The sequence below is a fragment of the Paenibacillus sp. JT22N12 genome, from assembly GCF_056269365.1.
The window spans coordinates 1-115,343 of record NZ_JBWDNU010000010.1 but is presented as its reverse complement, the minus strand read 5'-3'; the positions used below and the strand labels follow the sequence as shown (position 1 = coordinate 115,343).

Annotated in this window: 97 protein-coding genes, 16 tRNA genes and 1 pseudogene (1 of these 114 running past the window's edge); 20 read left to right on the top strand and 94 right to left on the bottom strand. The window is 51.8% G+C overall.

Translation table 11 applies throughout. The annotated features are described in order from the left end of the window. The 3 genes from tkt to AC0YOA_RS28215 form a co-directional block, all read right to left on the bottom strand. Positions 1–294: the 5' end (the start) of a transketolase gene (gene tkt, locus AC0YOA_RS28225; protein WP_475789465.1), read on the bottom strand. It extends 1,722 nt beyond the left edge of the window; 294 of the gene's 2,016 nt are visible here — the first part of the coding sequence; its start codon is at positions 292–294; the stop codon falls past the left edge of the window. Positions 295–718: 424 nt separating this feature from the next. Next, positions 719–1,618 (bottom strand): formyltetrahydrofolate deformylase, encoded by a 900-nt coding sequence (gene purU, locus AC0YOA_RS28220; RefSeq protein ID WP_475789464.1) that lies wholly within the window; start codon positions 1,616–1,618, stop codon positions 719–721. 83 nt (positions 1,619–1,701) lie between these two features. Continuing rightward, positions 1,702–2,829 (bottom strand): deoxyribonuclease IV, encoded by a 1,128-nt coding sequence (locus AC0YOA_RS28215; RefSeq protein WP_475789463.1) that lies wholly within the window; start codon positions 2,827–2,829, stop codon positions 1,702–1,704. A 300-nt stretch (positions 2,830–3,129) separates the two neighbouring features. Here AC0YOA_RS28215 and AC0YOA_RS28210 point away from each other — a divergent pair, with 300 nt between their 5' ends. The 3 genes from AC0YOA_RS28210 to AC0YOA_RS28200 all read left to right on the top strand — a co-directional run bounded on the left by AC0YOA_RS28210 (position 3,130) and on the right by AC0YOA_RS28200 (position 5,299). Next, entirely contained in the window at positions 3,130–3,567 is a 438-nt protein-coding gene (locus AC0YOA_RS28210; protein WP_210038199.1) for a DUF2621 domain-containing protein, read from the top strand. 157 nt (positions 3,568–3,724) lie between these two features. Continuing rightward, on the top strand, positions 3,725–4,309 hold the full coding sequence (locus tag AC0YOA_RS28205; RefSeq protein WP_475789462.1) for a hypothetical protein: 585 nt from the start codon (positions 3,725–3,727) through the stop codon (positions 4,307–4,309). A gap of 87 nt (positions 4,310–4,396) precedes the next feature. After that, positions 4,397–5,299 carry a TIGR01777 family oxidoreductase gene (locus AC0YOA_RS28200; protein WP_475789461.1) on the top strand — a complete coding sequence of 301 codons (903 nt, stop codon included), beginning with the start codon at positions 4,397–4,399 and terminating at the stop codon, positions 5,297–5,299. Positions 5,300–5,341: 42 nt separating this feature from the next. Here AC0YOA_RS28200 and AC0YOA_RS28195 read toward each other — a convergent pair whose 3' ends face one another. From AC0YOA_RS28195 to AC0YOA_RS28140, 12 genes are all read right to left on the bottom strand, one after another. Further along, on the bottom strand, positions 5,342–7,150 hold the full coding sequence (locus AC0YOA_RS28195; RefSeq protein WP_475789460.1) for a DUF6382 domain-containing protein: 1,809 nt from the start codon (positions 7,148–7,150) through the stop codon (positions 5,342–5,344). 18 nt (positions 7,151–7,168) lie between these two features. Continuing rightward, positions 7,169–7,687: an A24 family peptidase gene (locus AC0YOA_RS28190; RefSeq protein WP_210038195.1), complete on the bottom strand. Its 519-nt coding sequence runs from the start codon at positions 7,685–7,687 to the stop codon at positions 7,169–7,171. A gap of 30 nt (positions 7,688–7,717) precedes the next feature. Beyond that, on the bottom strand, positions 7,718–8,689 hold the full coding sequence (locus AC0YOA_RS28185; RefSeq protein ID WP_475789459.1) for a TadE/TadG family type IV pilus assembly protein: 972 nt from the start codon (positions 8,687–8,689) through the stop codon (positions 7,718–7,720). Beyond that, entirely contained in the window at positions 8,652–10,880 is a 2,229-nt protein-coding gene (locus tag AC0YOA_RS28180) for a hypothetical protein (protein ID WP_475789458.1), read from the bottom strand. The genes AC0YOA_RS28185 and AC0YOA_RS28180 overlap by 38 nt, the downstream gene beginning before the upstream one ends. A 38-nt stretch (positions 10,881–10,918) precedes the next feature. After that, a complete protein-coding gene (locus tag AC0YOA_RS28175) occupies positions 10,919–11,578 on the bottom strand; it encodes a pilus assembly protein (RefSeq protein ID WP_475789457.1) in 660 nt (219 codons plus the stop codon). A gap of 43 nt (positions 11,579–11,621) precedes the next feature. After that, on the bottom strand, positions 11,622–11,810 hold the full coding sequence (locus tag AC0YOA_RS28170; RefSeq protein WP_210038191.1) for a Flp1 family type IVb pilin: 189 nt from the start codon (positions 11,808–11,810) through the stop codon (positions 11,622–11,624). A 93-nt stretch (positions 11,811–11,903) separates the two neighbouring features. Continuing rightward, positions 11,904–12,785, bottom strand: coding sequence for a type II secretion system F family protein (locus AC0YOA_RS28165; RefSeq protein ID WP_475789456.1), 882 nt, complete (start codon positions 12,783–12,785; stop codon positions 11,904–11,906). Positions 12,786–12,803: 18 nt separating this feature from the next. Beyond that, complete coding sequence (locus tag AC0YOA_RS28160; RefSeq protein ID WP_475789455.1) at positions 12,804–13,643, bottom strand: type II secretion system F family protein; 840 nt, start codon at positions 13,641–13,643, stop codon at positions 12,804–12,806. Next, complete coding sequence (locus AC0YOA_RS28155) at positions 13,640–14,878, bottom strand: CpaF family protein (protein ID WP_475789454.1); 1,239 nt, start codon at positions 14,876–14,878, stop codon at positions 13,640–13,642. The genes AC0YOA_RS28160 and AC0YOA_RS28155 overlap by 4 nt, the downstream gene beginning before the upstream one ends. Beyond that, a complete protein-coding gene (locus tag AC0YOA_RS28150; RefSeq protein WP_475789453.1) occupies positions 14,844–15,986 on the bottom strand; it encodes an AAA family ATPase in 1,143 nt (380 codons plus the stop codon). The genes AC0YOA_RS28155 and AC0YOA_RS28150 overlap by 35 nt, the downstream gene beginning before the upstream one ends. Positions 15,987–16,198: 212 nt before the next feature. Beyond that, the gene (gene ndk, locus AC0YOA_RS28145; RefSeq protein WP_475789452.1) at positions 16,199–16,672 is read right to left on the bottom strand and encodes a nucleoside-diphosphate kinase; all 474 of its coding nucleotides are present in this window, start codon (positions 16,670–16,672) and stop codon (positions 16,199–16,201) included. A 147-nt stretch (positions 16,673–16,819) separates the two neighbouring features. After that, complete coding sequence (locus AC0YOA_RS28140; RefSeq protein ID WP_475789451.1) at positions 16,820–18,631, bottom strand: M3 family oligoendopeptidase; 1,812 nt, start codon at positions 18,629–18,631, stop codon at positions 16,820–16,822. A gap of 193 nt (positions 18,632–18,824) precedes the next feature. Between AC0YOA_RS28140 and AC0YOA_RS28135 the strand changes: the two genes are divergently transcribed. Beyond that, positions 18,825–19,016, top strand: coding sequence for a YycC family protein (locus AC0YOA_RS28135; RefSeq protein ID WP_475789450.1), 192 nt, complete (start codon positions 18,825–18,827; stop codon positions 19,014–19,016). Further along, positions 19,013–19,243 (top strand): hypothetical protein, encoded by a 231-nt coding sequence (locus AC0YOA_RS28130; RefSeq protein WP_210038183.1) that lies wholly within the window; start codon positions 19,013–19,015, stop codon positions 19,241–19,243. The genes AC0YOA_RS28135 and AC0YOA_RS28130 overlap by 4 nt, the downstream gene beginning before the upstream one ends. A 101-nt stretch (positions 19,244–19,344) precedes the next feature. Here AC0YOA_RS28130 and AC0YOA_RS28125 read toward each other — a convergent pair whose 3' ends face one another. Next, positions 19,345–20,049 carry a DUF2225 domain-containing protein gene (locus AC0YOA_RS28125; protein WP_475789449.1) on the bottom strand — a complete coding sequence of 235 codons (705 nt, stop codon included), beginning with the start codon at positions 20,047–20,049 and terminating at the stop codon, positions 19,345–19,347. A 4-nt stretch (positions 20,050–20,053) separates the two neighbouring features. Then, positions 20,054–20,452, bottom strand: coding sequence for a globin domain-containing protein (locus AC0YOA_RS28120; RefSeq protein ID WP_475789448.1), 399 nt, complete (start codon positions 20,450–20,452; stop codon positions 20,054–20,056). 510 nt (positions 20,453–20,962) lie between these two features. Between AC0YOA_RS28120 and ylbJ the strand changes: the two genes are divergently transcribed. The 3 genes from ylbJ to AC0YOA_RS28105 all read left to right on the top strand — a co-directional run bounded on the left by ylbJ (position 20,963) and on the right by AC0YOA_RS28105 (position 24,594). Continuing rightward, positions 20,963–21,988 (top strand): sporulation integral membrane protein YlbJ, encoded by a 1,026-nt coding sequence (gene ylbJ / locus AC0YOA_RS28115; protein WP_475789559.1) that lies wholly within the window; start codon positions 20,963–20,965, stop codon positions 21,986–21,988. Positions 21,989–22,054: 66 nt separating this feature from the next. Then, positions 22,055–22,852, top strand: coding sequence for an NAD kinase (locus tag AC0YOA_RS28110; protein ID WP_210038179.1), 798 nt, complete (start codon positions 22,055–22,057; stop codon positions 22,850–22,852). Between the two features lie 2 nt (positions 22,853–22,854). After that, positions 22,855–24,594 (top strand): ABC transporter ATP-binding protein, encoded by a 1,740-nt coding sequence (locus AC0YOA_RS28105; RefSeq protein WP_475789447.1) that lies wholly within the window; start codon positions 22,855–22,857, stop codon positions 24,592–24,594. Between the two features lie 106 nt (positions 24,595–24,700). On the opposite strand, the gene AC0YOA_RS28100 is transcribed toward AC0YOA_RS28105, so the two are convergent. The 3 genes and pseudogenes from AC0YOA_RS28100 to lipA all read right to left on the bottom strand — a co-directional run. Next, positions 24,701–25,300 (bottom strand): nitroreductase family protein, encoded by a 600-nt coding sequence (locus AC0YOA_RS28100; RefSeq protein ID WP_210038177.1) that lies wholly within the window; start codon positions 25,298–25,300, stop codon positions 24,701–24,703. A 183-nt stretch (positions 25,301–25,483) separates the two neighbouring features. Continuing rightward, positions 25,484–26,230, bottom strand: coding sequence for a YutD family protein (locus tag AC0YOA_RS28095; protein ID WP_475789558.1), 747 nt, complete (start codon positions 26,228–26,230; stop codon positions 25,484–25,486). 22 nt (positions 26,231–26,252) lie between these two features. Beyond that, positions 26,253–27,206 (bottom strand): annotated as a pseudogene (gene lipA, locus AC0YOA_RS28090) (lipoyl synthase); the annotation flags it as partial. A gap of 67 nt (positions 27,207–27,273) precedes the next feature. Here lipA and AC0YOA_RS28085 point away from each other — a divergent pair. After that, positions 27,274–28,308: a M23 family metallopeptidase gene (locus tag AC0YOA_RS28085; RefSeq protein WP_475789446.1), complete on the top strand. Its 1,035-nt coding sequence runs from the start codon at positions 27,274–27,276 to the stop codon at positions 28,306–28,308. A gap of 147 nt (positions 28,309–28,455) precedes the next feature. On the opposite strand, the gene yunB is transcribed toward AC0YOA_RS28085, so the two are convergent. The 3 genes from yunB to AC0YOA_RS28070 all read right to left on the bottom strand — a co-directional run bounded on the left by yunB (position 28,456) and on the right by AC0YOA_RS28070 (position 31,148). Next, entirely contained in the window at positions 28,456–29,319 is an 864-nt protein-coding gene (gene yunB / locus AC0YOA_RS28080) for a sporulation protein YunB (RefSeq protein ID WP_475789445.1), read from the bottom strand. Between the two features lie 126 nt (positions 29,320–29,445). Beyond that, the gene (locus AC0YOA_RS28075; protein WP_475789444.1) at positions 29,446–30,132 is read right to left on the bottom strand and encodes a TerC family protein; all 687 of its coding nucleotides are present in this window, start codon (positions 30,130–30,132) and stop codon (positions 29,446–29,448) included. Between the two features lie 149 nt (positions 30,133–30,281). Next, on the bottom strand, positions 30,282–31,148 hold the full coding sequence (locus AC0YOA_RS28070; protein ID WP_475789443.1) for a helix-turn-helix domain-containing protein: 867 nt from the start codon (positions 31,146–31,148) through the stop codon (positions 30,282–30,284). A gap of 142 nt (positions 31,149–31,290) precedes the next feature. Here AC0YOA_RS28070 and AC0YOA_RS28065 point away from each other — a divergent pair, with 142 nt between their 5' ends. From AC0YOA_RS28065 to AC0YOA_RS28055, 3 genes are all read left to right on the top strand, one after another. Further along, the gene (locus AC0YOA_RS28065) at positions 31,291–33,954 is read left to right on the top strand and encodes a family 78 glycoside hydrolase catalytic domain (RefSeq protein WP_475789442.1); all 2,664 of its coding nucleotides are present in this window, start codon (positions 31,291–31,293) and stop codon (positions 33,952–33,954) included. 263 nt (positions 33,955–34,217) lie between these two features. Continuing rightward, positions 34,218–37,328, top strand: a complete 3,111-nt coding sequence (locus tag AC0YOA_RS28060; protein WP_475789441.1) for a hybrid sensor histidine kinase/response regulator — start codon at positions 34,218–34,220, stop codon at positions 37,326–37,328. Between the two features lie 167 nt (positions 37,329–37,495). Beyond that, on the top strand, positions 37,496–38,710 hold the full coding sequence (locus tag AC0YOA_RS28055; protein ID WP_475789440.1) for an aspartate aminotransferase family protein: 1,215 nt from the start codon (positions 37,496–37,498) through the stop codon (positions 38,708–38,710). A gap of 189 nt (positions 38,711–38,899) precedes the next feature. Here AC0YOA_RS28055 and AC0YOA_RS28050 read toward each other — a convergent pair whose 3' ends face one another. Continuing rightward, a complete protein-coding gene (locus tag AC0YOA_RS28050; protein ID WP_475789439.1) occupies positions 38,900–39,646 on the bottom strand; it encodes an MBL fold metallo-hydrolase in 747 nt (248 codons plus the stop codon). A 129-nt stretch (positions 39,647–39,775) separates the two neighbouring features. Here AC0YOA_RS28050 and AC0YOA_RS28045 point away from each other — a divergent pair, with 129 nt between their 5' ends. Further along, positions 39,776–40,204 carry an Lrp/AsnC family transcriptional regulator gene (locus AC0YOA_RS28045; RefSeq protein ID WP_475789438.1) on the top strand — a complete coding sequence of 143 codons (429 nt, stop codon included), beginning with the start codon at positions 39,776–39,778 and terminating at the stop codon, positions 40,202–40,204. A gap of 126 nt (positions 40,205–40,330) precedes the next feature. Here AC0YOA_RS28045 and AC0YOA_RS28040 read toward each other — a convergent pair whose 3' ends face one another. The 21 genes from AC0YOA_RS28040 to AC0YOA_RS27940 form a co-directional block, all read right to left on the bottom strand. Then, positions 40,331–41,413 carry a mandelate racemase/muconate lactonizing enzyme family protein gene (locus tag AC0YOA_RS28040; RefSeq protein WP_475789437.1) on the bottom strand — a complete coding sequence of 361 codons (1,083 nt, stop codon included), beginning with the start codon at positions 41,411–41,413 and terminating at the stop codon, positions 40,331–40,333. After that, a complete protein-coding gene (locus AC0YOA_RS28035) occupies positions 41,410–44,751 on the bottom strand; it encodes a glycosyl hydrolase (protein ID WP_475789436.1) in 3,342 nt (1,113 codons plus the stop codon). The genes AC0YOA_RS28040 and AC0YOA_RS28035 overlap by 4 nt, the downstream gene beginning before the upstream one ends. A 5-nt stretch (positions 44,752–44,756) precedes the next feature. Further along, a complete protein-coding gene (locus AC0YOA_RS28030) occupies positions 44,757–46,955 on the bottom strand; it encodes a helix-turn-helix domain-containing protein (protein ID WP_475789435.1) in 2,199 nt (732 codons plus the stop codon). A gap of 311 nt (positions 46,956–47,266) precedes the next feature. After that, positions 47,267–48,127: a carbohydrate ABC transporter permease gene (locus AC0YOA_RS28025; RefSeq protein WP_475789434.1), complete on the bottom strand. Its 861-nt coding sequence runs from the start codon at positions 48,125–48,127 to the stop codon at positions 47,267–47,269. 15 nt (positions 48,128–48,142) lie between these two features. Continuing rightward, on the bottom strand, positions 48,143–49,105 hold the full coding sequence (locus AC0YOA_RS28020) for an ABC transporter permease (RefSeq protein ID WP_475789433.1): 963 nt from the start codon (positions 49,103–49,105) through the stop codon (positions 48,143–48,145). 154 nt (positions 49,106–49,259) lie between these two features. After that, positions 49,260–50,825 carry an extracellular solute-binding protein gene (locus AC0YOA_RS28015; RefSeq protein ID WP_475789432.1) on the bottom strand — a complete coding sequence of 522 codons (1,566 nt, stop codon included), beginning with the start codon at positions 50,823–50,825 and terminating at the stop codon, positions 49,260–49,262. A gap of 508 nt (positions 50,826–51,333) precedes the next feature. Next, complete coding sequence (locus tag AC0YOA_RS28010; protein ID WP_475789431.1) at positions 51,334–52,077, bottom strand: SDR family oxidoreductase; 744 nt, start codon at positions 52,075–52,077, stop codon at positions 51,334–51,336. Between the two features lie 244 nt (positions 52,078–52,321). Further along, on the bottom strand, positions 52,322–52,909 hold the full coding sequence (locus tag AC0YOA_RS28005; protein ID WP_475789430.1) for a TetR/AcrR family transcriptional regulator: 588 nt from the start codon (positions 52,907–52,909) through the stop codon (positions 52,322–52,324). Between the two features lie 158 nt (positions 52,910–53,067). Continuing rightward, a complete protein-coding gene (gene uppS / locus AC0YOA_RS28000; RefSeq protein WP_475789557.1) occupies positions 53,068–53,739 on the bottom strand; it encodes a polyprenyl diphosphate synthase in 672 nt (223 codons plus the stop codon). Positions 53,740–54,069: 330 nt separating this feature from the next. Beyond that, entirely contained in the window at positions 54,070–54,348 is a 279-nt protein-coding gene (locus tag AC0YOA_RS27995) for a hypothetical protein (RefSeq protein ID WP_475789429.1), read from the bottom strand. Between the two features lie 67 nt (positions 54,349–54,415). After that, positions 54,416–55,162 carry a class I SAM-dependent methyltransferase gene (locus tag AC0YOA_RS27990; RefSeq protein WP_475789428.1) on the bottom strand — a complete coding sequence of 249 codons (747 nt, stop codon included), beginning with the start codon at positions 55,160–55,162 and terminating at the stop codon, positions 54,416–54,418. A gap of 186 nt (positions 55,163–55,348) precedes the next feature. After that, positions 55,349–56,647 carry an alpha-galactosidase gene (gene melA / locus AC0YOA_RS27985; RefSeq protein WP_475789427.1) on the bottom strand — a complete coding sequence of 433 codons (1,299 nt, stop codon included), beginning with the start codon at positions 56,645–56,647 and terminating at the stop codon, positions 55,349–55,351. Between the two features lie 135 nt (positions 56,648–56,782). Beyond that, positions 56,783–57,667: a carbohydrate ABC transporter permease gene (locus AC0YOA_RS27980; protein ID WP_475789426.1), complete on the bottom strand. Its 885-nt coding sequence runs from the start codon at positions 57,665–57,667 to the stop codon at positions 56,783–56,785. A 16-nt stretch (positions 57,668–57,683) separates the two neighbouring features. Beyond that, positions 57,684–58,580, bottom strand: coding sequence for an ABC transporter permease (locus AC0YOA_RS27975; protein ID WP_210038150.1), 897 nt, complete (start codon positions 58,578–58,580; stop codon positions 57,684–57,686). A gap of 38 nt (positions 58,581–58,618) precedes the next feature. Continuing rightward, on the bottom strand, positions 58,619–60,286 hold the full coding sequence (locus AC0YOA_RS27970; protein WP_475789425.1) for an extracellular solute-binding protein: 1,668 nt from the start codon (positions 60,284–60,286) through the stop codon (positions 58,619–58,621). Between the two features lie 254 nt (positions 60,287–60,540). Next, complete coding sequence (locus AC0YOA_RS27965; protein WP_475789424.1) at positions 60,541–61,569, bottom strand: response regulator; 1,029 nt, start codon at positions 61,567–61,569, stop codon at positions 60,541–60,543. Then, positions 61,544–63,310, bottom strand: a complete 1,767-nt coding sequence (locus AC0YOA_RS27960) for a sensor histidine kinase (protein WP_475789423.1) — start codon at positions 63,308–63,310, stop codon at positions 61,544–61,546. Before AC0YOA_RS27960 ends, AC0YOA_RS27965 begins: the two co-directional genes overlap by 26 nt. A 356-nt stretch (positions 63,311–63,666) precedes the next feature. After that, positions 63,667–64,230 (bottom strand): GNAT family N-acetyltransferase, encoded by a 564-nt coding sequence (locus AC0YOA_RS27955; protein ID WP_475789422.1) that lies wholly within the window; start codon positions 64,228–64,230, stop codon positions 63,667–63,669. A gap of 495 nt (positions 64,231–64,725) precedes the next feature. Then, complete coding sequence (locus AC0YOA_RS27950) at positions 64,726–65,643, bottom strand: oxidoreductase (RefSeq protein ID WP_475789421.1); 918 nt, start codon at positions 65,641–65,643, stop codon at positions 64,726–64,728. A 422-nt stretch (positions 65,644–66,065) separates the two neighbouring features. Then, the gene (locus tag AC0YOA_RS27945) at positions 66,066–66,863 is read right to left on the bottom strand and encodes a TrmH family RNA methyltransferase (RefSeq protein WP_475789420.1); all 798 of its coding nucleotides are present in this window, start codon (positions 66,861–66,863) and stop codon (positions 66,066–66,068) included. Between the two features lie 8 nt (positions 66,864–66,871). Beyond that, a complete protein-coding gene (locus tag AC0YOA_RS27940) occupies positions 66,872–67,537 on the bottom strand; it encodes a potassium channel family protein (protein WP_210038143.1) in 666 nt (221 codons plus the stop codon). An 86-nt stretch (positions 67,538–67,623) separates the two neighbouring features. Between AC0YOA_RS27940 and AC0YOA_RS27935 the strand changes: the two genes are divergently transcribed. Then, positions 67,624–67,917 (top strand): small acid-soluble spore protein SspI, encoded by a 294-nt coding sequence (locus tag AC0YOA_RS27935; RefSeq protein WP_379113916.1) that lies wholly within the window; start codon positions 67,624–67,626, stop codon positions 67,915–67,917. A 217-nt stretch (positions 67,918–68,134) separates the two neighbouring features. Here the strand turns inward: AC0YOA_RS27935 and AC0YOA_RS27930 are convergent, their stop codons facing one another. From AC0YOA_RS27930 to AC0YOA_RS27855, 16 genes are all read right to left on the bottom strand, one after another. After that, on the bottom strand, positions 68,135–69,229 hold the full coding sequence (locus AC0YOA_RS27930) for a Gfo/Idh/MocA family protein (protein ID WP_210038142.1): 1,095 nt from the start codon (positions 69,227–69,229) through the stop codon (positions 68,135–68,137). A 115-nt stretch (positions 69,230–69,344) separates the two neighbouring features. Next, entirely contained in the window at positions 69,345–69,971 is a 627-nt protein-coding gene (locus AC0YOA_RS27925) for a ThuA domain-containing protein (RefSeq protein ID WP_475789419.1), read from the bottom strand. Positions 69,972–70,004: 33 nt separating this feature from the next. Then, positions 70,005–71,168: a Gfo/Idh/MocA family protein gene (locus AC0YOA_RS27920; RefSeq protein WP_475789418.1), complete on the bottom strand. Its 1,164-nt coding sequence runs from the start codon at positions 71,166–71,168 to the stop codon at positions 70,005–70,007. 91 nt (positions 71,169–71,259) lie between these two features. Further along, a complete protein-coding gene (locus AC0YOA_RS27915; protein ID WP_475789556.1) occupies positions 71,260–72,300 on the bottom strand; it encodes a LacI family DNA-binding transcriptional regulator in 1,041 nt (346 codons plus the stop codon). 318 nt (positions 72,301–72,618) lie between these two features. Then, positions 72,619–73,413 carry an aldo/keto reductase gene (locus AC0YOA_RS27910; protein ID WP_475789417.1) on the bottom strand — a complete coding sequence of 265 codons (795 nt, stop codon included), beginning with the start codon at positions 73,411–73,413 and terminating at the stop codon, positions 72,619–72,621. Between the two features lie 31 nt (positions 73,414–73,444). Beyond that, the gene (locus AC0YOA_RS27905) at positions 73,445–74,155 is read right to left on the bottom strand and encodes a cyclase family protein (RefSeq protein WP_475789416.1); all 711 of its coding nucleotides are present in this window, start codon (positions 74,153–74,155) and stop codon (positions 73,445–73,447) included. A gap of 180 nt (positions 74,156–74,335) precedes the next feature. Further along, on the bottom strand, positions 74,336–76,474 hold the full coding sequence (locus AC0YOA_RS27900; protein ID WP_475789415.1) for a hypothetical protein: 2,139 nt from the start codon (positions 76,472–76,474) through the stop codon (positions 74,336–74,338). Between the two features lie 71 nt (positions 76,475–76,545). Further along, positions 76,546–77,415 (bottom strand): aldo/keto reductase, encoded by an 870-nt coding sequence (locus AC0YOA_RS27895; protein ID WP_475789414.1) that lies wholly within the window; start codon positions 77,413–77,415, stop codon positions 76,546–76,548. Between the two features lie 17 nt (positions 77,416–77,432). Further along, complete coding sequence (locus tag AC0YOA_RS27890) at positions 77,433–78,416, bottom strand: amidohydrolase family protein (RefSeq protein ID WP_475789413.1); 984 nt, start codon at positions 78,414–78,416, stop codon at positions 77,433–77,435. 59 nt (positions 78,417–78,475) lie between these two features. Further along, a complete protein-coding gene (pdxA, locus tag AC0YOA_RS27885) occupies positions 78,476–79,474 on the bottom strand; it encodes a 4-hydroxythreonine-4-phosphate dehydrogenase PdxA (RefSeq protein WP_475789412.1) in 999 nt (332 codons plus the stop codon). After that, entirely contained in the window at positions 79,471–80,793 is a 1,323-nt protein-coding gene (locus AC0YOA_RS27880) for a four-carbon acid sugar kinase family protein (protein WP_475789411.1), read from the bottom strand. The genes pdxA and AC0YOA_RS27880 overlap by 4 nt, the downstream gene beginning before the upstream one ends. 267 nt (positions 80,794–81,060) lie before the next feature. After that, a complete protein-coding gene (locus AC0YOA_RS27875) occupies positions 81,061–82,317 on the bottom strand; it encodes a nickel pincer cofactor-dependent isomerase, group 22 (RefSeq protein ID WP_475789410.1) in 1,257 nt (418 codons plus the stop codon). A gap of 121 nt (positions 82,318–82,438) precedes the next feature. Beyond that, a complete protein-coding gene (locus tag AC0YOA_RS27870; RefSeq protein WP_475768447.1) occupies positions 82,439–83,452 on the bottom strand; it encodes a HoxN/HupN/NixA family nickel/cobalt transporter in 1,014 nt (337 codons plus the stop codon). Between the two features lie 471 nt (positions 83,453–83,923). Beyond that, on the bottom strand, positions 83,924–85,528 hold the full coding sequence (gene aceB / locus AC0YOA_RS27865; RefSeq protein WP_475789409.1) for a malate synthase A: 1,605 nt from the start codon (positions 85,526–85,528) through the stop codon (positions 83,924–83,926). A 34-nt stretch (positions 85,529–85,562) separates the two neighbouring features. After that, entirely contained in the window at positions 85,563–87,008 is a 1,446-nt protein-coding gene (locus AC0YOA_RS27860) for an NAD-dependent malic enzyme (RefSeq protein ID WP_210038129.1), read from the bottom strand. 183 nt (positions 87,009–87,191) lie between these two features. After that, on the bottom strand, positions 87,192–87,941 hold the full coding sequence (locus tag AC0YOA_RS27855; protein WP_475789408.1) for an IclR family transcriptional regulator: 750 nt from the start codon (positions 87,939–87,941) through the stop codon (positions 87,192–87,194). A gap of 407 nt (positions 87,942–88,348) precedes the next feature. On the opposite strand from AC0YOA_RS27855, the gene AC0YOA_RS27850 reads away from it, so the two are divergent. Further along, positions 88,349–89,512 (top strand): iron-containing alcohol dehydrogenase, encoded by a 1,164-nt coding sequence (locus AC0YOA_RS27850; protein WP_475789407.1) that lies wholly within the window; start codon positions 88,349–88,351, stop codon positions 89,510–89,512. A 580-nt stretch (positions 89,513–90,092) separates the two neighbouring features. Here the strand turns inward: AC0YOA_RS27850 and AC0YOA_RS27845 are convergent. The 3 genes from AC0YOA_RS27845 to AC0YOA_RS27835 form a co-directional block, all read right to left on the bottom strand. Then, positions 90,093–91,682, bottom strand: coding sequence for a peptide chain release factor 3 (locus AC0YOA_RS27845; RefSeq protein WP_210038124.1), 1,590 nt, complete (start codon positions 91,680–91,682; stop codon positions 90,093–90,095). 126 nt (positions 91,683–91,808) lie between these two features. Beyond that, a complete protein-coding gene (gene zwf, locus AC0YOA_RS27840) occupies positions 91,809–93,365 on the bottom strand; it encodes a glucose-6-phosphate dehydrogenase (RefSeq protein ID WP_210038123.1) in 1,557 nt (518 codons plus the stop codon). A gap of 136 nt (positions 93,366–93,501) precedes the next feature. Beyond that, complete coding sequence (locus AC0YOA_RS27835; protein ID WP_475789406.1) at positions 93,502–94,332, bottom strand: YwmB family TATA-box binding protein; 831 nt, start codon at positions 94,330–94,332, stop codon at positions 93,502–93,504. Positions 94,333–94,419: 87 nt separating this feature from the next. On the opposite strand from AC0YOA_RS27835, the gene AC0YOA_RS27830 reads away from it, so the two are divergent. Both AC0YOA_RS27830 and AC0YOA_RS27825 read left to right on the top strand, forming a co-directional pair. Continuing rightward, positions 94,420–94,827: a hypothetical protein gene (locus AC0YOA_RS27830; RefSeq protein WP_475789405.1), complete on the top strand. Its 408-nt coding sequence runs from the start codon at positions 94,420–94,422 to the stop codon at positions 94,825–94,827. Positions 94,828–94,946: 119 nt separating this feature from the next. Then, complete coding sequence (locus AC0YOA_RS27825; protein WP_475789404.1) at positions 94,947–96,224, top strand: hypothetical protein; 1,278 nt, start codon at positions 94,947–94,949, stop codon at positions 96,222–96,224. Positions 96,225–96,371: 147 nt separating this feature from the next. On the opposite strand, the gene AC0YOA_RS27820 is transcribed toward AC0YOA_RS27825, so the two are convergent. Beyond that, complete coding sequence (locus tag AC0YOA_RS27820; RefSeq protein ID WP_475789403.1) at positions 96,372–97,685, bottom strand: molybdopterin molybdotransferase MoeA; 1,314 nt, start codon at positions 97,683–97,685, stop codon at positions 96,372–96,374. A 179-nt stretch (positions 97,686–97,864) separates the two neighbouring features. Here AC0YOA_RS27820 and mobB point away from each other — a divergent pair, with 179 nt between their 5' ends. Then, positions 97,865–98,476 (top strand): molybdopterin-guanine dinucleotide biosynthesis protein B, encoded by a 612-nt coding sequence (mobB, locus tag AC0YOA_RS27815; RefSeq protein WP_475789402.1) that lies wholly within the window; start codon positions 97,865–97,867, stop codon positions 98,474–98,476. Positions 98,477–98,609: 133 nt separating this feature from the next. On the opposite strand, the gene AC0YOA_RS27810 is transcribed toward mobB, so the two are convergent. The 11 genes from AC0YOA_RS27810 to AC0YOA_RS27760 all read right to left on the bottom strand — a co-directional run bounded on the left by AC0YOA_RS27810 (position 98,610) and on the right by AC0YOA_RS27760 (position 110,222). Further along, entirely contained in the window at positions 98,610–99,287 is a 678-nt protein-coding gene (locus AC0YOA_RS27810; protein ID WP_210038118.1) for a response regulator, read from the bottom strand. 21 nt (positions 99,288–99,308) lie between these two features. After that, positions 99,309–100,394 carry a sensor histidine kinase gene (locus tag AC0YOA_RS27805; protein ID WP_379113911.1) on the bottom strand — a complete coding sequence of 362 codons (1,086 nt, stop codon included), beginning with the start codon at positions 100,392–100,394 and terminating at the stop codon, positions 99,309–99,311. Between the two features lie 89 nt (positions 100,395–100,483). Continuing rightward, positions 100,484–101,203, bottom strand: coding sequence for a PspA/IM30 family protein (locus tag AC0YOA_RS27800; RefSeq protein WP_210038117.1), 720 nt, complete (start codon positions 101,201–101,203; stop codon positions 100,484–100,486). 2 nt (positions 101,204–101,205) lie between these two features. Then, a complete protein-coding gene (locus AC0YOA_RS27795; RefSeq protein ID WP_210038116.1) occupies positions 101,206–101,718 on the bottom strand; it encodes a PspC domain-containing protein in 513 nt (170 codons plus the stop codon). After that, positions 101,715–102,410 (bottom strand): PspA/IM30 family protein, encoded by a 696-nt coding sequence (locus AC0YOA_RS27790; RefSeq protein ID WP_475789401.1) that lies wholly within the window; start codon positions 102,408–102,410, stop codon positions 101,715–101,717. Before AC0YOA_RS27790 ends, AC0YOA_RS27795 begins: the two co-directional genes overlap by 4 nt. Before the next feature lie 54 nt (positions 102,411–102,464). Then, on the bottom strand, positions 102,465–102,755 hold the full coding sequence (locus AC0YOA_RS27785) for a LiaF transmembrane domain-containing protein (protein WP_475789400.1): 291 nt from the start codon (positions 102,753–102,755) through the stop codon (positions 102,465–102,467). Between the two features lie 438 nt (positions 102,756–103,193). Then, entirely contained in the window at positions 103,194–104,765 is a 1,572-nt protein-coding gene (locus AC0YOA_RS27780; RefSeq protein ID WP_475789399.1) for an ABC transporter substrate-binding protein, read from the bottom strand. Between the two features lie 121 nt (positions 104,766–104,886). Then, positions 104,887–105,822 (bottom strand): carbohydrate ABC transporter permease, encoded by a 936-nt coding sequence (locus AC0YOA_RS27775; protein WP_379113909.1) that lies wholly within the window; start codon positions 105,820–105,822, stop codon positions 104,887–104,889. A gap of 19 nt (positions 105,823–105,841) precedes the next feature. Next, entirely contained in the window at positions 105,842–106,834 is a 993-nt protein-coding gene (locus AC0YOA_RS27770; RefSeq protein WP_475789398.1) for an ABC transporter permease, read from the bottom strand. Between the two features lie 90 nt (positions 106,835–106,924). Continuing rightward, positions 106,925–108,529, bottom strand: a complete 1,605-nt coding sequence (locus tag AC0YOA_RS27765; protein ID WP_475789397.1) for a response regulator transcription factor — start codon at positions 108,527–108,529, stop codon at positions 106,925–106,927. Then, positions 108,507–110,222, bottom strand: a complete 1,716-nt coding sequence (locus tag AC0YOA_RS27760; protein WP_475789396.1) for a sensor histidine kinase — start codon at positions 110,220–110,222, stop codon at positions 108,507–108,509. Before AC0YOA_RS27760 ends, AC0YOA_RS27765 begins: the two co-directional genes overlap by 23 nt. Positions 110,223–110,540: 318 nt before the next feature. Between AC0YOA_RS27760 and AC0YOA_RS27755 the strand changes: the two genes are divergently transcribed. Together AC0YOA_RS27755 and AC0YOA_RS27750 are read left to right on the top strand one after the other, a co-directional pair. Further along, on the top strand, positions 110,541–110,750 hold the full coding sequence (locus AC0YOA_RS27755; RefSeq protein WP_475789555.1) for a TetR/AcrR family transcriptional regulator: 210 nt from the start codon (positions 110,541–110,543) through the stop codon (positions 110,748–110,750). An 18-nt stretch (positions 110,751–110,768) separates the two neighbouring features. After that, complete coding sequence (locus tag AC0YOA_RS27750; protein ID WP_475789395.1) at positions 110,769–111,119, top strand: TetR family transcriptional regulator C-terminal domain-containing protein; 351 nt, start codon at positions 110,769–110,771, stop codon at positions 111,117–111,119. A gap of 233 nt (positions 111,120–111,352) precedes the next feature. On the opposite strand, the gene AC0YOA_RS27745 is transcribed toward AC0YOA_RS27750, so the two are convergent. The 18 genes from AC0YOA_RS27745 to AC0YOA_RS27660 form a co-directional block, all read right to left on the bottom strand. Then, on the bottom strand, positions 111,353–111,709 hold the full coding sequence (locus tag AC0YOA_RS27745; protein WP_475789394.1) for a VOC family protein: 357 nt from the start codon (positions 111,707–111,709) through the stop codon (positions 111,353–111,355). A 73-nt stretch (positions 111,710–111,782) separates the two neighbouring features. Next, complete coding sequence (locus tag AC0YOA_RS27740) at positions 111,783–112,595, bottom strand: SDR family NAD(P)-dependent oxidoreductase (RefSeq protein ID WP_475789393.1); 813 nt, start codon at positions 112,593–112,595, stop codon at positions 111,783–111,785. Positions 112,596–113,576: 981 nt separating this feature from the next. Beyond that, positions 113,577–113,658: transfer RNA gene (locus AC0YOA_RS27735), tRNA-Leu, on the bottom strand. Between the two features lie 7 nt (positions 113,659–113,665). Then, positions 113,666–113,742 (bottom strand) — tRNA-Arg (locus tag AC0YOA_RS27730). A gap of 19 nt (positions 113,743–113,761) precedes the next feature. After that, positions 113,762–113,835: transfer RNA gene (locus AC0YOA_RS27725), tRNA-Cys, on the bottom strand. Between the two features lie 7 nt (positions 113,836–113,842). Then, positions 113,843–113,917: transfer RNA gene (locus tag AC0YOA_RS27720), tRNA-Gly, on the bottom strand. Positions 113,918–113,924: 7 nt separating this feature from the next. Continuing rightward, a tRNA-Gln gene (locus tag AC0YOA_RS27715) sits at positions 113,925–113,999 on the bottom strand. A gap of 29 nt (positions 114,000–114,028) precedes the next feature. Further along, a tRNA-His gene (locus AC0YOA_RS27710) sits at positions 114,029–114,104 on the bottom strand. 15 nt (positions 114,105–114,119) lie between these two features. After that, positions 114,120–114,193 (bottom strand) — tRNA-Trp (locus tag AC0YOA_RS27705). A gap of 9 nt (positions 114,194–114,202) precedes the next feature. Further along, positions 114,203–114,288 (bottom strand) — tRNA-Tyr (locus tag AC0YOA_RS27700). A 5-nt stretch (positions 114,289–114,293) separates the two neighbouring features. Then, positions 114,294–114,369: transfer RNA gene (locus tag AC0YOA_RS27695), tRNA-Thr, on the bottom strand. Between the two features lie 20 nt (positions 114,370–114,389). Then, positions 114,390–114,465 (bottom strand) — tRNA-Phe (locus AC0YOA_RS27690). Positions 114,466–114,477: 12 nt separating this feature from the next. Continuing rightward, positions 114,478–114,554 (bottom strand) — tRNA-Asp (locus tag AC0YOA_RS27685). Between the two features lie 35 nt (positions 114,555–114,589). Then, positions 114,590–114,666 (bottom strand) — tRNA-Met (locus AC0YOA_RS27680). A 27-nt stretch (positions 114,667–114,693) separates the two neighbouring features. Then, a tRNA-Val gene (locus AC0YOA_RS27675) sits at positions 114,694–114,769 on the bottom strand. Between the two features lie 79 nt (positions 114,770–114,848). Beyond that, positions 114,849–114,923: transfer RNA gene (locus AC0YOA_RS27670), tRNA-Glu, on the bottom strand. A gap of 55 nt (positions 114,924–114,978) precedes the next feature. Beyond that, positions 114,979–115,069 (bottom strand) — tRNA-Ser (locus tag AC0YOA_RS27665). Between the two features lie 3 nt (positions 115,070–115,072). Further along, a tRNA-Asn gene (locus AC0YOA_RS27660) sits at positions 115,073–115,148 on the bottom strand. Positions 115,149–115,343 lie beyond the last annotated feature (195 nt).

Below are 115,343 nucleotides of genomic sequence, written 5' to 3'. Positions count from 1 at the left end.
CCATTGACGGAAGTTTTTCAACTCCTCCAGAGGAAGGTCGTAACCGGATAAATGCAGCAGGCTGTAAAGAAGCATGGAGCCGTGACCTGCCGATAATACGAAACGGTCGCGGTTAATCCATGTCGGATTGGAAGGGTTGTGATGCATGCTTTTGGCGAAGAGCTGGTATCCCATCGGTGCAGCACCCATAGGCATACCCGGGTGGCCGGAATTAGCTTTCTCAACCGCATCGATGGAAAGGGTGCGGATCGTATCGACAGAAAGCTGGTCGATGGATTTCTGTGTGACTGTCATAACTTTTAACTCCTCCTGTTCTCATGTCCATTCCTAGTCTCTCTTCATTTATAAGAAAGTATAAATAAACCTTCAAAACTTTACTTATAAACGCAAGATGACCCTTGTTTTTTCTGGTGTTGCGCTGTCTATTTTTGCGCGCACTGGCTTTGAAATATTGTACCATTACCTTTTCCCCATTTCCATCCTTTATCAAACCGCAGGGCAAACATTCAGTCGAATCTTCCAAGACTGCTGACCGAATAAGCCGAACCGGGCGAGGCTGTACTGCATTATTTTTCGTAATTATGCTTTGTCATGCAAATCCTCCAGTTTGCTGAATTATGCTTCCTGTGGACAATAAAAAAAACGTATCCCATCCGCCGCTGCGGATCAGATACGTTTCACATGCCAGGTCATGCTCTTCATGTTCATGAAGTTTATGTTAATTAAAAACAACCGTTTTGTTCTGATGCACCAGGAGGCGGTCTTCGATATGCCACTTCACGGCACGGGCGAGCACAACACGCTCAATCGTCCTGCCGATCCGCTTCAGATTGTCGACATCATCGCGGTGGCTGACTCGCTGCACGTCCTGCTCGATAATCGGTCCGCCATCAAGCTCCTCTGTCACATAATGCGCCGTAGCCCCGATAATTTTCACTCCGCGCTGATATGCTTGAGCATAAGGCTTCCCTCCGACAAACGCCGGCAGGAAGGAATGATGAATGTTAATAATCCGGTTCGGGAACTGCTCGATAAACTTCGGAGTAATAATTTGCATATAGCGTGCCAATACGATCAGATCGGCTTTGCCGACGACCGCTTCAAGCTGCTGTTTCTCAGCTTCCGCCTTCGTGTCTGCTTTTACAGGAATGTAATGATAGGGAATACCGAAGGACTTAACCAACTCTCCCATGTCGGGGTGATTGCTGATAACCATCGCGATATCGGCTTCCAAATCGCCCGCCTGCCACTGCCAGAGCAGCTCCAGCAGACAATGGTCTTCCTTGGATACAAATACGGCAAGACGTTTCTTGCGGCTGGCGCGAAAAATCGACCATTTCATATCGAAGCGATCGGATACCCGGGTAAAATCCTCCTGCAGGACAGGAAGCTCACGCTCCAGGTCATTAAGGTCAAACTCAAAACGGATAAAAAACATTCCGCCGCCCGGATCCATGGAATATTGATCCGATTGAACGATATTTGCTCCGTGCTCGTACAAAAACTGGGAGACAGCAGCGACAATCCCCGACCGGTCCGGACATGAAATCAGCATTCTTGCCCGGTTCCGTTTGTCGGGACGGTCCGAGAACTGCTGGGGTTGATACGTGTTTGCCATAAAGTTGCAGACTTCCTTCCATCGCCTTTGATATTTAATGCCGCAAGATCTACTGCCTATGCCCTATGCGTTCACAAGCAGCCCTATGCGTTCACAAGCAGCTCTTTGCCTGCAAACCATCCCGTAATGCGCTGGTTGATCGCTTCCTCCGACAGCTCGGGAAGAATACGGTTCTCTGCTACAAGCTGATATAACCGGTCCATCGGCTCCCGCGGATCAGCCTTCTTCGCTTTCGCATCATTTTTCAGCACATCCCAGGTTTGGAGCACAAAATCCCGGTGATCGATTTCCTGCTTGCCGAAGAAGTGGTGCAGACGCTCAACGTCGCCGAGAAACTCTTCCCCGAAACGTTCCTTGGTGTCTCCCCGCAGCAAAGCGATTTCCGCTTCATACATAGGGCGCTGCTTCTTGTCTTCCTGGCCGATCCACGGCGTCTCCAGAATGAAAGGCCGACCTTGCAGCTCCGAATGATGCACGATTCTGTTGATCGCTTCATAGCCGAGGAAGCCCGCACCGACAGGAGCATGACGGTCCTTGCCCGCCCCGCGCCCGTTTTTGCTGTCATTGACATGAACAACGGCAACCCGGTCCAGCCCAACGATCCGGTCAAATTCGGAAAATACCGCGTCCGGATCGCCAATGAGATCATATCCGGCATCATGCATATGACAAGTATCCATGCAGACTGTCAGCCGATCATTCTCATGTACTTTTTCTATGATGCGTGCGAGCTCTTCAAAGCTGCGGCCGATTTCCGTTCCTTTGCCGGCCATAGTCTCAAGAGCGATATTGACGTTCGTTTCCTTGGTGCCGTCAAGCACCTCATTAAGTCCTTCGGCTATTCGGGCAATGCCGTAATCCGCATCCTTATCGGTGTATGCGCCGGGATGCAGCACGATGTTGCGGACGCCAATCTTGTCGGTGCGGCGGATCTCCTCCTGCAGAAAACGGATAGCCAGCTCGAACGTATCTTCTTTATAAGAACCCAGGTTAATAATATAAGGGGCATGAACGACAATCTCGTTAATGCCGGCTTCGTTCATCAAAGCCCTGCCTTCTTCAATGTATAGATCTTCTATTGGCTTGCGTCTGGTGTTCTGCGGTGCTCCGGTATAGATCATGAAGGAGCTCGAACCGTATGAGATTGCCTCTCGCGCTGCGGTCAGCAGCCCTTTGTCAGAAAACGAAACATGGGACCCGATTTTCAACATAATTTATTCACTCGCTCCCTTCATCTATAACAGCCTCTATTACTAGCAGCCCGTCTATCAACTATGTTTGTCCCTCTCATTTTACAGGGAATAGAAAAATAAATCTAGGAGTCTGTCCGCTCAGCCTTATTTTGCATATAAGCAGATTATTTCGTGCAGATCATTCCTTCCTATCCTGTTGTTGCAGCCTGGGCGCGACGTGGATTATAATAAATTCAACTGCAGCCAAGGAACAATGGGGCCTTCTGCTTACAATGGCAGCTGCGCATCGGGTATAATAGCATGAAGAGGTGATCGGATATGGGCAACACGCCGAATTGGTTTATGTATTTTATCGTTTTCTGGGCGTTTGTCATGCTCGGATTTATGTCAATAGGCGGTTACTTTATGTTCCGTAAATTTTTGAAGGTTCTGCCCAAGCGTGACGGCAAATCCAAGCTTGATTGGCAGAACTATTGGGTCGACCGCAGCAGGGAAATGTGGCCGGAAGATTCAAAGACCTTTCTTGAGCGGCTGGTTTCGCCTGTCCCCAAAGCCTTCCGCGATATCGCCAAACATTCCATTGCCGCAAAAATCGCTCAGGTTGCCGTAGAAAGCGGAGCGTCTGAGGTCACACAGGGCCATTGCATCGAAGGCTATATTCGCGCCACGCCCAAACGTGATTACCGCAGCCTTGTCAGCTTTTTGGAGAAACAGGGGATCGATTATACTCCTTACAAGCACTTGCTAAACAAATAAACAGGAGCCCCTCGCTTCCTGCCTATAAGCCAGTAAAACCGCAGCTTAAAGCCACCCCGCAGGTGGCTTTACCTGTATCCGCAGCATGGCTTATGTCAGATTGAAAGGAAACCTAATCGGGTATACATACGTTAAAGATAGCAGGAGGTGTTCTTCAATGAACCATACACAAATAAAACGAAGCAAAAACAAGAGAACGCTTTGGCTGATCGGTTGTGCAATCGCTCTTGCCGTTATGGCTGGCTGCAACAGCGGGGGAAACAATAATACGCAGGACAATGGCAACACTTCACTGCCGGCCAATACAGATGTGAACAACAATGGAAGTACAAACAGCAATAGCGGCACGGACAACAGTGGAAGCACGAATAATAATGGAAGCGTGACAGATCCCGGTACGGCTGTACCTGATTCAGGTTCAAATAACTCGGCACCGGACAATGCGAATTCCGGTTCATCCGAATCCCCTGATAACGGAACGGAAGGGAGCGCAAATACAGACCCTGCCCAGGATACCGTGTTGAAGGGGGAGGGAGAGTACGTCGGTGAAGTGGACACCCATTCCGTGGAAATCAAGATGAATGATACGGCGACTGTCTTTCAAGTGGATGATGAGGTGTCCAAGCAGCTCACCAGCCTAAGCGATAATTCCAACGTTACTTATGAATACATCGAGAAGGATACAGATGTGGATGGTGAAAAGGTCAAGCAATATTGGCTGAAAAGCATCAAGCAAAAATAACTGCACCCTTCAGGGGATAACAGAACAGGACGATAAATCAAACCATACTCATCATAAATTGTGCATATGAAAATGGGGGCGCATGGGATGAAGGTTGCGGTGACCGGCGGGACCGGTTTTGTTGGAGGCAGGCTTGTTGATGCATTGCTTAACCGCGGGAATGAAGTAACCATCATCTCCCGAACAAGCTCCTTACGGCATGAACGAACGGGATTGAAGCAGATAACCTGGGAGGATCTCGTTAAATCTCCAGAGATTCTTGAGGGTATTGACGCGATTGTGAATTTGGCAGGCGAATCCATAAATCAGAAATGGACCGAATCAGCCAAGGTCCGAATTCTTCAATCCCGTCTCGATGCTGCTGAGCAAATCGAGAAGCTGGTTGCTTCTCTGCAGCAAAAGCCCGATGTTGTCGTCAATGCATCCGGTATATCGATATATGGCACTTCAACAGATAAAATATTCGATGAAGAGAGCCCAATCAGCGTAAACGACTTTCTCTCGGCCGTTTCGCAGAAGTGGGAAGCCGCAGCAGACCGCATCCATGTCTCCCGTCTGGTCAAGGTAAGAGTAGGTGTAGTGCTCGCCAGCGACGATGGTGCTTTCCCTAAAATGCTGATGCCTTACCGCCTGTTTGCCGGAGGTAAAATCGGCAGCGGAAAGCAGTGGCTGTCCTGGATACATATTGAGGATATGGTTCGACTCCTTCTATTCTGCATCGATAACAGCCAAATCAAAGGTCCCATTAACGCGAGCGCTCCCGAGCCTGTAACCAATGACCGGTTCGGCCGTGCATTGGGGGCTGCTTTCCACAAACCGCATTGGTTCCCGGTCCCCGGCTTCATGATGAAATTAATGTTCGGCGAGCTGTCGACGCTGCTTCTGGAGGGGCAGCGGGCTGTCCCGGGCAAAGCGTTGAATAATGGTTTTGAATTTTATTATCCCACCATAAAAAGCGCAATGGAGAATATCGCTGTGCATAATGGATAAGTAGCTTAACGTAGAAACCTTGTTATAGAACAGCATAACGGATTATTCGGCCCGAAATTTATATTTCGGGCCTTTGTCGCCTGCAAGCTGTAAAATGTCGCCATGTTGGAGCTGGTAAATTTTATATGGAATCATGCTGTCTCCGTTCAGCGTGCTTCCATTCCTCGATCCGACGTCCTGGACTGTCCATGCTTCACCTGCTGCCATCAGTTCCACATGCGAGCGGGAAATTCCTGATGAGGCATCCACATAATGCGCCGCTTCGGCTGATCGACCAATGACAAAACGCTCGAACACCATGGACACCTTGTCCATCTTGCCCTCCGCGTCTCTTTCCAGCCATGGAACAATCAGCTGTCGCTCCTGAGCTGCGGGAGCGTCACCCCCTAGCAGCACGGTTATATCCTGTTGAACCTCCATGTTTTGTGTGGGCACGGACCCTTCCTGGGAGGGAATAGTAAACGAAGGCGATGGGGCTGCCTTTCCCCGTCCTGCATCCGACTCGTTAATAGATTGTTGGTTTGAGTGATGATAATCAAATCCTTGTGGTGAATGATTCATTGCGGGTGCATCTGCATAGCCATCCGGGACTGCCATGGATGGTCCGGAAGGAACAGGGGGGGGACCCTGTGCGAATGCCTGCGCTTTGAGACCTGACAGACGGGTTGACCAGGAGCTCATCACCGCCGGAAGCTCACGATTCATCGTAACGCTGCCCCGATTTAATAAGGATGAATCCGGTACAAACCCCTCTTCATCGTCGGACCATTTGCCCACGCTCTCCCCCTCAAAATCAGAATCCTCACTACCGCCGACTTTCCGTTTATAGAACAGCATCCCAGCTCCCACCATTAAAGTGAGTCCCAAACTGATCAACAGACTGGTTCGTGTCGGCGAAGCCATATACAGATATCGCCATATCAAGGCGACAGCCAGAATAAACAGGCAGCCCAGGATCCATTTCTGTCTCGAAGAGCCGGCTTCCGCTTCATCCCTCGCCTCCTCATCGTCAAGCTGCAAGAATGGCAGCTCTCCTCCCTCTGGAATTGCTGTAAATCTCCCGTCTCCGGCTCTCTTTCCTGCAGCTGCTTCAACCTTCGGTGCCAGAGGTTCAGCTCTGCTTCGCGATGTCGTCTCTTCCTGCACCGTTATGCCAGGATCACTGAGAACAGGCTGCAGCAGACTGTTCGGCTGTCCGGGAATAACCCTGCCCTTATTATATTGAATCGGTTCGGCAGGAGGAGGTACAGGTACTTTGTCCCGGACACCAAGGTGATGATCCTGAACCAAGGTCAGCAAGGTTTGTCTTAATGCTCCCCAGGAAATATACTCACCCTTCAAATGCTGGAAAACCCGCTGCAGCCCGATGCCATCTGGTTGATCAATATGCGCGATCCAGCGCACAGCCATCGCAAGCATAGCTTCACCCGCTGAGGGATGAACCCCTTCCCCGATCAGCGGAATATAGGCGAGGCCGATATCCTGCCAGCGCTCACCCACAAAGAGATACTGCTCATGCAGCATAAATCCGGCAGGCCTGAGCATATAATGCTGGCAATCATCGATGGCCTCCACGATCGCCAGCAGCAGCAAGTAGAAATCCCCCATCGTTAGCGAATGCGATTGCAGCTTATGCATGAGCATTCGTTTTCCGTTCAACGGATAGCGAAAGCTGACTCTCCCGTCGATATCAATCCAATCCACATCAAGCAGCTTAGGGATTTTTTGCGCCTGCAGCATATGAATTTCAATCTCATCCAACATCTCGCGGGTTATGCCCGATTCCCGGTCAACGATCATCTCGTGGCCGCGATTCATCGAAAAATCGATGCGAAAAGCTTCTAATCCCATCCTGCATTCCTCCTTCCTCTACAAACCAATGATTAACCAGAAGGTCAAAGCCCCGGGAGCAACCGCCAGCATAAATGGAAAACGCAAACCCTCCGCAGCCAATTCCTTGAACGACTCCCGCTTACTCCATACGTTCGGAACAAGCAGAGAATACAGCCATGCTTTCATGCGTCTTCCGAGTTTGCTGTGAAAGAACAATAACACAGCACCAGCTGCACCAGCATATAAGATGGCGTACATCATGACCTGAACAACCGCCGCAGCGCCAATCCATGCGCCAAGCGCCCCGAACAGCTTTACATCTCCAGCTCCAATTCCCTTGAGCGCATATATTGCGAGCAGCGGCAGGAAACCCGCCAAAGCACCCAGTAACGAATGGTAACCGCCATTGATGCCGCCGGCGAACAGATGATAGCAGCAGCCAGCGACAAAAAAAGATGCCGTAAGCACATTCGGAATTCGCATTGCCCTGATGTCGCTAATGAAGGCTGCTAACAGCAGCAGCGCAGCGGCAGCGCCGGAAATCCATGATTCCATAACGGCAATCCCCCCTCTGTAGGGGAATGGTTACCCCGTTCTCTTCTGTACCACAAAATGTCTGGTAACCTTCGTACCGTCATCAGCCGTAACCGTCAGCTCCCATACGCCAGGCGTTGTATTGCCCGAAACCAGCCACTGCCAGAGCACTTTACCTTCACCATCTGCCGTGGCTGCCCCCAAATGCTTCGCCTGGCTCCGCCCGCTCTTATAATCGATAACCAGATCAAGCGTCCGACCGGGATCTGTCTGAACGACCAGGCTCGCCTGACGCCCTGGTCTGAGAGGATCAGGTTCAATGGACACAATCTGGATTAGAGCCTCTGCTGTCTCCCCACCCTCTGCATCTCCACGCGGAGCCTGAATAGCATCGCTGACCCATACACGCTCCTCAGCCTGATCCTTAAGAACAATCGTTTTTTGGGTGAATGGAAAACCGAGCTTGAATGTATATTCCGCTTCGATCCGAAGATAAGGTTCGGCGCGATCCTCCAGATCCGGAAGTGAAAGGAGGCTCAGCTTAAGCTGGTCCGGCTCAAGAATCGACTGATCCGCCTCTTGCCGCAGCATCGGTTCTATTACTGCACGTGCCAGTTCGGTCGTTGCGACATCCTGCACAGGCTTCCAATCTCCCGTCAACATCGCCGTCATCAACAAACCGGCAGGGGCAGGAAGCCAGTCCTCCAGCTTTTCAGCAACAAGGGGTATATCAGGAAGAGGCGGCTGAAATGCAGACGGTGAAGAAGGTTCGGATGAAGGCAGTTGCTCCGAGAGATAATGGGAAGCAAGCTCAACCGGACGGATATTGGCAGCCGCCTGCCGGACCGTCTGCGATGCCGCACCATGAAGAGCCATCTGCACCGAACATAAACGGATCAGACAAATGAAGAAAATAATGACCATAAGCACAATCGGCATGATAAGCGCTGCTTCAAGCGCAATGCTTCCCGATTCGCCCTGACGTCTACTGGTACGACCAGCCGATCGTTTTTGTCGCTTCATAGCGGCTGCCCTTCACCTTTCCATTCAAAATACCGGATGCCGTAAAGCTTTTCAGCAGCCCCGGCAAAAACCACAGATTAACCGAAGCAGTCAGCTCACCGGATACACCCGTTGAGGTTCCGGACAGCGTCATTCCTGTATTCTGCTCGATAACTGCGATCGTCCGCGCTGTCTGCTTGTCACTGCTCCCATGCACCAGCAGAAATACCCGCAAATAATCAGGATAGGTTAAATCCGTGGAAACATATTTGGACAAGGAGGTCTTCCCTTCCTTGGCCAGCATCATCATATCCCCGATGGATTTCTCCAAGCCATAAAGTAAAGCCCCGGCAAGCACAAGGAGGGGATGCCCCAAACCTCTGCTTTCGACCAGGCCCTCCATGGTCCGGATTGCAAGCCGAAAAGCAAATATTTCACCGTATGCAGCGGCAATATTGGCAGCAGGATCGTGAAACCCGTACAATATATATTCTACCTCCTGATTGTCCAGGCTCAGGGAATCTGCAAATTCGCTTCCGCCTCCGCTTGTCATAATAGACTCAAAATGCTTCGGATCATAAGCATGGAAGCGGTGAACGATATATTCGTTCATATACAAGGGATCGCGAATGCCTGTCAGCATGTCGGCCATCCCCGAGAATATCGAACCCATGCCGTCCATGGAGGATGCTGCAGCATCATAAGGATCAAGCTGTTCAGCCTCAGGCAGCTCATTGTCCCCAGCCAGCTCATTAAAGTGAAGATTGGCTTCGAAACGCTGTTTGACTTCATCGAAAGCTTTTTGATTTTCCGAATTTGCGGAAGCGCTCATCCCACTCATCCAGCCGCGAACCTCGCTCCACTTGGATTTGGCCTGTTCTTCCTTCTGCTTCCGCTGTTCGTCTGATGACTGGCGCCCATTCATCTCATTGGCCCTGGCGCTGATAATTGCAGCCGGCCTAATATAGTTGGCCGCATAATGATTGAATTCATTTTGCAGTCCACCCGCGCTGGCAGACATTAATGAGCTTGAACCCGGGTTTGAGAGAGCCATCGATACAGCGCTTTGAAATTCCGCTGTCCCGTCATCAAATGCAGCAAAACCCGCCGTCTGTGCAGATAATTCCCCCTTGTAGGCAGTAAACCAATCATCGGAGAGAAGCATATCCTCGGAACTCTGTCTAGCCTGCTGCAGCTGCGAAATATTCGCCGAAGCATCAGACGCCGGCTGATCATCCGTTTGCTCGCCGTCTATCCGGTCATAACCGCTGCTGTCCTGATTTTCCTGCAGCTGTTGAATAACCGTCCTCATTTCATTATTGCAGCGCCGGGCTTCCTCCAATTCCTGCGAAGCTTTCAGCTCAAGCTCCCGATGCCGCGCCAACGCCTTATGGCTTGCTTCTATTAATTCATTGGAGGCCGTTCTCGCCGAATATGCATAAGAGCTTATTTCCATCGCATACATGGGTCTCTCCCCTTCAGGGAGTGCAGAATCATGGGTAATCCAGCCGAGATATGAGCTATAACCGGATATAATATTTGCAGCCGTTCCCCCTGACGAGCCCGAACCGCCCGCCGGAAAGAAAGCAGCGATCCCCTCTTCCGCAGATTGGGCCGATTTTCGCTGCAGCTCCAATGCTTCCCGCAGATGCTTTTCCCGCTCGTCATACAGCTTGCGGACTTCTTCGAGCACCTCAACGGAAGCCGCAGCTTCCTTCATCGCCCCAGCCAAAGGAGCGAATTTGGAGACCACTTCAAGTGTAAAATCAATTGGCGCTTTATATTTCATCTCTTCCAGCACCTGCCGCTTAAAAACCTCATGCGTACCAAGAACCTCATAGCTGTTCACATGTGAGTTCTCTGATTGTATACGCAGCATTTGAAAAGCATTATGATCACTAGTCCAGTTGTTCTGCGTGACATGCTGGAATATTTCATTCCTGTCCGTTCCGCCGGCGCCAAACAAGCCATACTTCTCATACAACGGGCCATCATATGCGGACAGCGCAGAGCGGACGCCGGATTGTGCCGCAACCTCCAGCTGCTTCTGAAACGCGGCAATCCGCGCATAATCAATAAGCAGTGATGTCAGCAGCAGAATGCCTGTAGTGGCAACGATAAGATAAATCGAAACTGCACCATCCTCGCTATTTATAAATCCTCTCCGGCGCTGGCCTTGCTGATCGTCATGCTTATATCCTCTGACGTTCATCCCCCCCATTCTCAGCCTTTTTCCATATCGGCTCCCTTTTACTTTTTCATCAGGGAACGTTTCTCAAGCACCTTTGAGGCTTGTTTTCGCTTGGAATCGGCGTCAGGCGCATTTCCGAATTTTGCTGTATAATACCTCACCAGATCGATGTTCCGAATCAGCTCTACAGGATCAACAACAGCAGCTTCGCTGACGGCTCTGGGCTCGGAATGCCCCAGCATAGTTTCCAGGGGCCCAATGGACAAAGGCTGCCTCAGCTTGACTCCGATTCGTTTCTGGAGCAGTCCGTAGGAGTAGCTCATTTCGCCCTCGAAGGGCTGCGGAATCCTCTGTGCGATCTTGCCCATTTTAGCTGCCGGAAGTGCGGAGGGAGTCTCATCTATACTTTCATCCTGACCGCTGACGACGTCGCCACCTATAGCCACAACATATTCACCGCTCCCGCTGCTCCCGCCAAAACCGAAGAGCGATTGCAGAGCGCCATTATCGGACATCCGCCAATAGAGACCATCATAATGACCTGTCTGCCCCATGCCGCTCAGCGGGTCACGGTAGCTGTTATCCCAACGGAATGCGGCCCGCTCCGCAGAGACCGAGGCGGCATCATAAAGAACGACCTTCTGGTACATATACATACTCAGCATTATGAGAGTGAGGAGAGCGAAAAAGATAGCCGGAAGCACCATGGATGACTCCAAAGTGAAACTCCCCTCCTCCCCTTTAAGCCAACGCTGAAGCCGGCTATTCATTAAAAATTTCGTTGGCTTTGTTATCCGCTTCGCCCATGAGATTCTGCAGCAAGCCGATAATCCAATCCTTGAATAAAAGCGCCAGAATAATAATTACAGCAATAATAAGCACGATTTCCAGTGTGCCGATACCGTCATCGTCACTCCAAAATTTACGAAGACCGTTCATTTGTTTTTCCATATTCAAGCTCTCCTTTTTGTCGCTGCGGATATCCGCTCATAATGAATTTATGTGTTTTCCAGTCATTGAACGCAAGTGCCGTATCGGCAGACTCTACCCGCCCATCAGCATAATAGCCGGAGAGGCAACGAGCACCATTAGAACAAGGAATATTCCTACAAGAGGAAAAACCAGCTTCGAGGATGCCTCTTCGCCCATGGATCTGGCAACGGCCTTGCGCTTGTCCCATAAGGTATATGACAGCTCCTTGAGCGATAGAGAAAGCTTGTCTCCACCGCGGCGGTAATTGAGCAGCAGCGTTGTGGTGAACAACGATACCTCCTGCACCGCGCAGCGTCTGCTGAAGGCTTCCATCGCTGCTGCGAAGGATTCGCCATTGCGGATGCCTTCATTGGCCCGGCGGAGCTCTTCGAGCAACACGCTTGACTGCTTGCCATCCTTCCGCAGGGTGCACCGCAGAAGCGCCCGCTGAACCGTTTCTCCCGCTCCCAGCAGCAGCATGAGCTTGCTCAGCACTTCAGGAAGCATCAGCAGGATCTCCTGCTTGCGCCGCTCAACTTTCTTCCCCGTGTCCCTCCATCTGGCTACCGGAATCCCGATGCCAAGCAAACCCCCGACAAGCAGCAGGGTGTTCTCCCCGCTGAGCAAGCTGAGCCAGCAGCCGGCGATAAGGGCCAGGTAGCCGATGCCCGCCGAAAAAGCAACAAAAAGCCTTGTCGACTCGATTGTCCAGCTTGTTCCGCCCAGTATAAGCAGTTTTCCATGCAAACCTGTCAGCATTGTCTGTATGCGATCCCAAACGCCGGACCTGTCCAGCAGAAAATAAAACGGCTTGATCACTATTTTTCGATTATTCTGTGTATCCAGCGACGATTTGCCGGTCAATGAGGCCGCGTAATGCTTGTCTTTTTTCCCTGACATAATGAAGGCCCAGGCCCACACGATGGTCAAAGCCGCTCCAAGCAGCAGGCTCATGTTTTCCCCCCTTTCTCCTTACATCCGAATATCCATAATTTTAGTCATAATCCAGTAGCACAGAAGCAATAACAGAAGAGAAACCGTCAGCAGCACATAGCCGATTCCTCCATACAGAGGTTGCATATAGTCGGGAGCACTGAATCCAAGGAACGCCAGGAATACGAATGGAACAGCCATCATAATCCGGGATTCATAACGTTTCTGTGCAAGCATAACCGTAATATCCTGTTGAATATCCAGCTTCTCTCCAATGGTTTGCGATGTCCTGCGGATCACTTCAACCAAATCTCCGCCCGAACGCTTGCAGGTTGCGAACACATCAACAAACTGGGCGATATCATCGATTCCAGCCCTTTGACTCAAATCTTCGAGTGCATGCTCAAGAGGCTCCCCATAGACCATGCGGGTTCGGATAATTTCAAATTCGACCAACACCTCGGTATCGGGATCCGGGTAGAGCAGTTTCAGGTCATCCAGAGCAGTAACAAATGCGTTCTCCACGGAGCGCCCTGCAGCAAGAGAGGAGGTAACGGAATACAACGCCTCTTTGAACTGAAGAGTTAATCTCACCCTTCTCCTGACCAGGAGGCTCTTGCGATTGATCCGTGGAGCGATCAAGCCGGACAAAGATAGAATAAGCGCGACAATTGCAGAGCGGTAGAAAAGATAGGCCGCGGCAAACATTAATGCCCATCCGACAGCCGCGGCGAGGATGAACTGGCGTCTGCTCAGATGGTATACCGAATAATCCGGCAAACCGTTATTGCTCAGAACCTTACGGGCCGAGTCAGCATCCAGAGGCCAGCCAAACCATTCCAACCAGCCCTCATTGTTCTTCCTGATTTTCCGCTTCATCCCACCTCCTCCCTGATTGCATCCTCTAGACCTGCCATCTGGAGCTTCCATCTTCGCTTCAGCCGATTGCCGGTAGGCTTCAAGGCGCCGATTACCCGTCCGGCTGTCTCCCCCTCCTTCTCGAAACGGTAAAGCGACTGGAGCGATACTTCCCCATCCTGAACGCCGGTAATTTCACAGATCTCCGTCACGCGGCGCGTACGGTCGCGCAGTCGGGACAAATGGACAATAATGTCGATGGCCGAGCCGATCTGCTGACGGATAACCTTAATAGGCAGATCGGCTCCACTGAGCACCATCGTCTCCAGTCTGGCCATCATGTCGCGGGCGCTGTTGGAGTGCCCGGTTGATAAGCTCCCATCATGACCGGTATTCATCGCCTGCAGCATATCGATGGATTCCCCGCCGCGGACCTCGCCGATGATGATGCGGTTGGGCCGCATCCTCAGCGATGCCTTGATCAGCTCACGCATGCTGATCTCGCCTTTGCCCTCGGTATTGGCATTGCGAGTCTCCAGCGAGACCAGATTGGGTATCGAGGCAATTTGGAGTTCTGCTGAATCCTCGATTGTAACGATTCGCTCATCTGATGGAATAAACTGGGACAAGGCGTTAAGGAAGGTGGTTTTGCCCGATCCCGTTCCCCCGCTGATAAAAATATTGTATTTGGCGGCTACGAGCTTGCGCAGCATAGCCGCAGCTTCTTCCGTGAGCGCCCCGAGCGCAATCAAATCATTCATGTGAAGCGGCTTCTCCGGGAATTTGCGGATCGTCATCGTCGGCCCCTTCAAGGCAACAGGCGGAAGCACAATGTGGACACGCGACCCATCCTTCAATCTGGCATCAACAATGGGAGAAGACTCATTAACGACACGATTGACTCCGGCCACTACCGCCTGAATCAGATCCTCCAGCCGCTCGCGGCTTTCGAAGGACTGCGGAAGCCGCGTCAGCTTGCCGGCACGCTCTATGAACATCTCCTCATGGCTGTTGATCATAATCTCCGTTACCGTCGGGTCATCCATCAGCGGCTGAAGCAGATCAAGCCCCCGGAATGCGTGGAACAGACGGCGGACCAACTGCACCTTCTCGCTTGCAGTCAAGGGATGCTCGCGGGACCATTGAAAAACTGTCCGTTCAATTACTCCCATGAAATCCGCATCGGATATCGCATTATCCATGTCAAGCTGGCCGCGTATCTTAGCTTTTAGCTGCAGTACGATTTCCTCTTGCATCTTCCCCTCCCCTTTCCAAAATAGCCAGTCGGACCAGCAGCGCTTCCACAGCGCCCCGGTACAGGGGAGAGCTGCTGCCATCCGCCCCCTTATGCTCGTTCATCCATTCCGTCACAAAAGGCAGCGACTCCTCCAGACGGAGCTTCAATGCCTCCTCGCAGACGGAATCATTATTCCAGAAACGGGCGTTAATAAATTTGAACTTTCGCCTGTAAGCCAAAAATTCATCTCTCCATTTCTGCTCGCCGTAGCGCAGGGCAAGCTGTGTTTTGCGGAGCACTCCCGCGTCCCCGGTTACCAGCCACAAGGTATGATCTGCAGTCTGAAGCACCGCATGATGAAGCTCTTCCAATCTGCTGTCCAAATCAACGATGACCAGATCGTATTGCCAGGAACCGGCGATTGTATTGATTAACAGCCTTGTCTGATCCCCGTTTAGCGACAGGAGCTCCCCGGCGTTTCCGCCCGGTGCAAAATAATCCATCTGGAGCGTAGGATGGCGTTTGCGCAGCTCCGATAATCGAAGAGACGATTGCTCCGGCTGGGCCTGCAGGGTGTAAAGCATTTGCGAGAAATCCTCCGGACCGTCATCTCCCAGCCACAGCGACGTCGCATTCCACTGTTCCAGATTCAAATAAAAAACACGTGCGCCGCGGACTCCCGCCTGCTGGGCAAGCTGAATCGCAAGTGTCGTCTTGCCCACTCCTCCGGCCGCCGAATAGACGGCAATCACAGGCGAATTCGCTCCCCCCTGCCGAATTCCCGTATGCATGCCTGCTGCGGCATGGACAGCGGACATAGCCTGCAGCAGCTGCGGCAGAGGCTGGTATTGCAGCACCTCCGTGCCTTGCGGATATTGCCCTCTTTGGTCGATAAGCGCTGCAACCGGTACGCCAATTGGCGGCTCGCCCATCTCTTCAAGAATGGATGGCTGGGCTGCAATCAGATCCACAGCATAACCCCCGCGAATAAAATGCCGCAGAGCAGCCGGATTTGTAAAAGCTGTCAGCTGCCATTCCTCTCCGAACGGGGAATGACGGATATATTCGGCTAAGCGCTCGATATAGCCCGATTCCTTGACAGCAACGATCAAACTTCGTTTGTTCACGCTGCGTCTCCCCTCCCTGCTTTGCCTGATAAAGAGTCTGAAAAACACAAAAAAGCACCATAACAACGCAGATAAACTGCGCAATTACGGTGCTTCCGTATCGCTCAACTATGAATGACCACAATTTACCACGACATCCTGCATATCGTCAACCCCCAAATTAACAAGATGAATTTTGACCCGGGGTTCGGATTATGGAAGCTTCACCAAACCTAGTGAACCGTGCCTTCCACCGGATAGCTATCAATCTCATCAACATTAAATCTTGGGATATCAGGCTCCTCTGCATCTCCGAAAAACAAAGCGATTTCCCGGCCGGCACTTTCAGCGGAGTCAGAGCCATGAATAATATTTTCCGAAACCTCTAGCGCAAAATCCCCTCGTATCGTTCCTGGCGCGGCGTTTGCCGGATTGGTCTGGCCGATGAGAAGACGGGCCCCCGCTATTGCATTCGGCCCTTCCCACACCATCGCACACACCTTTCCCGACGTCAGAAAGCTGACCAGCTCCCCGAAAAAGGGTCTCTCGCGGTGCTCCCCGTAATGCTGCTCCGCCAGCTCGCGATCAATCATCATCAGCTTCATATCCTGGAGCTTAAAGCCCTTTTGCTCAAAACGTGTAAGGATCGGACCGACTAATCCCCGTCTTACCCCATCCGGCTTAACCATAACAAATGTGCGTTCCATGCGGCTTATCTCCTTTGAGTATCGGCTCGGCGGCGGCGCAGTGTATGCCGCACCGCCACATCTTTATGAGTCTTTCCATAATCCGCCAATATTCATTCATCGGGAGAGAATACATTCACAGCCGCAGGAAAACAGCCTATTTATTCTTTAAATCTTCGTCAGTTCCAAAAAGGCTCGTACATCCTCTGTGGTCAGGGCAACCGCCGCGCGCCAGAATTCCGGCTCATCGAGGCGTACGCCCAAATGCTTCTGCGCAAGCTCCTCCACCGTCATCAGGCCCGTATCCCTGAGCAATTCCACATACCGCCCGGCAAATGCAGGACCCTCCTGCTTGGCTCGCGCATAGATGCCGCTGCTGAACAGATACCCGAACGTATAAGGGAAATTGTAGAAGGGCACATCCGTCAAATAAAAATGCAGCTTGGACGCCCAGAAATGCGGATGAGCCTCGCCGAGAATGCCGCTGTAGGCTTCGCGCTGCGCTTCCTCCATCAGTTTGCAGAGCTGCTCGTGATCAACCATTCCCTCTTTGCGCATCTGGTAAAAACGGGTCTCGAAGAGGAAGCGGGCATGAATATTCATAAAAAATGCCGTCGACCGTTGAAGCTTATCCTCGAGCAGAGCCAGCTTCTCTTCAGGATCCTCCGCCGCCTGCATGGCGGAATCGGACACGATCAGTTCGGCAAAGGTGGATGCTGTCTCCGCCACATTCATAGCATATTCCTGGGCAAAGGGAGGCATATCATTCATCACATGCTGGTGATAGGCATGGCCCAGCTCATGGGCAAGCGTGGAAATATTGGATGCCGTGCCGGAATACGTCATAAAGATCCGGGTCTGTTCGCTTTTCGGAAAGGCCGTACAGAAACCGCCGGGCCGCTTGCCAGGACGATCCTCCGCTTCGATCCAGCCGTCACGGAAGGCCATCTCCGAGAAATCGGACAAATCCGGACTGAACGCGCGGAACTGCTCCAGAATGAACGCCGCTCCTTCATCGTAGGGAACCGTCCGTGTGGCGGATCCGATCGGCGCGTCGACATCATGCCAGTCGAGCTTCGCGACACCAAGCAGCTCCGCTTTGCGCTTCAGGTAGCGGACAAGCTCAGGCTTGCCTTCATTAACGGCTGCCCACATGGCGTCCAGCGTCTTCTCGCTCATCCGGTTCATGGACAAGGGCTCCTTAAGCACCGAATCCCAGCCACGTCTGCCATACAGCTTGAGCCGGAATCCGGCGATCCGGTTAAGCGTCTCCGCGCTCAGCTCAGCCTGTTCTCCCCATACTCGTTCCCATTCGGCGAAGGAAGCCTCGCGTATCGCTCTGTCCCCGCTGGAGAGACGGTTGTGCATTTGTCCTGCCGAGAGGGATTTCACTGTCCCATCCTTCTCCACGGCTTCAAAACGCGCGCGGGATACGATCGTGTTGTAGAAATCGCCCCAGCCGTGATAACCGTCAACCGCAAGCTCTCCGGCCAGCGCCTCCAGACTTGGCGGAAGCTTCTCTTTTGCCGCGCTGCGGCGCTCATTCAAGGTAAAGGCAAGCGGTCTTATATCCTCTTGTTTCAACCAGCTCTGCCACGCGGTCTCATCTGTCAATCGCAGCTGCTCGTCATAATCGGTGAGCGCTGCATTGAATTTGGAGGCCAGTGTTTTCACCCGGTCGCTAAGTCCGCTTGCCGCCGTGTCCTTCACCTGTTGCGCCATCAGGCAGGAGACGAAAGATTCCGACTGGCGGAGCCTGAGCAGGATGGACTGAATGCGCTGCGTCCAATCCGAAAGCTGCCCCAGGGAAGCAGTCGATGCAGGCTCGTCCTGTCCCCCGGCTGCAGACGATTGCAGTCCTGCAGCCAACGCCTCAATATCCGACCCGATGCCTTTTAATTCCGCTGCGAAATCCTCCGACTTTGAGCCTCCTTCGTACAGAACGTCCAGATTCCAACTTTGTGGATACACTTGCTCCATTGCCGCATTCCTCCTCCAAACTGATAATTGCCCTATCTTTTGCTCTCGCGTTGCGATTTCCACGTCATCGGTGTATAACTGAATTATAACGAAAGCTTGACCCCTATTGCCAATATTTCGTTAATAAGCTTGAGTTTTCGCGCGGTGAGACGGGATTTGCCCAGCGCCGGCCGCCATACGAGGAGTTGATTGCATGTCCAAACCGTTACAGCTCTCGGCCGAAACGGCCATCAAACTGTCCAAAGAGTTGAATGTTCCGCTTGAGCATCTGATGCATATGCCCAAACATATTTTATTGCAAAAGCTGGCGGAGCTTGCCAAGGCAAGTCCTGCTCCCGAGAATTCCGGATCTGATGAATCCGGCAAAGGAGCCTCCGATTCGTGATTCCTTTCGAGCGCACCTGGCCTTATGACATTCTTATGAAAGACCTTTACGTGCCGTCCTGTCCATTCTGCGGCAGGGATAACGTGCTGCTGCCGATGAGGCCCAGGGAGCTGGCTGATGTTCGAAGCGGCAAGAAGCGTCTGCTTGTTTTCCCCTGCTGCAACAGCCGTGTAACGGTCATTGATGCGGATCAGGACTATTTGCTAACGGATACCAAGCTTAGGTGACTTGTCTCAGGCCTGTTCTTTCATACCATTTTCACTCCATGACAAAGAAGCCGCCCATAACCGGACGGCTTCTTTTGCATATTCCTTCAAAGACGCATTGCTTATGCGTTAATCTTGGCCTGCACACCATCAATAAAATCCGTATTTCCGGCATTCTCCAAGCGCAGCAGCTGCCATTGCTCGCGGGAGGCGCGGATCATCGAACCGTCCGTAATCTTCTTGTCGTTCACCACGCGTGAGAACCAGCGCACAGCGTCGATTGGCTCACCTAATCTCCGGTGCAGCTCGCCGATCAGAAACATCAGCTTGGCATTATTCAAATCGACGCCTTCCGTCTCATAGACGCGGACATAAGCACCGAGTGCAAACCGCAGAAAGCGAAGCTCCTGCTCCGTCTGCTCCTTATACCGGTAAATCCATGCGATATGATGCAGGATGCCTGCGATAACGCGTTCCTTGTCACCAATCACCTGGGCGCATATCAAAGCGAACTTGTAGCATTCGAGTGCCTGGTCCTGGGTCCGGCTTCCGCCGTAGTCACGCACCACCCAATGCATTCCAATCCTGTCGTAATAAAGCTTCTTCTGTGCATCGCTCAGCTGTTCAGCGCTATTCTCAGTGGAGGCGAAGCCGCATTTGGGACATACCCGAACCACATAATAATCAGGATTGATTTCACTCTTGAAATGCGCACAAAAATCGCTGTCACGCGATGAAGCCTTCTTGAAGCTTGGTCTAACGCGCGAGCTCTGATACTCCACTTCACAACAAATGCAAGTGACCGAGGTTAAATAGAGCGGCTCCATGCAATCACGTCCCCTGTTCGTTCGTCTCATTCGTGTTCACAAAATGATGGGCAGGGCCGGACAGCCGCTCAAGTACGATTTCCTGAAGCTCTGCCGGCAGGCCGTTCTCTTCCAGCGCTCCGCGCATGCAGGACAGCCATGCTTCGGCGCGTTCCGGCGTAATTGGAAACGGCATATGCCTTGCACGCATCATGGGATGGCCGTATTGATCGGAATAAAGCGCCGGTCCGCCAAAAAATTGGGATAAAAACAATGCTTGCTTCTCCATAACGGGAAAAATGTCCTCCGGGAAAAGCGGGGCCAATAAGGGATGCTTTTGCACTCTGGGATAAAAGGCCTCGACAATTCGCGTTATGCCTTCAAATCCGCCAACAGCGTCATAAATAGTTCTATAGTTATTCATCGTCATATGCATCTCCATTTTGTAGGTCTTTGGTAATAGTTGACAAGTTATTTTTTTACGTCTTAAGTCTTAGGTGGTCAAACAAAAAAAATGCCCTTCTAAAGGAGGGCATTCGGTCATTGGATAGTACAAATAAGCAACGAAGGTCAGCTCTCATAATCCTCTTCACCGGGAGCCATCAATGACTCACGGATTACGTAAACGAATGCGCACACGAGGATGCCGGCAATAAAACTCATAAAGTCATCACCCCAAGCGTTCGATATACTTTTAGTGTACCATAAACATGTCGAAAATAATACCTGAATTGCAAGCGTTTTCTTTAATTTATTTTTACAGAAAACTGTCAACAAAGTATCCGACTTTATATATATTACCCACAATTGTGATGATTGTCCCATTCCGCTCATATATCGATTAGTAGGCCTTTTATTAGATCGATTGGAGGGGGACTTTGTGCATATTGTCCGGTATTTGATCCGCCCGGCTGTTATCCCGGCCTGGTCCGCCATGCTTTTTGTTTTGCTTCTTGCCGTTTTTCCCGCCGCTTCGCTGGAAGCCTCCATTCGCGGACTTTCCATCTGGTGGCAGGTGCTGTTTCCGGCGCTTTTCCCCTTCTTTGTTATATCCGAGCTGCTTCTGGGTTTCGGAATCGTCCATTTCTTCGGCAAGCTGCTGGATCCCTTGATGCGTCCGCTGTTCCGGCTGCCGGGCATCGGCGGCTTCGTCGTGACAATGGGCTACGCTTCCGGATATCCCGTCGGGGCCAGATTGACTGCCCAGCTGTGGGAACAGCGCCTTATCAACCGCGCTGAAGGGGAGCGGCTTGTAGCCTTCACCACTACCTCGGACCCGATTTTTTTGATTGGCGCAGTATCGGTCGGCTTCTTTCATAATGTGGCTCTCGCCCCTCTGCTTGCGGTTTCCCACTATGGCGGCGGATTGCTTATAGGTCTTATGATGCGCTTCCATGACCGGAAATATGAATCATCGGCAAATACGCAAGCCGCTCCCACCGCAGGGAGGCGCAAGTCACGCCTTGTCGAGGCGGTTAAAGCCATGCACGAGGCACGGCTACTGGACGGAAGGCCCATTGGCAGGCTGCTTCAGGATGCGGTACAAGCGGCCCTGAGGCTGATGATCGTCGTCGGCGGACTTGTGGTCGTCTTCTCCGTTATTATGGAGCTGCTGAAAAGCGGAGGAGCGATCGGCGTGCTCACATATATACTCGGCGGAATCATGAATCTGTTCGGCCTGCCGCTGTCCCTTGCCAATGCCGTGATTAACGGATTGTTCGAAGTGACCCTTGGGGCGCAAGCCTCAGGCTCTGCAGCAGGAACCTCACTTGTCCATCAGGCTGCGATTGCGGCATTCATTCTTTCCTGGGGCGGATTATCCGTACATGCGCAGGTTGCCAGTCTGCTCAGCCGGACGAATCTGCGGTATATCCCATTTCTGATCGCGCGCTTGGTTCACGGCATCCTTGCCATGGCGCTTGTTTATCTGCTCTGGAACAGCCTGGGTCCCATCGGTTGACATTGTATTCAAGGGCGTTTTCCGATATGATCGAACTATCTACCGTTTTGGAAGGAGCTTGTTTCTTTGAACTACGCAGTGGTCGATCGAGGCGATAAACTGTCCCAGGAGCTGGCACAGCATTTTCACATCAAGGCAGCGGAAAAAGGATTTACGCGGAATGAGGAAAAACCGGATATCGTCATTTCCATCGGCGGTGACGGAACGCTGCTTCAGGCCTTTCATTCCTATTCCGACCGGGTCGCCAGCGTCGCATTTATCGGCGTTCATACGGGTCATCTCGGTTTTTTTGCCGATTGGAAGGCTGATGAGCTCGACGAACTGGTTCGCATGATGGCCGAAGATGAACCGAAGATCGTACGGTATCCCATCGCGCAGATTGAACTGGACACGACCGAGGGCATTTCAACACATTATGCGCTGAATGAATTCACCCTTAAAGGCGTGGACAATACTTTGGTGGCCCAAATCGATATCAATGACGAGCTCTTTGAAATGTTCCGGGGCGATGGCATCGTCGTTTCCACTCCATCGGGCAGTACCGCTTATAACAAAAGCCTGGGCGGAGCCGTTATCCATCCTTCCATAGAATCGCTGCAAATAGCGGAAATCGCCTCAATCAACAATCGGGTGTACCGCACGCTTGGCTCTTCCGTCGTTCTGCCGCAGCATCACCATTGCGATATTATTTCGCGCAAGGATCAGAGGCTGCAGCTATCGTTCGATCATTTAAACATTACAAGAAACGATATCCGATCCATCCGCTGCAGTGTTGCGGGACATAAGGTCAGCTTCGCCAGGTACCGGCCCTTCCCGTTCTGGAACCGGGTGCGTGAGGCGTTTCTTGGATACGATGTGAAATAATTATGAAGCTTTTCCGATCTTATTTGCAATTTGTAAAGCCATACCGCTGGCTGGTCGCATTCACGCTGATCATCGGCATTATGAAATTCGCCATTCCGCTGACGATGCCGCTTTTTATCAAATACGTGGTGGACGAGATCCTCACCGCAACGCTGCCCGCCAGCGAGAAACTGGATAAATTGGCGCGCGTTATTGGACTGGCTTTTGTGCTGTTTGTCATCGTCCGCTACCCCATTGAATACTTCAGGCAGTATTTCGCGCAGTTCACCACAAGCCGTGTTTTATTCGATCTGCGCAACAAGCTGTATTCCCACCTGCAGCTGCTATCCATCCGCTTCTATCAAAACCGCAAATCCGGTGAGATCATATCCCGGGTCATGAACGACGCCGAGCAGACCAAGTCCTTGGTTGAAACCGGCCTGATGAACATCTGGCTCGACATGTTCACGCTGGTCATTGCGGTGGTCATCATGTTCAATATGAATGTGCCGCTCACCTTTGTAGCCATCGCCATCCTGCCTCTATACGCTTATGCGGTCAAGAAGCTCTACAAGCGGCTGCAGGCTTATTCGCGCTCCAGATCCCAGTCGCTGGCCGAGATGCAGGGCTATCTTAATGAGCATGTCAACGGGATTCCGGTGGTGAAAAGCTTCACTCTCGAGGCTCACGAGCAGGAGCAGTTTCAAGTCCGCAACCGGAGCTTTCTCGAACGGGCGTTTGCCTTGACCCGCTGGAACGCTCTGACACAATCCATCACCAATACTCTGACCGAGATCGCTCCGCTCCTGGTTCTTGCCTGCGGCGGTTATCTGGTCATCAAGAAGCAGCTTACCCTTGGCGAGTTCGTCGCGTTCTACGGGTATCTGGACAGGCTCTACGGCCCTCTGCGAAGGCTGGTGAATTCATCCACCGAGCTTACGCAAGCCTCCGCTTCGCTGGAGCGGGTTATGGAGCTGCTGAACGAGGAGCCGGAGATCAAAGATGCGTCTGATGCCATCGAGCTCAAGAAGGTGCGTGGAGATATCGAATTCCGCGATGTATCCTTCCGCTATCTGGATACCGGCGAATGGGTGCTGCAGCATATCAATCTTACAATTCCACAGGGCCATACCGTGGCGCTGGTCGGGATGAGCGGCGGCGGCAAATCGTCTCTGGTCAGCCTGCTTGCAAGGTTTTATGATATTCAGGAAGGGCAAATTACGGTTGACGGCCGCGATATTCAAGCCTTCAGGCAGCAAAGCCTGCGATCCCATATCGGCATGGTGCTGCAGGATAATATTCTGTTCAGCGGCTCGGTGAGGGATAATATACGGCTTGGCGATCCCGCAGCTTCCGAAGAAGCTATCATTGAGGCGGCGCACAGAGCCAATGCCCATGAGTTTATTACTGCGCTTCCTGCTGGCTATGACACGGAAATCGGCGAACGGGGCGTGAAGCTCTCCGGAGGCCAGAAGCAGCGGATTGCCATTGCCCGGGTATTTCTCAAGGATCCGGCTATTCTGGTTCTGGACGAAGCAACCTCCGCGCTGGATCTGGAATCCGAGCATGCGATCCAGGAATCGCTCGCGGTGCTAGCGCGGAATCGCACAACGCTGATTGTGGCGCATCGCCTGTCGACGATTACCCATGCGGATACGATCGTCGTCATTGAGCACGGGTCAATCGTCGAGCAGGGCAATCATGAGGAATTAATGAACAGAGACAGCGCCTATGCGCGGCTGTACAATGTCCAGCATTTATAAGATTAATTGAGACCTGTTTAATCATGAACGATCAAAAAGAGTACAGCAAGCCTGAAGAAGGCTCAGCTGTACTCTTTTGATTTTACAAAGGATATTGCGGATTATATTATTTGAACACTTTCATGCGGTCTTCAATGGGGCTGAATTGTTTGTCGCCAGGAACTGCTGTAGGATTGCCAAACGGCATTTGGGCAACAAGCTTCCAGCTTGCCGGTACATCCCATTCCTGCTGCACAGCTGCATCAATCAACGGATTGTAGTGCTGCAGGGATGCGCCGAGTCCTTCATTCACCAGACCTGTCCATACCACCAGCTGAAGCATGCCGGACGCATGATGAGACCAGATCGGGAAGTTATCTTTATATGAAGCAAACTGCTCTTGAAGTCCTTTGACCACATTCTCGTCTTCGAAAAACAGGACAGTTCCGTAACCGTTGTAGAATCCGTTGATCCGCTCTTCAGTGGAAGCGAACTGCTCAGCCGGAACAATTTTGCGAAGCTCTTCTTTAGTCAGATTCCACAGCTTGTCATGCTGCTCTCCGAGCAGGACAACAACGCGCGAGCTTTGGGAATTGAAGGATGATGGCGTATGTTTAACAGCCTCGGAAACGAGTTCTTGAATGCGGTCATCGGATAAAACGGATTCTTTTGAAAGCCCGTAGAATGTACGTCTTTCTTTGACTGCTTGATAGAAATCTTTAGCCATGTGTTTGAATCTCCTTTTTGTTGGTAATATTTTTTCACTAACTTACTTTAATATTGTAACTCATTTTTCATAGAAATCAAATTTTTTTATCGTAAATTTCCGTAAAAAAAACCGCGTATACGGAAAATAACCGGATACGCGGTTTTTTGAGTTTGATGGGTTCGGCACAAAGCCTGGCAGATCTTAAGCTTTGGGTCCGGAATCCTTCTGACGATTTCCCTGATTCTGCTTTGAATGCGTCTGGATTTCGGCAGCTGCCGCTACAGGTGCCTTAGGCGCGGTAAAATGAGGCTTGCGATGCCGGCCGCTGCGTTCGCGCTCGCCATTATGGGGCCGCTCCTCCTGTTGAATTGCCGATTGCTGGCGCCCGCCGTCCCTGTCCCGGTCTTTATCCTTGTTAAACGTCTTGCGGTTTTCCTTAACCGGTTCTTTCTCCACATCCTTGGGTGAATCCTTACGAAGATGCTTGGGATGGTATTCGCGTCTTTGATGCTCTCTGACGATCCGAGGAGTCCGTGTCTGCTCCTGGCCGGTTTCTTCACCCTGGATAGCGTCACTTGTCTGTGTAGAAAGCTCATAGGCATCTTCAATACCCTCAAACAGTTCTGCGTTATCCGTCTCGGAATCGAGCTCGCTGCCGTCCTCTCCCTGGCGCTTGACGCCGGGATGCCTCTGCAATACAAAATAAGCGCAGCCGAAATTGCAGTATTCATTAATATAATCAAGCATACTTGAGAACGCGCTGTCTCTTGTTGCTTTAGGATGATTATCCCGAAAAAAGCCCTTCAGACGCAGCTGATTATAGCCCCAGTCTCCGATAACATAATCGTAGCGCTCCAGCACCTCGCTGAAACGCTCACGAAATGCTTCGGGGTTCCAGCCGTCCTTGTTCTCGTGAATCAATTCATAGGCTCTGCCATTGATATGCATCAAGGGTGCTCCCCACTCCTTCTCACAATGTTGCTGTTCTTGCCTCCGTTGCCGATTGCACCTGCTCATGGGCATGATAGGAGCTCCGCACCAGAGGAGCAGATTCCACATGGCTGAATCCGCGGCGCAGCCCCTCTTCCTTCAGCTTGGCAAACTCGTCCGGGTGAACATAACGTTCTACCGCCAGATGATTGGGTGTCGGCTGCAGGTATTGTCCCAATGTCAGTATATCCACATTAGCCGCGCGAAGATCATCCATCGTCTGGAGGATTTCATCCCATTCCTCGCCAAGTCCAAGCATGATGCTTGATTTGGTCGGGATACCGGGCTGCATGGCTTTGGCACGCTTGAGCAGCTCCAGCGAACGGGTATATTTCGCTTTGGCGCGAACGCGGTCCGAGAGACGCTCAACGGTTTCGATATTATGATTGAGGATATCCGGCTTCACATCCATTACGGTTTGCAGCGCGGCCTCGTTGCCCAGAAAATCGGGAATCAGCACTTCCACGCTGCATAGCGGCATGCGGTTGCGGACCGCTTTGACGGTCTCGGCGAAAATCATCGCCCCGCCATCCGCCAAATCATCGCGGGCTACAGAGGTGACCACGCAGTGGCGCAGTCCCATCTGCTCCGCGGCTTCCGCCACACGTTCCGGCTCCTGTAGATCAAGCTCGGTCGGAAGGCCTGTCTTAACAGCACAAAAACGGCACGCACGCGTGCAAATATCGCCTAATATCATAAAAGTTGCAGTCCGGTTGGCCCAGCACTCATAGATGTTCGGGCATCGGGCTTCTTCACAAACGCTATGCAGTGTCTTGGAACGCATCATATCTTTAATCTCGGCATAGTTGCCGCCTGTTGTTAATTTTATCCGCAGCCAGTCCGGCTTTGGCATAGCGTTCTTCTCTTTTGTCTTCATTGAAGCATACCTGCTTTCTGTAGTCTCCTGCGTCTTATTATAGCACGTTTCGGATAAAAACCAATGATTTGCAAATGATAACTACAGTCCATTTGGCCATTTCCGTCTGAGGAGGAGGGGATCCATGAAACGGTTTTTACTTTGTCCCATCTTGCTCCTGATATGCGTGATGGGTATGCTGCAATCATTTGGCAGCATTGCAACAGCGCAGGAGAAGCCCGCCGAACCGCCCAAGAAGGAAAATGAGTTCGAGCAGCGGAAGGCGCTGTATCTGCAAATAAGCAGCCTGACCGGCATTCCCTGGTACCGGCTTGCAGCCGTTGATCAGTATGAGCGGACCATCACCAAAGTCCGCCCGAAAACAAGAAAACAGCTTGGAGAGTTTGTCAGTGTATTCGTCACGGAGCCCGGATGGACAGGCGAGCTGAATCCTGACACGGAGGATCAGCTTCCCGCTTCTATCCGCTGGTTCAGCGGCATCGGCAGGGATGGGGATGGCGACGGTCTCGCGAAGCGGACCAGCGACACCGACCTGCTGTATTCAGTAGCCGACCATTTTACGCACTTCGGGCCATCGGAAGAGGACTTCGCCATTGGCGCCTGGCAGTATTACCACAATACCCGGGCTGTCCAGCGGGTCCGCCAATTCTCCGCGTTGTATGCACATTTCGGCCGTCTGGAGCTCTTCGAGCATGCTTTTCCGCTTCCTATCGGAACCAACTACTCTTATCGCGGTACCTGGGGAACAAGCAGAAGCTGGGGCGGTTTCCGCATTCATGAAGGGACCGATATCTTCGCCAATTATGGAATCAATGTGCGAAGCACCTGCTACGGCATTGTTGAAATTAAAGGCTGGAATCCTTATGGCGGCTGGAGGCTCGGCATCCGCGATTTGAACAACAATTATCATTATTACGCGCATCTGTCGGGCTATGAAAAAAACTTGCGGGTCGGCAGCATCGTAAAGCCCGGCCAGCTGGTGGGCTTCGTCGGAAGCTCCGGCTACGGCAAGCCGGGAACGCAGGGAAAATTCCCGCCGCATCTGCATTATGGCGTTTACCGGGACAGCGGTCTGATCGAATGGTCCTTCGACCCCTACCCGCTGCTGCGGCAATGGGAAAACAGCGAGCGAAGGCAGCTGAAGCAAAGCAACCATTAATTTCGCTGGCGTAAAAAACTCTCCCGCCGCATATTATTGTAAGATCTAACGGAGCTTGACATTTCCCTTCTATAAAGAAGAATCCGGTTATTTAGGAAAAGGCGCCTGTCCTTGATGACAAGCGCCTTTTTCCTGTATCTATTTTTTTCAACTGCCGTTATTCGCCGACCAGTCATTATCGGATTCGTTCAAATAATCAGTCGAGGTATCCGGCAGCTGCTGTTCATTGTCCGTCCCGCCACTGTTTCTCGGGCTCGTCGTGGTGACGCCGTCCTGGCCTTCCTGCATGGGCAGTGAGATGCTGGGAGCTCCTGACGCCGAATCCCCGACAGGATTGCCCTTGTTATCATAGTAATACATGGGCACATCGCCTACCACGAGCAGATAGGAAATGGGAATTTCCGTCTCCACAAGCTCAGGTTGAGTATCAAAGGGAATGATGATCGACACCTCTGCCACGATGCGCATATAAACTTCAACCAGAATCATATTGATTCCGGCATCCTGCTGCCTGGTCTCCAGATCCACCTTAACCGCTCCAGCCGGCTCGAATTTCACCGGAACGCGGGGACCGTAGGAAGCAATGATCGCACTGCCGAGCGCCTGGCCGACAGGAATCTTCTCCGGGATGTGTTTAATTTCATTCAGCATGCCCTGCACGCGGTCGGCGGTCTGGGAGGTAATCCGCATATGCTCCGCATAATTCAGCATAAACCCGGATATTTTACCGCTATTATTGGTTTTCCATTCAATCAGCTTCTCGACATCGCCTTGGCTTGCGACCTGGTCGGTGATGGCTTTGTTAATTGCCTGCGTAGCCACCTGCTTGACCCTGACCTTGGCGACCGTCATCAGCGGTCCCTGCAGATTGCGCTCTACGAATATAAACAGCTGGAAAATAAACAGAAATACAATAAGCATGATGAGCAGCCACAGCCTCCGGCGGCTGCGGGGTTTGCCGTTCCGGCGTTTGCCGCTGCTGTGCCAGCCTCGTCTTCCCCACTTCGGCATAACTTTAGCGCCCCCTTTTTGCACCTTCGTCCGCCTTTTCTATCCAAGCTTATGCAAAGGGACGGCAAAAAAGAAGAAACACCCCTTAAGTGAGGTGTTTCCCTTCCGATCTCAAGCCTGTAGTTCTCAGCGGGCGGCTTTCGCTTCCGCCCGTTTATTGTGGGTCCGATTGATCAGATGGCCTACGGCAACAACCGCAATCGCCAGCACGATAGGAAGCAGATGATTCGTCCAGGGAAGCGTCGACTCAATAAAGGCGCTGACGCCTTTATCATCCAGAATCATCTCGCCTGCGGTGTAGCCAAGCAGTGCCGCTCCCAGCACGACAATGATCGGAAATCGCTTCATCAAGCGCATCAGCAGCTGGCTTGCCCAAATAATCAGGGGAATGCTGATTGCCAGACCAATGACGATAAGCAGGAGATTCCCGCCAGCCGCGCCTGCCATGGCCAGTACATTGTCCAGACTCATGACGAGATCGGCCACAATGATCGTTTTGACGGCGCCCGACAGGCGTGAGCTCGATTGAATGCTTTCCGTCTCTTCTTCCTGCTTCAGCAGCTTCACGGCAATAAACAACAGCAGGAGTCCTCCAAGCGCCTGAACGAACGGAATGCGAAGCAGCCATACGGCGGCAAACGTCAATACGATCCTCAGGCCGATGGCCCCCATACTGCCCCAGAACACAGCTTTTTTCTGCTGTTCGGCAGGCAAATTGCGGCTTGCCAGGGCGATCACAACCGCGTTGTCGCCGCTGAGCACCACATTGATCAAGATCAACTCCAGCAAAACAAAAACAAAGTTTCCTTCCATTATGTTCTCCCTTGTGCAGCAATAGCCGGTTTCTTGAAGATGCAGGCAAATGTTGGCAGCTTTTTTGCCCTCTATAGTTCTGCCCCTATGCTGCAGGCTTTAAAACAGGACCGGCAGATTCAGCTGCAGTTATGCGATGCGGCCGTCCGTTATTCTCTGAACTGCCGGCGGTAGGCGCCGGGGGTTTCGCCAACCATCCTGCGGAAAAGGACCATGAAGGAATTCAGATCCTTGTATCCGACTGCTTCGGCTATTCTGCTTATTTTCTGCTGCGTGCTTCTAAGCTGCTCACAGCTTTTTTGAATCCGCAGGCTTTGCAAATAATAATTAAAGCTTTGCCCTGTATGCTGCTTGAACAGCCGCTGCAAATGACGTTCGCTCCATTGGAACCGTTCGGTCAAATGGGATAATGTTATCTTCTCCGCATAATTCTGCTCCAGATAGCTTAATAGCTGAAGAAAACGGGCGGGACTTCCGGGAGCGGTGCGGCTTGTTTCCGTATGCAGCCGGTAGATCGTTACAATCAGCTGCAGCAGCAGCGTGTTCAAATACGTCGTGGAGCCGCTCCGAGGCAGTGAATACTCCTTGTACAAAGAAAGAAACAGCTTTCCAATCTCATCATCCGTATCGAATACGGCGTGGTAAGGAAGGGTTTCTTCTTTGAGTCCTTCAAGATAAACAGCAATAGGACCGTCGAAGACCAGCGGAATCAGATTGTCAACAAGCTGCTTCGTAAAAATGCAATTGTAGACAATTAACGGGTCCTGCAGGGCATTGGTAGAGGAAGGACGAAACACATGCGATGTTCCGATGGGAATCACATGCAGCTGGCCCCGATGAATCCGCTGCACATCGTCTTCAATATAATGAAACCCTTTGCCCTCGGCTACATAAGCCAGCTCAATAAACTCATGCGAATGCAGGGGCAGAGTGAAGTCCTCTACCGCCCGGTTGACGTAAAGAAGCAGATTGCTGAAAAACGATTCCGCTTTAAACGTTTGTCTGACCTGCTCCATGTCTCATCACCATTTCCCAAAATGTCGTGATTGCCTCTACATATTGTCCTTTATACCGCATAAAAATAAAGAATTCAATCCTTATAATAGGGGGTATGCAGAGTAAAATGGACATTATATGTTGGAAAGGTGAGGATGCGTTATGACAATGGTTACGAAGCTTCGTTGTGAATACCGGGAGAATCCCATCGGCCTTGACGTCCGGAAGCCGAGAATCAGCTGGCAAGTTCAATCCGATACGAGGTCGTGGGAGCAGTCGGCTTATCAGATTCAAGTTTCCCTGGAAGCGGATTTGAGCGCCGCGCTCTGGGATTCAGGGAAGGTTCAATCGGATCAGTCCACTCATGTTGCTCTATCGGAATTGAATGTTGAAGCCGCTCAGCGCTACTACTATCATATCCGGGTATGGGACAAACAAGAACAAGCTTCTCCCTGGTCTGAAATCGCTTACTGGGAAACGGGGCTACTGGAGCCGGCCGGATGGCAGGCCGATTGGGTCAGTGCGCCGCTTGCCTCCTTCCCTCCGGAGTCTGAGCAGTCCCCCTTGCTCCGACGCACATTCAGTGTGAAAGCCAAGGTGAAGAGCGCACGAATCTACGCGACGAGCCTGGGAATCTATGAAATAAGCCTGAACGGAGTCAGAGTGGGAGAGGATTATTTTACGCCGGGATGGACCAGCTACAATGAGCGGCTTCAGTATCAGACCTACGAGGTAACGGACCTGCTGGCGGAGGGCGGCAATGCCGTTGGCGCCATGCTGGGAAATGGTTGGTATAAAGGGAATCTGGGATGGGTCGATCACAAAAATATATATGGCGACCGGACAGCGCTGCTTCTGCAGCTGCATATCCAGTACGATGACGGCACCGAGGACATTATCGCATCGGATGCGCAGTGGAAGGTATCCGGGAGTCCGGTTCTGCTGTCTGAAATCTACCATGGAGAAACCTATGACGCGCGGCTGGAGAAAGCCGGCTGGAGCACAGCTGCTTATAATGACGGCGATTGGGAGCAGGCAGAGGTGCTGCAGCACGCCAAAGACATTCTGGTCGCGCAGGAGAATGTTCCGGTCCGTAAAAACGAGGAGCTGCAGCCAATAGCCCTGATCACAACGCCCGCGGGTGAAACCGTTATCGATATGGGGCAAAACATGGTCGGTTGGGTCCGTTTCACCGTGACTGGCCAAGAAGGCCATGAGGTCAGCCTGCAGCATGCCGAGGTGCTGGACCAGGAAGGCAACTTCTATACGGAGAATCTGCGCAGCGCCAAGCAGGCGATCCGCTATATTTTGAAAGGGCAGGGACACGAAACCTTTGAGCCGCATTTCACTTTCCAGGGCTTTCGCTACGTGAAGCTGACAGGATTCAGCGAGCCGGTCAAGCTTGCGGATTTCACCGGCGTTGTGCTGCATTCGGATATGGAGGTTACAGGGGATTTCGAGTGCTCGGACCCGCTGATCAATCAGCTGCAGCATAATATTTTATGGGGCCAGAAAGGCAATTTCCTCGATGTTCCCACAGACTGCCCGCAGCGTGATGAGCGGCTCGGCTGGACTGGAGATGCGCAGATGTTCATCCGCACCTCCGCACATTTGATGAACGTGGCCCCATTCTTCGGCAAATGGCTGAAGGATCTGGCGGCCGATCAGCTTGACAATGGCGGTGTTCCTTTTGTCATTCCGCATGTGCTTGATGAGAACAGCCACTCCTCGGCGGCTTGGGGGGATGCGGCGGTCATTTGTCCCTGGGTCATCTACCAGTGCTATGGGGACAAACAGATTCTGGAGCAGCAATATGAGAGCATGAAAGCCTGGATAGACTATATGCACGCACAGGGAGAGCAGGAATTCCTGTGGAATACCGGCTTCCATTTTGGCGACTGGCTTGGCCTGGATTCCAAACCCGGCTCCTATATCGGAGCGACTGACCGGGATCTTATCGCGACTGCCTTCTACGCCTACTCCACTTCCCTGTTCGTGAAAACTGCAGCGGTGCTCCAGAAGGAAGAGGACGTCTCGTACTATACGAATGTGTATGAACAGGTTCTGAAAGCTTTCCGGCATGAGTTCATCACACCTTCCGGCAGATTGTCGGTCCCAACCCAAACCGCTCATGTGCTGGCGCTGATGTTCGGTCTTGTGGAGGGTCCGGCCAAGGAAAGAGCGGCGAAGAAGCTGCTGGAGCTGCTGGAGGAAAGCAAGCACCATCTGACGACCGGCTTTGTCGGCACCCCGTATTTGAACCTGGTGCTCAGTCAGATCGGCAGGAATGACGCGGCCTACAAGCTGCTGTTTCAGACCGATTATCCTTCCTGGCTCTATCAGGTTACCAAAGGGGCGACCACGATTTGGGAGCATTGGGACGGGATCAGGGAGGACGGAGGCTTCTGGAGCAAGGATATGAACTCCTTCAACCATTACGCTTACGGCGCCATTGGCGATTGGCTGTACCGCTGCGTGGCAGGTATTGATACGGACGAGGCGGCACCGGGGTATAAGCATATCCGGATCGACCCGCATCCTGGAGAAGGACTGAGCTGGGCCAAGGCAAGCCTTGAGACGATGTATGGTCTTGTCGAGTCCGGGTGGAGCGTGGGCGAAGGCTCTGCAATGGAGGTTCAGGTGACGATTCCGCCTAATACGACCGCTTCCGTTCAACTGCCTCGTACTGCTGGAGCTGGGCTTCAAGAGAACGGGAAGGCTGTCGCTGAAGGGGATGGCATTCATTCCATCGAGCGGACAGAAAGCGGAATTGCGCTCACTTTGGGCTCGGGCAGCTATCATTTTACGTATACAACCGTTCTGTAAGGGTCAGGCATATGCTTGGATATATAGGGATGATCAGGGGACGCGAGCCATTCGGGTCCCTTTTTCATATGCATTTGAAAAACCGCCGGAACTACTTCTCAATTTGTTCAGTCAGCAGCCTTCTTATGGGCCGTTTGGCTGCTTTTTCATCGTATTTAATTTAATTGAACCAGGCCGTTTGCTTAGGGTATACTTTCCATATTAATTGTGATAACTGCAATCTTTTCCCTTTTATGAAGTTTGAGCTGAGGAGACAGGCTATTTTGTCACATATTCTGCATAAGATTGGGAACCAGAAAATTTTTATTATTGCCAGCCTGTTTTTAATCGTTCTAACCGGCTCGCGAGTACTCTGGATTGTGTCGTTCCATGGTATCGATCAACCCTATGCCGTGAATGGATTTGTGGATTTACGGGACTGGAATGCTGCGGAAAGCCGTACGATTACGCTGGATGGCCAATGGGAGTTTTATCCTGGTGAATGGCTGATCAATGAAGATAATGAAAGGGTCAAGCCTGTTAGGGAGTCCCAATATATTCAGGTACCGGGTAATTGGGATGCTTCCTTAAAGCAGGGAGACAACACTCCGTACGGTTACGGCTCTTATCGTTTGCGGATTCTGGTCAACCCGGATAACGATATCAACTTCAGCATTCGCGTTCCAAGCGTCCGAAGCTCGTCGGCATTGTATGTAAACGGCCGGCTGCTGGCCAAGTCGGGAGAGCCGGGGGAAAATGAGAAGGAGTACACTGCGCGGAACGTTCCCTACTCCTCCTCCTTCACAGCGAACGGCAGCAATCTCATTGAGGTTGTCGTCCAGGCGGCCAACTTTAAGGATCCCCGTCCCAGCGGCATTGTCCGGTCGATGAAATTCGGGACGGAAGAAGCGATTGACCGGGAGACACAGCTGTCCATGGCTATGCAGCAAATGGTCTCTGTCGTATTTTTGATGCATGCCATCTATGCGATTATTTTATTCGTGGTCGGAACCAGGGAGAAAAGACTGCTTTATTTTTCTATGCTCATTGTCAGCGCCACGCTTATGAATCTTCTTGGGACCGATGAGAAATTATTGCATTACTGGCTTCCGATCAATTACGAATGGGGATTTAAGCTGGTTCATTTGTCCATGACCGGTGTCGCTTACTCTCTGCTGCAAAGCGTGTCCCGGCTGCTGCCTTCCTTTTGGTCTAGAATTGCTCCGGGTTATGGGCTTCTTTGCGGGGTTTCCGCATTATTAGCGCTGCTGCTGCCTGCCCATTATGTGGTGACGATACAGCCTTTATACGCCTCGATCGTAGGGATTTCAATTATATTAACGATCGTATCCATGCTCCGGGCTTCCAGGAAGGATTTCAAGGACAATGTCCTATTGCTGCTCTCTCTTATTGCCTTCACGAGCAACTTTTCATGGTGGGGCATTATGATGGCCAGCGGAATTAAAGTCGTCTATTATCCGTTTGATCTGATTGTATCGACGACCTGTTTTGCGTCTGTCTGGTTCAAGCAATATTTTCAAATTCATTTCGAAACCAGGAGGCTGGCGGCAAAGCTTCAAAAAGCGGATGAGCTGAAGGATGAATTCCTTGCCAATACGTCGCATGAGCTGCGTAATCCGCTGCACGGCATACTCAACATGTCGCAAGCCGTCCTGGAAAGAGAGCGGTATTCATTGAATGAAAAAAGCATCAAGGATCTGGAGGTCTTGTTGTCAGTGGGCCGCCGCATGTCATTCATGCTCAATGATCTGCTTGATGCGGCGAAATTGAAGGAAAACATACCCCGGCTGCAGCTCCAAAGGTTCTCCATTCAAACCATTGCAACCGGCATATTGGACATGCTTCACCATATGACGGAAGGTAAGCCGGTGCGGCTGAAGGATCGGATTCCCGACAATTTCCCACAGGTCTTTGCCGATGAAAACCGGGTTATTCAAATCGTATTCAATTTGCTTCACAACGCGATTAAATTTACGAATGAAGGCGAGGTTTCGATCCGGGGGTATGTGAAGGACGGGAAGGCGCATATTGCAGTAGCGGATACGGGCAGCGGCATGGACCGCGAAACTATGCGACGCGTGTTCGAGCCTTATGAGCAGGGTGATCGCAGCCCAACGATGATTGAGGGAGGGTTTGGCCTCGGCCTCAGCATCAGCAAACAATTGGTGGAGCTGCATGAGGGAACGCTGCAGGTCGTCTCCGTTCCCGGCCAAGGGTCGGAATTCGTTTTCACCCTGCAGCTGGCCGAACCGGATGCCTTGCTCGAGGAAACCGTGAGCGGAATTCCCGAACCGATCACTTTGGCAAAATCAGCAGTGGCCGCAGCTTCAGAACAGCTTGATCCGGCTTCAGGACAGCAGCCGCAGCTGCCTGCAGACCGCCCCCGAATATTAGTCGTGGATGACGATCCCGTCAACCTTAAAGTAATCGAGACGATTCTCTCATTGGAGAAATATGACATGATGACGGTGACGAGCGGCAGACAAGCGCTGGCAGCATTGGACTTCAGGGAATGGGACTTGATCATTTCGGACGTCATGATGCCCCAGATGTCGGGTTATGAGCTGTCGCGCACCATCCGCAACCGATTCACGATCACAGAACTTCCCATACTGCTGCTTACGGCGAGAAGCCAGCCCGGGGATATCGAGATCGGATTTCAATCGGGCGCCAACGATTATGTGACCAAGCCGGTGGATGCGCTGGAATTACGGTCGCGGGTCAGAGCGCTGACGGACGTGAAGCAATCTGTACGCGAGAGGCTGCGGATGGAAGCGTCCTGGCTTCAGGCGCAAATCCAGCCCCATTTCCTGTTTAACACCTTGAATGCCATTGCGGCATTAAGCGAAATCGATATGGACCGGATGCGCAATCTGCTTGAGGCATTCAGCAATTTTCTGAGGGATAAATATAAGCTTAAAAATATTGACGAGCTTTCCCCTATAGAAGATGAGTTAAATATTGTGCGGTCTTATCTGTTCATTGAACAGGAGCGATTTGACGATCGGCTTCATGTCATTTGGGAGATAGACGAATGCGAAGAATTAACAATCCCGCAGCTTACGATCCAGCCCCTGGTTGAAAATTCAATAAAACACGGCGTCATGAACCGCGCCCAAGGGGGAACAATTATGATCCGGGTCACGAACAATGAAACTTATGCGGAGATATCGGTTGAGGACGACGGCGTCGGGATGGATGAGGAATTGCTTAAACGTCTGCCGGAGAGCAAAAAAGACACCGGATCGGGAGTCGGTCTGCTTAATACGGATCTGCGGTTAAAACGGCATTTTGGAATAGGGCTTCAAATCAGCAGCGCTCCTGGCCGCGGGACCCGGGTATCGTTCATCGTGAACAAGAATAATGCAGGTTGAGATATAAGTGGAACAAATCCGGTCAAGTGCTATGTCAAATAACCATCATAAGAAAGGATGCTCAGCATATGGAAATCATTATTCTGATTCCATATTGCATTTATTATCACTCAAATGTATAATAATTCATTAATATTGAATAATTATGCGTTGGGGTGGTGGGGTTGATGGGCTTGGAAAAAGCAGAACTTTTGAAAGACGCAGTGAACTCCGTATTATTTACTGCTGATCGGCCTGATATCGTTATGGATCGCGGAGAAGGAATGTACATATGGGACACTGAGGGTAAGAGATACCTGGATTTTGTAGGAGGATGGGCGGCAGCAAGCTTGGGGCATTCACCAGATGCGGTTAAACAGGCATTGAATAAACAAGCATCTGCTTTGATTACGGCCAGTCCAGCCTACTATAACAGACCCATGATTGAACTCGCTAAAAGGTTGACGGAAATCACCTGCTATGACAAAGTATTTTTCGCCAGCAGCGGGTCGGAAGCCAACGAAAGCGCAATTAAGCTGGCCAGGAAATATGGTGCTGCCTTTTTAAACGGTGCCAATGAAATCATAACGCTCACGAACAGCTTCCACGGCCGTACACTTGCAACCATGTCCGCAACCGGGAAGGAGAAATGGAAAGATCTATTTGCACCAAGAGTTCCCGGATTTAAACATGTGCCCCTAAACGATATTCTTGCATGCGAGTCCTCGATAGATCATAAGACATGTGCGATTATGCTGGAGCTCGTTCAGGGAGAAGGCGGAGTACATGCCGCTGAGCCGGATTATTTAAATCACCTGCGTCAGCTCTGCGAAAAGAAAGGGATTTTATTGATTTTTGATGAGATTCAAACGGGAATGGGCAGGACAGGAAAGATGTTTGCCTATCAGCATTACGGAATAGAAGCGGATATTATGACTCTGGGGAAGGGAATCGGAGGCGGATTCCCGCTTTCGGCCATGTTAACCAAGGACAAATATAATATCTTTGATCCCGGCGACCAGGGAGGGACTTATAGCGGACAACCGCTGGCTATGAGTGTGGGACAAGCAGTCGTGAATGAAGTCATTCGATTGGATCTTTCAAATAACGCGCGGATTCAAGGACTGTACTCGCTCCAGGCGCTGGAGCAAATACAAGGCAAATTTCAGCTGTCCCATGTACGGGGAAAGGGCCTGCTTATGGCTTTTGACCTGCCGCAGCCGGTAGGCAAAGAATTGGTTCAAGATTGTCTTCATGAAGGATTATTGATTAATGCTCCAAGCCCCGATACGGTTCGGTTGATGCCACCATTAATTGTAACGGGACAGGAAATTGATCAAATGATTCAAATTTTAAGCCGCAGCCTGGCAAGAGTGCTTCAACCGTCTGTGAATGAAACCTGAATTAATCCAAGCCACCGTATAATAATTTGAACGGTGGCTTGTTGTCTGACCATTCATTGAGTGCATAAATATACATTACTGTTCTTCAGTCAGAGATCACCCTGGCAAACCCGATCTCTTTCCCGCAGCGTGTTGATCATAGACGCCGAATACGACAGCAGAGCTTTGCACCAGCAGCTTTATCTGCCGTCATACCCAGCCGCCATCCTGCGGAATGATTACCCGATCAAGCAATTCTTCAGCTGCCAGCCGGCTTCGCAAATCCTCTCTTGTCACCAGGCAATGATTAATCGCCTCCATGTGTACCGCCACTACTCTCGTATAGGCAGCATACCGGCATAAGCTTACCACATCGTCCGCGTCCATAATGATAGGGTCGCCCACTGCGAACCGCGCCCCGCCTGCATTGACGACAGTCACATCGGGCCGATAGGCGTCCAGTGCTTCCTTGACATCTTCGCACCAGATCGTATCGCCTGCGATGTAGACAACTGGCTCTCCTGCTGCCTGCAGAACATAACCCGATACATGGCCCATCTTTTCGCCGATCTCGCCTGTGCCATGCCTGCCGCTGGTTCGGCGGATCGTGATTCCCTTGTATTCCAGCGTCGTATCAATTACCGATACCGAGTGGAAGCCTGCTGAAGCGATTGCGGCATCATCTCCCGGCTGGCAAAAAACCGGAACCGATTTATCCAGTGCCGTTATTGCTGCGTCGTCCCAGTGGTCAGGATGCAAATGAGTCACGATGACGGCGTCCGCTGCAGACACTTCCCCGATTGGAACAGGCAGCGGAACAAGCGGGTTGCGCCTATCGTTCGTCGTATTAATGACCGGAGGCTTGACTCCCATATCGCTGAACATCGGATCAAATAGGAAGCTCACACCAGCGTATTCCAGATACAGCGTTGCATTACGGATCAACTGCAGCTTCATGTTCGGTCCACCTCTTATCTTTCGTATTCAGTTCCTGTTACAATTATAGAATAAGTTGAACTATCTCTATACAGATGGATGAAATGAAAAACCGGTTTCTGTTTTCATATTGAAAGGAGTCTTATGGCGATGAACAATGCAACCATTGATGATGTCGATCTTCTAATTCTGCAGTGCCTGCTGGAAGACTCCGCCCGCTCGCATAAAGAGGTCGGACAAATCGTCCATATGACCGGCCAGGCAGTCGGCGCCCGAATACGGAAGCTGCAGGATATGGGGGTTATTGAAGGCTATACGCTAATCTGGAATCCGGACAAGATCGGGCTGGCGGTTCATGCCTTTATTACTGTGTTTATGAAATCAACCACTGCCCACCAATCCTTTCAATCATTCGCCAAGCAGCATGAAATGGTCGCTGAAACGCATCGCGTCAGCGGCGAAGGCTGCTACTGGATGCGGGTTCGTGTCCGCACGTCGCTTGAGCTCACCGCCTTTCTCGACGAGCTGCTGCAGTATGGCAACTACAAGGTCAGTCTGTCGATTGGACAGATTAAATAAAAAGAAATCAGAGCAGATGAATTCTCATGCTCTGATTTCCAGTGTTTATTTCAGGATTCCATGCTTAATTATGAAGGCAATTCCAAGCGTCCCTTATATTCTGCACCGGATGGCCCGGCTTATACGCTATACGCGGGTCAGCAGCCGGTTCATTTTCTCCTCGTCCGGCTGAATGCCAAGCCCGTCTCCGTCGGGGATCTGGATGAACCCGTCCGCAACTACAAATTCAGAAGGCGCGAACTGCTCTCTTACCGTATCCTTCTCGATTGAATATTCATAATAGCTGGTGCATTCCGGCGTACTGGCCGCCAAATGGAGCGCTGCGGCAAAACCCACTCCCTTGGTCGTATTGTGCGGCACATAATGGATGCCGAAGGCCCGGCATAATGTCGCAGCGCGCTTCGCCTGTGCGATGCCGCCGCATTTGATCGGGTCTGCCGCATACAGGTGGCAGGCGCCCTTGGCGATAAAATCACGGAATGTGAAAACATTCCAGTCCTGCTCCCCTACATGGATCGGAACCGGCAGCGTCTGGCACAGCTTGATATACGCATCAAGGTCATAATAGGGGCATGGCTCCTCATAATGATGCAAATGATATTGGCTTATTTTTTCATAAAATTGCACCGCCTGGATATACGTATACGAGCTGTTGCCGTCCACCATCAGGCGGCAGTCGGGGCCGATCGCTTCCCTCACGGTCTTGACCTTCAAGGCGTCCCGGTTCAAGTCGACCGGCAGTCCCGAGCCCATGCGCGGGCCTGTCTTGATCTTGACCGCCTTGAATTGAAAGCGTTCGATGCCTTCGAGCAGCTTCTCGGCTTCCTCGTCCGGACTGAGGTCCCGGCTCATGCTGGAGCCGTACAGCGGAACTTCCCCGCGGTATTTGCCGCCCAGCAAATTGTACAATGGCTGCTTCAGGAACCGCGCTCTGGCATCCCATAATGCAATCTCGATGCCGCTGTACGCCATGGCAAGCAGCTGCCCGGAGATTTTATAATTTTTTCTTAAAATAATCTCTTCCAGCTTCTCTGTTTCGAATACATCATGGCCGATGAGTTGAGGCTTAATGACGGTCTGAATAATCGACAGCACCGCATCAACCTGCATGGGGCTGCATTCCCCAAAGCCCGACACGCCTTCGTCCGTCTCCACCTTCACATAGAACAGACCTTTGGCGAAATAGCAAATCACATTCGTTACTTTCATTGCTGCGCCTCCTTGGGATTCACTTCAGAGCCAAACCGGGCTGATTCCTTCACCTGATGGCTGTCATAGTCAAAATAAGAGCCGTCCAGCCTGAGACCCAGCGCATTGTCGACCCGCAGCTCAAGCAGGTTCTCTCCAGGCTTCCACCATTGTCCAGATCCCTTCCATACATACGGCGTCCATGGGCGAACTCCCAACGATTGCCCGTTCAAGATCACCTCCGCACAATTATGGAAATGCTCGCTTAATCCTGTGAACGACAGCTCGAATGTCTCTGACCGGGCCGCTTCATCCTGCACGGCAATCTGGCGTCGGAATACCAGCGTTCCCGAATAGTAGGGAGATCCATCCGGCACGGGACGATTCGGATTGCCGGCTAACGGCAGGTCGGTGATCACGGGACGCTGCTCCGCCGTGAAGCGAACGCCAAACTTGCCGCGCAAATAAAGCGGATCGACAACGCCGTCATGCGCATGCCTGATCACCATTCTGATCATGATCGTATTGCTTCCATTGATCAATTCAGGCTGCCCGCCGTCCCACTCGATGCCGTTGACGAACAGGCGGTATTCGCCTGCGATGGCCTCGCGGTCCATCGTCAATTCACACCATTCCGGTATCCGGTCGGCATCGAAAATGATTCTGTACCAGCAGACGACCGGATAGGCGACCGTCACTTGATATGGCGTCCCGAACGAGCGGCTGTTAAAGCCCAAGGCATGCCGGAGAACCTCTTTATGATCGGCGCATTGATTAATCCACGGCTTGGTCTCCACATCCAGCCACTCTGCTCCCGGCAGGGAGCTGTGATTCAGCTGCCACCCCTGCTCCAGCCCCTCATCCTTCATGTCCAGCGACATTTGAAGCTGCCCCAGCCTCAACAGATTCGGCTGCGCCAGCTCGAATTCCCAGTCGGTGTCGGCTTCGACTTGAATATGGGAAGCCGTCTGCTGCCTGCCGTCAAGCTGACTGATAATGTCGGCTTGGCCGCCCGGTTGCACGGCAGTTTCGTCCTGAACCCGAACGATTTCAATCAGATGCGACTGATACGGCGCGAATGTCAATAACGCCATGCAGCCGCCGGCTCCGGATTCCGATGACAGCGGACGGATTTCGCCAGTCTCCAGGTTCCGGTACAGCCACTTCGGACGGGAGCCGAAATGAGACTCCGCGAGCCGGATGTGCACCTTTTTCTCCGTACCCTCGTGATTGGCGATAAATATAATGTCGCTTTGCCCTTCAAGCTGTCTGTGCTGGAGCAGCAGACAGCCGGTTCGACCATCCTCTGAGCTGAGTTCAACAGCGCGCGGAAGTGTTTGGTCCAGCAGACGCAGCAGTGATGTTATGCCGTCAACCCCGGCAGGACGTGACGAATTTGAGGAAGCCGGACCATGCGGGACGAAATAGGCTTCCTTCTCGCCTTTCCTCCAAGCCGCTGGCGACGCTTCATCCGGCAGCAGGCCTTGCCAATAATGCGCGGAATCCTCTGCCTGGGCGTGAAACAGCGCCGCAGCCCCTTCAACGGCTACGCTTTGAGCCTCTATCTGCTCATAGGGAAGCAGCCCGACGCTGATAACAATTCCGCCCAGATCGGCGAATGATTGAATCCGTTCCCAGGCGGCAGCCTCCAGATTGGAAACCGGCGGAATAATCAGCGCCTTGTACCGGCCTGCGCCGATGTTCAGTGAACCATCCGCAATCTCTGCCTGCATCAGCATTTCCGGGTCAAGCGTATCATAGTCGCGCTGGTTGTTCAGCAGGGCGGTTTGAATAGCAATCCAATCCGACTTCATTCTCTCCAGCCGCTGCTTGTCCTGCGGGTCCGTTCCGGCAAAGCCGAACTGGTGAAACGGATTGCCCATTTTCGTCCATAACGAGGTGGTTGGATCCAGCACCGCAATGTCGATCTTGGCGCTGCCCTCGCTCATGATGTAGCTGATGCGCCCAATGTAATCGCCCAGCTGCCGAAAATGCTTCCAATACGGATTCTGATCGAACTGCGAGGGAGCCGCGTCATGCTTGCGGAGCCCGTCGATCGAATAGAAGAACGCATGGAAATTAAACATATTCGTTCCCATAACGGCCATCCAGTCAATCATCCAGCGCGCATCCTGCAAGGTCATCGTCCAGCCGATGCTGTGGAAGCATTCAATGAGCGCCCGCTTTCTGCCAAGCTGGCGGGCCAGCGAGCTGCCCATCTTCGGATTATGCCTCAAGCTGTGCGCGTAGCTTTCCATAATGGCCGACAGCGGCTTGCCGAGCTTCTCATGGGCGCTGTCGCCGCCCGGAATATGGCTGTACAGCTGCGTGGTCATCCGGACGCCGGGTACCTCGGCAATATATTCCATCCGATACTCATCGCACCATTCGGCGACCTTCTTGTGAAAGTTGTCCCGGAGCATCATATGAATGCATTGATAAAAATCATAGCGGACCTTCGCCGTATCGGGCCCGGCATCTTCGAACAGGCAGTGAAGCCGGTCCAGCAGGCTATATCCGCACCGCTCCTCGAAGAAAGGCGCAATGAGCGGAGACCACGGAATTTTACCGGCCCGCAGGCCGACTTCATCGGTGAACATCCCTTTCACGGTATCTCCGAAATACTGGCCCAGCTCCTGCGTGTACCGCTCATGCGTCAACCGCATGAACGTATCGACGGCCTTGGGGTGCAGCGGGTCAACAAAGGTTCCGTAATATTTAAAGTCTTCTACCTCCTGCTCGACAATGACAATGATCTCCCACTTTGCGGCATGCTCCGGCAATCTATAGTCCAGCCGCTTAACCGTATGATAAGTAAAATAGCGCTTATGGCTGTGCTTGGTCAAACCCGTCTGCTGAAACACAGTCTCGTCCTGAAAGCTGCCGATCCACGGCGCAATGTCCACCGACTGCTCCCATTCCCGGGCACCGTTGCCGGAGAGGGGAACCGCCTTGGCTGTCAGCACCCTGCCCCATGGCAAATTCAGCCCGACATGCTCGCCCGCATCCGCCTCCTGCGCCGTTCGCGACAGCATGCGCTGCACCGTCTCCGGATGCTCCAGCGTTACTTCGCCTCCGGCAATGCCGCTGGGATACGGGTATTCGTCATACAGCCAGACATTCAGGCCCGCTTGCCTGGCCGCCTCCACAGCGAATTTCACCCGGTCGAACCAGACACGGGACAAATACGGAATCGTCATGCCCTGCCGGGCGCAGATGAAGAATCCGCCTACGCCTTTCTCTTTCATCTCTTCTATCTGCCTTAGAATCTCGCTTTCTTCCATATCCCCATTCCAGAACCAGAAGGGCTGCACGCGATAATCCACAGGCGGATTCTGAAACCAGCTGTCGTTTATCAATCCGATCACTCTCCATCCGTTTCATTGCCGGCATCGTCTTCGCCCTTCCTGCTGTTCTCCCTGTACCGGCTTGGCGTAACTCTCGTATGCTTCTTGAAGATCCGGCTGAAATAGCTGTGCTGGTAGCCCACATGCTCGGCGATATCATTCAATTTCATGTCCGTTCCCCGCAGCAGCTCTTTTGCTTTCTCCAGCCGCACTTCGGTCAAATAATCAATAAAGTTGAGGCCGGCCGCCTGCTTGAACATGCGGCTCAGCGTATAGGAGCTCAGTCCCTCCGCTTCTGCAAGCGAATCGAGCGATAGCTCCTCCATGTAGTTCTCGTGAATTCTCGTGACGACCCGATCCACTGCCTGCTGCAAAAAAACGTCCTGTTTACGCGTCATTTCCTGCATAAAGGGCGTTATAACCTGGTTCAAAAACCATCGCTCGATCTCCTCCGGCTCCTTGATCTGGCACAGCTGCCCGTATAGATTGGCCCCCTCGTAAAGCTCGCTGAGAATGACCCCGGTCTGCATCATCGAATGCTGCACGGACCCGAGCAAATGAAGCATGCCCTGCTGCACCCACAGCTCCTTGCCTGCGGATACCCGCAGCTCCTGAAGGAACTGCTTGACTGCCAGCGCCGTCTCCTCTTCAAGCCCTGAGCGGAAGGCGCGGAGCACTTCTTTTTCCAGCTGAAACGGGAACTCGGAAGCCTTCTCCCCCTGCGTCACCCATCTGCTTAGATCGATAATCTGATTATCCTCCTGCAAATCGCGGAACCGCAGAGCATGCCTTGCTTCCTCCAGCGTCGCCGGAACATCTTTAATCTGCGATACCGGCCGGCCGAGGCCAATCGCCACTCTCACATGCAGGAATGTATTCAGCCTGCTTGTGATGTCGTGGAGCAGACGGTATATGCGGTCGCGCCACTGGTCCAAGGGCTCCTCCAGCGTATCGCCCAGCAGCAGGCCGATCGTCAAATCATGAAAGTTAATCGAATCTGCCTGCTCAAAGGCCTCCTCGGCCAGCTCCTGCACAATATTTGCAGCGGCAAACGTGACCAGCACCTCGTCGCCTTCGGAGAAACGCCCCATCAGGCTTGAGAATCCGAGCAGCTGCACGAATACGACCGTAAACCGGCTGGCTCCCGCGTCCCAGCCCAAATTTCCCATCCGCTCCTGCAGATCCGACTCTGACAAATAATACAGATACCCTTGGGCAAACTGCAGCAGGAAGCCTTCGCGAACCTGCGGCAGCTGGCTTTCCAGACGCACCTGCAGCGTCTGGCTCTCCCGCGTCACATCATTCCAGACGCTCTCGAACAGCTCAAATTCATCCCTGCCGGCATGCTTGGCCTGATTGCCGTGGCCGCCAAGCAGGTTTACAAGCCGGGCCACCGGCTTATAGAGCCGCTTGGACACGAACCAGGACAGCACAACGGCCAGCAGCAGCCCGAAGCAGCTGAAGCCAAGAATAATTCGCGATATGAACACGACTGGTCCGGTCAATGCTTTGAGCGGCGTTGCCGAGATATAGATCCATTCCTCGCCGAGCCGGTTCAAAGTGCCGTACGAAACCGAGTAGCTCTCCTCCTGCCACTTGAAGATAAAATGATCCTCCGCCGCGTGCTCCTCCAGCACCCGTGCGCGCAAAGCTCCGTTCAGGCCCTTCGCGTCACCGCCCTGCCCGAAGGGCGGGATCCATTCCCCGTTTCCTTTCATCAGAAACGAAGTTCCTTCGTTGCGGGGAGTCAGGATTGTGACAATCTCCTGCAGCTTCTCCGGATCGACGGTCACCAGGAACATCCCGAAGGGACGGGGGCTGCCGCCCGGAATTTTATGAATCAGCGACAGAGGAGCCGCCAATTGCGGCTCCTTGCCTGCTGCTCCTTGTTCGGGATCTTCCCCTTGCCCGATGTATCCCTCTTGTTCGGGATCGAAGCCGCTCCATGCCGCCTGATTCTGCTGATTCATCATAATGTCGTGGTACTCCTGATACTGATCGTCCGTCAAGCGGACAAAACCCGCCTCGGTAAACAGCAGCGGAGCCGGCTCTTCCACATACAGCCTGACCTGCTGGATCACCGGATTGAGCTGCTTCATAACGAGCAGTGTCTTATAAATATCCTGTACCTGGTTGTAGCCATAAACCGGGTCAAGCTGCTTCAGCTTATCGTCGAACTGCGGATCGAACGCCCAATGCGAGAGGGAAATTTCCAAAGCGGCAAATTGATCGTCAATGCTTTGGCGCGCCTTTTCCAGCTGCTCCTGATGGAGCCGGTTGGTTTCGCTTGCAATTTGCTCGCTGCCGACAAAATAAATCCCCGTTCCAATCAGCAGCCCCGGCAGGCTGGCAATGACAATGACCGTGACCAGACTGCGGCGGAAGAAGAGTCCTTCACCTTGAAATCCGTATACCGAGCGAAGAAATTTCTTAATGCTGTTCGTAGAAATCGTAAGTCCCCCTTCCCTCGCTTCAAGTAACCAATTAGGGATGAGGGACCTGATGTCCTTCTTATCTGAACAACTTTTTATCCCTTAATGGAGCCTACCATAACGCCTTGGGCAAAATGCTTCTGCAAAAACGGATAGATGCATAATATCGGTACGGTTGCGATCACGACCGCCGCCATCTTGAGCATTTCCGCCGGAGGAGGCTGATGAAGAGGATCCGCCTCGGCGAGCGGATTCTCCGCCAGCATATTTTGCAGAAGCACCTGAATCGGCCATTTGTGATAGTCGTTTATATAAAGCAGCGCCGTAAAATACGAGTTCCAGAACTCAACCGCATAGAATAAGCCGAACGCCGCAATCGCAGGCAATGACAAGGGCAGCACGATACGAAACCACGCCGTTATTTCGTTACAGCCGTCAATGGCGGCGGCTTCGTCAAGACTGTCCGGGATGTTGTCAAAAAAGCCCTTCATCAAAATAACATACCAGCCGCTGGACAGCACAGGCAGGATGAGCGACCAGATATTATCGATCAGCCCCAAATTGCGGACAAGCATATAGTTCGGAATAATGCCGGGATTGAATAAAATCGTAAATAGGATCAGCATCAGGATAACGCGTCTGCCCATCAGTTTTTTCCTCGACAGCGTATAGGCCAGCGACGCGGTAATGATCAGGCTGCAGGCTGTTCCGGCAACGGCCAGAAACCCGCTGACGCCGATTGCCCGGATGATGGTCGGACTGCTTAATAAATACTCGTAGGAGTCGAAGGACCAGGTTTCCGGAAATAAAATGATGGTTCTCGATAAATATTCCCCAATATCCGTAAAAGAAACGATAAACACATAATAGATCGGAAATAAGGTAATTAAAGCAACGACAGTCAGAAAGACAATATTAGCGGCATGAAACATCCGGCTTCCGGTGCTGTTGTCCATTTGTTTCACCTCCCGTCAATAGACGCCTTCCTCGCCGAATTTTTTTGCAAGTTTATTCGCAGCAATAACCAGCGTCAGCCCGATGACCGATTTAAACAGTCCTACCGCCGTACTGAAGCTGAACTGTCCCTGCTGGACGCCGAGCCGGTATACATAGGTGTCGAATACTTCGGCTACATTCGATACAGCTCCGTTATACATGAGGTAAACCTGCTCGAAGCCGATATCCATCATATGGCCCAGACGCAGAATCAGCAAAATGAAGATGACATTGCGGATGGACGGCAGCGTAACATGCCACATTTGCCGGGCTTTGCCTGCTCCGTCCATTCGGGCCGCTTCATAAAGCTGAGGATCGGTTCCCGCAATGGCCGCAAGGAAAATAATCGTTCCCCAGCCGGTTTCCTTCCAGATCGTCTGCACCGTCAGGATGATCCAGAGCAGATGAGGATCGTTCAGAAACTGGATTTTGGCCATGCCCAAGGCCGTCAGAACCTCGTTGACAAATCCGCGCGATACAGACAAGAGCATGAACGTCAGACCGGCAATGATGACCCATGACAGGAAGTGGGGCAAATAGACAACCGATTGAATTATCCGCTTGAACACTTCGTTCTTCAGCTCGTTCATGAGCAGGGACAATAAAATCGGCAGCGGAAAGAAAAAGACTAGGCTGAGTATATTGATCATCATCGTGTTTCGAAACAAAATCCAGAACTGAGGATCGGAAAAGAAGCGCTGGAAATGCTGGAATCCGACCCAGGGGCTGTTCCATACTCCCGCTATAGGGGAATAATCCTGGAAGGCAATGACGACTCCCGTGATGGGGATATATTTGAAAATAAGAAAAAACAACAAGCCGGGAATCGCCAAATAGTACATATATTTATCGCGTCTTAACCGTCTGAAAAAAGTATGCAGCCTGCCCCGCTTCTCATAGCCCGCTATGGTGCCTGCGTAAGTGTGCTGATCGGCCATTCTTTAGCAGCCTCCTCTCTTGAAATGTCCAGTGAAAAAAGACGGGCTGCGCATGCGGAACCGCCTTCTAATCACCGCGCTTCTTGCTATTGTTAAAGAAAGCCCCCAGCTTTCCTTGCCGGTTGGGGGCTTGGATTCTAATAAGGCTCATTCATCACTTGCCGCTTCGCTCCTGATAAGCATCGTTCATTTCCTGAACGATTTTCGTCATTTGCGGATCGCTTTTCATTTTATTGACGAAATCATCCCATGCGGTAAGCGGCGCAACACCCAAAATAACTTTCGTCTTTATATCCTGCGCCTGCTTGGCAAGCTCCGGACCATAGGATTGGAAGGTCTCGGAATAAAGTCCGATGCTTTCGTCCGGCTTGCTTGTTTTGGCCTTCTCATCCTGCAGCTTGGTATACAGATCGATGCTGGCTTGAGGGAAATTACGGTGCAGCGAGTTGGCATACGGATCGGCTACGTACACAATCTGATTATAATTTTCGATCCCGGAAGCCTCGTATTTATCCTGGATCGGTTCCTTATTGCCGTCTTTGACCGTGTAATGCGTGCCTTCTATTCCCCATGTTTGCAGATCGAATACTTCCGGGGTCATCCACTTGTCAATCGCGATCAGGATGGCATCCAGCTTTTCCTCAGGCACTTTCTTGGAGATCGCGAGCATGCCCAGGAACCCGGGGCCTTTGGGATTATAACCGTTAATCGAGGTTACCGGGTAGAAGGCCTGCTCATCCTTGGCGGTGGGATCAACCTTGCCCAGCTTGCTGATCATTTCCTGCATATTGCCTGTTTTGTCGGCGATGATGCCGGCTTTGCCGGATGCGTAAATTTCATCGACCTGGCTTGGCTTCAGGGAAGCGAAGTCAGCCGGGATCAAACCGTCTTTATAAGCCTTGTTCAAATACTCCAATGCCTCTCTGGTTTCCGGCAGCAGATCCGCATTCTCCAGCTTGCCGTCACGAACGACCCAGCTCCCGGTTGCTCCCGTTCCATTAGCCCCGGTAAAGCTGTTGATAATGATGCCCAATGTTCCCATATCTGTCGGCAGCACATTTGCTGTGAAGCCGATAGTATCGTCCTTGCCGTTCCCGTCAGGGTCCTGTTCTTTAAACGCTTTCATAACCGTGTACAGCTCATCGGTTGTGGTCGGCACTTGAAGGCCCAGTTTATCCAGCCAATCCTTGCGGATGACAAAATAACGCGCGCCCTCCGCACCGCGGGGTCTCGGAATGCCGTAGTTTTTGCCGTCCTGCATTTTGGACGCTTCCCAGGCTGCAGCCGGAACCTGTTTGAGAATATTGGGGTATTTGCCGTACATCTCAGTCAAATCCCAGAATGCTCCCTGCTTCGCCGATGTGCGGAATACCGTGGAGAACGGATCGTCAATCATAACCACATCCGCAATATCGCCGGATGACAAGCTTACATTGAGGCGCTCCTTGTAGTTGTTGGCGGATACCCATTGAATGTCCAGTTTGGTGTTCGTCGCCTCCTCAATCGCTTTTTGCACATCGCCTTTGGGATCAGGCGGATTTGCGGTTGAAAACGCACTCATAATTTTGATCGCTGTTGGTGCGCTTGCCGCTTCTCCCGATGCTCCGGATGGGGCATTTCCTTCGCTGCCGCCTGGCGAAGCATTTCCGCCGCAGCCCGACAATACCGTCAAGCCAAATACCAGTGCCGCTGCCAGCATCATTTGTTTCTTTCTTTTCATGTACATCCTCCCTTTTCTTTGCGGTCAACATTGAAGCAGTGATTGTTGAATACCTTTGATACGACTTGAAGTCTATATGAGTACGCATTTTCCAACAAGCTGACTTTTTTGTATCGCCGGATGGGCATGCATTTGCACATTTTTGCAATTATCAGGGTTCTGCAAGAGAGGGATAAATGCGCCGGAACCCGCAGCACTGCAGCGTTTTGAGATACAAGACGGGTTAGAAGCCCCTGCCCGCAGCAATCCCTTCCGGGTTACCTGAAGCGATATGGAAAAATCGCCCCCTGCCTTATGAAAGGCGGGGACGATCCGGATGCTTGCGTCTGATGCGGTCTTATCGGCCGCATATCTGAAAGTCTGAAAGTTGTTCGTTCTCATTTCAAACGTCTCCTCTTTCTTTATATCCAATATTTTATCATATATGAGGTGCTCAAATCGCCGCTTATCCTATATGGCAAAAAAGGAGCCGCCGGCGGCAGCTCCTTCATCATGCTTATGAATGATTTTAAATAAAGCCTCCATTGACACGAATGGTCTGTCCGGTAATCCACTGAGATTCTCCGCTTGCCAGGAATAACACGACATTCGCAACATCATCAGGCTCTCCCAGGCGTCCGAAGGCGTTCGTTTTTCGGGTAGCATCAATTTGATCCTCCGTTTTGCCAACGGTGAAAAGCTCCGTATTAATCGGGCCTGGCGCAACCGCATTGATCGAGATCCCTTTGGGACCAAGCTCTTTGGCAAGCTGGCGGGTAAACTGCTCCACGGCTCCCTTGGTTGCTGCATACACACTGTAAGTGGGGAACATCTGACCGACAACCGAAGTGGAGAAATTGATAATACGGCCGCCGTGTTCCATATGTTTTGCGGCCTGCTGGATCGCAAAGAAGGTCCCTTTTACATTAATGGCAAACTGCTTGTCAAAATCCTCTTCCGTCATGCTTGCAATCGGTTTGATTATCATAATGCCTGCGTTATTGACAAGAATATCGATTCGTCCGTAGACCTTCAATGTCGCCTCAAACAGCTTCTCCACTTCAGCTGCGCTGCTGATATCCGCCTGGATGGCTGCCGCTTCCCCGCCGCTGTTCTTGATTCCGGAAACAACCTCTTCCGCTTTGCCCGGGCTGCTCGCATAGTTAACCACTACCTTGGCCCCGTTCCGTGCCAGCTCCTCAGCTATTTCACGCCCCATTCCTCTTGATGCGCCTGTTACTAACGCTACTTTGCCTGCAAGTTTGTTTTCCATTATGATGAACCTCCCAATTTTCTAATTAAAGTATTATGATGACCCAACTTTCCTTGGACAAACCAATCATCGTTCATTCAAAGCCAGACGCTGTATGTTCAACTCGTTCTTGTTGATATGATTATATAATATCGAAAATCAATAATCAAGTGACATATTTTAATTTTTGTCATTTGTTTATCAGGGTAACAAAAAAGAGAAAGTCTTTCGGACGGTTAGCGTCAGAAGTTCTTCCTCTTGTATATCATCGAGTAATTCCCGAAAGGAGCAGGTCCCAGACGGCATCAAATTCCAGATCAATCGTGGAGAGCGACCATTCATAGGCATGCGCCGGATGATGAAAGCGTGAAGTCGCGATAAACATTGCATTGGCCATTAGCTCAGGCTCACCTGATTTAAACTCAAGGAGCTGCATCCCCCTCTCGATGATTCGGGAAACCTGAAGAATGAGGTTGTGGATATGGGACTTAATCATGTCCACAGATTCCAGGGTAACAGCTGTATACATCGCGAACATCTCCGGGTCTTCCGCGGCGTATTTCCTTTTACTTTGTACAAGCGTTTCAAACCATAACCGCAAACGTTCGGCAGTCATGCCTTCAGTCTGTATGGAGATCGTGGCCAGGGGATCGGATATCTGATGCAGCCAGCGCTCGGTTACCGCCTCCCTCAGAGCGGCTTTGCTGGGAAAGTGGCGGTAGATGGTGCCATGACTGACTTGAAGCGCGCGGGCCACATCCACAACGGAGGTTTTGTCTGGTCCAAAGCGCCGCAGCACCTGCTCTGCCGCATCTAAAATCGTTTCTTTCGTTAATGGCAGATCATTTATCATATTCTAGTCGAAGAGCAAACAAATCCCGGTATATGAGCAGGATTTTATTTCCTTACCCTTCTTCAAGCCTCCTTGTTTATATTACAACCAACCATATCATAACAATAATAAAGTATCAATATTGTTATTTTGTTATTCGAATCCGGTCTTTCCATTCTTCATGCATGCTGTTTACGGCACTGATAATCATAAATAGCCTTGTAGAACAGATACTCATTGAAGCTTGGCCACATCTCATCAGTAAACCATAGTTCGGACATCGAAGACTGCCAAAGCAGAAAACCGCTTAATCTTTTCTCCCCGCTTGTTCTGATGATAAGTTCCGGACAAGGGGATTCGGAGGTGTACAGGAAACGTTCGAATTCCTCTTCGGTAAGCTCATGTGCTCCGTCCTTCAAATACGACTTCATTGCATGGATAATTTCACTGCGTCCGCCATAATTCACAGCAAAATTAACGGTCATATCCGTGTTCGATTTTGTTAGTGCGGTGGCGTGTCTCATCATGTCCTGAGTTTCTGCTGAAAATCTGGAGATGTCGCCAATAAAGTTTATCCTGATCTTGTTTCTGTTCATTTCGTCCAATGTATCATCGGTTACAAATTCATGAATCAGACTGATAATATAATCAACCTCTGCCCTGGGACGCTTCCAGTTTTCCGTGGAGAAGGCATACAGAGTCAGAAATTCCACGTTATTTTTCCTGCAAAAGCGTATGGTTCTTCTCATGGTCTGCATTCCTGCAAAATGTCCTGCCGTACGAGGCAATCCCCTTCGGGTTGCCCACCTTCCATTACCGTCCATCATGATCGCGATATGTCTTGGCAGCACGGCATTCCAATTAATTTTTTTCCTCCAAAACCTTGCTCGTACCGAATGATTTAAGCCAAAAAGCAAGTTCCACACCGCCTTTTTTGAATATACAGTTCTAGGGATTTACGCTCTTCAGTAGTAAACAAAATAAGAGGAGATGCTTATTCTCCTCTTGGTTTTTTACCTGCTATTTAATATCTCACCAGGATAACCAACCGCTGGTTCGCTGATAATTGCATAATAATTCATATTCTTCACGCAGGATCCTTGTGCGTTTAACTTCCAATTTATTTTACCATATTTGGATTCCTTTGTACTGCAGTGAATTTCCGAAGAAAAGCAAGCCATTTATTGCTCTTGAAAGGACATCTCGGATTGCGTGATATGATAGCCATTTTCATCATGTGTGATCACTTTTATATAGCTGCTGTTCGCATCAATTAACCATACCGTATCTTTATCGATTTGAACGGTTGAAATTTGGGGAGTCACCGCCTGACCGGGAATACCAGTAAGATGGAGCGATCGTGTATTTTCAAATGAGGTCGTTAAACGATTTACCGCCCAAACCGTTAAAATTGTAAGCCAGATCATCATCAGACCAAGAAATATATTGTTTTTGGACATATCATTCTCTCCTTCAACTGGAGAAGAGGAGGAAGCCAAGCGCTAATTCGCCCCTGCCCTCTTCGAATTATTTTCTGGCTACAATCATGAAGCGTTTGGAGTTGGTCTTGATTCCTCTGCCGGTTTGGTTTTCATGAATGAATGCTTCAAGTATGGCAAAATCATCCGAGCCTTGACCGAAATTCGGGATGATCGGAGTATGCTTCAGCAGGAACACCAGGTCTTCGTATGTTTTGTAATATTCCGATGCATCGAAGTCAAACGACTGGATATCGCTGAACCCGGCTTCACTCAATTCTGAAATATATTTATTTTTCAGTGTCCCGTCCTGAGCCGCTTTCTGGCCTCTGCCAAAAGCTCGGATGAGATTGAGCTTATCGTCTTCGCTTACTTGCTGGGTCAGGAAAACACCGCCACCTTCTAAGACCCTGGCAATTTCCTGTGCGGAAAAGGGCGCATGCCGGCAGGACACCACATTAAAAAATGCCGCAGGAAAATCGATTTTTTCAGCATTCATTGGCAAAATGCGCACATTGGATTTCTTCGATTGTTCCAGATTGGCAAGTGCCGCTTGAATCATGCCGGGTGAATCGTCAATTCCCACCAGGAGTGCAGCACAATCGGCTATCGATAAGAGAGCTTCCCCGCCGCCAGTCCCGATATCCAGCAGCAGATCGTCTTTCCTGCACCTCCGGGTAACCTCAGAATAAAAGTCCCATTTTACGCCTTCAGACACGCATTTCACCTTACTGAAATCCCAACCGTTTAATTGTCCAACCCGATCATAAAACTTCCTGTATTCCAACTCGTTCATATCGTTTCTCCGCCTTTTCAAATGAGATCAAAAACCGAGCTGCCGACACCCATTTTTTCCTCTTTCTGTATTCGAGTTTTTCTCTGCTTTTCCCTCCTTATCACGACGCCAGCTTAGCTTCACATGAAAAAAAGCAGCTATCGTGCATAGGTGCACGATAACTGCTTCTTTAGCAGGCTTCAGCTCTTACCGGTAATCCGGCAGAAAATGTTGATTTACTTCGAGCATCTCATCCACCAGAGCCTTAATGGTGTCAATCGGCAGCTCCGCGGAAGTATGCGGGTCAAGCAGAGCAGCATGGTAGATATGCTCGCGTTTGCGGGTTACGGCGGCTTCTATGGTCAGCAGCTGCATGTTGATGTTCGTCCGGTTAAGCGCAGCAAGCTGCGGCGGAAGCGCGCCGAACCGGGTCGGCGTCACGCCCTCTCCGTCCACGAGGCATGACACCTCCACGCAGGCTTCCTCGGGAAGGTTCGAGATCAGGCCGCCCGTGTTCAGGACGTTGCCCGCGATTTTGAACGGCACGTTCGTCTCCATAGCCTCCATGATGTAGGAAGCATATTCATGCGTACGGACATGGGACACGGACGTATTGTACACCAGATCATTCATCGCCTGCTCCCAATACGCCTTGCTGCTGCCCCCCCATCCCTTGAAATTTTCCGTAGGGACATTGTATTTTTCCAGAAGCTCCGGATACGCGTTTTTGATAAAATAAGGCACGTACTCGGCTCCATGCATGCTGGACTCGGTTACATAGTAGCCGAAGGTTTTCATCATCTCGTACCGGACCATATCGTCATGCGGTCCCGGCCTTGCGGCCGCCCGCCGTTTGATCTCCGGATAAAGGTCCTCGCCGTTCCGCGTAATATCCAGCAGCCAGGCTTGATGATTAATGCCGGCAATCCGCCAGCGCACATCTTCGGCACTCATACCCAGGCCTTCAAGAAGCTCCTTGGCACATACCTGCACGCTGTGGCAGAGACCGACCGCCTTAATGCCGGTTTCCCTCAAGACGGCTCCCGTGAGAATCGCCATCGGGTTCGTGTAATTCAGGAACCAGGCGTCGGGACACAGCTCTTCCATATCCCGGGCGAATTCCAGCATGACGTCAATGGTCCGCAGTCCCCGGATAAGGCCGCCCATTCCCAGCGTATCCGCATAGGTTTGCTTCAAGCCGTATTTGCGCGGAATTTCGTGATCGCTCCGGATGACGGGCTCGAAAGCACCGACGGAAATCGCGTTGATCACGTAGTTAGCTCCTTTAAGCGCTTCCCGCCTGTCTGCATAAGCCTTGATGGTCGCCTTCCCGCCAAGATTCCGGTTCAAATTGACAAGCATCTTCTCCGATTCTTTCAGGCGCTCCAGGTCGATATCATGCAGCGCGATGTGCGCATCGGCGAGAGCCGGGGTGAGCATGCAATCCCCCAGAACGTTTTTGACGAAAATGGTGCTGCCTGCACCGATGAATGCGATTTTTGGCATGGCTTCTCTCTACTCCTTTTTTTGGTGTGCTCCTGCTAATGTGTAAATAATATCTGTTCACCCGAGAGCCGCTCCAGTGCCATTTGATCTTCCGACCGCTGTTGTACCCTTGGCATGGCGCTTGCGCTTGGACGTTTACCCCTTCACGCTTCCCATGACAATGCCCTCCGCGAAATACTTCTGCAGGAAGGGGTAGACGAACAGGACAGGGAGCACCGCGACGAATACCTGAGCCGCCTTCGACGTCCGGTCGGAAACCTCGGCCCACTTCAAGACATCATTCGTCGTCATCAGCGATAAGTCGCGGTTGATGATAACGGTCTGAAGATAGCTTTGCAGCGGATAATTGTCCGGCCTGTTCATCAGTATCAACCCGTCGAACCAGGCGTTCCAATGTGTGACAATGCAGAACAACGTCAGTGTAGCGACCGCCGGAGCCGACAAGGGAACGGCAATCCGCCACAGCGCCTGCCATCTGCTTGCCCCGTCGATCTGTGCGGCCTGATCAATTTCTTCCGGCAGCGACTTGAAGAAATTCAGCAGCAGGATGACATTGAATATCGGCACCGCTCCGGGAAGAATAAGCGCCCAGAACGTGTCGATGATGCCAGTCATCTTGATGGTCATATACCAGGGAATCAATCCCCCGCTGAACAGCATGGTCAGGACGAAATACCAGGCATAGAAGTTCCGGAAACGAAATTCCTTGATTCCCTTGGACAAGGGATAGGCGATCAAGATCGTAAGCAGCATGTTCAGCGGGACGCCAACAGCCACCCTGCCCAATGAAATAAGGAAGGCTTGCCCGAACTCGGGCTTGCTCAGAACAAAAGAATAGGATTTCAGGTTAAAGCCGACAGGCCAGAGACTCACTTTTCCCGATCCCACTGCGGCGCTGGAGCTGAACGAAATGGCAAGCACGTTCAGCAACGGAAACAGACAGGCCACGGCTACCGCCGTCAGGAACAAGTAGTTGAACGCGAGAAACGTCCGTCTGCCCATAGATGCGTGTTTATTCATGATCAACCCACTTTTCCTAGAAAATCCGATAGTTCGTCAGCCGGTAAGCGAGTACGTAGGACACGCCGATCATGACGAAGGAAACAACCGATTTAAACAAGCCGACAGCTGTTGCTACGCCGTAATTGGCATTTTCAAGCCCGATGCGAAAGACAAGGGTATCGATAATATCGCCCGTTTTGTAGACCTGCGGGCTGTACAGGTTGAATACCTGCTCGAAGCCCGCATTGAGCACATTCCCCAGACTGAGCACCGACATAAGCACGATCATCGGCAGCAGGGCGGGCAGCGTCACGCTCACCGTCTGCCGGATTCTCCCTGCCCCATCAATTGAAGCGGCTTCATAGAGGGCCGGATTGATGCTGGTCAGGGCAGCCAGATAGACTATCGTTCCGTACCCGAATTCCTTCCAGACATCGGTCAGCGCCAGCGTGTAAGGGAACCAGCCGGGATCGCCCAGAAAATAAACGGAGGGAATGCCGAGCGAACCAAGCAATCCGTTGACAATGCCTGTCGATGGAGAGAGGATATCAATCAGAATCCCGCTCAGAATGATCCATGACAGGAAATGCGGAAAATAAATAATCGTCTGCACACTCCGTTTGAACAGGCGGTGACGGGCTTCGTTCAGCAGCAGGGCGAAGGTGACGGGAACGATAATGCCCCCGATCATTTTCATCCCCGCGATGAAGAAGGTGTTGCCCAACACGCTTAACGTTCCGGGGAGGTGCAGCATGTACTCGAAGTTCTTCCATCCAACCCAGGGGGAATGAAACATCCCCTTGGACGGAACAAATCTCTCAAACGCCATTATGATCCCTGCCATCGGCACGTAGCTGTAGACGAGCACCAGGAGAAATCCGGGAAGAATCATCAGGTGAAAGGGCAGTTCCCGGATGGTCTTACGTTTCATTGCGTATTCGCCTCTTCCTTGCCGGAGGAAGCTCCCCCTTAGCGGGAGGCTTGCCAATCATTCACTTCTCCGGTAATCGTACTGCCGCCAAGATCATTCCACTGCGTTGCAAATTTATCGAACCCGTCGATGGAGCCGCCCATGATGATTTGGGTAAACACTTCAAGCTGCAGCTTCTGAAGCGTCGCATTGTTATCCGTCATTCCCTGTGTCGGAGCTCCGTAGTAGGCATCGTCGACAAGCTGGGATTTCTCGGAGTAGCCTTCGATAACCGCCAGTGCGCCTTCAGGACCGTACATCAGATTATTGCCCCACATCTTGTTGTCTCCTGCGCGGTAGGCCAGAATATTGTCGTAGTAGCCCTTCTCTTCCGTATTCAGAGCAGACGGATCCTTGGAATCCAGCGCCTTGACCACATTCAGATGAGCGTCCAGGTTCTTGCGCGGCGCTTCGCCGTAGAGGAGCGCGTATTCGAACAGCGCGATGTTGTTGCTTGAGCTGTACACATCCGGCTGCGCCGTTTTGCCCCAAAGCTTCTCGAAGTCAAAATTCAGCAGCTTGACGGCCGCTTCCGGATTTTTGGCTCCTTTTTTGACCACATAGTACGTGCTGATGGCAAAAGGCACCTGAGCCTTGGCCGGCTGATCATCCGCCGAAACAATCGGAATCGCCTTCCATTCCATGGCGGGATCCACATTCTTGCCGTCCTGGAGCCAGCCCGCATTCCAGAAGAAGCCGTAGAACATACCCAGCTTGCCGGCATTGGCGGATTCGCTTACCTTCGTCGCATCCTTCGTGCCGAATTCCTTGTCGAGCAGTCCATTCTTGTACATCTCCTGCAGTTTCAGCAAAGCCGCCCTGGTCTCAGGCTGCACGCTTCCATAAACCAATTTGCCGGAAGCATCCTTCACCCAGGTGTTGGGGTAGGAATGAAATCCGTTGAAGAAGCCCTGCATACCGGCATAGAACCCGAAAATATCCTTGTTGATGCCCAGGCCGTAAGTATCTGCTTTGCTATTGCCGTCCGGGTCGTTCTTGACGAAAGCCTCAGCGGTTTTGATCACATCATCCATCGTCTTGGGCTCTGGCAGCCCCAGCTTCTTCAGCCAATCGGTCCGCACCCACAAAACATGCGTTTGGCCAAGTCCGGAGGTCATGTTCGGGAGGCCGTACAGCTTGCCGTCGAAGGTCGCGGATTTGATGGCGTTGCCTCCATCCTGCGACATGATGTCCTTCGTAAGCCCGGATCCATATTGATCATAGAGGGAGGTCAAATCCTCCAGTGCATCGTCTTCGACAAGGCCCTTCAGCTGCGATGCGCTGACCGGCGTAATATCGGGCAGATCGCCCGAAGCGATGGCAATATTCAGCTTCTGGTCATATTGGGCGGTAGGCGTCGTCCATAAGTATTTGACTTTAACGCCCAGGTCGTTCTCATACGCTTTCGACCAGACGTTATTTTCAAGCGATTCTCCTTCATTGTACTTCGTTCCCTCGGTTATCCCCCGCACAGCCGTTATTTCAATCGGCGGATCATATTTGCCCAAAGGCTCTGCCGGAGCATCCGGTTTGGGAGTTTCATTAGTTGGTGCGTTCGCTTCGGGCGCCGCTCCTTCGTTATTCCCGTTGCCTCCGCTGCATGCGGCAAGCGTCAGGATGAGAATGACGGATAGTAAAAGCGCAATTCCCTGTTTTCGTTTTTTCATGATGAGGATATCACCTTTCCCCTTATCTATTTTCTATTGCACCATGATTATAGCAAACGCTTGCACAGCCCTGTGAGCGGCTCTGATTCTAAGTAAGTTCGAATATTTTCTTCTCATTGGAGCCTGGAGAAAATAATCGCCGCACCTTTTGAAGAAAATGTTCTCTCTCGGCTGCTGATTCATCATGAAAAAGCACAAAAACCCGATCGCGTTCAGGCCGAATGGCCGTGATCCGCTCGCGGGTTTGAATAGATTCAGGCTCGCTCCGCATGCCGCTGTCTGTATTCGCTTGGCAGCAGGCCGGTTTGTTCCTTGAATAATTTGCTGAAGTAACGCTGATCCGTAAAGCCGCATTTCTCGGCGATCCAATAGACGGGATGGTTCGTTGCAAGGAGCAGCTCCCTTGCCGCATGCAGGCTTGCGGCCTGCAGGAAGTGGCTGAACGTCAGCCGCGTAATACCGCGGAAGCTGGTGCTGAAATAACTTTTGCTCAGATTCACCAATTGGCTGATCTCACTCTGCTTCATATGCACGCCAGGCTGCTCCGTGATCAGATCAACCGCCTTGACGATTGAGCGTATGACATCCTCGGAATAGGCGGAGCTACGCAGCCATGCGGCCAACTCAGCGCGAAGCCGTAGCAGCCATACTGCTGTCTCCTCCCCAGGCGGACTGGACCATTTGTCCCAGCCGAACATCGGGAAGCTCCGCCTCCATCGTTCCATGGCGGCTAGCAGAATCGGCTGAAGCTCCGCAGCATCGCTTCCTTCCAGCTCCGCTACCGCATCCGCCAGCGCCTGGAAGCTACCGTCATCCATGACCCACAGCACTCCCGCCGCCCGCTCGGCTGCCGCCTTCCGCGCATGCGCAGGCTTCGTTTTGACAAGAGCGCTCCCTGGAAGATCCTGCCGGACAGCCCTGAGGATTCGCTCCATCGTGAGGTCCAGATCAATCTCCTCAAGCTGGGTTTTGACGATATAATCGACCGCTCCCATGCGGAGCGCTTCCTGGATGAAATCAAAATCCTGATGACAGGTCAGAATGACGACCTTAATTGTGGGATCGAGCTCCTGCGCTTGTCTGACCAGCTCCAGCCCTGACATCCCGGGCATCGTAATATCGGTCATCAGCAGCTGAACGGGATGCGACCGCAGAAACTCCATGGCCTTCTCGCCCGTCGCGGCTTCCCCGGCAATCTCAACTCCGAATTTATCCCACGGGAACATGAGCCGCATCCCTTTGCGCACCAGGCTTTCGTCATCCACGATCAGGGCCTGAATCAAGGACATCCACTCCTCTTAAGGTATCCGGGAGCCGAATGGCGATCGTCGTACCGATGCCGGCCCCGCTTTCAATCATCAGCTGCGCTTCCGCGCCATAATAGACGGATAACATTTTTTTCACATATCTTAAACCGATCCCAAGCCCCGACTTGTGCAGCTGGCCGTCACTTTCCTCCAGCATCTCCAGCAGCTTTTCCTCCGGCACTCCCTTGCCATTGTCTGTTACCCGCAGATAGAGCGCATGCTTCTCCCGGGTTATCGCAACCTCGATTTCACCTTTATCGTCGTCGTCGAAGCCGTGATACAGCGCATTTTCCACAAGCGGCTGAAGAATGAAGCGCGGAATCGGAACATCAAGGCAGTCCGGGTCTACGAGCAGCTTCACATTGAAGGAATGATCATACCGGATATTCTGGAGCTCGATATAATCGCGAACGGCGTCTACCTCTTCCTTCACGGTAACGATAATATTCTTCTTGCCCAGATTATAATGCAATACCCTCGTAAAAATCGATACGAGCCTCGCAATATTTGTCTGACCCTCCAATCTGGCCAGCCATTGAATCGTATTCAACGTGTTATGAAGAAAATGCGGATTGATCTGCACAAGCAGCTTCTCCACCTCGAGCTGGCCTCTTCGCTTCTCCTTGTCCTCCACATCCGAGATCAGCTCCGATATGCGCCGGCTCATTTGGTGAAAGTTAGCCAGTATGTGATTGAACTCCGCAAGCCCGGTTGCCGATACGCTCGTCAGAGACGGATTGTAGCTGAATCTCGTGATTTCCCTGTTGATGATGCGTATAGGTCTGTACACCATCCGCCAGATCAGCCAGGCGAGAACGATGCCCAGAATGAGCGAGAACGAAGCAAACAGGATAAACTGCGACAGCCATTTGTTCATCTCGCGGTTATACGCATCCTTGGGAATAAGCTGGTATAGCGTCCAGCCCTGCCTTCCTGCAGCCTGAAAGGTCTGATACGTCCCTTCTGGCACAGCAAATGTTGCCCCGATATCAACCGACTCATCCGCCATATTGCTGAATGCAGCCTGCCCCGTCGGCGTGGTCAGCACATGATATACGGGATAATCCACCGTGGAATCCGGCTCGCCCGCCGCAGTGAACAGCGCTTCGAGTCCGATGACCTTCGTCTCAATATAAGCATAGATCGAGCGCCCATTCCCGTATTCCAGCTTGCGGAGCAGAGAGAACACGAGCTCCTGCTGATTTCCTTGGTCCAGTGATTCATAAGGCCCATAATAAGTGAACAGCTTCTGCTTGAAGAACGCTTTCAGATTTTCCGGCTTGAAATTAATCTTCACACTGGCATTGGGAAATAATAAAGGCTCCGCCAGCTCCGGCGCATAATAGAACATAACCCCTAAATTGGGGTTGGAGAAATTCACGTTCGCTACGGACTGATTAATATTGCGGAACAGGATCGAGCGGTTGAACGAATCCTTGCTGGTAATGAACGTCACAACGTCCCGGCCGATCCCGCCCTCGATATCCATAAGCTGCGAAACCCTGCCGAGTTCGTCGAGCTTCCGTTCAAGCTCGTCCCGCTCCCGCTGCACCTTGTCCAGCCAATCCGCCTCGATCTTCTGGGTCTGCACAATATAGATCCACCGGTAAGAGATATATCCGGTCAGCAAAATAGGAATGATCGTCGCGATCGTCAAGATAATGGCCAGTCTGCCCTTAAGTGACCTGATCAATGAAAAGCGGTGGTCCTGTTCCATGCGCCAGGCGCCTCCAATGCGATGAGTGTAAAGAACAGGATTATCTTATCACAAGGGTGGTGGGTAATGCAGTGTGGAACTTTTAGCATGAATTTTTGCAGCTGAATTGTTTCATGGTGATTATTGTTTCCGGCACACCGAAAAACCCGCCGTGTGAGGTCGGGCTTTTTAGTGTGGAGGCAAGGGATAGAATTGGATAAAATGACCCGAACGCTGCTTGCGCAGCATCGGAAGCGCCGCTCGTACGTTTACGACACCGAAGAGGTTCGTCTCGATCTGGGCGAAGGTCCTCCTCCTCCATTTCTTCAATCGGAGCACTATTGGCATAACAATCACGGCTTTGCCTGGTTCAAATGTTACATCGCCGTCTTCCCGGGATCCCATAATTCACGGGTAATACTGTATATATTATGATGTTCCCACTTTCCATTAATTTTCAAATAATATTCTGAGAAACCCTCATAACGAAATCCTGCCTTCTCAAGAACCCGAATGGATCCCACGTTCCTGGGCATAACGGAGCCTTGTACCCTATGTAATGCTGCGTGCCCGAATGCAAACTGGACAGCCAAATAAACGGCTTCGGTGGTTAATCCCCTTCCGTTAAATGCTTCATCCAGAAAATAACCAATTGTACAACTTTCCCATGCGCCAAGAACAACATTGCTTAAATTAACCCTTCCGATCAAGCGACTATTATCATTTAAGAAGATTCCAAAACCATATCCAGATCCGTTCTCCCAGCTTTGATGCACTTTTTCAAGTAATTCTCTTTGTCCTTCTGGGCTATAGTGAGAATCCGCAATGATAGGTTCAAATGGCTGAAAAAAATGTCGATTTCGAACACGCAGATCAAGCAAGGAATTCATGTCCTCCATTTGAAGTCGACGAATAAAAATTTGTTTAGAGCTAAGCTGCATGTTATCCCTCCTATCAATATCATATCACTCAAACAGCCTTCCCGTTATACTCCCGCAGATGAAAGAAGAGGTGCTGCTTGGCACCCCCTTGGAGCTGAAATTTCGATCTTCGGTACCTGCACATTCTTGAAAAAACAACCTCAAACGTGTTCTGAATTACAATTCCTGTTAGTTATAATATCATTTGAGACAAAAAAAGCCCATTCTAGATGGACCGGCTCCTCTGAAGTAGTCGGCCACTGAACGGATTGTCTGCTCGCGGCAAAAAGCCGGCTGCCCTGGAGCTCAGGACAACCGGCTTAATTCGTTGGGTCATCTTCAAGCGCTGCCCGTACCGGGCAGAGTCGGTTGCCGCAACACTTGTAAGTGTATCCGACTCGGATTTCATTTTAACTACAAGCGATCCTACAGCTCCGGACATCCACCATAACATTGGCTGTTCCAGCAAATTCAGTTACGGCCGTTAGTCTTGCCATATTGCCAGTTAAACTCTCTTTAAGATAAATACGAAATACCGGTAAGGGACTCCGACACATCCCACAACTGTTTGGTAATTTGCGGATCATATAATTTCAGAACGGACGTGTCCACCTTCGGATACCCTTTGTTTCCGCCTTTTCCGTCCGGACCGATGTATTCGCCTCCCTTGAGAACGGGATAAGTTGCCGCATACAAGGTCGGTAAAGCACCCATCTCCGCGGATTGCGGGGCTAAGAGTGCCTTTACAATTTTCATTAGGGGTCCTGTTTTTTCGGATCCAAGCGAGAACAGATTGGTATTCGCTCTTCCCGGGTGGCTGCCCAGACTGATGGTATTCGAGCCGCTTGCCCTCAACCGTACATTCAACTCTTGGGCAAATAATAAATTGGCTAGCTTGCTTTGGCCATAAAATTTCACTCTGTTGTAGCCATTGCTGCCATCGAGATTATCGAAATTAATTTTGGCTCCTCTTATAGCGGTACTGCTTAGAGTGACAACGCGAGAAGAAGGGACATGACTCATCATCGGCAACATAAGTCCAGTAAGCGCAAAATGACCGAGATGATTACTGCCGAACTGGAGCTCGAAACCATCCTTGGTTTTTTGAAAAGGCGGAGTCATGACGCCGGCATTATTGATGAGAAGATTAAGCGAATCATAAGATTGCTTATACTCTTGGGCAAATCGGTGGACGCTGGAAAGATCGCTAAGGTCCAGCTTCATCATTTTCAGCAATGCGTTCGGATACTCCTTTTTAAGTTGTCTGGCGACCTCCTCTCCTTTTTCTAAATTTCGAATGGCAAACACCACCTCGGCGCCTTTCGATGCAAAAGCCCGCGCGGTTTCATAACCGATACCGCTGCTCGCTCCGGTAATCACCACTCTCGTCCCTTGTTGGTTCGGCATTTTTTCGGCTGTCCAAATGTTTTCCACAATGACTCCCCCCGTCATATTTTTAATTCAACTATCGTTGTTTATTTAACTTATGTTGATTATTATATAGAATTGACAAGCTAATTCAATCGCTAATCAACGCAGTTTTGTTTCATATCCAACAACTTCGCCGGAAATGTTCAATAATAAAAAAGAAGGAGTCCCTAAAGGCTCCTTCTTTCGGCTGGATGCTGGTGTATGAATATGAAAATCGCATTTTTAGTAAATAATCACCGTATTTCCGAAATCGCTAAACTTCTATAGAAATTGACTTAATATAAACCAAATGGCAGCAAACCCTAGTAATACAAGGATTTACTGCGACCCAGCTGTCTCATTTTGATGTTATAAACAGTCGCAAACTATCTTATAATTGTCTCAACTTTACCTTACAACTCACAGCGGACAGAAATTATTATTTGTTAAAATTCCCGCTGTCTCAGTGCCTCATACAACAGCACCGTGGCTGCCATTGCCACGTTCAGCGACTCAGACTGCCCGCGCATGGGAATAATAACGCTGGTGCTGACCGATTCAAGCGCAAGCGGCGACAAACCGTGCGACTCGCTGCCCAGCAGCAGCCACGTCGGCACCGTCCAGTTATGGCTGTAGCAGCTCTTCTCCGCCTGCAGACTGGTGCCAACCAGCTGAATTCCTCTGCTTGCCGCCTCCGGCAGATAGTCCGGCAGGCTTCCTTCAATAATAGGCAAATGAAACAGCGAGCCCATCGTGGAACGGACGGTCTTGGGATTGTATAAATCCACACTGCCATCGCCTATCAGCACCGCATCCGCTCCCACTGCATCCGCGCTGCGGATAATGGTCCCGACATTGCCGGGATCGCGGACGCCGTCAAGCACCACAACGAGCGAATGCTCCCGGTATAAAGCGGACAAGTCGGGCTTAAGCTTGGCAACGATGCCGAATACCGGCGGCGGGCTGTCGGTTCCCGTGCATTTGGACATAACTGCGGAAGAAGCGGCAATCAGCTCGCAGTTGCTTTTTTCCAGCAGCTCCCGAAGCTCGGCCGGGATGCCGCGTGCAGCATCATAGACAACCTTCAGGACGTCAGCGCCGGCAAGCAGCGACTCCTGGACAAGATGAACACCCTCAACCAGAAAAGCATCGCTTCGGTCACGATGCTTCTTGTCCAGCAAAGCGGCCATCGCCTTCACGGTATCATTTTGTATGGAAGTAATATGGGATATTGGTTTATTCACAGTTTGGTTCAGCCTTCCGCATATACGATTTCAAGATCTGTCAAATCCTGATTTTTACCGACGATAACCAGAATATCGTTGTCCTTTATTATATCGTCCGCATAAGGAGATATATTCATGTGATTATCGGTTTTTATCGCCAGCACATTGCATTTATATTTAGCCCGGATATCCAGCTGCTTCAGGTTTTTCCCAACCGCTTGGGCAGGCGCCTTCATCTCGACAATGCTGTAGTCATCCGACAGCTCGATAAAATCCAGAATATTGGGCGAAATCAGATGATGTGCAACCCGAAGGCCCATATCCCGTTCCGGAAAAATAACCTTGTCTGCGCCAATTTTGCTGAGCACCTTGCCGTGCAGCTCATTTTGCGCCTTGACGATCAGCTTGGGCACGCCCAGATCCTTCAAGATCAGGGTGGTCAAAATGCTCGCTTGGATATCCGCTCCAATCGCGACGACAACTACATCAAAGTTGCGGATGCCAAGCGCCCGAAGCGCGTCCTCATCCGTCGTATCCGCCGAAACGGCATGAGTCACTATACTCGCGACATCCTGTGTTTTTTGTTCATCAGAATCGATAGCCAGCACTTCAAAACCCAGATTGGACAAAGCGCTGGCGACACTTGAACCGAAACGTCCCATTCCAATGACTGCAAATTGCTTCTTTGCCAAAAGTCCGCACACTCCTTGTATTCAGGTGAACACACTTTTCTTATTATACCACAGCTTTCCTCTATATCCGATACGAGGGAGGCGGGATGAAACCAGACGCTGCGGGATATATTAAACCCGAAATCGATAATGGAGGGATCCCCTTGAACATACTTGATTTGCGTCAGGCTATCGTCCAGCGCGTACATGACAAAACAGGTGAAGAACTTACGGAGGTTATCGAAGGGTCCATCGGCACCGATGAAAAGGCGCTTCCAGGTCTTGGCGTCCTGTTCGAAATGATCTGGAAGAACAGCCCTTCTCCCGATCAGAACCGAATGGTGCAAACCTTATATAACCATCTGCGTTCCGCTGAAAATGCTCCTCCAAGTCCAAGTTAAGGATCGAATCCAGTCCCATATCCGGTGTTTTCTGCCGCCAGTAAAACAGAATTGATTCCTATCCTTCTTCATGACGGGCCGCGCCGGCTATGATTCTTTGGCGCGCCCGGATATACATAACGAACCGACATATCGCCAATTCTTTTTCCATATCCTATGCTCCTGAGTCATACAAAAAAACCAGCTTGCCGGGAAGGCAAGCTGATTGATTGTTTGCTTATTTGGATTGGGTTTCAAGCGCCGGCATCGGCTGAGGACGCTCGCAGGTGCTCTCCATGTTGTAGTGCTTGCCGTCACGCGAAGCATCATGGAACCCATGCATAGCCTCAAGCACATGATAGGCAAGCTCCCCGTTCGCACGATGCGGTCCGCCTTCATTGATGGCCCGGGCCATATCGGCAACGCCGATTCCCCTGTTGTTGTCGGTGTAGCCGTGAGTCAGCGCAATCTCTTCCCATTCGCCGCCCGCTTTCCTCAGCTTCACTTTGCCGCCGAAACCGTTCGGGTCCGGCACCAGCAGGGTACCTGCGCTGCCGTGTATTTCAATGTTCGGCAGTGATGTTCCTCCCTTGGCGTCAAAGCTGGTAATCAGCGTTCCAACCGCGCCGCTTTCAAAATCCAGCACACCCGCGATATGCGTCGGCGTCTCGACTTTGATCTTCTGGCCGCGTTTCTTCTCGCTTGTAATGGTGCGCTCCGGATAAGAGATAACGGCAGAGCCCGTTACGCGTCTGATCGGCCCCAGCAAATTGACAAAAGCGGTCAAATAATACGGTCCCATATCAAACATCGGACCGCCGCCAACCTCATAATAAAACTCCGGATCCGGATGCCAGCTCTCATGTCCGCCGCCAATCATGAACCCGCTAACCGCGATTGGCGTTCCGATTGCGCCGTCGTCGATCAGCTTGCGGCAGGTTTGAATGCCTCCGCCCAGGAACGTTTCAGGCGCGCTTGCAACGCGCAGCCCCTTCTCCTTCGCCAGTTTGAGCACCTGCTGCCCTTCTTCGCGGGTTACAGCCAGGGGCTTCTCCACGTAAACATGCTTGCCGGACTCCAATGCCTGAAGACATACCGATGCATGCGCTTTGGGAATCGTCAGATTCACAACAATTTCAATCTCCGGATCGGCCATCAGCTGATCGACGGTATAGGCTTTATCCAGATTAAATTCCTGCGCGCGCTGCTCGGCACGGGATAGATCCAGATCAGCCGCAGCGACAAGCTCGAGCTCTGGATATTTTTGCAAATTGGTGAAATAAATTTTGCTGATATTACCGCAGCCGACAATACCGACTTTAACCCGCTTCATAATAGGGAACCCTCCTAAGGTTATGACAATGAATACATGCCGTGAAGCCGGCGACCTGCTCCGTGCAGAACGCCGCAAGTATAAATGAAGAACCAGCTGACCCCGCAGACATTAACTACCCGCGCGCAGCCCACAAGAAGCCGCGGCGCATGAGCTCAAGCACCTGCGGGATTTCCACAATATTGGCCTGATGTCCCAATGTGTTATGGAATACGCGGCCCTCTCCCCAGGTCTTGCTCCAGACAACCGGCATCTTGACATCGTCAAAAGAGGTTGTCGCATGAACCCGGACTGCAGGGTCGATATGCATATAATATTTCTCTGAAGAAACTTCAAAATCGCCGATTCCCTGCGTAAGCGGATCCTCGGCATCCACCATATTCACCTCATACAGCACCCCGTCATTGCCCGGGTGAGCCACCCATTGGCCGCCGACCATGTACTGGTATTCCACCTCATTGCGGAAGGAATCCGACATCCCGCCATGGCAGCCGGCAATACCACAGCCGGCCTGAACGGTATCCAGCAGCGGACGCAGCTGCTCCTTCTCAATCGTCCCCATGGTCCACACGGGAACAATCAGATCCAGCTGCGCCATTAGATCGGCATCCTTATAGGCGTCAAGCGTATCGGACACGGTTACCTCGAAGTTCTCCTTGCGCAGCAAATCGGCGAAAATAGCCGCGACTTCCTTTGGCTGATGGCCATCCCATCCACCCCATACGATCAATGCCTTTCTCATTACAACACACCTTTCTTCATCTCACTTTGGTTTCTAGCGCAGCTCGGAAATCGCGACCCAGCGGCGTTCCTCAATTGATTTGTCTACAGCCTCCAGTACTGCCTGGCACGCTACCCCGTCATGGAAATTCGGAACCGGCTGACGGTCCTCTGACAGAGCCAGCATGAACTCATGCAGCTCATGCGTGAAGGTATGCTCATATCCGATCGTGTGGCCCGGCGGCCACCAGGCTTCGCTATACGCATGCGCCGGATCGGTTGCCAGCACACGCCGGAAGCCCTGAACATCTGCGGCATCATCCGTGAAATAAACCTGAAGCTCGTTGACCCGCTCGAAATCGAACTTGATGCTGCCCTTGCTGCCGTTAATTTCAAAGGAATTCGTGCAGCGGTGTCCGGGAGCAAAACGAGTCGCTTCAATGCTGCCAAGCGCCCCGTTATCGAATCGTGACAGGAACAGCGTGGCATCATCGACGGTAACAGGACCGCGCGGAGCATCCTTGTCGCCTTTGGCGCTGAGTCCGGTCATGGCGGACGGAAGCGGACGCTCTTTAATGAAAGTTTCGTTCATGCCGATCACTTCCTGAAATTCACCTACCAGGAAGCGGGCCATATCGATCACATGCGCGCCAAGATCGCCAAGCGAGCCGGAGCCGGCAATTTCCTTCTGCAGACGCCAGACAAGAGGAAAGTCCGGGTCCACGATAAAATCCTGCAGAAACATGCCGCGGAAATGATAAATCTTGCCGATCCGCCCTTCCGCGATCAGCTTCTTCGCAAGCTGAACCGCAGGCGCAAACCGATAGTTGAAGCCAACCAGATGCTTGATTCCCGCTTTCTCCGCAGCTTCCAGCATTTCCACAGAATCAGCCAGGTTAAGCGCCAACGGCTTCTCGCAGAAGATATGCTTGCCCGCGGCCGCTGCAGCAAGCGCGATCTCCTTATGGGCGTCGCTTGGGGCGTTGATATCGATCAGATCAATATCATCGCGGGCGATCAGATCGCGCCAATCGGTCTCGGACGTTTCCCAGCCGAACTGGGCCCGTGCCTGCTCCAGCCCTTCCGGATCGCGGCCGCAGATCGCCTTCATCTCCGGCTTCGGCACATTCGGGAAGAACATCGGCAGCGCCCGGTAGGCGTTGCTGTGGGCTTTGCCCATAAATTTATAACCAATCATACCGACACGAATATTACTCATACATTGTGCCCTCCTCATTCAATTGGATATCTAAGTCCGGGTTCCGCCGCAGATAGAAAGTGGCGGGTTCCGGATTAAGAATCAAAGACGTTTATGTCGGAGTCCTGGATGATGCCCGTACCACGAGCCGTACGGGCAGTTTGACATGAATAGCCTCCTGCCGGTCCTGATCATTGCTATCCGCCGTAATAATACCCAGCAGTTGGGAAGCAGCCTCGCACCCGATCTGATAAAAAGGGACCATAATGGAGGACAGTGGCGGATCCGTCAATCTTGCGCCTTCGGAGTCATCACAGCCGATAATGGCGGCATCCACGCCGGCGCGCATTCCGCGCTCCTTCAAGCCTTGCAGCAGACCAATCGCCATCCGGTCATTGGCGGCGATAACCGCGTCCGCGAGACCTGCGCCTATCATGGCGGCAACGGCTTCCGCATGCTGATAGCCGCTTGTCCGGCTGTAATTGCCAGTCAGCACCATCGCGGGATCGAAGGGCAGTCCGGCTTCTTCCAGCGCCTGCTTATAGCCGTCCAAACGATCCAAGCTGTTGGAGTACACACCCGGTCCGTTCAGGAACAGGATTCGTCTGCAGCCCTGTCCGATGAGAGTTCTCGCAGCTTCATGGCTGCCCATGCGCTGGTCGGCGTCAATCGTATTATAGGCTTCGCCGTCGAACCGCTGATTCACCAGACAAAAAGGATAATTCCCCTCCTGCAGCTCTGCTAATGCCGCACGCTCGCCCGGTACATCCTGTGCGCCAAGAATAATACAGCCGTCCACCTTCTGGGTGCGGAACAAATTCGCGTAATCCCTGGGCTCATCCGGTTTTCGGAACAAGAGCAGCAGATCGTAGCCGCGTTCCTTGGCCGTTACGCCGATCCCGCTCAGAATTTCCGAGAAATAATAGGTCGAGAACAGATTGACCTTGGGCAGCAGCGGCAGTATGACACCCAGATTGCCGCTTTTGCTGCGTGCAAACCGCTGCGCCAGCGCACTGGGAACATAATTCAGCTGCCTGGCCGCAGCCAGCACCCGCTCTCTCGTCTCCTCCTTAACCGGTCCGACCCCATTAAGCACCCGCGAAACGGTAGCTTCCGACACACCCGCAAGCCTAGCGACCTCTCTTCTGCGAATAAGTCCTTCCTCCCAATTCTGCTTGGGTTTAATCCGCGATTAAACCTCATTTCATTGTGTCTTGTCAGATGGAAAACCCAGGCAGTGTACACGCGTACATTTTCTCATGTAAGCGCCTCCGTGTCAATCCTAAATAAGGCGTCCGCTACCGGAAGTTTCATATCTTCTCGCGCCGCATGGTAAGCATGGCAGGAAGAAACGGCTCCGCCGTCCTTTGCAGCAGTGTTATGACCTCAATTAAAGAAGCGGAAATCCGGCACTGCGCCTGATTCCGCTTCTCATGTATATCTTTGAACCCGGTCTGATGCGTCCGGGATTTTATTTGAACCGGTTCACCCAGCCCACAAGCTTTTCCTGCTCACTGATGCTCAATTGACCCTGCTTCAAAATTTGCAGGTTGCCCCTCACATATTCCGGTTTGCGCATGGAAACGATCACTTTATCGACAAGCGGGCTTTGCGCGACCCAGCGCAGCAGAAAGCCTGGCGCATCCTCTTTCTCCCCGATCTCCTCCAGCTTCCAGCCGCGTATGAAGGGAGATAAGGCAAGCACCTCCATACCCGCAGTCCTGGCCAGCTTGAAGACTTCCTCCGCGGCCAGGTTAAACGCGTTATAAGGCGCAAGCACACAGGATACGGGATGCTTGTCCGGCAGCCCCTTCAGATCCTCCGCACGAGCCATGCCCAGCGCCACGCGTTTGATCTTCCCCGCGGACAGCCATTCCTGCGCCAGCTCCAGCTCCTGCCCGAACCTGCTTTTATCGTTGTGTACATGAATCACAAGCGTATCCATCCGGTTGGTTCCAAGCTCCTCCAGCATGATATCGATATGCTCCGCCTCATAAGGCGTCGGCCCCGGAAGCTCATCTGATTCAACTGCGGGCTTGAAGAAATTCCAGGCCATAATATGCGCCTCATCCCGCCGGCCCAGCTGCTCCAGAACTCTGCCCAGCGCCACGCGCTCCTGATAATAGGTCGTATCGATAACCGCGATGCCGTTATCCAGACAAGCAGCGACGATAGCGCACTGCTCCTCGAAGGAAGCAAGCGGATCGCTTCCAAGCGCTTCGATAAACGAGTGGCCTCCAAGACCCATTCCAAAACTCCGGTTCATCAGTCATCGTCCTCTCGACTATCTGTATTTTCTATACAAAAGCAAGCGCGCGCATCGGCGCGCCAGAACCTTGCTTTACCTTAAGCGGCGCTACCATAACATAGGATTCACCAAGAATCTGATCCAGCCGGGTCAGATTTTCGATAATATTCACCCCATTGCCCAGCAGTACATAATGGGCAGGCGATTTATTGGCGCTGCTGCCATCGATGGCAATAGCGTCACAGCCGACAACTTTAATGTCCCGCGCCACCAGAAGCTCCGCCGCTTCTTTATTAATACCCGGCCAGGCAACGCTGAAATCAAGACTTTTGGTCCGTGGAACCCAATAACGGTCCCAGCCGAAGCGGAAGAATACAATATCGCCCGCTAGAATCGGCTGATTATCCCGCTCCCACTGCTCAATTTCCTCTGCTGTTACTTCATCCTTGGCTGTGTAATGGGAGAAATTCAGCGTCAGCGCGCGGCCATAAAACTTGGCGACCGGCGTTTCATCCATATACAGGTGGGCAGGGTGCCCTTCCTGAATAAAATGCGCAGTCGCATCCATATGCGTCCCGCAATGCTCACTCATCATCAGCTGATAGGCCAGGGCGATGCTTCCCGTTTCGAAAGAATCCAGAAGCGTGTGATAGTAACGGGAATGCGACTGAACGACCGGCATATTTTCCTCCAGCGTGTGGGACAGATCCACGACCTTCATCGTGGACAGCAGCTCCGCCAGCTGGCTGACTTTAGACATATTGATCCCCTCCTTGTAATTATTATTGCATGGATCAGATTTGCGGAATTGTGAACGGGACCTTGCGGCTTCTCTTCAGGCATCTCATGACGCCATGCAGCATGGCAAGGCTTCTGATGCGGGAAAAAAACCTCTCAGATCATGTTCAATTTCCCGTCGCTTTGACAGGATGGGATGAATTCACGCCTCGCCAACTTTGATATAAAGTCCGGTATACTCATAGATTTTCGGAATTCCGATTCGCAGCAAGAGGCTGCCGTCATCCCGGGTATCGGAGGAGATGAGCTGAACCGGCGCATCCTCATGCAGGCTGCGGAATTCCTGAACCCGCGAGCCCGCAAGCGTCAGCGAAACCTCCACATCCGTTACGGGAATCGTCTCCAGAATGGGGCGTCTTGGCAGCGATGTTGTGTTCACCGCATGCAAAATGTAGGCATCCCCGTCTGTACCGCTGCGATTCAGGCTGAAATGAACGCTGGATGGCGCAGTCGTGCTTACTTTATACTGGCTGCCAAGCAAATAATCCACGCTGCCCGCCAGCAGCCCGGCAAAGTCGGCATGGCCGTGCAGCCAGATATTCCGGTCCACACCATAAGGGAAGAAGACCGATTCGCCAAGTCCATAACGGTTCAATAGAAGCGTCGGATATTCGGTATCGTAGCTTCTCAGCCAGGAGCGCTCAGGCGGCTGAGGGAAAATTTGCGGCACATAGGTTACGATGGACTCTGCGGTATCCGCCGTTCTGCGAACCAGACGCTGCGGTCCCCAGCTTGCCAGCAGCTCCGTATCCTCGAACCCTTGGGTCAGGGGATGACGCTCTCTTATCTTCTGATAGCCGAACGTCGAATTATCCTTGACAATCCCCGTGAACGAGCAGCCAAACACATCACCAAGCGCATAATCATGGCGTTCCGATCCATCTTCGCGGAGCAGCGAGGTGCGGTCGGTCGAAATCAGCTTGCCCCCGGCCTTCACATAGCTGCGGATCGTCTCTATCTCCCTATCGGACAGACAAGCCGCATTGGCGAGAATCAGCACGCGGGTTTGAGCCAGCGTCTCCAGGTTCAGCCGGTCATCCGTCAGCAGCCGGTATTGAATCCGGCGGTCGGTAAGCACCTGCTCCAGCCCGATCAGATGCGTCATATAAGCGTCCTTGGAACGGTCGTGGTTACCCAGCGCCGCATTGGATGCCCGGGAATAAAGAACCGTTACTTCAGGGTCTGTATTCTGAATGGTCAGAACATCCTCATGGCGTTCCATATAGTCATAAATATCCGCGGAAAGCATGGCGTTGCGGCGGTCGTAGGTCGATCCGGGATGTGCTCCGTTGAAGATCACATTCCAGAACGAACCGCCGGCGCTGATGGCTTCCCACATCCACAGCCTCGTCTCCTGATTCGGAGAAGAGATGTAGCGCAAATTGTTGTTGGTGCCCAGGTGGCCGAACAGCATGACCGGCGTCTTGTCCGGCGACAGGCTCTTCAGAAATTTGATCAGCGTGGATGGCCCGTTAAGCGGTTCATGATCGGCAGTGAACAACGGCGTGACCAGGAAATCAAAATGCTCCCTGATGGCGTACAGATCATGGCTGCTGCCCTTGAACTGGTCATGATACAGGCCGAATATCTCCGCTGCGAAAGCTTTGTCCTCCCCATATTTCTTCACAACGGCGCGGCAGTCGCGCAAATGCTCCTCGACGCAGGCCGCTTTCCAGATGCGGTACTCGTCGTAATGCGGATCGAAGAAATCACCGCCGCGCGGCAGCTCTTTGCCGATTTCGCTGCGGTAGCGGTCCGAGCAGCTTTTGCAGTAACAGATGCCCCATTGGTTATAGGAATTTTCCCATACCCCGTCGATATCGTAATTCTGAAACAGGTAATCTATAAAGGCATAGGCATGCTCATTGCGGTATTTGCTCTGGTAGCAGGGTTGAAAAATAGCCGAATGCAGCGGATTGTCGCGGATAAGCGGCTCGCCCTGCGCATTGACGCTGAACCAGTCGGGACGCAGCTCATAAATCCTTTTGTCCACACCGCGAAAATCAACCCGGACAACCACTTTGATGCCTTTTGCATGACAGGCATCCGTGAGGTCCTTCAGAATATCCTCGCCTTGCATAAAAGGATTGGGATTGGCGGTGACCAGATTATGCCGGAAGAAGTCGACAATCCCGCCGCCGTTAATAATAATGCAGTTGGAGTGAATGCTCTCCAAATACGCCACCACCGATTGGGCGTCATAATCGACGATATCGGGCTCGCGAAGCACGGTCTGCAGAATGCGCAGCTGCTTCTGGTACCAGAAGGTATTATCCGTCATGGGTCATTTCCTTTCCTTAGTAACCATAGTAGCCTGTATATCCAACGTCCCGTTCAACTTTTTAACGCATCCTATACGTAGCGGCTGTGCAGCTCATCGAGGCTGATCCGCCCTTCGAAATCATTGCAGATGCTCACATTGCTGCGCACAATCTCCGCATCGCGCATGCCCATGAGGGCCACGTCAACATAAGGGTTGGACAGCACGAACTGGATCAGCGCTGGCGTATAGTCGAAGGTATTGCCGGGGTTCACCATTTGAATCCAGCGCTGGAAGGTGCCCGATGTCGGGGTGCGCATCGTCAGAATGCCCATCCCGGCCTTCTCCGCTTCCAGCAGGCTGCCGAAGGGTCGGCTAGGCTCATAGGGATGCTGGAAAATAAAATTGTAGCAGAGCTGTACTGTATCAAAAGCGCCGCTGCGGATCAGACGGTACACCGCGTCATTATTATCTTCGCTTGTGAAGCCGATATGGCCGACAAGCCCTTCTTCCTTTAACCGAAGCATCTGCTCGGCCATGCCACCGCTGCTGAGGATATCGTCGGTCTGCTCCGGCTTGAAGGAGTCGCCGTGGATCTGCAGCAAATCAATCCGGTCCCGGCGCAGCCGCTTCAAGCTGCCCTCAAGCGAGGAGCGCAGCTCCCCGCGCTGGCTGTAGGCGATCTTGGTAGAGAGGAACAGCGGATAAGAGCCGCTCACCTTGACTCCTTCAAGGGCCTCGCCCAGTATCGCTTCGCTTTGACCATCACCATAGGCAGGCGCTGTATCGTAATAGTTAATGCCCGAGGCAAGCGACTCTTCGATGGAAGCGATGATGCGGCCCCGGTCTTCGGCATTTTCCGGGTCAAAGGCATGCAAATAATTTTTCAGTCCGGCCGCCGCCCCGCCATAGCCGACGCGGCTGACGGTTGCTCCTGTTTTGCCAAGTTTCGTGTACTCCATATCAGCTGGCTGCCTCCTTACATATCGCTTTTCCAGGTCTTCAGCAAATAATCCGACATGCTTGCGCCCTGGCTGAACGCAGGTGAATTCATATAAGCCGCCAGAAGCCGTTCGTAATCGTCAACAGGCAGCTCAAGCCCCTTCGGAAAGAAGGTCACATTGCGGTTCCTGCGGAACTGCTCCTCTACCCATCCCGGAATTTCGATCGCCCGGGATGCCGGAGGCTCGCCGGAGAAGAACTGCTCATTCGCATTAGTACCGGCGATCAGGCGGAACTGCTCCTCGCTGCATGTGTCCAAAAATCCGCGGAACAGCTCAAGCGCCGCTTCCGCGCGCTCATTGCGCCAGAAGAGGACAGGATACTCGCTGCCCCACATGAGATGCTCCGCTCCGCAATGCTCCAGCACATAGTTGATCCACGCTTTATATTCGCCATGCGGGGGAATAGAACCGCACATCCCCAGGTTCCGTACCAGAATACCGTAGAAACGCGGATGACCCATCAGCTCCGTGATGAAACCTCCTGCACGCTCGGCATCATTCGACTGAAAGCCGGCGTACATGAAGTGCGGCGCAGCCAGCCTCGCATCCGGATAACGGGCCAGCCATTCCAGATAAAGCTTCGCTATCCGCTGGTCGCGGCATGCGTCGATTCCGTAAGCCCACCGCCCCCTTTCCCCGACGATATCCAGCACCTCCGGGTCTTCCATCGCTTCGCGGTATTCGAACCGGATCGCCATCGCCCCGGCATCCAGCTGGAGCCGGATAATCTCCTGGCGCTGCGCCTTCGTTTCCCCGAAAGGGATGCCTACACACCGCAGACGATCGGCATGCTCCGCGCTTGCCCGTGCCAGCGACTGAAGGTCCGGCACAAGCGGACCCAGCACCGTGACCGCGCGCTCTATCTCATGAACATCCATATAATGAAGCAGCTGCTCAACCGAACCGAAACGAGGCAGACCGAAATGAGAGTATGCATCTGTCGCTTGCCATTTCATCATCTATTCCCCCTTCAGACATGATTCCATCTACTATGAAATTCTTTTATGGAAAAATAGCTCTAGCGTATCTTCGGGGCAAGCTCTGCGGCATAGCGGATTGCCGCGATCATGCTGCGTTCGTCAGCCTTGTTTGTGCCCGCGATATCGAACGCCGTACCATGATCGACCGATGTGCGGATCACGCCGTCCTTCAGTCCGACGGTAATATTAACCCCGGCCTCGATTCCGAGCACCTTGATCGGCGCATGCCCCTGGTCGTGATAGCAAGCCACCACCATCTGAAAATCGCCGCGGGCCGCCCGATAGAACAGCGTGTCCGCCGGATAAGGACCGGATACCTGAATACCCTCTTCAAGCGCACGCTTGATGCCGGGAACCAGCTTCTCTTCTTCTTCGCCGTATCCGAACAATCCATTCTCCCCGGCATGAGGATTAATGCCGCACACCGCGATCGTCGGATTAGGGAAGCCCGCCTGCTCCAATGTGTCGTGTGCCAGTTTGATTACGCGGTAGGTCCGCTCCGGATTGATACTTGCGATCGCATCGATAAGTCCAAGATGCGTTGTCAGATGGATAACTTTCAAATTTGGCGTGGCCAGCATCATGGAGTAATCCTCGGTTTCCGTCAAATGGGCCAGAATCTCCGTGTGCCCCGGAAACCGGTGGCCGCCCATATGGAGCGCCTCTTTATTGAGCGGAGCCGTGCAGATGGCATCGATATCCCCGGCCTGCGCCAGTTCCACCGCCTTGGCGATAAAGCGGTATGCGGCATCGCCTGCGCTTGCCGACAGGACGCCGAAGGGCAGATCATCCGGCAGCACATTCAGATCGATGCAATCGATGCTCCCCTTGTCATATAACGCCTCGCTCATGTACTGGATGCGTCTGATCCTCACGGGCGATCCTGTTACCCGGACAGCCCGCTCCAGAATTCCGGCATCCCCGATAACAACTGACCGGCACAGGTCGAACACCTCTTGAGCTGCCAGTGCTTTTACAATTACCTCCGGGCCCACACCCGCCGCATCGCCCATCGTAATACCAATAATCGGCTTCATATCCGACTCGCCTCCTTAATTCGTTTCATTGCCTGCAGCAGCACTGCCTTCGTGCCAAATCCGCCCGCCTTGGTCACTGCCGTCCATTGCTTGTCCCTGCAGATTAGACGCCCCAACGGAACGCCCGTCTCCACTTCGCCCAGCAGGTCGAATCGCTTCGCCCCGATCAGCGAGCAGATATGTCCCGCGGTATCGCCGCCGGTCATGACAAAGCCGGCCGGCTCACACTCTGGCAGCGCTTCCACCAATGCCTCGGCAAGCCCCTCGGCAATGACAGCCCCCACCTCTGTGGGACGCAGTCCCTGCCGCTCTCCCATCGCCTTCGCGCGAATGATATCTTTTTCACTGGCGGAGCAGTACAAGACGGTGTCCTTCCCGCTCGACAGGGAAGCACCAACTTCAACCGCCGCACGGTGAATCTCCTGATTGCGGGCGTCGCCGCCGCCAACAAGCAAATCGGATTGAACCGCCACACCTTGCACTCCCGCTTCCAGCATATAAGTCAGTTGTCCTCTGGAGATGCCGCTGACACTGCCGATAACGGCAAGCGCCGGCTGTGCGGAGGTTGGCCCTTGTCCGGTCCCCGGTTTCTGTGACTTCAATCCGGCCCCGCCGCCTCGTGCCCGATCCGCGGCTTGCAGCGCCAGACTTCGGGCAAGCCCCGCCGAGCCAGCCCAGACGATGCGCAGACCGCTGCCCGCCATCGACCTTGCCACATGATCCAGATCCTCATCATATAGGGCATCGAACAGAAGGTACGGAACCGCGGCCTTGCGCAGCATGTCCAGCCGTACGGCCAGCGCAGGCTGATCCATCAGCTCATCGCGGGTGATGAGCGCACAAGACCGCTGGCTTTGCATCCCCACCAGTCTTGGAATATAAGATTCCGTTACCGGCGTCACCGGATCATGAGCCGCTTCTGTATTGTGAACAAGCGTCCCGCTCCGGTATTGGTACCCGTTCTCGGTTGTCCGTCCATTGCCGGGGTATGCCGGCGCAAGCACAATAAAATCCGGCTTGAACGCGTCGTACACCGCATCAAGCTCGGCTCCGATATTTCCCCGAAGCGTTGAATCGAGCTTCTTGTATACGATTCCGGCGGCTAACCTGCTCACATAATCGGCAGCATTCCTCACCTTGGCGTAAGCCGTTTGGGGCGAATCCGCACGGCTGTCCGTATTGAGCACAACCGCATCAAGACTGCCCGGGGCTTCCTCGTCAAGCTGGAACAGCACCGACGTGCTGTAGCCGCTCGCTGCCAGCTGCACGCCGCTGTCGTTAGCACCTGTGAGATCATCGGCGATCATAGCAAATTCCATAGCTTCTCCTTTCGTAATCAAAGAGGATCACTTGCCTTCAGCCTGGTTGGCTTGCAGGCTCAAAAAGTCCGGCTGCGCAAGCTGGTAAATTTGAGGCACATAGCTCGCTAGCGCATGCTGCTAATTCGAGGTACATAGCTCACAAGCGCATGCTGCTAATTCGAGGCACATTGCTCGCAACCAGAAGCTTACAAGGCAGCTTTCCACAGGCAGCTTGCAGCTTTACCATTCTGTTTTCGCCTGCATCACCGGTTTATCACCGGCCAGTTAGAATGACGGTAAATTCCCGTCCTCGTCGAACCGGAATTCCTCCCACCCGCCTTCGGTCTCGATGTTTGGCAAGGCTTGAATTTCCTCATAAACGGACTCCGATACGTAGACATGCTCGACGTGAAGCGTGCTTACGATACGGGCAATTCTCGCCCGCTCCTCCGGTACGTTCCAATTGGCCCGCAGCGCCGCCGTCAGAGCCGCACGGTCATTGTCCAGGGTGATCGGTACCGATGCCCGGGAGAGAAACGTGCTGGTAATGACATTCTCATTCATTATCTTTCGGTCGATTTTATCAACCAGTCGAGTCGTGGTCAGATCTGCAAGTCCGATACCAAGCGCATTGCCGTGGGATTCCTCGCTCAGATCGCCTGCGATGACGTATTTGATCCGGGGCGACACCGGCTCCGCTTCTCCCTGAATCCGCATTCGGCCGATGATGTTCGTATCCATCCCGGTGCCGCTGTGGTTTTTGCCGATTTCATCGACAATGAGAATATCCAGCTCATCCGTCGGAAGCTTCGGATACATGGCTGCAGAAGCAAGCAGCAGCGCTTGCTCGCGTTCATTGATCCTATCCGGTTCTATGGCTTCCAGAATGGAAGTCTGCTCGATGGCATTTTCCACAATCCCGAGACCGAACGCAATCCGGCCCGATTCAATCACAACCTTGCCAACTTCGGGCATAATATCCCGGATGCCGGGCACTCCGTAGGAGTGCAGCAGCAGCGCCTGCTTATGCTTGCCCAGCCCGATCGCCGCCATTTTCGTCAGGCCGCTTTCAATTCCGACAGGCGACTTGAAATCGGTATGCAGCTTGATGCGTGCGACTAATACGACGCCATCCGCCTCAGACGCATGGCGGTCCATGTAGACGGCGGTTCCGCCTTGCGTCTGCCCGATTTCGACCACGTCCATGGAGCTGATCACAGGCGCCCCGCATTTCTCCTCGGTAACGCCGAGACTTTCCAGCACCTCAATCTGTCCTTCCGCGGTCGCTCCGCCATGGCTGCCCATAGCCGGCACAATAAAAGGATGAGCCCCGTATGACTTGATTTCAGCCGCCACTGCTGCAATAATCCGGGATATATTCGCAATTCCCCTGCTGCCAGCCGTAATCGCAATCCGCTGACCCGGCTGAATTCGCCCGGCAATCTCCGGTTTCCTGATCTCAGCGGCAACTGTCGCCTCTATATTTCCGACTGCTGGTGCATGAAAATGCTGACGGATTTTTATCATTTTCGGCAAGGCCATATGCTCAACGCCTCCTCATGAAATAAGTATAATTCAGCCCCTCATCCCAATCATCATAATAAAGGACGGATTTATCACAAAATCCGCCCAATGCTTTGCAGGTAATCCAGAGAACTCAATATCAGCTTTCAACATTTTTAATGATTGGATTCGATCTCCGGCGGAGCACCGACACCAGCCACGCTCCAAACAGGAGGGCCGCCAGGCCATAACCCATGTAATCGAAATTCAAGCGGTTCACCCAACTGAAGAGCGGATTTTCCTGCGCCATCTCTCCGGAAAACGTCTGCAGCAATTCTACTGCTCCGATGATAAGAGCAGCAGCTACCGAGACTGCGGTGATCGTTGTATTATAATACAGCTTTCGCATCGGCGTGATGAGCGCCCAATTGTAGGCTCTCGTCATAAATACGCCGTCTGCCGTATCCAGCAGGCTCATGCCTGCAGCGAACAGCAGGGGCAGCGAAAGCAAGCCCCATACAGGTGCGGCGTTCTGCACGGCTGAAGCAGACAGCGCAAGCAGTCCGATCTCCGTAGCGGTATCGAAGCCCAGACCGAACAGGAACCCGAGCGGGTACAAATGCCAGCTGCGGCTTACCAGCTTTAATGCAGGCTTGGCCAGACGGGCGATCAGTCCCCGCGATTCAAGCAGCTGCTCAAGCTTGGCCGGATCCGTCCTGACATGGCGGCCTTTGCGTATGATGGCAACCAGCTTCACCAGAACCACCAGATTGATAAGCCCCACGATCAGCAAAAAGATCCCCGATACGCTCATTCCGATCACACCGCCGACCCGCTGCATATCCGGCATGAAGCCCTGCGCCCACTGGAGCGAAATGCATAAAGCGACAACCATCAGAAAAACAACCGAAGAATGGCCAAGGGAAAAATAAAATCCTGTCCCCAGCGCATTCCGCTTCTCCTGCACCAGCTTCCGTACCGAATTGTCGATAGCCGCGATATGATCAGCATCAAAAGCATGGCGGAGACCAAGCGTATACGCCAACAAGCCCATGCTCCAGAAAGCGGGAAGATCATGCACAACCGTGAGCAGCCCTGCAAGACCGGCAATATGAAGGACCGCGATTATAATGGCGTAGTGGATCCACGAGCCTTTTTTTACCTTTTCAGACATGGTCGGTCTTTCCTCTTTTCCTCTTCGAAATGCGGGTCTGCTCCCTTGGGCCAATTTAATCTGCGGACTTATGTAGAAGACAATTCAAGCTGCAGTTGCGGCAAGCATCCCACATCCATTGTAACGAATTGATCGCTATAAAGTAACCTGTCTCCCGGAAATTTCTCCGTGCTGCAAGGGCTGCATGTGGTCAACCGACCGCCGTCATGCAGCGAAACACCACGCGCGGCGAGCTGCCCGAGGTGCGAGAAGCGATCCCTGTCGCTTCCCGCGCCCGCTGCCTGCGCTGCTTAACATATACAGGCGGAGCGCATTTTCACGCTCCGCCTGATAAACATGTTCCAGCGCCGCTTGCTGTCATCGGCCGCCAAGACGCTGCACCAGAGAAACCAGATGAAGGGATATCTGTTTCAGGTCTGCAAGTTCATGCCTCTAAAACTATCCTTCTTGCCGATTCCCCTACCTGCTGTCCTACAAATAACGATAACCGGGCAGTGTCAGAAACTCCTCGAAATCCTCCGCTTCGCTCATCTCGGCGAACAAGCGGCTGGCCACGTCGAATTTTCCGCTCTCATAAGCGCTTTCCCCGATTTTCGTACGGATTGCCTGCAGCTCCTCGTCAATCAAGGTACGGGTCAGTTCAACCGTTATGCGGCGTCCGTTGCTGAGAACGCCTTGGGGATGCTTGATCCACTGCCATACCTGCGCCCGTGAAATCTCAGCCGTCGCCGCATCCTCCATCAGGTTATTGATCGGTACGGCACCGATTCCCCGGAGCCATGCCTCGATATACTGGATGCCGACGCTGATATTGGTACGCAGCCCGGTCTCGGTAATATCGCCGGCAGCCGGAGTGAGCAGATCGTTTGCCGTAATAGTGACATCCAGCTGCTTGGACACCTGGTTGGCTTCCGGCATCAGCTCGTCGAATACCGAGAGCGCTATCGGCACGAGGCCGGGATGCGCCACCCATGTGCCGTCATGGCCATCCGAGGCTTCCCGCCATTTGTCCGCTCTGACCTTGCCAAGCGCTTCTTCATTGGCTTCAGGGTTATTCTTGATGGGAATTTGCGCCGCCATCCCGCCCATGCAGTGAGCGCCGCGTTTATGGCAGGTTTGGATCGCCAGCAGCGAGTAGGAGCGCATGAAAGGAACCGTCATCGTCACAACGCTGCGATCAGGCAGGATGATGTGCGGCTGCTTGCGCAGTTTTTTGATGTAGCTGAAAATATAATCCCAACGGCCGCAGTTGAGCGCCGCGATATGCTCTTTCAACTCATACAGGATCTCATCCATCTCAAAAGCCGCCATGATCGTCTCGATCAGAACCGTTACCTTGACGGTTCCCTGCGGAATACCCAGCGTCTGCTGCGCCTGAACGAATACGTCATTCCATAAACGGGCCTCCTGATGGCTTTCCAGCTTCGGAAGGTAGAAATAAGGACCGCTGCCGCGGGCCAGCAGCTCTCTGGCATTATGATAGAAATAAAGACCGAAGTCGAACAGGCTTGCCGATACCTCCTGGCCATCCACCAGCATATGCTTCTCCGTCATATGCCAGCCTCTCGGGCGGGCAATCAGTACAGCAACCTGTTCGTTCAGCTTGTAAGCTTTTCCTTCCGGACTCACAAAGTCGATGCTTTTGCGAATCGCGTCACGAAGGTTGATTTGACCGCCGATTGAATTATCCCAGGTCGGGGAATTCGCATCCTCGAAATCGGTCATGAAGGCCTTGGCGCCCGAGTTAAGCGCATTGATAACCATTTTCCGGTCGCCGGAAGGCCCGGTTATTTCCACACGGCGGTCCTGAAGATCGGCAGGCACGGAGGTGATTTTCCAATCTCCCTGCCTGATGGCAAGCGTCTCGGGAAGAAAATCAGGCAGCTCGCCCGCATCAATCCGTTTCTGCCGCTCAATGCGGACCTTCAACAGCTCTTCGCGCTTACCGTTGAACGACCGGTGCAGCTCGGCGACGAAGCCCAGCGCCTCAGGGGTCAGGATTTCAAGCTGTTCCGGGGTCAGGTCGGCGGTCAGTTGAATCCCTGCATTTTGCAAAGCCTGGTTGTTAGCATTCATGTGTTCTCACGTTCCTCTCTGATTTGAAATCATTTTAGAAAACCTCATCGGCCGCGACCGGCTGGCGGGCCGACTGCTGCAGCTCACGCGGTATCCGATTCGCAGCGCCGGTGCGGATAGCCGCCTCGATCACAGCATCCCGTACACGCGGAACCACCTTGTCATTGAAAATACTTGGGATGATATACTGTTTGCCCAGCTCGTCATCGCTTACGATGGCGGCAATGGCATAGGCGGCTGCCAGCTTCATTTCCTCATTGATTACCTTGGCCCGGCAGTCCAGCGCCCCGCGGAAAATGCCGGGGAAGCACAATACATTATTAATCTGATTCGGATAATCGCTTCGACCCGTTGCCAGTACCGCAACCAGCGGCTCCGCAACCTCCGGATCGATCTCCGGCTCCGGATTAGCCATCGCAAAGACGATCGGTTCAGGGGCCATGCGCCTGACATCGTCCGGCTTAAGCAGATTGGCTCGGGACACGCCGATGAAGACGTCAGCTCCATCAATCACATCGGACAGCGAGCCGCGCTTGCTTTTCGGATTCGTCTTGGCGGCAATCCGCTTATGCGCCGGATGGTCATCATGCTCGCCGGCGATCAGAGCGCCTGCTTGATCCACCGCCACAAGCTCGGTCACTCCAGCCGCCAGCAGCATATCGATGCAAGCCGCACCGGCCGCACCGACGCCGCAGACGACCACCGATACCTCCTCGATGCGTTTGCCGGTGAGGCGAAGCGCATTCAACAGACCCGCCAGCAGCACGACAGCCGTACCGTGCTGGTCGTCATGGAAGACCGGAATATCGAGCTCCTCCTGCAGGCGCCGCTCAATCTCGAAGCAGCGCGGCGAGCTGATATCCTCCAGATTAATGCCCCCGAACATCGGCGACATCGCTTTGACAATCGAAATTATTTCCTCTGTATCCTTTGTCGCCAGGCAAATCGGGAACGCATCCACATCGGCAAATTGTTTAAACAGCACCGCTTTACCTTCCATCACCGGGATAGCCGCTTCCGGCCCAATGTCCCCAAGGCCCAGCACTGCGGTGCCATCCGTGACAACCGCTACCAAATTGCGTTTCGCGGTGAGGGTAAACACCTTGGACGGATCGTCGCGTATCGCCATGCATACCCTGGCCACCCCAGGTGTGTAAACGCGGGAGAGATCCTCCCTGTTCTTGATAGGGATCTTGGGAGTGACTTGAATTTTGCCGCCCAGATGAGCCAGAAAGGTGCTGTCCGACTCGTTCACGATCCGAAGGCCGGGAAGAGCCCGGAGCGCGCCGGCAAGCTGTTCGTGTACGTCTACATTCAACTGCACGGTAATGTCGCGGACCGTTACATCCCTGGAAGCGCGGATCACGTCGACTGCGACAATATCGCCGCCTCCTTGATGTACAACTGCAGCGATATCACTGAACTTGATGAGCGACAAATCCATCTCAATACGAAAAATAATCGTTGTGCTGATCGCCATCGACTGCTGTACACCTCCTGTTGTTCATTATTATGAACAACGTTTATTATTATGATTGAGATTATTCTTTCATATATCCTACTCTCTGTCAATATAAAAAAAAGATCCCTTTTCCGGGGGCGTTTCCGAAAATGGGATCCGCGGGCTCGCCTGCAACCACCATGCGCCTGCCTCGCGAGCGCCTCAGACGGCAATGGACAGCAGCTGGGCGAGGGCCTTAATCTCGCGTATGGCTTCCATCTTCTTGCCTTCCCAATGGTGAATGGGCATGGAGCAGCTGATCGCTGCGGCAGCCTGCCGGCTGCGGTCGAATATGGGCGCGGCTACGCAGCAGAAGCCCATAACCCCTTCCTGAATATCCATGGAGCACCCGCTTGCGCGTACCTCCTCCAGCTCTTTGAGCAGCGCTTCGCGCGAACCGATTGTATGCACCGTGATCTTGCTGAGCGTCTCCTGCGGCAGGATTGCCCGCACCTCCTCCTCGCTCCTGAAGGCCAGCAGCGACTTGCCAAGCCCGGTCGCATGGGCGGGGAAGCGAATGCCGGCGCCCGATACCATCTGCACCGGGGATGGCGCTTCGACCTTCGCCAGATACTGCACATCCCCGCCGTCCAGCCTCGCCAGCTGGATGGACTCCTGCAGCCGGCGGACAACCGGCTCCGCATTGCGCTTGAATTGGTCGATCAGATCATATTGGCGGAAGTAAGCGCCTCCGAAATCGCCCATGACGCTCCCTAGCGCGTAGGTTTCGTTCCGGTCGCGGTCAATCCACCGCAGCCGCTCCAGCGTGCTGAGCAGCGAAAACAGCGTGCTTTTGCTAATTTCAAGCCTTCTGGAGAGATCCGACAGCTTCCATACATACGGCTCCTCCGCGAGAAGCGCCATAACGGCATGTGCTCGGTCAAGAGCCGGCACAGCATATTTTTGATTCATAATCTCGTTCCCTCTTTCTTCCGTCTCATCTCTAACGCTGTACACTCTGTATGCTATCCTTGCATGATGGGCATTCGCTCATTCATACAGATTAAATAGGCGAATAAATTATAAACCCTTGTTCCGTATTTCGAACAAAGTCATCGTATCATGCCGGCCCAGTTCAGTCAATTCGCCTTCTTGAACTTGAATTGCGATTTTTCCAAGAAATAGACAGTCTTCGGCGGTGCAGCCTGGTTTCTCCCCTCAGAAATATAAGCAGCGCATCATGAAATTTTATACGTTCATATATTTTAAGACATTCACAGCTTCTTAAGATGTAATCTGGATGAACGCTCAGGTATAATAATAAATGCTGGGGAATGCTACATATAAAATTCCAAAATCATTCAGGAGGAGATCGAATTATGAACACATTCGTTTACCATAATCCAACCCGGCTGGTTTTCGGCAAGGGGACGCTTGAGAGACTCTCTGATCTGGTCAAGCCGTACGGAAGCAAGATACTTGTCGTTTACGGAGGAGGCAGCATCAAACGCAATGGCATCTACGATAGCGTCATGCAGCAGCTCCGCAGCATCGGTGCCGAAATTCACGAGCTCGGCGGCGTGGAGCCCAACCCGCGGCATACCACGGTGAACAAAGGTGCGGATTTGTGCAAGAAGGAAGGCATTGAGTTCATCCTTGCCGTCGGCGGAGGAAGCGTCATCGATTGCGTAAAAGCCATTTCGGTCGGAGCCAAATATGACGGCGATGCCTGGGATATCGTCACACGCAAAGCTGAGCCGAAGGCCGCAGTTCCTTTTGGAACCGTGTTGACGCTCGCCGCAACCGGCTCCGAAATGAATAGCGGCTCCGTCATTACCAATTGGGAAACACAGGAGAAATACGGATGGGGCAGCAATTTGACTTATCCGCAATTTTCCATCCTTGATCCCGAATCCACCAGCTCCGTACCCAAGGACCATACGATCTACGGCATCGCGGACATCATGTCTCATCTGTTCGAGCACTATTTCAACCATACCGCTAACGCACCGATCCAGTCGGCGTTTGTTGAGTCCCTGCTGCGCATCGTAATTGATGCGGCACCCAGACTGATCTCCGACCTGCACAGCTACGAGCAGCGCGAAACGATTTTGTACAGCGGCACGATGGCCCTGAATGGCATGCTCTCCATGGGCACAGTCGGCGACTGGGCCAGCCATAATATCGAGCATGCGGTCAGCGCAGTCTATGATATCCCGCATGGCGGAGGACTTGCCATCTTGTTCCCGAACTGGATGGGGCATGTTCTGGATGCCGGCGTTCCCCGCTTCAAGCAATTTGCCGTAAATGTGTTTGGAGTCGATCCTGCTGGCAAATCCGACCGTGAAACCGCGCTTGAAGGCATACAGGCGCTCCGCGCCTTCTGGAACTCGATCGGCGCCCCAAGCCGGCTGGCTGATTACGGAATCGGCGACGACAAGCTTGACATCATGGTCGACAAAGCGATGATTAACGGTCCTTTCGGCAACTTCAAGAAGCTGGACCGCGAGGATGTCCGGGCTATTTACGTGAGCTCCCTGTAAGAGTTCTTTCATAAGATTCGGCAGTATTTGGAAATATGTAGTTTTTAAATATTATTTTTGCGAAAAAGAAAACTTGCACACCATTGTGCAAGTTTTCTTTTTTTATTAACAGCCCATGAAGAGGACGCCCCCATTAAACTCCGATCGCCCTGCGACAAGATCTGACTTCCAAAAAAACACCCCCCTGGATTCGGAATCCAGAGGGGATGAGACGACTGTTATCATTTGACGAAGCCAAAGCTATTCTTAAATGTGGTTTCCCGCATTATTCGATGACCGGTTACCGGCCGCACTGATCAAGAGGATGATGGCACTAATGATATGCATAATCATCCCGACAATAGGAATCCATGCAATCAAGGAAGTCACAATTCCCACTATGCTTCCGATCTTCCCTGAACGCTCTCTGAAACAGAAGAACAAGGTAACTAGATGCAGCACAAACATAAAGACCAACGGGGAATAGGACATTGAGATAACGAATATACCCCCGATAATCGGAATTCCCAGACACGCTTCCAATATCGCGGATATAAATCGCAAGACCCGTGAAATTTTCATTGGCAGCTTCACCCCCAATCTATGGCGCCATCTCCAGAAACTTGGATGTCGGATTCTTATCTATCGCGGTACGCATGGCATACTCATTCTCGAATAAAGCGACGTAATTATCCTTCTTATCCTTAACCAGCGAAGAGTTGATCCGGAATTTGGAAGGGTCGATCTTGTCATCTACAATCCAGCGGGCAAATTGGAACTGCATCCGGTGAAGCTGAATCTCCACACCGTACTCCGCTCTCATCCGGTATTCAAAAACCTCAAACTGCAGCTGGCCGACCACACCCAGAATCGTTTCGTCAAAACCGCTTGTGGAATGAAAGACCTGAATGGTCCCTTCTTCGGTCAGCTGGTCGATTCCCTTCTGGTACTGCTTGTGCTTCAAAGCGTTCTTGACGGTCACCTTGGCGAAAAGCTCCGGCGAGAAGGTTGGAAGCTCATCGAAGATAATCTCGCTTCCTTGGGAAAGCGAATCCCCAATCCGGAAAATGCCGGGATCGAATAGTCCAATAATATCGCCCGGATATGCCGATTCGACAATATCCCGGTCCTGAGCCAGAAACTGCTGCGGCTGCGCGAGCTTGATTTCTTTACCCACACGCGTGTGCCGAACGCTCATTCCGCGCTCGAAGCGGCCGGAGCAGATGCGCAGGAAGGCGATCCGGTCACGGTGAGCCGGGTTCATGTTGGCCTGGATTTTGAACACGTATCCGGAAAACTTCTCATTCGTCGGGTCAAGCGGCCCGTCTGTCGTATTGCGAGGCGTCGGGGACGGCGCAAGCTGCAGGAAGTTCTCCAGAAATGTCTGCACACCGAAATTGTTAACTGCACTGCCGAAAAACAGCGGCGTCAGTTCGCCGGCGCGTACTTTCTCAAAGTCGAACTGGTCGCCTGCAACATCTAGCAATTCGAGATCCTGAACGAGCTGGTTATGCAAATAATCGCCGGCCATCTCACGAATGATCGAATCATTGTAGTCATCCACTTTGCGCACAGAGATGCTGGAATGATCATCATTGCCCTTGAACAGCTCAACCTGGTTTTTCATCCGGTCATAGACGCCGCAGAGCTCACGCCCCATGCCTATCGGCCAGTTCATCGGGACCGCCCGGATACCGAGAACGCGTTCCAGTTCCTCCATCAAGTCAAAGGGGCTTTGGCCTTCGCGGTCCAGCTTGTTGATGAACGTAAAGATCGGAATTCCCCGCTTGCGGCAGACCTGAAACAGCTTGATCGTCTGCGCCTCGACGCCTTTGGCCACGTCGATAAGCATTACTGCGCTGTCCGCGGCAGTCAAGGTCCGGTAGGTGTCCTCACTGAAATCCTGATGGCCCGGGGTATCCAGAATATTGACCCGGTGCCCATTGTAGTCAAACTGCATGACGGAAGAGGTGACCGAAATACCACGCTGCTTCTCGATTTCCATCCAGTCGCTTGTTGCATGACGGCTTGCTTTACGCGCTTTAACCGTTCCGGCAAGACGTATTGCGCCACCGAACAGCAGCAGCTTCTCCGTCAAGGTAGTTTTCCCCGCATCCGGGTGGGAGATAATGGCGAAGGTCCGCCGCTTATCCACTTCTTGCTTGATTTCGTCCTTTAAACTTTTACTCATTACCCTGTTCCCTTCGTTTTTACGTAACGCTGCTTGCCTTCAACTAACATATGCAGCAAAGCATCGATCCGTAATATCACATAAGGATATTGGGACCGATGCGAGTGGACTTTTATGGTGAAACTACTATTTGGAGCTTCCCGATATCCAGATGACGTTATCCTCATCCTGACCGTTTACCGGCCACCAATGATACCCGTCCTCGGCAAGGAGCTTGTCCGTTTGCTCGGGTCCCCATGAACCGGCCGGGTAAAACTGCAGACTGTCGTCATCTTCTCTCCATGCCTCGGCGATCCGGTCAACGAACGACCAGGCCTGGGCCACTTCATCCCAACGGGTGAAGTAAGTCGACTCGCCGCGTGCAGCATCATAGATGAGACGTTCATAAGCCTCCGGCGTATTCAAGCCGACCTGGCAGCTTTGGCAGAACTCCATTGCAACCGGCTGTACAACATTGTCGACGCCCGGTTTTTTGGCATTGATTTTGATGTAGATGCCTTCCATCGGATTAACGCGGATGACGAGCAGGTTTGGTGAAAGATCATGGCGCCGAGCGAACAGAATATTGTCAGGCACGTTTTTGAATTCGATGACGATTTCCGTTGTCTTGACCGGAAGCCGTTTGCCGGTGCGGATGTAGAAGGGCACGCCGGCCCAGCGGAAATTATCCGCAAACACCCTGGCTGCAAAATAGGTCTCGGTTTTGGATTCCGGATTCACGGAATCTTCCTGCCGGTACCCGCTCAATGACTTCTCCTTGGCTGAGCCCTCTGAATATTGACCCCGTATAACATTCTGCTTCACTTCCTCACCGCTAGCGAAGCGGCGGAGCGAACGGAATACTTTAACCTTCTCATCGCGGATATCCTCGGGATGAAGCCTGCTCGGCGGCTCCATGGCAATCATCGCCAGCATCTGCAGCAAATGATTCTGCACCATGTCGCGCAGGGCGCCGGATTTATCATAATAGCCTCCCCGTTCTTCAACGCCGACGGTTTCGGACAATGTAATCTGCACATTGGCGATGTGCTTATTGTTCCAGAGCGGCTCGAAGAACGCGTTGGCAAAGCGGATAACCTCGATATTCTGAACCATTTCCTTGCCCAGGTAGTGGTCAATCCGGAAAATTTCCTCTTCCTTGAACACATGACTGAGCTGCTCGTTCAGCTCGCGGGCAGATTGCAAATCGTAACCGAACGGCTTCTCGATAACAAGACGGTTCCATCCCTTGGATTCCAGCAGGCCGCCATCACGCAGATTGAGCGATACCGGTCCAAACAGCTCAGGAGACAAGGCCAGATAGAACAGGCGGTTGCCTGGAATGTCGAATCTGGCGTCAAGCTCTTCCGTCAGGTTGTTCAGCGCCCGGAAGCCGTCCAGATTATTGATGTCGAGCGACATATAGACAAAATGCTGCGCAAATTTCTGCCAAGTCTCATCGTCGCCCTGCTTGTACCGGCAAAATTCGCCGATGGAATCATAAACGTCAGTACGAAATTCTTCATTCGTACGTGGTCTGCGGGCCAGTCCCACTACGGCGAAATCCTCGGCCAACTTGCCTTCTTTATATAAGCTGAAGAGCGCAGGAAAAAGCTTTCGCCGCGCTAAATCACCTGTAGCGCCAAACAAATAATAAACCGCGCCCGCTGCGGCAATTGATTCATGGTTGCTCACGTCGGTCATTCCTCATTCTCTCTTATGTATTTTTAAGCAGCAAAGCCGAATTCCTACATGGATCATGTTATGTAGTTTAGCATATCAGAACGAGAGATGCTATTCATCAGCCCATAAAAAAATCTGATCCTAGCCTCAATAAATCCTAATTCCCTGCGGAATAATCACCCGTTATGAGCGGCACTCCGATTACCAGCTCCCCTTCGTCCCCGGACAAAGAGTGGACCTGGGCAATCTGCATATTCACACTTTGAGTGCCGCTCATGATTTCCGAGCGCAGCTTCGGGCTCAAGTAGGTGACGCTCTGCGTATTTCCGTCATCATACGATTCGATTTGCTTGGCAGCAGCAAGCCTGGCGAATGCTTTCGCTGAAGCGCCCGCGGCAGGCATGGCGCGGACGGTAAAACTCCCCTTTAGCGGCACTTCCTCATCCACTGCCATCTCCTCGATTTCAGCGGCCGATGCTTTTATGATATCCAATTTGCTGCCTTTATCCGGCTGCAGCAAAATAATTAATTGCACGGGTGCCTTCCCGTCCGCTTGGATAGACGCTCCCTCGGATGGATTCTTCTGACGATCCGCCTGTTCCTGATACCAAATCGTAACGGCCGGGTTGTCCGTCCCGCCGCCAATTGATCCTTGATACGCATCGCCAAGCGGGGAGCTAATGGGCGACATTTCTACATCAAGCCTTTCCGCCAAATGATTGGCGGTGTCTGCAGCAGCTTCTCCATCCCAGCGAAATGTCCAGCCCGCCTGCTGCGCCCCCTCTGCGAATTCGCGGTCACCCCATCCCCAGAAGGCAGTTAAATCCGCGAGCAGATGGCTGCTCTCAAAACCACTAGGCTGATTCTGCCTGCTCTGCCATAGTCCTGCCGCTACCGCCAATGCGACGACAATCAGAGCGGCAAAAATGCCTGTCCGTTTTTTTAATTCGGGTCCTTGGTCCTTCTGCGTATGCGTCTTGACTCCCATGAACAAATTCCTCCTTAAGCATCAGCTTCAAAACGCGTCTGGAGTGGGTAAGTAACCATACACATCCGTACCTGGTTGAATACACTGTTGAAAAGCAATCAGGGAGGTATCAATCTAAGGATGGGATTCAGTTTCCCGCTTCATGAGGAGCATGTCAACCGATTTTGCGGAATGCCCGTATGCATTATCACCCACGATGGCAGTCGGCATGTCGGCATTTTGAGCAGATGCGAAGGCGGCAGGGTATATTTAAACGAAAGACCCGACCAACTGCTGAGCACTTCAGCAGAGTTACAGAGCGGACTCCTGAACGTACCTCATATATCCAAGAAAAAAGGCAAATCCACAAAATTGAAAACAAAGGCCGCAATCCCGCAGACAGCCAAGGCGCAAGTCAAAGCTTTCGGCCCGTACGGTTACGGATATGGCTACAATCCATTTATTGAATCATTTATTGATTTATCATTGATTGCGTTCTTGTTTCTTCTTATATAAGAATGTCAGAGCACCAGATGAATGGCCAGAAACAGACAGCCCGCGCGCCATCTTGCACAAAAGCCGCGAGGGCTGTCTTCTCTTGCAGGCGCTTAAAATATTCCCGGAGGTGATGGTTCATGATCGATCCTGTGTCACCGATTTCGCGTAATCAGCTTTATGCCGTGCAGCCAGCTATTGAGGCGGATCAATATCCATTTACATATGATGGAGAGACTTCTTCTTCTAACAGGGGCGGCTCTTTCCATAATAGCAGATCCTTCCAGATTCCGCCTCATGCAGGGAAAACAATGAAGCAAGCGGCTGATTTTGCCTCATCGTGGCTGAGACAGAGCTTCGAGCTGAGGGCTGCCGCCAATACGCTGGCTAACAAGAGCACCTCTGCTTTTGAGCAGCGTTCGGTTATTTCTACTGATCCTGATGCCGTAACGGGACAAGCCTCATTCGAAGCAAGCCGGGCCTCCTTCGAGGTTCAGGCACTTGCCATCGCCAAACCGCAGCATAATACCGGTTACGATCTGACCCGATCAGCGCCGTCTATTGTCAGCGCCGGAACCCATACCTTTGTTATAGCTGTTGATGGCCGTCAGCGTGTTATTGCCGTATCGGTCGGCACTTCCAGCAGCAACGCCGCTTCGCTTGGCAAGATCCGGGATGCACTCAACAGCGCTAAGTTCGGGATTACCGTGCTGGTTAAGGAAGATACGGCCGAAGGCATCGTCAGACTCGAGGCAGAAGCAGATAAGACAGGTGCGGAATATTCTTTTTCATTGACTGATCTTGGCGGCAGCGCGATTGCGGCAACCGGCATCGGCACTGTTGCGGTCCCCGGAACAAACGCGGTGTACCGCCTGAATGGCGACCAACCCCGGAATTCCCATAGCAACGAAATTCTGCTTCAGGACCGCAAGGCCTCCATTCAGCTCAGAGATACAACCAAATCTCCTGTGAAGATCAGTATCGGCTACAATGAGAAAGCCATATCTGAGCAGCTGACAGCTTTGTTAAATCAAGCCAACAAGCTTAATTCGGCCTATGACGACGCCTCCGATTATTTGAATAAATCGCTCAAGCAAAGCGTGGATCAGCCATTAAAAGAAGCTGCGTCGGCCCGTATCGGGATCTGGCAATCAGCCGCCGGTGAATGGAAATTGAATGAAAAAAAACTCAATGCGGTTATTGCCGGGCAGCCGGAAGAGGTTCGGCGGATCGTCACTGGGCTGGACGGAATTTCACCGCGACTGGCCAAGTCTCTGGCCCGCTTCGAGCAGCTGCCCACCGATGCCTTATTAAGCCCTTCCTCCCCGGAATTCCAATCCTTTATGGCCTATCAGGCCTCCATGCAGTCCTACCTGCAGCTGCAAATGAATGGAGTGCTCGTCAATTCCACCATTTGAAGAGTGAAAAGAACATGCAGGCGGTCCACCCCCAAATAGGTTATGTTAGAGATAAGTACATTAGTGAATTTTCACCGTGCGCAGCTCCCGGCGCGCGGTGCGGCGCTGCATGACGGCGGTCGGTCACATGCTGCCCTCAAGCGCCAGCTACAGAAGCAGCACATCAACAAGCGTGCCTGCACGCGGTCCTGACGGTCCGGCCGGAATCCGGATCAGCCCTTCCGCGTCCGGGATGGAAGCCATCATGCTCGACTTTCCGAAGGCAAGCGGATCGGCATGCAGCATTCCCTGATCCACATACAAGCGGGTCCGCACAAACCGCTCATGCGGAGAGCCTTTCTCATAGGAGGCAGCAAGCCTGGCCGTCATGGCCTTAGGCAGCGCTGCTTCCCTGGAGGCGCCCTGCATATGCTGAATCGCCGGCCGGACAAACAATTCGAAGCCTACGAAGCAGGCTCCGGGATTGCCTGACAAGGCGAGAAGCAGCTTGCCTTGTACAATGGCTGCGGAAGTCGGGCTTCCCGGGCGCATCGCCACTTTATTGAACAACAGCCTGTCACCTGCCCGTCCGGACCCTTCATTGGAAGGGTCTTTGTCAGGCTCACCGGGGCGAAGGCCGTGCATAACGGCGGCCATGATATCGTAGTCACCCACCGAGACGCCTCCGGTGGTTACCACGATATCCGCTTGGGCAAGCGCCGAAGCAAGCGCTTGGACGACCGTGGTCCGGTCGTCCGCAAGCCTTCCGAGCGGCAGCGCAACCGCGCCGCTCTGCTCCGCCATTGCCGCGACCATGGCGCTGTTGCTGTCGCGGATGCTGCCCGGCGCAAGCGGAGCCGCGACCGGCAGCAGCTCCGCGCCGGTTGCGAGCACCGCGACGCGCGGGCGCGCAAACACCGGCACATTGGCATAGCCGAATGTGCCGAGCAGAGCCAGATGGCCTGGCCGCAGCAGCGCGCCGGCCTCAGCAAGCAGGCTCCCCCGGCGGAATTCCTCGCCGGGCGGCGCAATGTTCTGGCCGGGCGCGGCGGCGCGTTTTACCCGCACCACCGGCTGCCCGCCCTCCCAGGCGTCCTCCGTCTGCTCCAGCATGACGACGGCGTCCGCCCCTTCGGGAACTGCCCCGCCGGTCATGATGCGCACGGCGGTTCCCCGCTCAACGGCCACCGGGGCAAGCTCCCCTGCGGCCACGGCGTAAACCACGCGCAGCGCCGCCGGAGCCTGTGGCGAGGCTTGCGCCGTATCGGCGCTGCGGACGGCATAACCGTCCAGTCCCGACCGCGCAAAGGGCGGCCAGTCGCAGCTTGCGCGCATCTGCTCCGACAGCCGCCGGCCGGCAGCCCGTTCAAGCGGCACGATTTCGTGCCCGCCAGGCCGGACTGCCTCAAGTACAAGACGCGCCGCTTCATCCACCTTCACCGCGCGCCTGTCAAATCGCGACGATCCCTGCAGGTCCTGCACAATCGTCCTCCTCCTGCTGCTGTCATCCAGGCTAGGCTGTATAATGATGACGCTACCAATTGATTTTGCCATGCATGCGTGCTAACCCTTCAATTGTATCATTACCGGCAGAACCGCTCCATAGCTGGAGCAGAAAAAGGGCTGTCCCGGCATTCGCAATATTATGATAAAGTAATGGTATGACAACTTCTAATTCGAATCCTTCCCGGACCACTTCGGTCTTTGTTTTGCAAATTGTCGGCTTCAAGAACAGCGGCAAAACTACATTAACCGCGGAAATGATCCGGCGCTTCAAAGGGCTTGGCTTCAAAGTCGGCACCGTCAAGCATGATGCCCATCATTTCACGATCGACACGCCGGGCACCGATACGTGGAAGCACCAGCAAGCCGGTGCGGATGTCACGGCTATCAGCTCGCCCGAGCGCAGCGCCATCATGAGAAACAGCCCGGAGCCGCTTCATGGGCTTTTGGCACAGATGGCCGATATGGATATCGTTTTTGTCGAAGGCTTCAAGCACGAGCTATATCCCAAGCTTGTTCTGCTGAAAGAACCGGAGGATATGAAGCTTCTGCTTACGCTTCATGCCGTAGCGGCCGCCGCAGTTTGGCCGTCATTTTGCATACCCACTGCGAATAGCGGTGTACCGTCGGATACTCCGCAACCGATTACCGATCATGTTTCCGCCGCACCGTCATTCTCTCTGGAAGAAGACCGGAAGTTGTTCCAGCTGGAGGATCTAAGCGGTATATTTCAATGGATTCATGCTCAATTGATGAAGCATCGTGAGTGAGAGTGAGTCAATACGGGGATGGGGCGATATCCTTGAGAATGGATAAAAGCCGCATCCCCAGCTAAACGGGAACGGCTTCCATGTTTTTCCTCACATGCGGTCACAGCTGCAATGCGGCACAGTCCAAAATTAATTAATCCGCCAACCCCTGCTTATGCGCATAAATCGCGGCTTGTGTACGATCATCCACGCCAAGCTTGGCAAAAATATTCGTTACATGAAATTTGACGGTCTTGATGCCGATAAACAGCGTTTCGGCAATCTCCTGGTTGGACTGTCCTCTGGCTACGCATTTCAATACATCCATTTCCCGCTCGGTCAGCTGCTCATGCGCAGGGCGCACCGAATCTGCCTTGGGCTGGCGAAAACGGTTCATCATCTTCGCGGCAACCTGCTGCTCCAGCACCGACTGCCCTCTTGCGGCAGCGCGGATCGCATCGGCGATTTCGTTTGCGCGCGAGGTTTTGAGCAGGTAGCTGAAGGCCCCTGCCTCTATAACCGGATACATTTTGCTGTCGTCCAGATAGCTGGTTAATACAATGACTTTACAGTCGGGATACAGTTCCAGCAGCTTGCGTGTCGTCTCGACCCCGTCCATCCCTTCCATAACCAGATCCATCAGAACAACATCCGGCTTATAGGCCTGGGCCAGACGGATGCCTTCCATGCCGTTGCTCGCTTCACCCACAACTTCGATGCCGTCCTCGGTATTAAGCACAGCAGCCAACCCAATTCTCACCATCTCGTGATCGTCAACAAGCAGCACTTTAATCGGTTGTTCCAATATATCCACTGAATTCGTCGCCTCCATCAAGGTGCGATTCCCCTCTCTTCATTGAACCGTAACCGGAACCTTAATGTCAATATGCACGCCTTGTCCGGGTGCAGAAGTCAGACGTATGGAACCCCCGAGCACATTGACGCGCTCTTCCATCGTCAGCAGCCCGTACGAAGTTTGTTTCTTCGCTTCCAGATCAAAGCCGACCCCATTGTCCTGAAAGGTGAGCTGCACATCATTTCCATAACCCTTCAGCCGAATCAGAACCTGCTCTGCCTTGGAATGTCGAAGCGTATTGGATAATGCCTCTTGAGCGATCCGGAACAGATGATCCTCCGCCTCGGAGTCGAGCATAATCGAATCATCCACTTCCAGCGTAATGTGCATCGGCACCTTCTGTTTCAACTCCTCGACCAGACTGTATAAAGCCTGCCCCAGGTTCTTGCCGTCCAGATGAATGGGCCGAAGATGCAGCAGCAGCGCTCTCATCTCGGATTGGGCGACAGATGCCATTTCTTCAATCAGCTGCACCTGGCGTTTCGCCCGCTCCCAATCCTTCTCCAAGGTACGGCTGACTGCCGTCGCCGTCATCGAAATCGCGAACAACTGCTGGCTGACCGCATCATGAAGCTCCCGCGCAAGCCGTTCCCGCTCCTGAATAACAGCCGAGAAGCGGACCTGCTCGGTCCATACTTCCTGATCCTTGGTCATTTCATCCACAGTTCCCGCTTCATGATCTACGGAAGGAAGCGTCACACGCTGCTTCTTCCGCCGCTGCTGATCGGTTAACCGTTTGATAGCGGCCCGCAGTTTAATTCCCTGCAGATAGCTGTAAACCGCAGCAGCAGCAAGTCCAACCCCAATCACGGAAAGACCGATAGCGGCCGCCTTCGTTTGCAGAGCGAACAGCTGCACATAGTTCGTTCCCTGCATGACCAGTACAATCAATCCAAGAATGACGAGCAGCCATATGACTGTCTCGGCGGCATTTCCCCGTTTACCCTGATCCCGGACTCCCTGAGGAATTCCGCCATCATTGCGCAGCATGGATGGAGCTTGACGCTGCCCTTCCGTATTCGCGCTTTCCGGTTTACGTGAATGGCCATCCGGCGGCAAATCCGCAGGCGACTTGTCAGCCATTAAAGGTTGCTCCTCTCTATGTAAAGAGCATAAAGACAAGCCACAGCCGGCGCTTCTTTTTGAAGCCCCGACTGCAGGTTTGTTTATGCTTATTCTTCTGTAACACTTGCTTTCTCAAGCGATGGCGAGGATGAAGAAGGGTTCAGCTTGTTTTTAAGCGCCTGCAGCTGCTCTTCCACCTTCAGTTGTTTCGAAGGATCCACGATCCCGGCAGAAGTGCTGCTGCCATGCGTGCTGAATGGAACGCGCATTACATCGGCTTCCGCTTCCAGCTGCATAATTTTCTCTTCCATCCGGCCAAAGCCGCGCGATGCATTTCCGCTTTCGATGGAATGAACGGTTGTTACCTGAGCCATTTGCTTCTTGGCTTTCGCCATTTGAGCGCGGGCCGCCAGTTCATTGCGTTTGTTGCGAAGCTGGTAGAACTCATCCTTCATGCCGTGCAGCTGCTGCATGAGCTCTTCTGCCTGCGCTTTTGCCCCGGCATGCATTTCACCATATTCCGTTACTTTTTGATCGAAGAAAATTTTCTCTTCCAGCAGCTTGCGGGCAAGCTCTTCCTGTTCGGCGCGAATGGCCGTTTCGGCTTTTGCCTCCCGGTCTGCCGCGCTGCGGACTGCTTCGTCCAGGCGCTGTTTCATGCGGCGCTCGTTGGCCATTTGCTTGGCGACGGTCAGCTCAGCCTGATGGATCTCGGCCTCCATATCCCGCAGATACTGATTCAGCATCACCACCGGATCCTCCATTTTATCCAAAAGCTCATGCATCGATGCCTTCGTCATATCTTTCATACGTTTAAATATACTCATTTTTAAAACTCTCCCTTCTCTTGCTTGGCTAGTTTGGCTTTCAGTTCGTCAATTTCACGGCGCAGCGCCTTGATTTCCAGCTCTTCCATCATCGCATCCAGATTGGATGCAGGCTGCCCCTGCTGCCAGTTGGCAGAACCGCGTTGGGGACCGGATGGAGGTATGTTCGGGTTCGGGTTTGTATTCGTATAAGAACCGTTATATCCCGGGCCTTGGCCTGGATTGGAGTAGTAGCCTCCACCATTATTCCAGCCACCGTTATTGTAGTTCCCGCTGCCATAACCGCCTGGACCGGGACCGAATCCGCCTGGGCCAAATCCATTATAGGGGATAGGCTCCTTGGGAACGACCAGACCGGCTAATATATAAACAACAATTAAAGCGCCGCTTGTAAACACAGTCAGGACAATCAGAAGAATCCGCAGCAGTGTCGCATCAACATTGAGCATCTCGGCGATGCCGCCGCATAATCCGAAGAGCTTCTTGTCCCGTCGCGACCGATACAGTTTCTTCATGACGATTTCCATCCTTCCTGCTGTAATTTGCGTTTCAGCTGTTCCATTTCCCGCTCGATGGCCGACTGGATCGTAGAGCCTGCTTCAGAGAGAAATTCTGCCCCGGTCCGCCGTATTTCACGCAGGCTTTTGGCTTCCAGCTCCATATCGGTGATGCGGTCCTCCAGCCTGCGGAACATGCCTGATGGCTGCTGCCCGGGAGCGGCTGCTGTAGGGCCTCCGGCATAGCGGGCATTCATCCGCTGCTGCAGTCGAAGCGACTCCATCCTTGCGGCGTAATACTCACGTTTATCGTAGACAGCCTGATACTCGCTGCGCAGCTCACGCAGCTGCTGCTCAAGGTCCTGAATGTTGTTAAGGGTCTGTTCATACAATTCGCGATACTGCAGGGCGCGTTCTTCGCTTCCCGCTTTATCCTGCAGCGCAATGCGCGCTACCTGTTCTTCGCCGGCCTTCAGAGCGATAATCGCTTGCTGCTCCCGCTTTTCCTTCATTTGCTCGGCTTGCAGCCATTGGTTTTTCAGGTGGTTCCCGTGCCCCATATATTGTTGATACAGCCGCTCGGCCTGGATGATCTCTTCACGCGTCGACCATAGAAATTGATCGATCAGCTTGACCGGATCTTCCGCTTTCTCCAGCCGCTCATTTAATGTCGCGACTGTCAAGTCACGAACCCTGCGAATAATACTCATCGGTATACCTCCTTAGTCCCGTTGTTCTTGCTTCCTTGCTGACAGCGCATGTATTTAAACACGTTTCTCACGTTTGAAAATGGATACGCCCCATACGATCAAGCCGATCGCCAGCAAAAGCGTAATCAGGCCCATCATTTTGCCAAGCAGCATGAATGCTCCAACTACAATCAGAATGCCGCCGATCACCTTGCTGTCGTTCTTCAAACCGACAACGCCCAACCCGATCAGTATGAATGGCATCAGGAACCCGATAATTCCACCGAGATGAATACCGAAAAAATTCATTGCCACCAGACCGCCAACAATAACGAGTATAACACCAAGCACCGATTTTCCGTTCATTGTTTGTGTCACCGCCTTTCGACCTTTTTTATATTTTTGTATTCCTTGATACCTCGCTGCGCTTGAATTTGTTTCACCGCTTTGCTTATGTACTCATTGTAGGTTATTTTCAGGGGTTTCAAAACGGACTCGCGACGGTTTTTGTTCCTAGACCTCAGTCGGGGGTACGCCCCACCCGCGGACCGAAAACGGCTAACTTTTCAACTAAACAGCCTTTAAACCTGGGTATTTATGCATAAGACGAGCTTCTTAAATGGAAAGTAAACAAACGTCGTTTGCCGGCAATTGCTGCAATTGATGGCCGGTGTGGCATTGATGGCATATACATTATAACTGATAAGCTCCTAACATTGGATAATCAATAAAAACCCGTGTCTCCAAGAGACACGGGCTGGATAGCTGGACCAATCAGTTAGGGTATGAACCGGTTCACGTGAATTACTTTTTCCCTGCCAGGAAGGCATCGAACTGCTCCTGCTTGGCTATGATGATTTTATCAACACCTGCCGCTTTCAATGCGGCCATATATTCCGGCATTACCTTGTCAATGTCAACAGATCCGGTTTCCAACGCTTTCTTATATTGCTTATCGACGTTTGCGATAGCGCCTACCTCGGACTTCACCTCCGCGCTGTCGAATACAAATCCTAGAGCAGGCGACGATTTGGCATTCATATTAAACTCACGGAATTTTTCCCATTTGTCCGGATCCTCCGAATCCCACACATAGTTCAGGAACTGGTTTCCAAGCTCCCAGGCTACGCCAGGCGCATACTGCTGGGAATTGGCCGAGGACGTAATAATTTCGCCATTGCGCGTGTAATGATCTCCTTCGATGCCAAAGTTGATCAGATTGACGAGCTCCTTATCTGTGTGCAGCAGATTAATGAACATCATCGCGCGCCCCGGGTCCTTGGAGGTCGAGGAAATGGCCAGCATCGAGCCTGCCGTTTCGTCCGTGGACACCGTTTTGCCCGTCAGGGTGATTTGATCCAATTTGCCGGACAGTCCGGCCGCATTGGCTATTTCCGCCGCTTTGCCCGGTTTTATCGGTTCGACAGTGGAGAATACATTGCCGGCTTTATAGGCGTCTCCACTGGCGAGCTGTGTTGTCGCGGCATCGCTGTTCACATAACCCTTTACATAGAAATCACGCGCCACCTTCAAATAACGTTTGTAGATGTCCAGCTCCTGCTCCATACGTACTGTGGCATCATCCGAGCTCTTAATGATCGCCCCTGGGATCGTACTGTCCCCGAGGAAATCGGTTTCGGCGAAAAAATGGGAAGTGAACAGGCCGCCGGTCGTATACAACGGAATCATATCCGGCTTCTTTTCTCTGACCACTTTATAAATCGCATCCAGATCTTCAGCTGTTTTTACCGCACTCATATCCAGCCCCAGCTCATCCGCGATATCCTTGCGGTATACTATCCCCCCTGCCGCGGCAAGCTCCTTGTTCGTTGGAATCCCGTAATTCTTACCTTTGATTTTGGAGCCCTCCAGAAATGCCGGGTCTAACGATTCCAGGATACCCTTGCCATATTCCTGCAGCAGATCATCCGCCGCCAGATAGGCGCCCTTGGCCACATTCTTGGCGTATCCGTTCCATGCTGCAGTGAATAATACATCCACCGGCTCGCGGGAAGCGATCATCAAGTTCATTTTATCGTCCCACGCCCCCCAATCAATCGGCATCAGATCGATCGTCGCATTGATTTTGGCCTTCAGTAGCTTATTCATGGCCTCTTCCACTTTCTTCTCATCCGGCTGAGGCGGTCCTTCATAAACCACCTTCAGCTCATAGGGCTCCAAATCCGATGCGGGGGCAGCTGCGTTATCTTCTTTGCCTGCTGCATTATTAGTGCTTGTGGTTTCATTTGCCGGCTTATTTCCTCCGCTGTTATCGTTACCCCCATTATTGCTTGCCCCCCCGCACGCTGTGATTACCAGAATGATGGCTAGGATCAATATACCAGTCAACGATATTTTACTTTTCGTCTGTTTCATGAGCGGATAAACCTCCTTGAGCTTTTTTATAGGCTAATCCGGCACCGCCGGTTGTAGCTGAACGGTTTACTTGCTCTTATCAATAAATAGCCGAGTCGCTCCGGATTCATTTGAAGCGCATTTACCCTTTTACCGCTCCAACCGTCAGTCCTTTAATAAAATATTTCTGGAAAAACGGATAAGCCAGCACAATCGGCCCTACCCCGATGATCGCCATTGCCATGCGTACCGTCTCACTGGGAAAATTCATCATGCCGCCTGCCTTGGCAATCTCTGCAGCAGCTGTAGGATTGCTCGCCAGATACTGGATATTAGCCATCATTTTATACAATAGATACTGCACCGAGATATTTTCATTGTTGGTGATGAACACCAGGCTAAGAAACCAGTCATTCCAATAGTTCAGCGTTTGAAACAGCGCGACCGTGGCAAGCACCGGCAGTGATAACGGCATCACAATTTGAATGAATATCCTCATCTCGCCTGCCCCATCGATCTTGGCGGATTCCAGAACGGCAGCAGGAATGGTGGTCTGAAAGAAAGTCCTGACAATAAGCACGAAGAAAGCGGATACGATAAGCGGCATGATTAACGACCATAATGTATCCTTCAAATCCAGCATTTGCACATACACCAGATACCACGGAACCAGCCCGCCAGAGAAGAGCATCGTGAAGAATACAAAGAAGGTGAAAAATTTGGCATGGGGGAAATTCGTTCTGGAGATGGGGTATGCATATAAAGCGATAATGAGCATGCTCAATATCGTTCCGATCACGGTTACCGAGATCGTAATCCCGTAAGAATGAACAATTTGATGAATATCCCGCATCAGGAACTTATAGGCGCTCATATCAAATTGCTCCGGGATGAATTTATAGCCTTCACGAACAACGGACTGCTCATTGGAGAAGGACACCGAGATGATCAGGAGCAGCGGAATAATACATAGGAATGAATAAATAACGAAGAACAGATTAATTCCCCATGATGCTGCAGCCGGCAGTCTATTTTGCGGATTGGACATGGACGGGAGGTTTGCTTTTACAGCTTCCATTCATTTCACTCCTTGGAGACTAGAATAAAGCATTATCGCTATTGAACCTTCGGACGATCCAGTTGGCCAGAAAGACCAGCACAAACCCTACAACCGATTGCAGCAGTCCCGCCGCAGAAGAGAGCCCAATATCGCCCACCGTGAGGAAAGTCCGGTACACATAGGTATCGATAACATTGGTAACCGGGAAAAGCACACCCGAATCTCTTGTCACCTGGAAGAACAATCCAAAATCCGCATTGAAGATCCTCCCGACCTGAAGCAGCGTCATAATTGTCAGAATCGGCATAATGAGCGGAATCGTAATGCCAGTCATCTGCTGCCACTTGCCTGCCCCGTCAATCGTAGCGGCTTCATAGTATTCATCGTCAATGCCGATAATGGCGGCCATATAGATGACGGTATAATAGCCTATCCCTTTCCACAGATTGACGAGCGGCAGAATGAAAGGCCATACCTCTTTGGTGAAATACCACCGTATGGGATCAAGACCAAGCGCCGGCAGCAGTGTCCCGTTTAAATAGCCATGCTCATCGCTCATAAATCCGAATACCAGGTATGCAATTATAATGTAAGAAAGAAAGTAAGGCAGAAACATAATGGTTTGATGCACCTTGGAGAAGAACCGGTTCTTCATTTCGTTCAGCATAATGGCGAAGGCAACCGGAAAAATCAGGTTTAGCACAATAAACAGGGAATTATAGAGAAGCGTATTGCGTGTAATGATCCAGGCATCCGAGGTTTTGAACAAATATTGAAAATTGGTCAGTCCCGACCAAGGACTGTTCAGGATCCCGTCGGTATAATTAACCGTCTTGAATGCGATAATAATGCCGAACATGGGAATGTAATTATTCAGTACGAGAAGAACAATTGCCGGCAGCATCATCAGATAAAACATCCAGAACCTTCTGATCGTTCGAAACAGAGTGAATTTCCGGACCGTCGCACGTCCCGAACTGTAAGCGTTATCAATTACCTCCGGGGTTGCTGCACCTTCCACCGTCTTCATCCTCCTTCTCTTCCTTGATAATTCCATCATAATAAAAAACGATGCCGCGCTCTATCGGCATCGTGACTTGATTAACGCTGTGGTGACCTCTTACTGTACATCCTGATATTTCTTGCGGTATTCCTGCGGTGTGAGTCCGGTTGTTTTCTTGAACAGTTTGGAAAAATGCGAAAAATTGCAGTAACCGACTGACATCGCAATATCGCTGACTTTATGATTGGTTTGTTTCAGCTCAGACTTCGCTTTGGACAATCGCAATTCAACCATGTAATCCGTCAGGGATTGACCGGTTTCCTTCCGAAACAATCTCGACAGATAAGCGGGGTTCAGATATACATGCCCGGCAATCATCTCCCTGTTTAGATCCTTATCCATATTAAACTCGATGAACTGCTGAAGCTTCACAATGGTGTTTGATACCTCTTTTCCCTGAGTGAATAGATAATCTGCAGCTTCATCGATGAATTGCAAGCTCCAGGCTTTCATGGTGACCAGCGTCTTCATAGCCGGCTCGCCATCTTTCCAATCCCCATGGGGATACACATCCGAAGGTGCCAGCTGCTTTTTCTGCAGCAGCTGAAACACCATCGTTACGAGACTATAATAGTAATTGACCATGTAATTATGATCCACCTGCTCATTCCTCAGACGCTCAAACAGCTCGATAACTCTTAGCCTGACATCCTGCTTTTTGCCCTGCTCAATCAATACCGCCCAATCCTGGAAGCTTGGCACTGGTACCGTCAAGCTTTTGGGCTTGGTAAACGCCTCCAGACGTAATACACGGCCTGTCAGACCAACATTGCATCTTTCCATCTCCAATAAAAGCTGTGTGCCGGAGCGCAAATCACCAATCATCACCGGCTCCCCGATATAGCAGGACACCACCCCATACAAATATTTGCTGCATTTTTGAATATATTCCTCACTTCGGGCGTTCAGCTCAGCCGTATGGCTTTCATCCGGAGCATACAGCAGCACAAAAATCAAACCGTTCCGATCGCTGATGACATGCCCGCACCAGTCCTTCAGCAAAATCTCGGCTGCTGCATTCTTCAATGCATAAGCCATAATCTCCTCATCCTGCGCATTCCATTCCTGTTTCCATTCTTCCACACTGATCAGCATGGGCTGAATCCTCTTGCTCATATCCAGCTTCAACCTGTAAAGAGCGAACAAGGGCTCGAGCTTGCCGGCAGTGGCGGGAATCCGCATACTCAGCACATCCTGCCAGAGACGCTCAATCAGAAAAGGAAGCTGTCTATTCCACTGCTCATAATAAACCTCATACGTTTTACGCAGGGACTCCTTCTGAGCCTGTTCGCGGACACTCTCTATTGCTTTACCCACACTATCCCTCAATAGCTCATGATCTATAGGCTTGAGCAAATAGTTAAAACTGCTCAGCTGAATCGCCTGCTGGGCGTACAGGAAATCGGCATGTCCAGTTAGGAAAAGAGTCGCCGTATCCGGTGAATGCTCATTGACCCAGGTGAGCAGGTCAATTCCGTTCTCATTAGGCATATCAATGTCCGAAATCAGAACATGAATCGGATATTTGGCGAATATCTGCCGTGCTTCTTCCGCATCGTAGGCCTTATAAATATTCAGGATGGGAAGAGCCGACCAGTCAATCCCCTCCACAATCCCCCGAATTGCAATTTCCTCATCGTCAACGACCAACAGATTGAACATCGTCATCCTCCTCGTGCTCTGCTTCTGAATCCATAGCCTGAAGGGGCAGCCTGATTCGTACGGCAGCCCCTCCGCTCGCCGACTTATTGTCAAATGCAATATCCGCTTCGCCATGATAGCGCAGCTTGAGCCGCTGGATGACATTGAGAATGCCGAGCCTGCTTGTTTCCGCCTGGGGAAGTACTCCATCGCCGTTCAGCTGCTCCAGCACATCATCGGGGAAACCAACGCCGTTATCCTCGACTACAATCGACACGAATCGATTCCCCCCATCAAATACGATGCAGCCTGTCAATTGAATGAAGAATGGCTCCTTCCGGTTGACAAAACCATGGATAATGGCGTTTTCTATAAAAGGCTGGAGGGATAATGCCGGCAGAGTGACCGATTTCAGGCGTTCCGGAATATCGTAACTGCAGTAGAGCTTGTTCGGAAACCGAAACTTTTGAATTTCGATATAGCTCTCAATATGCTTCAGCTCTTCCGCCAGACGAATAGAATCCTGATTTATCCTCATTATGAAGCGGAAATAATCCGCCAGATGGAGCGACATCTTCTTCACCGAGTCATAATCCTTCAACGCGGCGAAATTATAAATAATATTCAGGCTGTTCATATAGAAATGGGGATTGATTTGGGCCTGCAGCTGCTTCAGTTCCATTTGCTGCGCCCGGATTTGTTCTTCATACATTCCAATCTTCAGCAGCTTGATCTGCTGCGCCATATTATTGAAGGTATTGGCCAGAAATACGAATTCTATCGTTTCATTCGTGTGCAAGCGGACGTCAAGAATGCCAAGCGACAGCTTTTTCATTCCCTTGATGAGCTGATGAAGCGGATTAAAAATCATTTGCCGGATAAAGAGCAGATACAAAACTAGCACCAGGATGAAACCGAACGCCATTATATAAGTAGCCTTCTGAAAATAAGGCAGTCCCTGCAGCATATAGCTCTCCGGTATAATGATGCTGATCGTCATATCGGCAACTTTACTGGATCGTTCTATAACCATATATTTCTGGCCGTCAACTTTATTTTTAATAATCTGATAAGGCTTACTCAGCAGCAGCATATCGTTGAGCGGGACCTTAGGGTTCGGATTTGCCAGCGATTTGGCCAATTGAATGCCATTGCGGCGGTAAATGGCACTCTCCCCGATGTCCCCGTGATCCCATTGAATCGACAACAAATCCAGCAAATCGGCAATATTGATAATAGCCCCTACATACAGGCCATCGGTAACCTGGAACACTTTGACGAGAAAATCACGCCCTGGCACCAGATCATCCTCCCAAAGCATCCACTGGCTGACCTCCCCAGGCTTCTGCATGGCAACAATTCGTGCGGTATTATTTTTTAATACCTGCTGTGTGCTCGTGTAAGGTCCGGAAGTACTGAAGATGATATCGCTTTCATGAAATAGAAAAACAGTGTCAATCGGCTTGTAGAATCCGATATCCCGGTTAAGCTTATTTAAAATTCTGATCTTCGTCAGTACGTAATTATCGCTTCTATAGGGAAAGGACATAAGCAGACCGGCATCGGAATCCAATACGGCGAGCTTCTTCAAATAATCGTCTACCTCAAGCAGGCTTCGATCGGTTTGGCTGACGAAAATATTGAGGGTATTCTGATACGTTTCCGATACCTTGTCACGGACGATGTTTTTGGCATACCAATTATTGATGACCAAAAAGGCGACCACCGGCAGCATAACCGCAAAAAAGCTGATAATTAATTGGGTCTTTACAGAGCGTCTCAGCGTGGCCCATCCCCTTATCTCCTAATTAGTGTAAGTCTATCAGGAGGGAATCGGTTAAGCAATAAAGAGTTCGCGGTTCGAACTGTGCGGGGCATCAAAAAACGGATGATTTACGGGAGAGATTTTTTACCCGATCGTTTCATTTTTACCGTAAATACGATCGGTTTGTCTTTTATTGTGTGATTGACATGCCTCTCAGATACCCCATAAAATAAAATAAACAGTCGGGCATAAAGGGAGAGACTAAAAATTCGAAAAGGTGAAAAAACAAAGCAGTATGTAATCGGAAAGACTTCTCTTTTACTTAACCAACGCGGCTATTTATCCACCTCTCTGGCTGAAATAACAGATGCTACCGGTTTGCAAAAGGGAGGATTATATAATCATTTCAGAGATAAGGAAGACCTGATGATTGAATCGTTCAAATACTGCTGCTTCCTGGTTAATGAACGCGTCTAGTCCGCAATCGCATCTGAATTGACATCCATCGATCAACTCCTTGCCTTTACAGACTTTTACTGCAATCTGGATTTCCCCGGCGGATGTCCGATAACCAATGCGGCTGTTGAAGCCGATGCTGTATCAGCCCCTCTGTATCGCCATGCGCAGGAGGCTATGAAAGGATTATTGATTCGGCTCGAAGAGATTATCGGCGCAGGTATTACTAAGAGTGAGACTCGACCAGACGTTAATCCTCAGGATACCGCATTAGTCATCCTCTCGGCCATTGAGGGAGGCCTTCTGATGAAAAAGCTCTTTCCTTCCTCCACTTCAATGACAGCGGTCAGGAATCAGCTCGCTCGATATATAAGCAGTGATTTGAAATAATCATACCGCCAAAAATCAAACAGCTCTGGACAATAATTCAACCATTAAACTTCCGGGTGAAGCCAAGTCCCTTCATGAGATGGGTACATTAAATTCTTCTGTCTAAGAAAAAGAATTCGTACCCATCCATGATAACGGAACGGACATTATAATTGATACTACACGGGATCTGAAAATCGTTTCACTAGCCTCAGATCGCTCTTTACTGGCAAGTTTTTTAGTTCAGCCTGCTTTTAAGAGTGCGGCTCCAAATATTCCAGAACACTGCCATCCGGATGCTTAACAACGATAAGCGTTCCTACAGGATTGGATATTGGACCACGGAGAATAGATATCCCGTTTTCAGCAAAGAAATTCTGAAAGTCTTTAAGCGAATCCACATAGAGAATATTATGAATATCCGATACAAATGATAATGCTTCATCGGTACCTGCAACTAGAACAAATTGGCCTACTACAGAGAATTCAAGCTTAATTTCAGGCGCATTCCAACGTTTTTCACAGGCTTTACCGACTAATTTTTCATAATAAGGCAATGCATCATCCATGTTATTCAAATGAACCGTTACGAATATTTCATTGATTTTCAAAAATTACATCTCCCCGAAATACTTTAGCGATTATGTCGTATCCTAAGATTCAATTCAAAGCCCATTTCAGTAATCAATCCGCTATTCCTGATACCTTTTCCCATGCCACAACCTCATCGATTCTTTTGCTCAACGAATCGCGAATGCCATATGACGCCAATGATCCGACCGGGAAATGAAGGGGCGGTTTCTCGCTATTAATCATGGTGATTATTGCTTTTACCGCTTTATCCTGCTTCCCTTTCTCCAAGGCATCATAACCTTTGTAGAATGCCTCATATACAGGAGCGTATTCCGGTTTTGATTCGCTCAGCTTTCTTGAACTTCCCATAAATTCTGTTTCGAATACACCTGGTTCTACAATCGTGGTTTTGATGCCAAATGCCGCAAGCTCGTCAGCCATTGCCTTTGAAAGACCTTCTACTGCAAACTTGGATGCAGCGTACATGCTGAATGCTGGGACTGCCCAGACTCCAAAGATGGATGAGATATTGACATAATGCCCTGACTTTTGTTTCTTAAAAATAGGGAGTGTTTCACGAATCACATCAATCATACCAAAAACATTGACATCAAACTGATCTCTAATTTGCTCATCCGTGTATTCTTCAAGCATGCCGAAAAGTCCATACCCAGCATTATTGACAACAATATCGATCTTTCCGAAAACCTCCAAAGCCTCTGCGACCGCAGATTGAATCTGACCTTTTTTAGTCACATCCAGCGCTGCAATATGGACATTCTTAGGTGATTTTTCCTTTAAATCGGCAATTGAATCAATATTACGTGCAGTCGCGACAATTTTATCACCCGAATTGATCAATTGCTCCACAAATTCACGACCGAATCCTGTGGAGGTTCCTGTAATAAACCATACCTTACTCATGAAAATCTCTCCTTTTTCTGTGTTTTTTACTGATACCAGTTTTATATTGATCAGAAATATACATTTCAAAATCAAATAAAGACAGACCGTTCGTTTTTTTATTATATTCATTATAAGCAGGTAAGTCAATATCCGCAGCAGATAAATAAAGTAACCCGCCGATCAAAAAATGGTTTAGCCGGATTCATGCAAAACGTATATGAAATCTACAAGTGCCTGATTGTTAACGAAATCCGAGATTGTTTGACGCAGCAAAGGAACTTCTTCTTGTAACGCATGCTGGTAAAATTTGTAATATATTTTGTCGTTCAACTGGCAGTAAGTCCTCCATAACATTTCTTGAAAACTCCCACTATCGAGCATTCTCAAAACGTGAATTAATCCAGCCCTTTCTCCAGCACTTACTTAATAATTACATAACGGTACGACTAATAAACTTCTTGAATTCCTTTGAGTACGCCTCTTTAGGATCTCGTACACACCGATTTGTATGCACCAAAAGGGGCTCTCCATTCACACAAAGAATTAATCCCAGGGGAATGACGTTTATCTTGATCCCAGTAAGGATTAATCAGCTAATTTGACATACTTAAGATAAAGGGAACGTTTTCAGAAAACCTGGTACGCAATACTACCCAACCAGTAAGTCGCAATACATTTTTGTCTTAGGACCTTAATTTAAGAAGTATTATAATTATGCGTGGGTTCATCAGATCTAATTTCAGAAAGCTGAAGGGAAGACTATTGTATGTTTGAAAATAAGGAAATACTGGAGGAAACAATCGGGTGATTTAGCCGAAATTAAGTTGAGCATTCATTATGAAATAATTAATCAGTTATTTTATTATAGACGTGATAACTTGCAATAAAGGGTGCCGGTACCTATCCATCTTCGTTAATTCCATTCTTATGGATATGACCTAAATTTCCAACAAAAAAAGTCTAAAGGATAATCTCCTTTAGACTTTGTAATATTCAATATGGTGCCGGCGAGAGGACTCGAACCTCCACGGTTTCCCTCACGATTTTGAGTCGCGCGCGTCTGCCATTCCGCCACGCCGGCATGGACATGGCGTGCCCTAAGAGATTCGAACTCCCGACCTTTTGATTCGTAGTCAAACGCTCTATCCAGCTGAGCTAAGGGCACATCAATTATAAAACAATGGTGGAGGCGCCACCCAGATTCGAACTGGGGGTAGAGCTTTTGCAGAGCTCTGCCTTACCACTTGGCTATGGCGCCAAAAAAATGGAGCGGAAGACGGGAATCGAACCCGCGACCCTCGCCTTGGCAAGGCGATGCTCTACCGCTGAGCCACTTCCGCATATAAATGGCTGGGGATTCAGGGATCGAACCTGAGAATGACGGAGTCAAAGTCCGTTGCCTTACCGCTTGGCTAATCCCCAACATTTTCTTTTCTTTTTTAGGATAAAAATGGGGCGGACGAGGGGAATTGAACCCCCGAATGTCGGATCCACAAACCGATGCGTTAACCACTTCGCCACGACCGCCACGATATTAAGTTTTGGCAGGGGCAGCAGGAATTGAACCCACACTAACGGTTTTGGAGACCGCTGTTCTACCTTTAAACTATGCCCCTAAGGTAAACTGGTGGAGGATGATGGATTCGAACCACCGAACTCGTAAGAGAGCAGATTTACAGTCTGCCGCGTTTAGCCACTTCGCTAATCCTCCATGAGTGGTGCCGTCGAGAGGACTTGAACCCCCAACCTACTGATTACAAGTCAGTTGCTCTACCAATTGAGCTACAACGGCATATTCAATTCTTTAAAGAATGGTGGCTCGGGACGGAATCGAACCGCCGACACGAGGATTTTCAGTCCTCTGCTCTACCGACTGAGCTACCGAGCCATCTGGTGTAAATGGCGGAGCTGACGGGATTCGAACCCGCGGTCTCCTGCGTGACAGGCAGGCATGTTGGGCCACTACACCACAGCTCCACGATATGGATCTCGGATGACTCCGAAGGTAAAGTTGGTTGCGGGGGCAGGATTTGAACCTGCGGCCTTCGGGTTATGAGCCCGACGAGCTACCGGGCTGCTCCACCCCGCGTCAATATAATACTGCTTATGCAGTTAATGGTGGAGGCTGACGGGATCGAACCGCCGACCCTCTGCTTGTAAGGCAGATGCTCTCCCAGCTGAGCTAAGCCTCCATAATGCGCGACATTTAATACTATACATCATATTAAGTGTGCTTTGCAAGTCCTAATTCTAAGTTTTTGTAAAAGAATTTGGTGACCCGTAGGGGAATCGAACCCCTGTTACCTCCGTGAAAGGGAGGTGTCTTAACCGCTTGACCAACGGGCCATGATAAGATTTCTCATCGATCAGTATGTAATATTGAGTAATAATGATGAGATTATGGCGGAGAGAGAGGGATTCGAACCCTCGAGACACGGTTAGCGCCTACACGATTTCCAATCGTGCTCCTTCGACCACTCGGACACCTCTCCATATGGCTCCCCGAACAGGACTCGAACCTGTGACAACTCGATTAACAGTCGAGTGCTCTACCAACTGAGCTATCAGGGAACGGTAATACTTCGGGTTGTTACACCCTGAAAACTGGATACGAACGTTTGCGAAACGTTTAGCGGCTTGATTCCTTCAGCCCTTCGGCTGACGGGTGGAACAAGACTTCTCTTGTTCCGGTGTAGGATAAGCCCTCGACCGATTAGTATTCGTCAGCTGCACATCTTGCGATGCTTCCACCTCGAACCTATCAAC

Coding starts and splice junctions, on each gene's coding strand:
- AC0YOA_RS28205 (WP_475789462.1), top strand. CDS start 3,725: ATGAACCATACACAAATAAAACGAAGCAAAAACAAGAGAACGCTTTGG.
- purU (WP_475789464.1), bottom strand. CDS start 1,618: ATGGCAAACACGTATCAACCCCAGCAGTTCTCGGACCGTCCCGACAAA.
- AC0YOA_RS28045 (WP_475789438.1), top strand. CDS start 39,776: ATGAACAATGCAACCATTGATGATGTCGATCTTCTAATTCTGCAGTGC.
- AC0YOA_RS28195 (WP_475789460.1), bottom strand. CDS start 7,150: ATGGGATTAGAAGCTTTTCGCATCGATTTTTCGATGAATCGCGGCCAC.
- AC0YOA_RS28065 (WP_475789442.1), top strand. CDS start 31,291: ATGACAATGGTTACGAAGCTTCGTTGTGAATACCGGGAGAATCCCATC.
- AC0YOA_RS28040 (WP_475789437.1), bottom strand. CDS start 41,413: ATGAAAGTAACGAATGTGATTTGCTATTTCGCCAAAGGTCTGTTCTAT.
- aceB (WP_475789409.1), bottom strand. CDS start 85,528: ATGAATGCTAACAACCAGGCTTTGCAAAATGCAGGGATTCAACTGACC.
- AC0YOA_RS28155 (WP_475789454.1), bottom strand. CDS start 14,878: ATGCAAGAGGAAATCGTACTGCAGCTAAAAGCTAAGATACGCGGCCAG.
- AC0YOA_RS27845 (WP_210038124.1), bottom strand. CDS start 91,682: ATGAGTAAAAGTTTAAAGGACGAAATCAAGCAAGAAGTGGATAAGCGG.
- AC0YOA_RS28055 (WP_475789440.1), top strand. CDS start 37,496: ATGGGCTTGGAAAAAGCAGAACTTTTGAAAGACGCAGTGAACTCCGTA.
- AC0YOA_RS27900 (WP_475789415.1), bottom strand. CDS start 76,474: ATGACGGATAATACCTTCTGGTACCAGAAGCAGCTGCGCATTCTGCAG.
- AC0YOA_RS27995 (WP_475789429.1), bottom strand. CDS start 54,348: ATGTCCAAAAACAATATATTTCTTGGTCTGATGATGATCTGGCTTACA.
- zwf (WP_210038123.1), bottom strand. CDS start 93,365: ATGACCGACGTGAGCAACCATGAATCAATTGCCGCAGCGGGCGCGGTT.
- AC0YOA_RS28190 (WP_210038195.1), bottom strand. CDS start 7,687: ATGGAATCATGGATTTCCGGCGCTGCCGCTGCGCTGCTGCTGTTAGCA.
- AC0YOA_RS27955 (WP_475789422.1), bottom strand. CDS start 64,230: ATGCAGCTTAGCTCTAAACAAATTTTTATTCGTCGACTTCAAATGGAG.
- AC0YOA_RS27905 (WP_475789416.1), bottom strand. CDS start 74,155: ATGTCTAAAGTCAGCCAGCTGGCGGAGCTGCTGTCCACGATGAAGGTC.
- AC0YOA_RS27880 (WP_475789411.1), bottom strand. CDS start 80,793: ATGGAATTTGCTATGATCGCCGATGATCTCACAGGTGCTAACGACAGC.
- AC0YOA_RS28215 (WP_475789463.1), bottom strand. CDS start 2,829: ATGTTGAAAATCGGGTCCCATGTTTCGTTTTCTGACAAAGGGCTGCTG.
- AC0YOA_RS27790 (WP_475789401.1), bottom strand. CDS start 102,410: ATGAGTATTATTCGCAGGGTTCGTGACTTGACAGTCGCGACATTAAAT.
- melA (WP_475789427.1), bottom strand. CDS start 56,647: ATGCCAAAAATCGCATTCATCGGTGCAGGCAGCACCATTTTCGTCAAA.
- AC0YOA_RS28015 (WP_475789432.1), bottom strand. CDS start 50,825: ATGAAAAGAAAGAAACAAATGATGCTGGCAGCGGCACTGGTATTTGGC.
- ndk (WP_475789452.1), bottom strand. CDS start 16,672: ATGGAACGCACATTTGTTATGGTTAAGCCGGATGGGGTAAGACGGGGA.
- AC0YOA_RS27980 (WP_475789426.1), bottom strand. CDS start 57,667: ATGAATAAACACGCATCTATGGGCAGACGGACGTTTCTCGCGTTCAAC.
- AC0YOA_RS27860 (WP_210038129.1), bottom strand. CDS start 87,008: ATGGCGATCAGCACAACGATTATTTTTCGTATTGAGATGGATTTGTCG.
- AC0YOA_RS27780 (WP_475789399.1), bottom strand. CDS start 104,765: ATGAAACAGACGAAAAGTAAAATATCGTTGACTGGTATATTGATCCTA.
- AC0YOA_RS27875 (WP_475789410.1), bottom strand. CDS start 82,317: ATGGCCTTGCCGAAAATGATAAAAATCCGTCAGCATTTTCATGCACCA.
- AC0YOA_RS27870 (WP_475768447.1), bottom strand. CDS start 83,452: ATGTCTGAAAAGGTAAAAAAAGGCTCGTGGATCCACTACGCCATTATA.
- AC0YOA_RS27935 (WP_379113916.1), top strand. CDS start 67,624: ATGAAACCAGACGCTGCGGGATATATTAAACCCGAAATCGATAATGGA.
- yunB (WP_475789445.1), bottom strand. CDS start 29,319: ATGCCGAAGTGGGGAAGACGAGGCTGGCACAGCAGCGGCAAACGCCGG.
- AC0YOA_RS27990 (WP_475789428.1), bottom strand. CDS start 55,162: ATGAACGAGTTGGAATACAGGAAGTTTTATGATCGGGTTGGACAATTA.
- AC0YOA_RS28070 (WP_475789443.1), bottom strand. CDS start 31,148: ATGGAGCAGGTCAGACAAACGTTTAAAGCGGAATCGTTTTTCAGCAAT.
- AC0YOA_RS28025 (WP_475789434.1), bottom strand. CDS start 48,127: ATGGACAACAGCACCGGAAGCCGGATGTTTCATGCCGCTAATATTGTC.
- AC0YOA_RS27930 (WP_210038142.1), bottom strand. CDS start 69,229: ATGAAGCGGGTTAAAGTCGGTATTGTCGGCTGCGGTAATATCAGCAAA.
- AC0YOA_RS28050 (WP_475789439.1), bottom strand. CDS start 39,646: ATGAAGCTGCAGTTGATCCGTAATGCAACGCTGTATCTGGAATACGCT.
- AC0YOA_RS27805 (WP_379113911.1), bottom strand. CDS start 100,394: ATGGCTGACAAGTCGCCTGCGGATTTGCCGCCGGATGGCCATTCACGT.
- AC0YOA_RS28010 (WP_475789431.1), bottom strand. CDS start 52,077: ATGGAAAACAAACTTGCAGGCAAAGTAGCGTTAGTAACAGGCGCATCA.
- AC0YOA_RS28120 (WP_475789448.1), bottom strand. CDS start 20,452: ATGAATAACTATAGAACTATTTATGACGCTGTTGGCGGATTTGAAGGC.
- AC0YOA_RS27825 (WP_475789404.1), top strand. CDS start 94,947: ATGATCGATCCTGTGTCACCGATTTCGCGTAATCAGCTTTATGCCGTG.
- AC0YOA_RS27740 (WP_475789393.1), bottom strand. CDS start 112,595: ATGAGTAAGGTATGGTTTATTACAGGAACCTCCACAGGATTCGGTCGT.
- AC0YOA_RS27770 (WP_475789398.1), bottom strand. CDS start 106,834: ATGAAGACGGTGGAAGGTGCAGCAACCCCGGAGGTAATTGATAACGCT.
- AC0YOA_RS27775 (WP_379113909.1), bottom strand. CDS start 105,822: ATGGAAGCTGTAAAAGCAAACCTCCCGTCCATGTCCAATCCGCAAAAT.
- mobB (WP_475789402.1), top strand. CDS start 97,865: ATGACAACTTCTAATTCGAATCCTTCCCGGACCACTTCGGTCTTTGTT.
- AC0YOA_RS27800 (WP_210038117.1), bottom strand. CDS start 101,203: ATGAGTATATTTAAACGTATGAAAGATATGACGAAGGCATCGATGCAT.
- AC0YOA_RS28105 (WP_475789447.1), top strand. CDS start 22,855: ATGAAGCTTTTCCGATCTTATTTGCAATTTGTAAAGCCATACCGCTGG.
- AC0YOA_RS27855 (WP_475789408.1), bottom strand. CDS start 87,941: ATGAATCAAAAATATGCTGTGCCGGCTCTTGACCGAGCACATGCCGTT.
- AC0YOA_RS27920 (WP_475789418.1), bottom strand. CDS start 71,168: ATGAGTAATATTCGTGTCGGTATGATTGGTTATAAATTTATGGGCAAA.
- AC0YOA_RS27785 (WP_475789400.1), bottom strand. CDS start 102,755: ATGAACGGAAAATCGGTGCTTGGTGTTATACTCGTTATTGTTGGCGGT.
- AC0YOA_RS27850 (WP_475789407.1), top strand. CDS start 88,349: ATGAACACATTCGTTTACCATAATCCAACCCGGCTGGTTTTCGGCAAG.
- AC0YOA_RS28170 (WP_210038191.1), bottom strand. CDS start 11,810: ATGGAAAAACAAATGAACGGTCTTCGTAAATTTTGGAGTGACGATGAC.
- AC0YOA_RS28005 (WP_475789430.1), bottom strand. CDS start 52,909: ATGATAAATGATCTGCCATTAACGAAAGAAACGATTTTAGATGCGGCA.
- AC0YOA_RS27975 (WP_210038150.1), bottom strand. CDS start 58,580: ATGAAACGTAAGACCATCCGGGAACTGCCCTTTCACCTGATGATTCTT.
- AC0YOA_RS27835 (WP_475789406.1), bottom strand. CDS start 94,332: ATGGGAGTCAAGACGCATACGCAGAAGGACCAAGGACCCGAATTAAAA.
- AC0YOA_RS28210 (WP_210038199.1), top strand. CDS start 3,130: ATGGGCAACACGCCGAATTGGTTTATGTATTTTATCGTTTTCTGGGCG.
- AC0YOA_RS28085 (WP_475789446.1), top strand. CDS start 27,274: ATGAAACGGTTTTTACTTTGTCCCATCTTGCTCCTGATATGCGTGATG.
- AC0YOA_RS28095 (WP_475789558.1), bottom strand. CDS start 26,230: ATGCATATCAATGGCAGAGCCTATGAATTGATTCACGAGAACAAGGAC.
- AC0YOA_RS27925 (WP_475789419.1), bottom strand. CDS start 69,971: ATGAGAAAGGCATTGATCGTATGGGGTGGATGGGATGGCCATCAGCCA.
- AC0YOA_RS27895 (WP_475789414.1), bottom strand. CDS start 77,415: ATGGAGTACACGAAACTTGGCAAAACAGGAGCAACCGTCAGCCGCGTC.
- AC0YOA_RS28160 (WP_475789455.1), bottom strand. CDS start 13,643: ATGAAGCGGAAAATCAGGAAGAACAATGAGGGCTGGTTGGAATGGTTT.
- AC0YOA_RS27795 (WP_210038116.1), bottom strand. CDS start 101,718: ATGAAGAAACTGTATCGGTCGCGACGGGACAAGAAGCTCTTCGGATTA.
- AC0YOA_RS27810 (WP_210038118.1), bottom strand. CDS start 99,287: ATGGAGGCGACGAATTCAGTGGATATATTGGAACAACCGATTAAAGTG.
- AC0YOA_RS28140 (WP_475789451.1), bottom strand. CDS start 18,631: ATGGAGCAAGTGTATCCACAAAGTTGGAATCTGGACGTTCTGTACGAA.
- AC0YOA_RS28125 (WP_475789449.1), bottom strand. CDS start 20,049: ATGGAGCCGCTCTATTTAACCTCGGTCACTTGCATTTGTTGTGAAGTG.
- AC0YOA_RS27960 (WP_475789423.1), bottom strand. CDS start 63,310: ATGGAACAGGACCACCGCTTTTCATTGATCAGGTCACTTAAGGGCAGA.
- AC0YOA_RS27890 (WP_475789413.1), bottom strand. CDS start 78,416: ATGATGAAATGGCAAGCGACAGATGCATACTCTCATTTCGGTCTGCCT.
- pdxA (WP_475789412.1), bottom strand. CDS start 79,474: ATGAAGCCGATTATTGGTATTACGATGGGCGATGCGGCGGGTGTGGGC.
- AC0YOA_RS28075 (WP_475789444.1), bottom strand. CDS start 30,132: ATGGAAGGAAACTTTGTTTTTGTTTTGCTGGAGTTGATCTTGATCAAT.
- AC0YOA_RS28165 (WP_475789456.1), bottom strand. CDS start 12,785: ATGAGCCTGCTGCTTGGAGCGGCTTTGACCATCGTGTGGGCCTGGGCC.
- AC0YOA_RS28020 (WP_475789433.1), bottom strand. CDS start 49,105: ATGGCCGATCAGCACACTTACGCAGGCACCATAGCGGGCTATGAGAAG.
- AC0YOA_RS28100 (WP_210038177.1), bottom strand. CDS start 25,300: ATGGCTAAAGATTTCTATCAAGCAGTCAAAGAAAGACGTACATTCTAC.
- AC0YOA_RS27765 (WP_475789397.1), bottom strand. CDS start 108,529: ATGTTCAATCTGTTGGTCGTTGACGATGAGGAAATTGCAATTCGGGGG.
- AC0YOA_RS27910 (WP_475789417.1), bottom strand. CDS start 73,413: ATGAACCGGAGTTTTGGAATGGGTCTTGGAGGCCACTCGTTTATCGAA.
- AC0YOA_RS28200 (WP_475789461.1), top strand. CDS start 4,397: ATGAAGGTTGCGGTGACCGGCGGGACCGGTTTTGTTGGAGGCAGGCTT.
- AC0YOA_RS28180 (WP_475789458.1), bottom strand. CDS start 10,880: ATGAACGTCAGAGGATATAAGCATGACGATCAGCAAGGCCAGCGCCGG.
- AC0YOA_RS28135 (WP_475789450.1), top strand. CDS start 18,825: ATGTCCAAACCGTTACAGCTCTCGGCCGAAACGGCCATCAAACTGTCC.
- ylbJ (WP_475789559.1), top strand. CDS start 20,963: ATGCTTTTTGTTTTGCTTCTTGCCGTTTTTCCCGCCGCTTCGCTGGAA.
- AC0YOA_RS27970 (WP_475789425.1), bottom strand. CDS start 60,286: ATGAAAAAACGAAAACAGGGAATTGCGCTTTTACTATCCGTCATTCTC.
- AC0YOA_RS28185 (WP_475789459.1), bottom strand. CDS start 8,689: ATGAAGCGACAAAAACGATCGGCTGGTCGTACCAGTAGACGTCAGGGC.